Source organism: Paenibacillus sp. FSL R5-0490, from assembly GCF_001956215.1.
Lineage (GTDB): Bacteria > Bacillota > Bacilli > Bacillales > Cytobacillaceae > Cytobacillus.
This window is the reverse complement of sequence record NZ_MRTQ01000011.1, coordinates 57,672-147,600: the sequence shown is the minus strand read 5'-3', so window position 1 is coordinate 147,600 and position 89,929 is coordinate 57,672. Positions and strand designations below refer to the sequence as shown.

Annotated in this window: 93 protein-coding genes, 5 pseudogenes and 1 riboswitch (1 of these 99 running past the window's edge); of the genes and pseudogenes, 26 read left to right on the top strand and 72 right to left on the bottom strand. The window is 40.1% G+C overall.

The window, feature by feature from the left end; translation table 11 throughout:
* Positions 1–65: 65 nt before the first annotated feature.
* Complete coding sequence (locus tag BK139_RS11425) at positions 66–704, bottom strand: TetR/AcrR family transcriptional regulator (protein ID WP_286148577.1); 639 nt, start codon at positions 702–704, stop codon at positions 66–68.
* A 479-nt stretch (positions 705–1,183) separates the two neighbouring features.
* Between BK139_RS11425 and BK139_RS11420 the strand changes: the two genes are divergently transcribed.
* Both BK139_RS11420 and BK139_RS11415 read left to right on the top strand, forming a co-directional pair.
* Positions 1,184–2,302: a YibE/F family protein gene (locus BK139_RS11420; RefSeq protein ID WP_076258711.1), complete on the top strand. Its 1,119-nt coding sequence runs from the start codon at positions 1,184–1,186 to the stop codon at positions 2,300–2,302.
* The gene (locus tag BK139_RS11415; protein ID WP_076258708.1) at positions 2,299–3,075 is read left to right on the top strand and encodes a YibE/F family protein; all 777 of its coding nucleotides are present in this window, start codon (positions 2,299–2,301) and stop codon (positions 3,073–3,075) included. Before BK139_RS11420 ends, BK139_RS11415 begins: the two co-directional genes overlap by 4 nt.
* A gap of 64 nt (positions 3,076–3,139) precedes the next feature.
* Here BK139_RS11415 and BK139_RS23715 read toward each other — a convergent pair.
* The 15 genes and pseudogenes from BK139_RS23715 to BK139_RS11345 all read right to left on the bottom strand — a co-directional run.
* Positions 3,140–3,241, bottom strand: a pseudogene (locus BK139_RS23715) (DUF817 family protein); the annotation flags it as partial.
* 141 nt (positions 3,242–3,382) lie between these two features.
* Complete coding sequence (locus BK139_RS11410) at positions 3,383–3,814, bottom strand: Hsp20/alpha crystallin family protein (RefSeq protein WP_076258706.1); 432 nt, start codon at positions 3,812–3,814, stop codon at positions 3,383–3,385.
* 12 nt (positions 3,815–3,826) lie between these two features.
* Positions 3,827–4,069, bottom strand: a complete 243-nt coding sequence (locus BK139_RS11405) for a spore germination protein (protein ID WP_076258704.1) — start codon at positions 4,067–4,069, stop codon at positions 3,827–3,829.
* A 13-nt stretch (positions 4,070–4,082) separates the two neighbouring features.
* Positions 4,083–4,349 carry a spore germination protein gene (locus tag BK139_RS11400; protein WP_076258702.1) on the bottom strand — a complete coding sequence of 89 codons (267 nt, stop codon included), beginning with the start codon at positions 4,347–4,349 and terminating at the stop codon, positions 4,083–4,085.
* Between the two features lie 461 nt (positions 4,350–4,810).
* On the bottom strand, positions 4,811–5,527 hold the full coding sequence (locus tag BK139_RS11395; RefSeq protein ID WP_083675350.1) for an STAS domain-containing protein: 717 nt from the start codon (positions 5,525–5,527) through the stop codon (positions 4,811–4,813).
* 306 nt (positions 5,528–5,833) lie between these two features.
* Positions 5,834–6,628: a DUF817 domain-containing protein gene (locus BK139_RS11390; protein ID WP_175609103.1), complete on the bottom strand. Its 795-nt coding sequence runs from the start codon at positions 6,626–6,628 to the stop codon at positions 5,834–5,836.
* 114 nt (positions 6,629–6,742) lie between these two features.
* Positions 6,743–6,952 carry a helix-turn-helix domain-containing protein gene (locus BK139_RS11385; protein ID WP_076258696.1) on the bottom strand — a complete coding sequence of 70 codons (210 nt, stop codon included), beginning with the start codon at positions 6,950–6,952 and terminating at the stop codon, positions 6,743–6,745.
* 9 nt (positions 6,953–6,961) lie between these two features.
* Positions 6,962–7,444, bottom strand: a complete 483-nt coding sequence (locus tag BK139_RS11380) for a DUF2975 domain-containing protein (RefSeq protein ID WP_076258693.1) — start codon at positions 7,442–7,444, stop codon at positions 6,962–6,964.
* 261 nt (positions 7,445–7,705) lie between these two features.
* A complete protein-coding gene (locus BK139_RS11375; protein ID WP_076258691.1) occupies positions 7,706–10,579 on the bottom strand; it encodes an ATP-binding protein in 2,874 nt (957 codons plus the stop codon).
* Positions 10,569–10,940: a response regulator transcription factor gene (locus tag BK139_RS11370; protein ID WP_076258688.1), complete on the bottom strand. Its 372-nt coding sequence runs from the start codon at positions 10,938–10,940 to the stop codon at positions 10,569–10,571. The genes BK139_RS11375 and BK139_RS11370 overlap by 11 nt, the downstream gene beginning before the upstream one ends.
* Positions 10,941–14,189, bottom strand: coding sequence for a hypothetical protein (locus BK139_RS11365; RefSeq protein ID WP_076258686.1), 3,249 nt, complete (start codon positions 14,187–14,189; stop codon positions 10,941–10,943). It abuts the gene before it with no gap.
* A complete protein-coding gene (locus BK139_RS11360; protein WP_076258735.1) occupies positions 14,186–15,586 on the bottom strand; it encodes a glycosyltransferase family 2 protein in 1,401 nt (466 codons plus the stop codon). Before BK139_RS11360 ends, BK139_RS11365 begins: the two co-directional genes overlap by 4 nt.
* A gap of 11 nt (positions 15,587–15,597) precedes the next feature.
* Positions 15,598–16,641 carry a HEAT repeat domain-containing protein gene (locus BK139_RS11355; RefSeq protein ID WP_076258683.1) on the bottom strand — a complete coding sequence of 348 codons (1,044 nt, stop codon included), beginning with the start codon at positions 16,639–16,641 and terminating at the stop codon, positions 15,598–15,600.
* The gene (locus BK139_RS11350) at positions 16,642–18,264 is read right to left on the bottom strand and encodes a GGDEF domain-containing response regulator (RefSeq protein WP_139325620.1); all 1,623 of its coding nucleotides are present in this window, start codon (positions 18,262–18,264) and stop codon (positions 16,642–16,644) included. It lies immediately after the preceding gene.
* A gap of 362 nt (positions 18,265–18,626) precedes the next feature.
* Positions 18,627–19,181 (bottom strand): DUF3231 family protein, encoded by a 555-nt coding sequence (locus BK139_RS11345; protein WP_076258680.1) that lies wholly within the window; start codon positions 19,179–19,181, stop codon positions 18,627–18,629.
* Between the two features lie 162 nt (positions 19,182–19,343).
* Here BK139_RS11345 and BK139_RS11340 point away from each other — a divergent pair, with 162 nt between their 5' ends.
* Positions 19,344–19,919 (top strand): CBO0543 family protein, encoded by a 576-nt coding sequence (locus BK139_RS11340; protein WP_076258678.1) that lies wholly within the window; start codon positions 19,344–19,346, stop codon positions 19,917–19,919.
* 15 nt (positions 19,920–19,934) lie between these two features.
* Here the strand turns inward: BK139_RS11340 and BK139_RS11335 are convergent, their stop codons facing one another.
* The 22 genes from BK139_RS11335 to BK139_RS11225 form a co-directional block, all read right to left on the bottom strand.
* A complete protein-coding gene (locus BK139_RS11335; RefSeq protein WP_076258675.1) occupies positions 19,935–20,621 on the bottom strand; it encodes a lysoplasmalogenase in 687 nt (228 codons plus the stop codon).
* A 27-nt stretch (positions 20,622–20,648) separates the two neighbouring features.
* Positions 20,649–21,215, bottom strand: a complete 567-nt coding sequence (locus BK139_RS11330; RefSeq protein ID WP_076258730.1) for an MOSC domain-containing protein — start codon at positions 21,213–21,215, stop codon at positions 20,649–20,651.
* Between the two features lie 160 nt (positions 21,216–21,375).
* Complete coding sequence (locus tag BK139_RS11325) at positions 21,376–21,864, bottom strand: CBO0543 family protein (protein WP_076258672.1); 489 nt, start codon at positions 21,862–21,864, stop codon at positions 21,376–21,378.
* A gap of 143 nt (positions 21,865–22,007) precedes the next feature.
* Entirely contained in the window at positions 22,008–23,204 is a 1,197-nt protein-coding gene (locus tag BK139_RS11320) for a CbiX/SirB N-terminal domain-containing protein (RefSeq protein WP_076258669.1), read from the bottom strand.
* Positions 23,205–23,502: 298 nt separating this feature from the next.
* Entirely contained in the window at positions 23,503–24,489 is a 987-nt protein-coding gene (locus tag BK139_RS11310; protein WP_076258663.1) for an ABC transporter substrate-binding protein, read from the bottom strand.
* Between the two features lie 23 nt (positions 24,490–24,512).
* Positions 24,513–25,277 (bottom strand): ABC transporter ATP-binding protein, encoded by a 765-nt coding sequence (locus BK139_RS11305; protein WP_076258660.1) that lies wholly within the window; start codon positions 25,275–25,277, stop codon positions 24,513–24,515.
* Between the two features lie 2 nt (positions 25,278–25,279).
* A complete protein-coding gene (locus BK139_RS11300) occupies positions 25,280–26,320 on the bottom strand; it encodes a FecCD family ABC transporter permease (RefSeq protein ID WP_076258657.1) in 1,041 nt (346 codons plus the stop codon).
* Positions 26,317–27,153 carry a class I SAM-dependent methyltransferase gene (locus BK139_RS11295; RefSeq protein WP_076258654.1) on the bottom strand — a complete coding sequence of 279 codons (837 nt, stop codon included), beginning with the start codon at positions 27,151–27,153 and terminating at the stop codon, positions 26,317–26,319. Before BK139_RS11295 ends, BK139_RS11300 begins: the two co-directional genes overlap by 4 nt.
* Before the next feature lie 66 nt (positions 27,154–27,219).
* The gene (locus tag BK139_RS11290) at positions 27,220–27,759 is read right to left on the bottom strand and encodes a cob(I)yrinic acid a,c-diamide adenosyltransferase (RefSeq protein ID WP_076258651.1); all 540 of its coding nucleotides are present in this window, start codon (positions 27,757–27,759) and stop codon (positions 27,220–27,222) included.
* Positions 27,760–27,772: 13 nt separating this feature from the next.
* Positions 27,773–28,327, bottom strand: coding sequence for a nitroreductase family protein (locus BK139_RS11285; RefSeq protein WP_076258648.1), 555 nt, complete (start codon positions 28,325–28,327; stop codon positions 27,773–27,775).
* Entirely contained in the window at positions 28,321–29,082 is a 762-nt protein-coding gene (gene cobA / locus BK139_RS11280; RefSeq protein ID WP_076258645.1) for a uroporphyrinogen-III C-methyltransferase, read from the bottom strand. Before cobA ends, BK139_RS11285 begins: the two co-directional genes overlap by 7 nt.
* Positions 29,079–29,708 carry a precorrin-2 dehydrogenase/sirohydrochlorin ferrochelatase family protein gene (locus BK139_RS11275; RefSeq protein ID WP_076258643.1) on the bottom strand — a complete coding sequence of 210 codons (630 nt, stop codon included), beginning with the start codon at positions 29,706–29,708 and terminating at the stop codon, positions 29,079–29,081. The genes cobA and BK139_RS11275 overlap by 4 nt, the downstream gene beginning before the upstream one ends.
* Entirely contained in the window at positions 29,677–31,062 is a 1,386-nt protein-coding gene (locus BK139_RS11270) for a cobyrinic acid a,c-diamide synthase CobB (RefSeq protein WP_076258640.1), read from the bottom strand. The genes BK139_RS11275 and BK139_RS11270 overlap by 32 nt, the downstream gene beginning before the upstream one ends.
* Complete coding sequence (locus tag BK139_RS11265) at positions 31,059–32,195, bottom strand: cobalt-precorrin 5A hydrolase (protein ID WP_076258638.1); 1,137 nt, start codon at positions 32,193–32,195, stop codon at positions 31,059–31,061. The genes BK139_RS11270 and BK139_RS11265 overlap by 4 nt, the downstream gene beginning before the upstream one ends.
* Positions 32,188–32,970, bottom strand: coding sequence for a precorrin-4 C(11)-methyltransferase (cobM, locus tag BK139_RS11260; protein WP_076258635.1), 783 nt, complete (start codon positions 32,968–32,970; stop codon positions 32,188–32,190). The genes BK139_RS11265 and cobM overlap by 8 nt, the downstream gene beginning before the upstream one ends.
* Positions 32,967–33,671, bottom strand: coding sequence for a precorrin-2 C(20)-methyltransferase (gene cobI / locus BK139_RS11255; RefSeq protein ID WP_076258633.1), 705 nt, complete (start codon positions 33,669–33,671; stop codon positions 32,967–32,969). Before cobI ends, cobM begins: the two co-directional genes overlap by 4 nt.
* On the bottom strand, positions 33,672–34,865 hold the full coding sequence (locus BK139_RS11250; protein ID WP_076258728.1) for a bifunctional cobalt-precorrin-7 (C(5))-methyltransferase/cobalt-precorrin-6B (C(15))-methyltransferase: 1,194 nt from the start codon (positions 34,863–34,865) through the stop codon (positions 33,672–33,674).
* Positions 34,840–35,976 (bottom strand): cobalt-precorrin-5B (C(1))-methyltransferase, encoded by a 1,137-nt coding sequence (locus BK139_RS11245; protein ID WP_076258631.1) that lies wholly within the window; start codon positions 35,974–35,976, stop codon positions 34,840–34,842. Before BK139_RS11245 ends, BK139_RS11250 begins: the two co-directional genes overlap by 26 nt.
* On the bottom strand, positions 35,951–36,625 hold the full coding sequence (locus BK139_RS11240; protein WP_076258628.1) for a precorrin-8X methylmutase: 675 nt from the start codon (positions 36,623–36,625) through the stop codon (positions 35,951–35,953). The genes BK139_RS11245 and BK139_RS11240 overlap by 26 nt, the downstream gene beginning before the upstream one ends.
* Positions 36,613–37,383 (bottom strand): precorrin-6A reductase, encoded by a 771-nt coding sequence (gene cobK / locus BK139_RS11235; protein WP_076258625.1) that lies wholly within the window; start codon positions 37,381–37,383, stop codon positions 36,613–36,615. Before cobK ends, BK139_RS11240 begins: the two co-directional genes overlap by 13 nt.
* A 9-nt stretch (positions 37,384–37,392) precedes the next feature.
* Positions 37,393–39,015: a precorrin-3B C(17)-methyltransferase gene (cobJ, locus tag BK139_RS11230; protein WP_076258622.1), complete on the bottom strand. Its 1,623-nt coding sequence runs from the start codon at positions 39,013–39,015 to the stop codon at positions 37,393–37,395.
* Positions 39,016–39,248: 233 nt separating this feature from the next.
* Positions 39,249–39,425: riboswitch (cobalamin riboswitch) on the bottom strand.
* A gap of 51 nt (positions 39,426–39,476) precedes the next feature.
* Complete coding sequence (locus BK139_RS11225; RefSeq protein WP_286148558.1) at positions 39,477–39,758, bottom strand: MFS transporter; 282 nt, start codon at positions 39,756–39,758, stop codon at positions 39,477–39,479.
* A gap of 368 nt (positions 39,759–40,126) precedes the next feature.
* Between BK139_RS11225 and BK139_RS11220 the strand changes: the two genes are divergently transcribed.
* On the top strand, positions 40,127–41,230 hold the full coding sequence (locus BK139_RS11220; protein ID WP_076258726.1) for a GerAB/ArcD/ProY family transporter: 1,104 nt from the start codon (positions 40,127–40,129) through the stop codon (positions 41,228–41,230).
* 342 nt (positions 41,231–41,572) lie between these two features.
* Here BK139_RS11220 and BK139_RS11215 read toward each other — a convergent pair whose 3' ends face one another.
* Both BK139_RS11215 and BK139_RS11210 read right to left on the bottom strand, forming a co-directional pair.
* On the bottom strand, positions 41,573–42,031 hold the full coding sequence (locus BK139_RS11215) for an SRPBCC family protein (RefSeq protein ID WP_076258620.1): 459 nt from the start codon (positions 42,029–42,031) through the stop codon (positions 41,573–41,575).
* Positions 42,032–42,147: 116 nt separating this feature from the next.
* The gene (locus BK139_RS11210; RefSeq protein ID WP_076258618.1) at positions 42,148–42,570 is read right to left on the bottom strand and encodes a VOC family protein; all 423 of its coding nucleotides are present in this window, start codon (positions 42,568–42,570) and stop codon (positions 42,148–42,150) included.
* A 418-nt stretch (positions 42,571–42,988) separates the two neighbouring features.
* Here BK139_RS11210 and BK139_RS11205 point away from each other — a divergent pair, with 418 nt between their 5' ends.
* From BK139_RS11205 to BK139_RS11195, 3 genes and pseudogenes are all read left to right on the top strand, one after another.
* Positions 42,989–43,405, top strand: a complete 417-nt coding sequence (locus BK139_RS11205; protein WP_076258615.1) for a hypothetical protein — start codon at positions 42,989–42,991, stop codon at positions 43,403–43,405.
* A 99-nt stretch (positions 43,406–43,504) separates the two neighbouring features.
* Positions 43,505–44,044, top strand: a pseudogene (locus BK139_RS11200) (cupin domain-containing protein); the annotation flags it as partial.
* A gap of 811 nt (positions 44,045–44,855) precedes the next feature.
* Complete coding sequence (locus BK139_RS11195) at positions 44,856–45,860, top strand: DUF3231 family protein (RefSeq protein ID WP_076258613.1); 1,005 nt, start codon at positions 44,856–44,858, stop codon at positions 45,858–45,860.
* A 276-nt stretch (positions 45,861–46,136) separates the two neighbouring features.
* Here BK139_RS11195 and BK139_RS11190 read toward each other — a convergent pair whose 3' ends face one another.
* From BK139_RS11190 to BK139_RS11165, 6 genes are all read right to left on the bottom strand, one after another.
* Entirely contained in the window at positions 46,137–46,985 is an 849-nt protein-coding gene (locus tag BK139_RS11190) for a sialate O-acetylesterase (protein WP_076258611.1), read from the bottom strand.
* 327 nt (positions 46,986–47,312) lie between these two features.
* Positions 47,313–47,852: a small multi-drug export protein gene (locus BK139_RS11185; RefSeq protein WP_076258609.1), complete on the bottom strand. Its 540-nt coding sequence runs from the start codon at positions 47,850–47,852 to the stop codon at positions 47,313–47,315.
* Positions 47,853–47,869: 17 nt separating this feature from the next.
* Positions 47,870–48,298: a hypothetical protein gene (locus BK139_RS11180; protein ID WP_139325619.1), complete on the bottom strand. Its 429-nt coding sequence runs from the start codon at positions 48,296–48,298 to the stop codon at positions 47,870–47,872.
* Positions 48,299–48,300: 2 nt separating this feature from the next.
* On the bottom strand, positions 48,301–48,507 hold the full coding sequence (locus BK139_RS11175) for a helix-turn-helix transcriptional regulator (RefSeq protein WP_076258605.1): 207 nt from the start codon (positions 48,505–48,507) through the stop codon (positions 48,301–48,303).
* A 502-nt stretch (positions 48,508–49,009) separates the two neighbouring features.
* Positions 49,010–50,773, bottom strand: coding sequence for a Rieske (2Fe-2S) protein (locus tag BK139_RS11170; protein ID WP_076258603.1), 1,764 nt, complete (start codon positions 50,771–50,773; stop codon positions 49,010–49,012).
* A gap of 370 nt (positions 50,774–51,143) precedes the next feature.
* The gene (locus BK139_RS11165) at positions 51,144–51,353 is read right to left on the bottom strand and encodes a hypothetical protein (protein WP_076258601.1); all 210 of its coding nucleotides are present in this window, start codon (positions 51,351–51,353) and stop codon (positions 51,144–51,146) included.
* A 244-nt stretch (positions 51,354–51,597) separates the two neighbouring features.
* Between BK139_RS11165 and BK139_RS11160 the strand changes: the two genes are divergently transcribed.
* The 9 genes from BK139_RS11160 to BK139_RS11125 all read left to right on the top strand — a co-directional run bounded on the left by BK139_RS11160 (position 51,598) and on the right by BK139_RS11125 (position 57,639).
* Positions 51,598–52,074, top strand: coding sequence for a hypothetical protein (locus tag BK139_RS11160; RefSeq protein ID WP_076258599.1), 477 nt, complete (start codon positions 51,598–51,600; stop codon positions 52,072–52,074).
* A 1,339-nt stretch (positions 52,075–53,413) separates the two neighbouring features.
* Positions 53,414–53,563 (top strand): hypothetical protein, encoded by a 150-nt coding sequence (locus tag BK139_RS23950; protein WP_175609102.1) that lies wholly within the window; start codon positions 53,414–53,416, stop codon positions 53,561–53,563.
* 577 nt (positions 53,564–54,140) lie between these two features.
* Positions 54,141–54,485, top strand: coding sequence for a hypothetical protein (locus BK139_RS24355; RefSeq protein WP_076258597.1), 345 nt, complete (start codon positions 54,141–54,143; stop codon positions 54,483–54,485).
* Between the two features lie 302 nt (positions 54,486–54,787).
* The gene (locus BK139_RS24600; protein ID WP_083675349.1) at positions 54,788–55,018 is read left to right on the top strand and encodes a transposase; all 231 of its coding nucleotides are present in this window, start codon (positions 54,788–54,790) and stop codon (positions 55,016–55,018) included.
* Positions 55,019–55,322: 304 nt separating this feature from the next.
* Entirely contained in the window at positions 55,323–55,568 is a 246-nt protein-coding gene (locus tag BK139_RS11145) for a hypothetical protein (RefSeq protein ID WP_048008599.1), read from the top strand.
* Positions 55,569–55,584: 16 nt separating this feature from the next.
* Positions 55,585–55,953, top strand: coding sequence for a spore coat protein (locus tag BK139_RS11140; RefSeq protein ID WP_076258592.1), 369 nt, complete (start codon positions 55,585–55,587; stop codon positions 55,951–55,953).
* An 18-nt stretch (positions 55,954–55,971) separates the two neighbouring features.
* A complete protein-coding gene (locus BK139_RS11135; protein ID WP_076258590.1) occupies positions 55,972–57,108 on the top strand; it encodes a zinc-dependent alcohol dehydrogenase in 1,137 nt (378 codons plus the stop codon).
* A gap of 18 nt (positions 57,109–57,126) precedes the next feature.
* Positions 57,127–57,321 carry a hypothetical protein gene (locus tag BK139_RS11130; protein WP_076258588.1) on the top strand — a complete coding sequence of 65 codons (195 nt, stop codon included), beginning with the start codon at positions 57,127–57,129 and terminating at the stop codon, positions 57,319–57,321.
* Between the two features lie 18 nt (positions 57,322–57,339).
* A complete protein-coding gene (locus tag BK139_RS11125) occupies positions 57,340–57,639 on the top strand; it encodes a spore coat protein (RefSeq protein ID WP_048008595.1) in 300 nt (99 codons plus the stop codon).
* Between the two features lie 130 nt (positions 57,640–57,769).
* Here BK139_RS11125 and BK139_RS11120 read toward each other — a convergent pair whose 3' ends face one another.
* Both BK139_RS11120 and BK139_RS11115 read right to left on the bottom strand, forming a co-directional pair.
* On the bottom strand, positions 57,770–58,864 hold the full coding sequence (locus tag BK139_RS11120) for an L-dopachrome tautomerase-related protein (protein WP_076258586.1): 1,095 nt from the start codon (positions 58,862–58,864) through the stop codon (positions 57,770–57,772).
* A 629-nt stretch (positions 58,865–59,493) separates the two neighbouring features.
* Positions 59,494–60,357: an SDR family oxidoreductase gene (locus BK139_RS11115; RefSeq protein WP_076258583.1), complete on the bottom strand. Its 864-nt coding sequence runs from the start codon at positions 60,355–60,357 to the stop codon at positions 59,494–59,496.
* A 223-nt stretch (positions 60,358–60,580) separates the two neighbouring features.
* Here BK139_RS11115 and BK139_RS11110 point away from each other — a divergent pair, with 223 nt between their 5' ends.
* Positions 60,581–61,015 (top strand): Rrf2 family transcriptional regulator, encoded by a 435-nt coding sequence (locus BK139_RS11110; protein ID WP_076258581.1) that lies wholly within the window; start codon positions 60,581–60,583, stop codon positions 61,013–61,015.
* A gap of 169 nt (positions 61,016–61,184) precedes the next feature.
* Here BK139_RS11110 and hxlR read toward each other — a convergent pair whose 3' ends face one another.
* Entirely contained in the window at positions 61,185–61,544 is a 360-nt protein-coding gene (gene hxlR / locus BK139_RS11105; protein ID WP_048008590.1) for a transcriptional activator HxlR, read from the bottom strand.
* 252 nt (positions 61,545–61,796) lie between these two features.
* Between hxlR and hxlA the strand changes: the two genes are divergently transcribed.
* From hxlA to BK139_RS23710, 3 genes and pseudogenes are all read left to right on the top strand, one after another.
* Positions 61,797–62,429 carry a 3-hexulose-6-phosphate synthase gene (gene hxlA, locus BK139_RS11100; protein WP_076258578.1) on the top strand — a complete coding sequence of 211 codons (633 nt, stop codon included), beginning with the start codon at positions 61,797–61,799 and terminating at the stop codon, positions 62,427–62,429.
* Between the two features lie 8 nt (positions 62,430–62,437).
* Positions 62,438–62,995, top strand: a complete 558-nt coding sequence (hxlB, locus tag BK139_RS11095) for a 6-phospho-3-hexuloisomerase (RefSeq protein WP_076258576.1) — start codon at positions 62,438–62,440, stop codon at positions 62,993–62,995.
* Positions 62,996–63,092: 97 nt separating this feature from the next.
* A pseudogene (locus tag BK139_RS23710) lies at positions 63,093–63,200 on the top strand (short chain dehydrogenase); the annotation flags it as partial.
* Between the two features lie 167 nt (positions 63,201–63,367).
* Here the strand turns inward: BK139_RS23710 and BK139_RS11085 are convergent.
* From BK139_RS11085 to BK139_RS11055, 6 genes are all read right to left on the bottom strand, one after another.
* Entirely contained in the window at positions 63,368–63,715 is a 348-nt protein-coding gene (locus tag BK139_RS11085) for a hypothetical protein (RefSeq protein ID WP_286148547.1), read from the bottom strand.
* 806 nt (positions 63,716–64,521) lie between these two features.
* On the bottom strand, positions 64,522–64,950 hold the full coding sequence (locus BK139_RS11075; protein ID WP_076258574.1) for an ASCH domain-containing protein: 429 nt from the start codon (positions 64,948–64,950) through the stop codon (positions 64,522–64,524).
* Positions 64,951–65,582: 632 nt separating this feature from the next.
* Positions 65,583–65,954: a hypothetical protein gene (locus tag BK139_RS11070; protein ID WP_076258571.1), complete on the bottom strand. Its 372-nt coding sequence runs from the start codon at positions 65,952–65,954 to the stop codon at positions 65,583–65,585.
* 24 nt (positions 65,955–65,978) lie between these two features.
* Positions 65,979–66,494, bottom strand: coding sequence for an acyl-CoA thioesterase (locus BK139_RS11065; RefSeq protein WP_076258569.1), 516 nt, complete (start codon positions 66,492–66,494; stop codon positions 65,979–65,981).
* A gap of 221 nt (positions 66,495–66,715) precedes the next feature.
* On the bottom strand, positions 66,716–67,618 hold the full coding sequence (locus BK139_RS11060) for a LysR family transcriptional regulator (protein ID WP_076258567.1): 903 nt from the start codon (positions 67,616–67,618) through the stop codon (positions 66,716–66,718).
* A 199-nt stretch (positions 67,619–67,817) separates the two neighbouring features.
* On the bottom strand, positions 67,818–68,468 hold the full coding sequence (locus BK139_RS11055; RefSeq protein WP_076258565.1) for an RNA polymerase sigma factor: 651 nt from the start codon (positions 68,466–68,468) through the stop codon (positions 67,818–67,820).
* Between the two features lie 96 nt (positions 68,469–68,564).
* Here BK139_RS11055 and BK139_RS11050 point away from each other — a divergent pair, with 96 nt between their 5' ends.
* Complete coding sequence (locus BK139_RS11050; protein WP_076258563.1) at positions 68,565–68,993, top strand: VOC family protein; 429 nt, start codon at positions 68,565–68,567, stop codon at positions 68,991–68,993.
* Positions 68,994–69,160: 167 nt separating this feature from the next.
* On the opposite strand, the pseudogene BK139_RS24595 reads toward BK139_RS11050, so the two are convergent.
* The 12 genes and pseudogenes from BK139_RS24595 to BK139_RS10990 form a co-directional block, all read right to left on the bottom strand.
* Positions 69,161–69,872 (bottom strand): annotated as a pseudogene (locus tag BK139_RS24595) (transposase); the annotation flags it as partial.
* 286 nt (positions 69,873–70,158) lie between these two features.
* The gene (locus tag BK139_RS11040) at positions 70,159–71,415 is read right to left on the bottom strand and encodes a benzoate/H(+) symporter BenE family transporter (protein WP_083675347.1); all 1,257 of its coding nucleotides are present in this window, start codon (positions 71,413–71,415) and stop codon (positions 70,159–70,161) included.
* A gap of 51 nt (positions 71,416–71,466) precedes the next feature.
* Positions 71,467–72,270: an enoyl-CoA hydratase/isomerase family protein gene (locus BK139_RS11035; RefSeq protein ID WP_076258559.1), complete on the bottom strand. Its 804-nt coding sequence runs from the start codon at positions 72,268–72,270 to the stop codon at positions 71,467–71,469.
* Positions 72,270–73,826, bottom strand: coding sequence for a class I adenylate-forming enzyme family protein (locus BK139_RS11030; protein ID WP_076258556.1), 1,557 nt, complete (start codon positions 73,824–73,826; stop codon positions 72,270–72,272). Before BK139_RS11030 ends, BK139_RS11035 begins: the two co-directional genes overlap by 1 nt.
* A complete protein-coding gene (locus BK139_RS11025) occupies positions 73,826–74,332 on the bottom strand; it encodes a (2Fe-2S)-binding protein (protein WP_217695236.1) in 507 nt (168 codons plus the stop codon). Before BK139_RS11025 ends, BK139_RS11030 begins: the two co-directional genes overlap by 1 nt.
* A gap of 1 nt (position 74,333) precedes the next feature.
* Positions 74,334–75,209, bottom strand: coding sequence for an FAD binding domain-containing protein (locus BK139_RS11020; RefSeq protein WP_076258554.1), 876 nt, complete (start codon positions 75,207–75,209; stop codon positions 74,334–74,336).
* A 16-nt stretch (positions 75,210–75,225) separates the two neighbouring features.
* Positions 75,226–75,681, bottom strand: a complete 456-nt coding sequence (locus BK139_RS11015; protein WP_048008578.1) for an SRPBCC family protein — start codon at positions 75,679–75,681, stop codon at positions 75,226–75,228.
* A gap of 17 nt (positions 75,682–75,698) precedes the next feature.
* Complete coding sequence (locus BK139_RS11010; RefSeq protein ID WP_286148539.1) at positions 75,699–78,110, bottom strand: xanthine dehydrogenase family protein molybdopterin-binding subunit; 2,412 nt, start codon at positions 78,108–78,110, stop codon at positions 75,699–75,701.
* Complete coding sequence (locus BK139_RS11005) at positions 78,094–78,702, bottom strand: nucleotidyltransferase family protein (protein WP_197087592.1); 609 nt, start codon at positions 78,700–78,702, stop codon at positions 78,094–78,096. The genes BK139_RS11010 and BK139_RS11005 overlap by 17 nt, the downstream gene beginning before the upstream one ends.
* A 6-nt stretch (positions 78,703–78,708) precedes the next feature.
* A complete protein-coding gene (locus BK139_RS11000) occupies positions 78,709–79,821 on the bottom strand; it encodes an XdhC family protein (protein ID WP_076258549.1) in 1,113 nt (370 codons plus the stop codon).
* Positions 79,822–79,971: 150 nt separating this feature from the next.
* The gene (locus BK139_RS10995; RefSeq protein WP_076258547.1) at positions 79,972–80,721 is read right to left on the bottom strand and encodes a response regulator transcription factor; all 750 of its coding nucleotides are present in this window, start codon (positions 80,719–80,721) and stop codon (positions 79,972–79,974) included.
* Between the two features lie 71 nt (positions 80,722–80,792).
* Positions 80,793–82,313 (bottom strand): class I adenylate-forming enzyme family protein, encoded by a 1,521-nt coding sequence (locus tag BK139_RS10990; RefSeq protein ID WP_076258545.1) that lies wholly within the window; start codon positions 82,311–82,313, stop codon positions 80,793–80,795.
* Between the two features lie 400 nt (positions 82,314–82,713).
* On the opposite strand from BK139_RS10990, the pseudogene BK139_RS10985 reads away from it, so the two are divergent.
* Positions 82,714–83,260, top strand: a pseudogene (locus BK139_RS10985) (transposase); the annotation flags it as partial.
* A 471-nt stretch (positions 83,261–83,731) separates the two neighbouring features.
* Here BK139_RS10985 and BK139_RS10980 read toward each other — a convergent pair.
* Entirely contained in the window at positions 83,732–84,247 is a 516-nt protein-coding gene (locus BK139_RS10980; RefSeq protein ID WP_076258543.1) for an SRPBCC family protein, read from the bottom strand.
* A gap of 75 nt (positions 84,248–84,322) precedes the next feature.
* Entirely contained in the window at positions 84,323–84,649 is a 327-nt protein-coding gene (locus BK139_RS10975; protein ID WP_076258540.1) for an ArsR/SmtB family transcription factor, read from the bottom strand.
* Between the two features lie 270 nt (positions 84,650–84,919).
* On the opposite strand from BK139_RS10975, the gene BK139_RS10970 reads away from it, so the two are divergent.
* Positions 84,920–85,897 (top strand): NAD(P)-dependent alcohol dehydrogenase, encoded by a 978-nt coding sequence (locus BK139_RS10970; RefSeq protein WP_076258538.1) that lies wholly within the window; start codon positions 84,920–84,922, stop codon positions 85,895–85,897.
* A 212-nt stretch (positions 85,898–86,109) separates the two neighbouring features.
* Here the strand turns inward: BK139_RS10970 and BK139_RS10965 are convergent, their stop codons facing one another.
* Positions 86,110–86,655, bottom strand: coding sequence for a helix-turn-helix domain-containing protein (locus tag BK139_RS10965; RefSeq protein ID WP_076258536.1), 546 nt, complete (start codon positions 86,653–86,655; stop codon positions 86,110–86,112).
* A gap of 113 nt (positions 86,656–86,768) precedes the next feature.
* Here BK139_RS10965 and BK139_RS10960 point away from each other — a divergent pair, with 113 nt between their 5' ends.
* Positions 86,769–87,392, top strand: a complete 624-nt coding sequence (locus BK139_RS10960) for a LysE family translocator (RefSeq protein WP_076258534.1) — start codon at positions 86,769–86,771, stop codon at positions 87,390–87,392.
* A gap of 119 nt (positions 87,393–87,511) precedes the next feature.
* Here the strand turns inward: BK139_RS10960 and BK139_RS10955 are convergent, their stop codons facing one another.
* A complete protein-coding gene (locus tag BK139_RS10955) occupies positions 87,512–87,835 on the bottom strand; it encodes a hypothetical protein (protein ID WP_076258531.1) in 324 nt (107 codons plus the stop codon).
* A 249-nt stretch (positions 87,836–88,084) separates the two neighbouring features.
* On the opposite strand from BK139_RS10955, the gene BK139_RS10950 reads away from it, so the two are divergent.
* Both BK139_RS10950 and BK139_RS10945 read left to right on the top strand, forming a co-directional pair.
* On the top strand, positions 88,085–88,432 hold the full coding sequence (locus BK139_RS10950) for a PadR family transcriptional regulator (protein ID WP_019382190.1): 348 nt from the start codon (positions 88,085–88,087) through the stop codon (positions 88,430–88,432).
* Positions 88,419–89,420 carry an HAAS signaling domain-containing protein gene (locus tag BK139_RS10945; RefSeq protein WP_076258528.1) on the top strand — a complete coding sequence of 334 codons (1,002 nt, stop codon included), beginning with the start codon at positions 88,419–88,421 and terminating at the stop codon, positions 89,418–89,420. Before BK139_RS10950 ends, BK139_RS10945 begins: the two co-directional genes overlap by 14 nt.
* Positions 89,421–89,459: 39 nt before the next feature.
* Here the strand turns inward: BK139_RS10945 and cyoE are convergent, their stop codons facing one another.
* Positions 89,460–89,929 carry the 3' portion of a heme o synthase gene (gene cyoE / locus BK139_RS10940; RefSeq protein WP_076258526.1) on the bottom strand. It continues 448 nt past the right edge of the window, so 470 of the gene's 918 nt are visible here — the last part of the coding sequence; the start codon falls outside the window, past its right edge — the gene reads right to left on this strand; the stop codon is at positions 89,460–89,462.

The following is an 89,929-nucleotide window of genomic DNA, read 5'->3' as shown; positions in this document are numbered from 1 at the left end:
GATTGGTTCAACTAAGCCTCTGCCTGCGCGTCGGCAAGTTTCACTGTATCTCACCAATCGGGCCTTTACGGGCAGTTTGACCCCCACTTATCATCCTTTGATTCCTCTGAGTCTTGAAGTGGGGTCTTACTGCCCGTTAGACTGCGATAAAAACAGCTCTTTAAAATTTCTTTATAGCTGTCCCATTCGTTAAACACCTCGGTACCGATATCCTCAAATGACTTAATTTTGGCGATTTGCAGTTCCGCAAAACCAGTCATGGTCCAATTCAGGATATTCATTGCCTTTTCAGGTTCTATATCCTCCCGAAGCTTTGACCAGTCGATGTTTTCGTAGATTCTTTTGAAGCCATCTTTTTGAATGTTTGCCAAGAGCTGATTTTTTTCAGATTTTACATCCTGCGCATCTTCTTCAAGCAGGGATTTCAAGAAATTAAATACAAGGGGATACTTCTTTTGAATGTTTAATTTAATAAACCCTATCTGGCTGATCCTTTCAAAAATGTCCCTTTCATTCATGTCTATTTCAACATAGATTTGTTCAATGATGTTTAGTGCATTCTGAATTAAAAATAAGTACAAATCCTTTTTATTGCTGAAATAGTTAAACAATGAGCCTTTACTTATTTGTGCATCCTTTACCATTTCATTTGTAGATGCCTTTTCAAAGCCGCTCTTTACAAATTCCTTCATGGCCGCATTGATAATCCGTTTCTGTTTATCGGGTTTTAAGCTGTAAAAAGTAGTATTAATTATATTGCACTCCTTTCACAATAATGACCAATGTGGTCATTTTAAAAATAACAAAATTGACCACACTGGTCAATATTTTTCCGTCAATTTTTTTGACAAAATTTATCAATTTGTTATTCTTAGTTTTATTTGAAAATAGAGGGGATACATGCTAATAAGGGGGTGATCAAATTGACTTTGCTTTTCTATAAAGCAATGGAGGCTTTCAAAAAGGATGCTGAAAACCAGAAAAAAGAGAAACAGCAAAATGAAATGTTGAATGTACAAAAGAAATAATGACACGAATCAGCTCTTTCATCCTTTTGGATGATTTTTTTTTGAGTAACAAGTCTCTCCTCCAGAACAGAGAGAAACTTGACTATCCGAAAAAGTTACTGATATCCTTATTCCGTTGCACAGGTCTTCTATTTTTACACTTATGGAGGTTTATTTTGAAAAACACCCCTATTAATAAGGTCTATTTTTATATCATATTGGCAATATGCATAGCTGCCTCCATACTGTTTGTCCAAAACAATGATTCTTTCTATGAACGCACAATAGCTGAAGTAAAGGAAGTCAAACTTGTTCACTCTGAAGAAGTTACGGATATTTACGATAATGAAGACCGTGTATATGAACAGCGGATTATAGCAGAAATAACAAATGGAAAGGCAAAAGGACAGTATATTCTCATAACAAATCAGTATTCAAAGTCCAAAGCGTATGATTATGAAATTCAAAGCAGCCAAAAACTATTTGTGTCCATAAAGGAGAAAAAAGAAGGTACTGCAGAATTAAGCGGAGATATCCTTGATCTGAAGCGGGATCATTACATACTATTAACAGGATGGATTTTTATCCTGATACTGCTCTTTGTCGGTAAAAAGCAAGGTTTCTTTTCCATCATCAGCCTGACAGTAAATGCTGTGCTGCTTTCCTATGCATTGGATGTTTATCTGAAGAATCCGGAAATAAGCCTGCTGCTGATATGCAGCGCAGCAGTCATCTTATTTACCGTTACCTCCCTTTTACTTGTAAACGGCTTTAATGAAAAGACGTATGCTGCGATTATTGCAACGCTTGCGGCTACATTCTTGTCGTTGTTGATCACTTATTTGGTCATATGGTTTACTGGCGGGAAGGGGCTAAGATACGAAGAGCTCCAGTTTATAACCAGGCCCTATCAGATGGTGTTCTTAGCCGGATTATTTATCGGCTCGTTAGGAGCGGTTATGGATGTAGCCATTACCATGTCATCTTCCCTATTCAGCTTATATGAAAAGAATAACAGCATTCCCTTGCAGGCTCTTAAACGCTCTGGAATGGAAGTGGGCAAAGACATTATGGGCACCATGACGAATATTTTATTTTTCGCCTATATCAGCGGTTCCCTTCCGATGCTTATTTTGTATATAAAAAATGACTCACCGCTTGGGTTCAGCCTATCCATGAACCTTTCACTGGAATTAGCCCGGGCACTTGCCGGAGGAATTGGAATCGTAATCACCATTCCGATTGGCTTGTATACTGCCATATATTTCATTAATAGAAAGAGGGCACGAAAATGAATGCAATACTAGTGCTGGCAGCCATATTATTTATTCTGATGACCCTTATAGGCGGCAAAAAAGGAGCCAGATCATTTTTTGCGATCTTCCTCAACTTTGGAGTGATCATTTTCGTGCTTTTCTTTATGAACGATCCAAACATCAATCCGATAGCCGTTACATTAATTGCCTGTGCCTTTATTGGCTGCGTCAATCTATTTTTTATAAATGAAGTGAACATTAAGACGATAACCGCCTTTCTGGCTTCAATCATGACTACGATCGTTCTCATTGTGTTCATTGTCATCATTGCAGAAAAAGCCATGATTCAGGGATTTGGTGAAGAGGAAATAGAAGAGTTGAGCATATTTTCCCTTTATATTGGGGTTGATTTTGTTAAAGTGGCTGCGTCTGTCATCATCATGAGTACAATTGGCGCCATTACGGATGCTGCTATGGCCATATCTTCCCCAATGAGGGAAATTCATTATCATCACCCGGACATTAGCAGAAAGGAATTATTTCAAGCCGGCATCAGCATCGGCAAGGATATTCTCGGAACAAGCACCAACACATTATTTTTCGCCTTCTTCGGCGGATATTTAGCACTCCTGATATGGTTTAAAGACCTATCCTATTCACCGGGTGAAATTATCAATTCAAAGATTTTCAGCGGGGAGATGATTACAATCTTCTGTGCAGGAATTGGGGTAACAATGGTGATTCCCATTACTTCCTGGATTACCGCACTGTATTTGGTGAAAAGAGGAAATTCGGCTGATACCGCTGAATAGCTTCCTCACAGCATGAGAAGGATGAATTACTTATTTTTATAGGTTTAACCTTCATCCTTCTTCAAGCCTGACATAGATAACTTGCGACACTGGCATGGCTGAAGCCGCTGTACAAAGGAACTCCAAACACTTTAGAAAAATCCTCCTTCGGATATGCCCTGAGCCCAGCTGTATTTTCATATTTAATGAAGTTAAAGCTTCGTTTTTACTTACTGAGCACACATCCCAAGGTAAAAAAGGAAAATTATAAAAATGATATATTAAAAATGACACCCGTATGGATGTCATCTTTTTTCAGGTCATAGATTTAGCTTTGTGGAAAATATATATTCTCCACTTCGCGCGGATACGCTATTTGAAGCAGGCCTCCACTTTGAATCTCTGTACGCATGTATTGAGGATCGGCTGGTTCCGGAAGTTCAATCGTCCTTTGGAAATCCCCATAAGTTCTTTCTCTTTTAACTACTATTTGATCGGGATAGAATCGTTTTACATGTCCCGAGATTTTCAGCTGCTTGCTTGAAATTAAATTCAGGGAAATTTCGGATGGATCTAAACCAGGAATTTCGAAAATAACAAAGTTATAGCTTTCATTCTGATAAATATCACATTTCGGAAAAGCTTCCTCCCGATGCCGGCTCTCATTAACATATTTGTTCTGCAGGACACTAGTCCAAAAATGACTATTTTGATATTCATTCGTAATCTCAAGCCACTTTCTGATTTTTTCTATATCCATCCCTGTACTCCTTTATATTTGATTCGTGATCGGTGCAGATGGATTAGCTATTTGATCCTGGTCGCTGACATCAGGGTCAACGTTTCCGGAATTTAACACTGCCGTGGTTGGTGAAAAATCACCCATAGAAAAATTTGCTCCAATAAACTTGCTATTAGCGGTATGACTGTTATGCACCGTAGGTCCAATATCAATATTTCCATTTTGTGTAGCACCATTTACCTTTATATTTAGGATATTTATTTGATAAGGCATACTTTACCTCCTCTTAATAAACTGGCGGCATAGGCGGTCTTGGTTGATTCACATAAGAATTATCGCTTGTGCCGATTTCTGTCTGATCATTCACATCAGGATCAATATAGATATTCTCCATCATTCCTTCCGTCGGAGACAAATCTCCATAAGAGGAATTCAGCCCTTGTAATTTATTTTTGGAAGAGTGGCTATTATGGGTGGCCTCACCGACTGTAATGGAACCATTACCGGAGATACTGTTAACCTTTAGATAATACAGATTTATGACAATAGACATTTAAAACACCCTTCTGTCCTTAATCCTGGTGAATCCTAATGGCCCCCTAAATTCTTCAACTGGAATTGACTGAATTCCTTTGTTCAATTGGGTATGCATTTTTTCTCCTCCCTAGACTTTTTCCCTAACAGTCTATTCTAAATCTGGGAATTGGAATAGGCTTCTACCTATTGAGAAAGCCAGCTTTCCCCTTTCATAGCTAGATGAAAACTGTCAGAGCTTAATATTCGTTAAGAACCAGAAGAGTGATTAATAATTTATCTAACCAGGAAGAGCTAAAGGTTTTAATAAAGAAGATCGGTGGAGTGATAAAATCAGAGGATATTCGGAGTGAATTTGCCTGAAATGGTCCAATCAAAAAAAGGACTGCTCCTGCAATCCCTGTAAATAACAGTATTTATATTAATTTATCTTCCAAGACAAGCCTATTATAATGCGATCTATATAAAAGGTTATTATTTTTAAAGTTTAATCTTCAATAAGCTCTGTAAAGCCTTTTGAAGACTTGTGGCCACATCAATGTGAGAAATATTGATTCCCAGGTGAGTCAATGTTTGAGCAATTTCAGGTCTGATTCCTGTTAATGTAGCTTTAACACCCAAAAGAGTTAAAGATTCTACAACCCTTATGATTCGGTCTGCCACCATGGTATCCACAACAGGAACACCTGATAAGTCTATAATGATATGCTCCAAAGAGAACTCATTGCTTTTTGTAAGAGCTTTCTCCATTAATTCCTGGGCTCTTTGAGTATCAATATCTCCTATCAAAGGCAGGATTCCAATTTTCGAAGTAATTTTAATTACTGGAATCGATAATTCTAATGCAGCAGCTTCTGCTAAATTAATACGTGTGTAGAATTTCTTTGAATATGAAATACTCAGCCAATGAACGGCTCGATCCACCACAGAATCAAAGTCTGAAATTATTTCATAAAACTGTTCTATTGTCAGTTCCAGCTGGGATGCATCGTCCCTGATAATATGGCCAATGAGGTTTCGATAATCCCTGACTTCCTTTAGTGCTATATCTATTGGGAGATTATAATTCACCAATGTGTCTACAGCTTCATCTCCCCATTCTTTAAGAACCTGATAAGTTGTCTCTATATCACTTGCGATTGATTGTGCATATATCCCGACAAGATTTTCACGCCATTCAAGTAATCTGGAAGCCATTGATTCAGAAATCTGGTTGGATTTTAAATCTATTTTTTGCCTGATTAATTCATGCTTTTTGCTGAGTATGTCTTCAGATATTTTCTTCTTATAATCAACCTCTGTTTGATTGATCAGATTATTCCCCTCCCATATGTTATGGCCTGTGAGCTTAATATATCATATTAGACTGCACAAAAAAAACATTTTGTTACTTTTAAAAACCTTTCAGGCCGAAAAGGAAATAGCGATCAATCCTTAATTGGAATTAGGATTTTATCCAAATGGTAAAACTTCAGATTCAGATCACATGCTAGCTGAATATCTCTACTGCAGTTTCAGACCGATTGCTTGTTCTGCCGAATTCTTCCCCTTCACTTGCTTGAGTGTCGCAACTATAAGAAAGCTGACAATTACCAATAAGAGCCAGGAACTCACTTTTCCCAGATGAACAAGACTCCAGGCCTCCGCCTGATTGGGATACTCCCACGCTCCAAAGAATGTGGCAATATTCTCAGCTACCCATATAAAGAACCCGATGAGCACAAAGGAAAGTGAAATAGGCATTCGGTAAGCCTTTCCGCCGACCTCATAACGGACCCAGGATTTCCAAAACATAATGATCACCAAACCGGACAGCCACCAGCGGATATCGATCCAATAATGATGGGTGAAAAAATTCAAATAAATGGCAGCGGCGAGAGGCACTACTGTCAGGAATGGCGGCCACTTGATCAGATCAACTTTCAGCCTCCTCCACGCCTGGCAAAGATAACTTGCTACACTGGCATACATGAAGCCGCTGTACAAAGGAACCCCAAAAACTTTGGAATACCCCTCCTCCGGATATGCCCATGAGCCCATATGTACCTTAAACAGTTCCAGTGCAAGCCCAATTATGTGGAACATCGTGATAACCTTCAATTCATCCTTCGTTTCTAAGCCAGATCGCACCATCACCCATTGCATCAGAAGACAGATGATCAGCAGCCAGTCATACCGCGGCAGAAAAGGCATCGGTATGACGTTGGTCAAAGCCAAAGAAGCAAAAATGACAACAGGAAACACACAGGACAAAGCCTGCTCCCAGCCGAAACGAAACAATTGTTTCAGTGACCTCAACGGCTGAACTTCCATTTTTCGAATAGTCATTTGCATTTGAAATCCCCCTTTCATTGGGACAAAGGGGACAGGTTATTGTCCCAACCGGGACGATGAACCTGTCCCCCCATCCTCTTATTCATCACTGCGATACTCCAAGATATCTCCCGGCTGACAATCCAGGGCTTTGCAGATGGCCTCCAAAGTGGAAAACCGGATCGCTTTTGCTTTTCCATTTTTCAAAATAGAAAGGTTTGCCATGGTGATTCCTACCCTCTCTGAAAGTTCTGTTACACTCATTTTCCTTTTTGCCAGCATTACATCAACATTGATTAATATCGCCATGTTCTCACCTCAAACCGTTAAATCATTTTCTGATTTTATCTCGATTGCCTCTTGCAGCAGCTTTTGGAGAACAGCCGCAAACACTGCGATAACCATCGATGCAAAAGGAACCACCATTCCGACGAAGATGACACCTGGGGCATCGTCTATCTCTGCAAAAAGATAGAAGACCGGCAGTACCACCACATGCAAACCGGCGATGATGATGGCGCAATATTTTATCTTCTTCAAAGCTATGACAGATAAATCAGAGAAAGCTTCATTCTTGTCAATATAGCGCAAAAGCCTGAATGCCTGATATAACGCAAAGTAAAAGGGAATAGTCGAGCCATAAAATACGATGTATACCAGATATTTGATAAACGCAAACTCAGGCAGCAATTCACCTGCAACATTCCCCAGTTCAGGCACAAGAACAATGCACAAAACTAAAATAGGGACTCCTAATAGAATAACGGCTATTTTTAAAAACAACGTTGTTACCTTTTCCATAAAAAGCACCTCACTTCTTATTTTCATTTTGATTTTAATCTATTATTTATTGTTTTTCAATAAATATTTAATGTTTTTTGTTATTTTTTTATTGAATCAGAAGTAAGGAACATTTAAATAAAGGGATTTTCTTTTACAGTGCTTTATTTCTTAAATCACTGATTTGCCAGCATACCATAAAAAAAACCCGGCCTCTTTTTAGCCAGGTTTTAACGTTCCTACTGGAAGCAGGAGAAAATCTTATATAATAGAGCAGATGTTTTAATCACCGGGTGAATTCTCAGGAACCAGTATCTGACCGGCTTTCCCCACCTTAAGCAGTGTCTGCATAATGGCCATCGACAGGCTTCCCGCCTGGTAAGGCTTTATTAGGTATTCATGAGCTCCCAGTGACAGGCCTTTCTCTTTTTCATCCAGTGCAGTTGAAATAATAATTGGAATGTGACTTAACACTTCATTTCGTTTTAATATCTTCATAACACTCCATCCATCAAGCCCTTCATCAAGCATGATATCCAAAACAATCGCATCAGGCAGGTAATTTTCCAAATAAGCCAGGACATCCCTTCCGTTATTGAAATGCTTCGCATGCAAATTGTTTTCCGTAAGCTCCTGAATAAACAGTTCTGCCAGACTTTGATCATCTTCAATGACCAGCACTTCATAGCGTGTGCCGCTTTGATGAATGTTCTCATCCAGTCCATGGGAAGGCTTATAGACAGCTGGAAAGGATACAGTGAAGGTACTTCCTTCGCCGTATTTTGATTTGACGCTTATATTTCCATCATGAGCCTTTACTATTTCCTGAACAATGGAAAGCCCAAGCCCAGTTCCGCCAATTCGGCGTCGATCTGAATTGTCCACTCTATAAAATTTGTTAAAAATATCCGCAGCTGCATTTTCCGGAATTCCCAGTCCTTGATCTTGCACTTCTATAAGAAGCAGGCTGTTTTCCTCGTATAACCTTATATTTACTGTGCCTCCAGATGGAGAATACTTGATGGCATTACTTATCAAATTGGAAAAAACCTGTTCGATTTTGCAGGAATCACCAAGAATGACATCATTTCCACAAAATGGTTCCAATGTAATATTGTGAACATCCGTCTGCACCTGCTGATTATCTATTACTTTCTCAATCATAGGGAGAAGCTCTATATATTTTTTTTCGTACGTTTGCTTGCCGGATTCCATCCGCTGAACATCAAGAAAATCATTGATCAGGGAAGTAAGCCTCTTGGCTTCATTTAATATTGTCATCATATATTTCTTCTGCTTTTCCGCCTTGAGCTCCCTGTTCAGCAGCAGCTCCGAGAAACCTAAAATGCTGGCAAGCGGTGTTCTCAATTCATGGCTGACGGTGCTGACAAACTCGGATTTCATCTCATCTACTTTAAATTCTTTTGTAATATCCCTGTGCACCAATACAGTTCCAACACACTCATTATTCTGATAAAGATCTTCACAGTACATCTGGAAGACATTCCCACTATCCTTTGTTTTGTAAACAAACGTTTCCCCGCTGGATGTTTCACCATTAAAGGCCCGCCAGATAAATTCGGTAAAACCATCTTCATCCTCTACCTGCTGTTTTAGAAGTACGCTCCATTTATCCCAGGTCAGTCCAACAATCCCTTCAAACCCACCCTCGCAGTGGATCATTTCGCAAAGCTGTTTGTTGACCTGCAGGATGCAGCCGTCCCTGTCAACATACTGCAGACCTTCCTTTACAGTGTTGAGGATATCCTGGTTTAATTTTCTATTAGCTTCAGAGTTTTCATAAGAACTGATTTTATCGAGCGACAGCCCAATCTGTTTTGATAGTGCCGAATATTCATCCATATGCGTCTGTGCAAAAGGAAACCCGTATCTGGTGAACACCATGACAGCCGTAACCTCTTGATTTGAAGAAATAACCGGCAAATAAAGGTCATAGCAGAAAACGGTTCTTACATGGTAGCCCTTCTCTTCTTGAAGCAATTGTCTCTTAACAGCAAAACCTTCTTTTGTTTGTTTCAGCCTCTCAATTAATCCGCTTTTCAAATGATTCTTGAACTGTTCTACTCCCAAAGATGAAATGCCAAATGAAGCAGATTCATCATTTTCAAGCATTACAATGATCCCGCAGTCCGCTTCAATGACATTGGACATATTCATCACAATGCTCTCCAGCACTTCCTGTTTTTGCAGCGAATTGGAGATGCCATTAATCAATTCATTCCGGCGCTCAAGTTTTATCTCATTTGATTGCATGGTTCCAAGGGCATCTTCCAATTCTTCCCTCTGTGCTTGAAGTTCGTCCTGCTGAGCAAGAAGCTCCTCATTTTGAGCAAGCAAATCCTGCTCTTTTTCCTGCAGGGTCACCACCATTTTTTGAAAGGCAACAGACAAGACTGCTAATTCATCCATACGATCCTGCCCTACATTCAGTTCCGCCTTTCCTCCCTTGGCAATTTCTTCTGCAGCATTGGCAAACTGAGTAAGCGGCTGTCCTACCTGCTTGAACATAATGCGGATCATCCGAAACAGGATCACCAGAATGGCAACAAGAAAAAGAAAAAAACCTGTTTGAATATAAGATTGTTTTTGGATTAAATCCTGTACCCTGCCGTTCAGCTCATCATTCAAATTTTGCAGATAAACCTGAATATCTTCCTGAAAGGAATTAATCCTTGCAGTAGCACCGGAATCTGCCATTTTAATGATTTCTTCCATACGGCCTGCTTCAAAATATTCGATGGAAACGGGAAGCCTTTCAATGAAATAATAATCCGCAAATTCATCCATTTCCTTCCCAAAGGCTTTGTCTTCATTGGTTGAAGCAATGCCATTGTATTCACTGATAAGTTTTCTGATCTGCGGCCTTAAGGCAGCAGCCTGGTTTTTTAATTCAGAATTCCCAAAGGCGAAGTAGCCTCTGACATCAAAAAAGACGAGATTGAAGTTATGATCAATTTGCTGAACAATTTCTTCTTTTTTTACAAGCTTTTCGCGTTCTTTGTAATAAGAGCTGTTTATTTGCTCTTGCAGCAAAATTAAAATACTGGTTCCCGCCAGAAAGAGAAGGGCGAATACTCCCATAAGCGCAACAATCTGCCTGGTCAGGCTCTTTTTTATAAAATGATTAAGCTTCATCTACTATTTTTCCAACCTTCTCAAATAATTGAAGAGGGCTGAATGGTTTAACCATGAAATAATCGGCCCCTGCCTTTAAAACCTCTTCCTGTTCATTTTGCTGGCTTTTGGCAGATAACATTAATATTTTCACATCTTTGTTAAGAGCCTGCTCACCCCGGATTTTCCTGATGACATCAAGACCGGTAAGTCCAGGCATCATATAATCCAGGATGACCAAATCATATTCCTTTTTTTCCAGCAGCTTCAGGGCTTCTTCTCCATCTTCAGCTTCATCGACTTCAAAGTCCCCATCTTCCAGAGTGTCAGCAATAAGCATGCGCAGAATTTCTTCATCCTCAGCAATCAATATCTTTTTCATTTACTTCTCTCCCAACTCTACGGAGTCAAATAATTTTTTCATAATATGATAGGACTTTTTAAGCCTTTCATGGTAATCTGGCTCCTCCCACAGTTCCCAAGAATAATAGGCAGAATCTTTTCCTTGGAGCACTCCATCCTGCATCTTTGGAAAAGAATCCAAGATACCTTCTCTGTCCGTCGACACTGCACTAATTCTTAATCCCTCAATTGTTTGGCTGCCTGTGAGACCTTCTCTCCATACATCCCCAACTATCTCTTTCTGGCTTGGATCCTTAATATTAAGCAATGCCCACGGAAGTCTGATCTCCATTACTTTTTTACTCCTGCTAATGCTTATATCGGTTAATGAATTGAAGTGTTCATGAGCAGGATTTGCATTCCCAAACTGTAAATTGCCTGTCTCATAGGATTTGAACGATTTCGTTTCCCCAGTGGATGGAATAGTTAATTCCTTATTCAGTGCTAACCTGATAGGGTGGAAGACTCCATTATCCTTTTTATTGGCATAGCTTTCATTCGGAATCATATTCAGCATATGGCTATAATGATAATAAAAAGTATCATAATAGCTATCTATTAGAAGCCTGGATTTATCCTGTCCGCCTATTTCTGCCATAAAGTCAACTCCGAAGTCCGTTTTGACCTTTCCTGTCAGAACCGGGATCGAAGTCTGTCCCTGCTCTGCAATGGTATCAATCAGTATACGTGTGGTCTCATTCTCCAGGTCAATAGGATGGTTATAATCCAGCCGGATATATAAGTGTTCCTCATCAGAACGAATATACATATCCTTCAAGTAAGAATTCTTGCGGCCAGAACTGTAAACAGGTTTAGCGTTCAGCTTTTTCCAATCACCTGTAATGCCATCCACATATATTCCAGCTTCATTTTTACCTGGTTCAAAGCTCAGCAGGCCGAAATGCTGTTCATTTGTCTGCCTGTTGGACCAGTATGGACGCCTGTCAGGATTATCATAATCCATCGTATTCCAGGTTCGCTTAAACCATTCATCCTGCCAGGAAAACACCAGACCTCCGGCATAACCTTCAGAAACAATGGACTCAAACAGCCGGCTGTTTATTTTCCCCTGATCCTCCTCAGAGTGAAATCCCTGATTCATGTCCCCAACGTTTTCATGGGTCATCCCCCTGGACGAAGGGACTCCGAATTCCGCTACTATAACTGGCATCTCGTGGACAGCGATTAAATCATGAAGATAGCCTGCATAATTATTCTTTTCCCCTTTTGAATCGATGTAATTGACATACTTCTCTTCATAGTTAAGGAAATCAGGGTAATATGGATATACATGATAAGAGGCAAAAAGGCCAGCGTGAAACCTATCTGTCCCTTGTATATGGTTAGGGTTTACAGAAACCATATCTTCCTTAACCGACGGCTCTGAAGGATGTTCCAGAAGATCGGTCGTTACCCAGTTGGTAAAACTCATTGAATGCTGCCATTCGTAGCTCGCGGTTTCATAATTCACGGCATAGTCCATTAATTCAGTAAGCCAGATTTCAAACGGGCTGGCATCAGCTGTCTGGAAATATTCACCGGAGAATTGCTGAAGGCCCTTATGTTTATCATTCGTGCCTTTGACCGCTTCAGGATCCCACTCAATACCAACCATAAAGCCAAGCACATATGGTGAGATATCAAATTTATATTCGCCTGATGCATGCCCCGGCCTCTCCTCAATGACAGCATTTCCATGAATAATATCAATCATTTTCTCCATTTCATTTTTAAAATCTTTTGTTACAGCATCTGAGAAAGCATTCTGCTCCTTAACCAGTGTTTCTTCATTGACCCAGACACCATGGAATAGAAATAATGGTTTTTCTGCAATCTGATTATATTTATGAAACGCTTCATAAAATGCCGGCGGATGCAAAGTATATATCCTGATAGCATTGGCATTCATATCACCTATTGCTTTAAACCATCGGAAATACTCAGCTTCAGTAATTCCTGTTTCCCCGGGAAAATTGCCAGGCTTGGCTATTCCCATATTGACCCCTTTTATTAGCAGATCCTCCCAGGTGCCATTTTTCAGTATTTGAATATAATCTTCACTTGTTTGGCTATTGAATTGTATTCCATTGGTCTCATCTATTTCCGGGGTGAATTTGCTATTTGCCAGCTGCGGCTTAACCTGCAGCACCTTCTTCATCATAGGGACGTACGCTTCCCAGTAAAAAGAATCATTGGCACTAAAATGTTCTTTCCACTTGGCAAGTCCTCTCGTCTGATAAATAGTTGGAACTTCTGCTTCATCTGCATAATCGCCTGCAAAATAATAGGAAGAATAGGCAGCGTTGCTGTGCTGAATAACAGCTGGGAATGTGTCAGGGATACCGGCATTCTGCAGCTTGCTTTTTCCTGTCTTAGTAAGAGGCAATGAATACTCAGCCAGTACTTCATCCGCATTTCTGGCCTCGATCACATCGAACCAATATCGATAGGGCGCTTCCACCTTCTTTCCGAAGAAATCCTCGCCGTTCTCAGTAAGGCGGAACTCAACCCCTTTACCTTCCATTTCACTCTCTTCGACAACCACAACGTAATCATTCGAGTTCACAAATACGAGACCGGGACCTTTATGACCCCAATTTCCGTCTCCATAGTTTTCCTTTACCCATATAGGAACCTCACTGCCCGATAAATCAGGGAAATACCTCCCAATCCACCCGCTCCAGCTGATATTCAATAAATTGGTCAATCGATGCCTGGCCTCATCTGATGAAGGACTTGCAAACGTATTGAATTCTGCAATGAGTGTTTTACCTTTGGAGGAAACTAAAGTTTCCTCCAGCTGGATAACCTCCTCCTCCTGCAGCCCGCCATATAGATTAGAAGACCGTTCTCCCAATGGATTGCTTCCATAGAATTCTTCCTCATAAACCCCATACGTATCTGCAAGGTAAAGAACCTGATATTTTTCAAGATTGTCCGGTAATGGCTTAATAGTATATTCATTTTTCGTTCCTGGTTTAAAGCCGCTGTAATCAGCCTCAATACTGTATCGATCCCCATCTGATTTGATATATTTTTCATTATTTAAAATCCATATAAGTCCCTTATGCTCCCGATAAGAGTCATCCGGCACTGTTTTGTCCAAAATAAACACATTCAGTTTTTGATCCTGCTTTAGCCACCATGACCAGAAAGGACTGGAAACAACGGTCAGCACGGCAAGAACAAACAGAAAAACGGCTGTTTGCCCTTTGGTAATTTGTCTCATCCGGAAACACCTTTTCTTTTCATTTCTCCCCAGCTTGTATCGCCTTTGACCAGCTGCCATATTCCTTCACATCTCCAAAAAACCGTCAAAGGCCGGTACCATAACGTTTCAGTCAATGAATAGAAAAACAGTTTGATTAAATCAGAGATTTTTGGAAATTTCCTTAAGCTCCATTCCTCAAGCAAAACGGCGGCCATGGAGAAAAGTGAACCATATAAACACGATAGCAGAAAAATCAGGATGGCAAACTCAAGATAGATACCACCTAAAAATAAGGAAATAACCACATAAATGTATCCCAATAATTCAACTATCGGGCCCAAAAGCTCTACGATCCAAAAGTATGGAAAGGATATAAACCCTATAGGGCCGTATCTTGGATTAAAGGTCATCTTCCTGTGTGTCCACAGACTTTCAAATAATCCGCGATGCCACCTTCGCCTTTGTCTTCTAAGGTATGTTGTGCATTCCGGAACTTCGGTCCAGCAAACAGGGTCTGGGACGTAGACAATTTTTTTCTTTTGCTTTTTATCTCTGATAAGTCTATGGAGCCTTACTACCAGCTCCATATCCTCGCCAACTGTATTGGTTTTATAGCCTCCCGCATCAATGACCCATTGCTTGGAAAAAACACCGAAGGCTCCAGAGACAATCAGAAGTAAATTATGCCGGCTTAATCCAATCCTGCCCATTAAAAAGGCTCTTAAGTATTCGATTATTTGCATGATGACTAAAGGTTCCCTGGCTAAGCCAACCTTTAAAATATTGCCGTCCTGTATTTCACAGCCATTCGCAATGCGGATGCTTCCGCTCGAAGCAATCACTTCCCCATCAGAATCCAATATAGGCTTCATTACCTTTAAGAAAGCATCCCTTTCCAGTACAGAATCTCCATCCAATGAACAGAAATAAGGAAAATGGGAAAAGTTAATTCCTGCGTTCAGCGCATCAGCTTTTCCTCCATTCTCTTTGTCTATTAAAAATAGATTTGGAAGAGAAGCGGACTGGTAAACTTTTTTAACCGCCTTTGTTTCAACCTGCTTCCTGACAGCTGGATTAATTTCATTCATTTGATAATGTGTAATCATTTTTTCAATGGTGTCATCTTTTGAACCGTCATTGACAACGATAATCTCAAAAGAAGGATAGTCTATACTCAAAAGGGAGCGTACACTGGCAACAACCCCCGCTTCTTCGTTATATGCTGGTACAATGATGGAAACCGGTTTTGCGAAAGATTCATTCATATACTCGTCAAATGTCTGGTTTCGGTTCAGCAAATATTCCTTCCTTAGCTGAAAAACTGAGATTACTAAAATAATTGAATAGAAACTAATGACCAGCACCATAAAGACTGCTATAAATGCAGCAAATCCGACCAATATATTTCCCCACATAAAAGCCATAATCAACCAAATTCTCCTTTGTTCATCCATTCCCAGGCCATGTCCCTTGCATACGAATCATCCGAGGTATCCAGTACAATCTGCAATTCTTCTTTTCCGCGAGGGAACATCATAATGGATTGCCCAGCCTGAGATCTCACCCACCAGGAACGATCATGGAGAAGGTCGAGCAAATATGGCATGAGTTCAGGTTCCTTTAATGAACCGAAGAGCTTCGCAGCCATCATCCTTTCCTTCCAATCCCGGGAATGACGCAAGTCCAGATAGGGTGATATATCCTTAACCATCCCTAGTGAAGAAAGTGCCTTTACTGCTCTTAAACGAGTCTCCCCATCATAGCTGGCATAGACTGACTCAATGAAAAGTAAGTATCTTAATTCTTTTCTTATTCCAGCAGAATCTATAATGGCGTATTTCAATGGGTTTGCAGCACTATGGAAATCTGAAATTAAAAGACTGAACAAGTTTTCATTCAGCCGGAGGATGATATTCCTTAATTCACCGTCCGATAGATTTTCACTATTATACAGAAGTAGATCAGGAATTCCTTCGAATTGAAATGCCGCAAGTATTCTCAAGGATTGTACCCTTTCATCATGTGATATTTTCTCTTTTATAGCTGATTCCAAAACTTGAGGCTGTAACTCAATGAAATGCAGATCTTCGATAGTGTAGAGTGCGTTCATTCTAGTACTCCACCTTCTGCTCTTCAACTGTCTCTGAAAGTAATTTCTCAGATTCCTGTCAGCAAACTCCCTGAGTTTTCCCGTTTCCTCTTCTCCTGTTAAATTGGCTGCGAACTTAGACAAAATCTCTTCTGCAGCCTTCTTTTTTATATCATTATCCAAATGAAGGTGCCGGCTTATTTCTCCTTCTGAGATAAATTCGAAGATCAGCGGGCTAAGGGTTTCAATGCATTCATTAATTTTTCTGCGCTCTCGATCTTCCAGCCATTTTCTTATGACAAGGTACAACAGAATGAGAAGCAGTAATCCAGAAATGACAGCAGCTAATAGACCGAGGAAGAATATTTCATTCTTCAGCATTTAGATCAGCCTCTTAATTAAACGCTGAATTCTAGCTTCCAGTTCTGTAAGACTAAATGGCTTTGTCACGTAATCTTCAGCTCCGAGTTTCAATGCACGTGCTATATCCTGCTCACTTTTTCGCCCTGTCAGCATAAGAACATGAATGTCCTTGGCTCTCTTCGACTTTTTCATTTCCTGCATAACCTCAAGGCCATCCATTACAGGCATTATCCCATCCAGAACCAGAAAATGCGGCCCCTTTTCTTCTATTCGATTTGAATGCAGAAATTTCCGCCCGTCTTCAAATGCCTGGATATCCAGGTCTGCATGATCGAACTCCATATTGCTGAGAACCTTAGTGAGCATCATTCTAATAATCGAGTCATCATCAATAACGGAGACATAAAGCTTTTTCTTATGCTTTGCAATAGGATCGGCTTTACCTATTTCCACTCTTGCTCTTCCCTTTTGTTTGGCTTCATATAAAGCCTGGTCAGCAGCCCTTACAATCGTTTCTTTCTCTATCCCCGGCTGATCGACCATAAAAACTCCTGCAGAAAAAGTAACGCTAAATGAATTGCCGCACTGTTCAAACCTCTTTTCCGAAAACCCTTTTAAAATCTTTTCAAGGGCTATTTTGCTTTCGATATCTGAAGCGCCAGAGAATAAGACAACAAATTCCTCGCCGCCATATCTGAACACATAATCTGTTTGCCGGACATTTTCTTTTAAGTACTTTGCAAATTCAGCAAGGACTGTATCACCTGCCGGATGGCCATATGTATCATTAATGTTTTTGAAAAAATCAAGATCAAGTATCGCCAGTGAAAAGGTCCGATGATTTCTGGCCAATTCATTCATAAATACTGCTAAACTGTCTTCAAAAAACCTTCTATTATAAACTCGGGTTAATTCATCTATCATTGCAGATTGATCAAATAATTTCTTATTTGCTAAGTGCCTGTCTATCTTTAATAGAAATTCCTCTATGTCAATCGGCTTGGGGATGAAATCATCTGCACCCATTTTATATGAGTTTAATCTGGTTTCCCGATCATTGCTTACACTGATCATAATCTTTGGAACATACTTATTTCGAGTATGTTTCTGTAAACTTTCCAAAAACTTAAAACCACTTTCCCCTTCCAAATTAATATCTACTATTAAACAATCTGGGCGATGGTCATAATACTGCTCTGCTGCAACCTCCAGCTCCGTACTGGCAATAACCATCCAGCCCCTGCTTTCGAGTGCATCTTTCAGAAGAATCAGCATGGAAATATCATCATCAATCAGCTGAACAAGAGGGGCATTTTCCACCCTTATCGGAGCCTGCTGCTTTAATGTACTTTCGAAATGCTCATACTCATAGCTCATTTCAATTAAATCGAAAAGATAATTTCGCAAAGCCTCCTTATCCCAATCCTCTTTTTCATCCATATCTTCAATATCCAAGATCAGATTATCGGCCAGCTGATGGAGCCCGGTGAGCTGCAGTGTTCCAGCAGTGCCCTTTATGGAATGCAGGAACCTGTATACCTCTTCTTTTTTTATATTCTCAGACAGATTATTTTCAAACCAGTCTGTAATCTGCGTTTTTATTTTCTCAAATAATAGAACTTTATATTTTTTCAGCTCCATTACCTACACCTCATTTATAAAAGTTGCTAGTAATCAAAAGTACTTTTTCTATTTTTAAATAAGACTACTAAACCTAAAATAACAAAAATCTTCCATATCCTTAGTCTAAAGCATTAATAATTGGCTTTCAAACCTGGATATGTCCTCCTCTTCATCATGAACAGCAAAAATAGCATTCCTTGTCTGAAAGCCTGTTGAGAAAAATTGGATTCAATATACTATAGAGGATAATGATATTGATTGTAAATAAGCTGTTATATTTTTTAATGGCTTTTTCTGCCCGCTTAAAATACTTATGAAAGGCAAGGAAAATTTTTGGTCTCTGCCCAGAGAAAAACCCAATTCCGGCATGAATTGGGTTTTTACATTTTTGGAGCACCTGGAGCGTAGTAATACGGCGGCACCTTCAGCCATCCGCGCTTCCTCATGAGTGTTTTTAAAGTAGCTCCGAACATTGTCCATTCTAAAAAGAATTCAGTCCACATATTGCCTGCATCATTACGGACAGAGTCTGCTTGTCCTTTAGCACAGGCAGTGGAACATGTTACTAGCTTAAATGCGACCCCATTGGTAATTTCATCATCTGTCAGCTTAACGCCTAAAGGAATATCATTTGGAGCTGAATGGGGTTTTGCTGAGGTTACGTCAGGTAATGGAATTCCTTCTTTTCTCATAAATGTGCTTAATCTCTTGACCTGTGACTCACATATTTTTACTACATCGGTAAGCATTTCTTTCACTTCATCATCTGTAGTCGTGTTTAAGCCAATTTCTTCGTATCGTATGAATTCCTCCACCAATGCCAAGTATGTCCACATGTCCCCAACTTCAATGACATGCAAGGGTGATTTAGGTTCATTGGTATTATCAAACGTAATTCTGAGCATATTAAAAATTGCTTCTAAAGGATTAGGCATCTATTTTACCTCCTATACTGTATAGGTTGTCTACAGATTGAGAAAAAATGCATAGCTTTCGTCAGATTCTCATCCTGAATAGCACAGGAGGAACAGCTTAAGAAGCCTTTCCAAAAACGAATGGATGTCTGGAAGCTACACTAGAAAGAATGGGTGATAGGTATGGCATTTGAAAAAGGACTGTCCAAGTCTGAACAAGCATATGAACAATATACGAATATTAGCTCTGTATTCGCGGAGATTGTGAAGGACGAATTTATCACTACGTGGCAATGGTGGGCAGGACTTGCTTTGTTTATCATTCCCTGGCTGATATGGTTTAAGTATAGAAAAAAAGACAGCACCGGGCGTCTTCTCCTAGCTGGATTATTAGTCATCATATTGTCTCTTATTATCGATTTAGCTGCATTATCTTTGGGATTATGGACATACCCTATGATCATTATTCCACTGGCACCATTTTTATTTTTGCCATATCACTTTTCATTAGCACCAGTCGGGATCATGTTTGCCCTTCAAATAAAGCCTCAAATGAATAGCTTGTTTAAAGGAATACTCTTCTCTGCCATTGGAGCTTTCGGAGGGATGAATTTCTTTAATGCCATCGACTTTTATGATCCAAAAAACTGGACTACTTTATATGATTTTGTCATCTTTCTCACTCTATATTACTGCGGGTACTGGATAACGAGAATGGAGAGTTTTAAAGGTCTGGAAAAAGAAACAGGAAAAAAATAAAGACTTTCCTTTTTATCAGAAAGTCTTTTTTGCTATTGGTTCCGGTATGGCTGCGGTATCATCTGCCGCTTCTCTAAATGAAGCAAGGCTTCTCGCAATCAGGAATTGTGCAGAGTAGTAAGTGGCCATGATAAGCACATCTGAATACACAATATCCGCAACAAACATATTCCATGAAAGGATGGAATCAGAAATTACAAACAAAATGCTTCCCGCAATGGCCAGCCTGTTCCCGGTTAGGATGGCTGATAACGCCATTAAGGAAATGACCAGCATATAAGCAATAACCGGAATCACTAATGCATCATTTCCTGCTCCGGATAAGGAAGCAATCAGCTGGCTGCCAATGATTAAAGAATAAATGCCTATCGGGATGATCGCCGCCAGGCGGAACTTTGTCAAACGTGACATTTTCAGAAATCCAGTCAAAGAAAATAGATGCCCAACAAGAAAAGCACCAAGCCCGGCGACAAAAGAAACAGCAATGAATCCATCACCAAGCATGCAGAAAAACAGGCCGATAACGATTAAACGCAATGGCGGCCCATTGCTGGCAGGGAGTTTTTGCCATGCATAGAAAATAATGAGTCCCATAGGAATCAGCTTAAAGGTAACTTTGATTGCCAGTGGCTCAGAAGGAACAATGAAAATATACAGTATCGCCATCAATCCAATTAAAATTGGAACCAGCCGGTTATTCAAAATTATTCAACCTCCTTGTGCCGCGTATTAAACCCGTTCCAGTTCTTTAAAAGGCTTTGGCGGTAATTCAACTCGGATTTCATCGCCCGGCTTCACTTCCCCGCTCTCCAAAACAATTCCCATTATGCCGGCCTTTCTAATGAGGTTCCCATTTTCATCCTTCTCTATCACTGCATTTAAAAGCCCAGGCTGAAATTGATCGATCTGAGCACAGGGATTTCGCAGTCCTGTTATCTTGATCATAGCGGAATGACCCAAAAACAAGATTGAGTTTACGGGCAATTCAAGAAGATTGATTCCGGCTGTTGTAATATTCTCACCCATTTGTCCAGGTTCAATATGAAAACGGCCTGACAGCTCTTTAAATAGCTCTTGCTGGATTAAATGAACCTGTCTCAGGTTGGGCTGATCAGGGTTTTGTGCGACTCTGGATCGATGCTTTACCGTTGAGCCAGAGTGAGCATCCCCTTGAACCCCCAATCCCTCCACCAATTTTATGATATCTTTCCTTTCTTTGCTGAACGTATGCTTCTTGCTTAAACTAACAGCGATGACTGTTCCTGCTATTGGCCTTTCCGTCTTTTCCGTATGCATTCTATCACGCAGCCTTCCTACTTTATTTCCCTCTGTTTGTTCCATATTCAACAAAGACGGAAATATTCCTTCTGAACAAGGTCATAGAAAAAGCCGCCGAAGTGGCAGCCTTGTTTAATACTATAGCTATATTTCCAGCTGAATCATGATAGAACTTAACTTACATATCGTTTATAGTTTGATTACCCTTTATTCGATCCAATGTTTTAATAAACCCGACAAATCCCCTTATAGTGAATAAAGTAAAATTCACACTGCCAAATGTATGGAAAATGGACCATTTCCTCCACTTAAATAATCTGGTGTTTCTTTCAAAGAACCATTGGGCAATGCTCATGGGCACACTGAACAGCAAGCTTTTGAGAAGAATATTGCCTAAATTGTCATTGTAAGACATCTTAACCCAAATCACACTTAAAAGCGGGAAAAACAAAATATCATAAATCAGGTTGGTTTTAAAAATCCTTGAAAAAGGCCGGACCGGATATTCTACTCTTTTCGTTCCAACAACATAGGCATCAACCAGAGAAGCCAGAACGCCTTTCGAGAAAAAAATAACTAAAGTCTCCCTCATTTTTTTCCCTTTAAACAAAAATGGAACAGAAAAAATGCACAATCCGAGAAGCAGGTTTAATAATTTTTTCTCCATAGATGATCAGCCTTTCCTATTACAGATATTACTAAATTCACCCACTTTGAATTTATTTATTCCTAAAGCATTGCACCTGAACTTCTTATAAAAAAGACTGCCAATTGGCAGCCGGAATAATAATCATATAGGAATTATTCATTTTAATGATGGTGATGATGTTCATAGCCATGTTCTTCCGCATATTTACGGAAATTTTCCAGGTCCTGCATTCCAGTTGAAGTGCCATCGAGGGCCTGGTTCATTCGCTCCAGCAGGACGGTTCTCAGCTTTGGATGGTATCCGAAGTATTCTGCGATATCTATGGATATATGAGAATAAGTTTCTTTAAACTGTTCGGCCATTTTGTTCATTCTTTCCATTAAAATGCCGGTAAATAAGAAATAGGGCAGCATGATGATTCGTTTGGCGCCCAGTTTAATGCAGCGGTCTATACCATCATTGACGGTTGGCATTGTGACCCCCATGAAGGCACATTCAACGGATGATACATTTAACTTTTCCCACAGCAATCTGCTTATCTTATAAAAATCTGCATTGGCATAGGGATCGCTGCCGCCTCGTCCGATTAATAAAATAGCTGTATCTTCATGCGTTTGATTTACATCAAAACCGGTTTCAGCAAGTCTTGACTTTAATATTTCAAGAACTTCCTCATGAACTCCTATCGTCTGGCCATAGGTAAACTGAATATCAGGGAAGTGCTCTTTGGCATGTTCAATTTCTGCCGGTATGTGCAGCTTGGAGTGTCCGGCATGTAATAAGATGATGGGAATGACATGGATTTCATCTGCCCCTTTTTCAGCACAAAGCTGAATGCCATCTTCAATATTGGGGGATGCAAATTCTAAGAAGCAGGTTTCTACCAGAAGGGCCGGGTCAATGTCGTTTCTCATTTGATCGATGAATCGGCGGACTTCGTTATTCCCTGCCTCCATCCTGCTGCCGTGGCCGACAAATAAGACAGCTTTTTTCATTGGCCCTTTACCTTTTTTGTATTTATCAATTCCTTTAATGCGGTTTTCATTGCGTTTGCGTTCGCCGTGTTCCATTGAATAGATGATCGACTCTTCTTTCACTGCTTCATGAACGATGCTGCGGGCTGTTTCTTCCTGCTGGACTGAATACCAGGTTCCTTTTGGGTAATCAATGACGACGCATTTGTCTTTACAGCGGCCGTTGCAGCGTGTACGGGATGTGTGAATATGCTCGTCTAAACGGTTTTTCCGGATTTCATCGCGTATTTGCGTTGTGACTTCTTCTGCGCCTGCACTCATGCAGGTTGCGCCGTTGCATATTAGCAGGTGGCGCTGCATTTGTGTTAGGTTCCAGGTTGTCATTGGGTGACCTCCCTCTATTAAATTTGATACTCTATCTTGAAATCTTGTTTAGGCTTAGTATAAATCCCGTTGCTTTCCGCTGCGGGCACTTGCTTTCCGCGGGGAGGAACGGGAGCCTCCTCGGCTTCGCCTGCGGGGTCTCCCGCTCCCTCTCCTCCAGCAGGACATTGAATAAGCTCCCTCGAATGACCCCCGTACGAAGGAAATGCGTCAGCATTTTCGAGGATCAAGTGCCCTCCGCTCCAATCAACTCAGCGGATAAATTTTAGTTCAAAAATCCACAAAAACGCACAATCACCTAATTCCTAAATGCTTCTGGATAGAAACCCTTGGCCAAAACCTCCAGCGCTTCCCCAACACGAACCCCTTCAGATGCTGCCGACAGCGGGAGGATGACAAAGCGTTCGTTTTGTACGGCTGGTGTCTGGCTTAAGGCTGGGTCCTTTTTTAGGAATTTTATTTTTTGTTCTGCAGTAGTTGATCCATAATCTATTACTACAATGACATCAGGCTGGCGTTCTACTGCATCTTCTTTTGAGACAGTGGCCCAATTGCCTTTTACATCTCCAAAGACATTGTGCCCGCCTGCCATTGTGACAAGTGTATTCATGAAGTTTTGTGTGGCGGTGAATACATCGGTTTCGCCGCTGTCGTAAACCAGGACATCCAGCGGCTCTTTTACTTCCGGCAATTGGGAACTAATGGCGTCAATTTCTTGATTCATTTGTTGAATTAGTTTTTCACCTCGTTCTTCGACCCGGAAAATTTTTGCGATATTTCGGATGTCACTATAGATATCTTCCAGGGTGGGTGCCACTTTAACAGATGAAGATTGTAAGTAGCTGTTAATGCCTAATTCCTTTAGTTCTTCACGTGTTGCAATGTTTTTCTCATTGAAGGCACTGTCCCAGCCGCCATATAGAAAGTCAGCTTCCGCAGAGATGACTTGCTCCTTTGATGGATATTGCTCGGCCAATACTGGTACCTTGTCGTACGCCTTCTGTAATGGCTCATAAATCTCGTTATCCAAGAATGCAGTGCCAGCCATTGAATCTTCCAAACCAAGTGCCAGCATGATTTCGGTCACATGCTGATTCAATGTAATCGCACGCTTTGGCGCTTCTTCGTATTCATTCACAAAGCCTTCATTTTCAATAACCACTTTCTCCGTTGGCTCCGCTTGTTCACTTTTCACCTGTGCTGTATTTGCTTCTTCTGCTGAGCACGCGGCTAATAATAATACAGCCGCTAAGACGTGAAAAGCCCAAATTCTGCGATTTTTCATGTTCATCGGTCCCTCGATTCCATTTAATCGTTTGTGTAGAAAAATAAATGAAGTTTTTTGGTAAATGGATTTTTCGATACACCGGCCTCCATATGGAAGACTTCCTTCAATGTCTCTTTTGTCAGGACTTGCTCAGGTGTCCCCGACATATATAGAGCTCCATCGTTCATGACAAGGAGTTCATCGCAATACCCGGCTGCCAGGTTTAAATCATGGAGCGCTGCCACAATCGTTATCGGCAGATCCCTTATTAAATCCATTAACTGATATTGATGTTCAATATCCAGATGATTGGTCGGTTCATCCAGAATTAATATGTTTGCCTGCTGTGCCAGGGCGCGTGCGAGCATCACCCGCTTCTTCTCGCCTCCGGATAATTGGTTAAACATGCGGTTTTCCAGGTGAAGCACATTTGCGAGTATCATGCTTTCTTCCACAATGGCAAAGTCCTCCTGGTTATCAGCTGCAAGCCATTTTTTGTACGGCGTCCGCCCCATCATGACCAAATCTTTTACTGTAAAATCGAAGAGTACCGGTGTTTCCTGACTTACAGCAGCTAACTCCTGAGCAAGTTTTTTCTGCGGGAGATCGAGAATATCTTTTTCATATAACGTCACGAAACCGCTCGTTTGTTTTAAATGACGATAAATGATTTTAAGCATCGTCGATTTTCCGCTTCCATTCGGTCCAATGATCCCAACGAACTTTCCCTGTTCCACAGAAAAAGTGATATTATTTAAAATTTGCTTGTCCGGCACTGAAAAGGACATATTTTTGACCTGGAGCATCCTTACTCACCGTCCCCAAAAGAATAACGTTTTCGCCTGAGCATCCAGATAAAGAATGGGCTTCCGCAAATGGCGGTAATAATCCCGATTGGCATTTCTTCAGGCGCCAGCACCATACGTGCGGCCATATCCGCCCAAACTAAGAAAATGGCACCGATCAGAGCGCTTATCGGCAGAACCAGTTTGTAATTAGAACCCGCCAGCATCCGCACGATGTGAGGAATAATCAGCCCGACGAAGCCAATGCTTCCGCTGACCGCGACGACCACACCGGTCAGAAGGGATACAAAGAGAATGATAAAGATCCGAAACCGGTCCAGATTCACGCCAAGTGTCGCGGCCGTTTCCTCACCAAGCAATAAAGCATTAAGCTGCCGATAATTCATGAGCAGCAGAATAAAAACAAGCAGCAGTGAAAAAAATGGGATGCCAAGATTGGACCATTTCGCGCCCGCCAGACTGCCGAGCATCCAATGCATGACCGCTTGAATGCCGCCCTGCTGCTTGGACATCATCAGCATAAAATTGGTAATGGCGGATAACACCATCGAAACCGCAATCCCTGCCAAAAGCAGACGAATGACCGATATGCGTCCATTGACGCGTGCTAAGGAAAACACAATCATGACCGCAAAAATGGCCCCTAAAAATGCGGCAAGGGAAATGGCATACTCCCCCAAAACGCTGAATGCACCAAGTAAAATGGCAGATGCCGCTCCAACGGATGCTCCGGAAGATACTCCGAGAATGTAAGGATCTGCTATCGAATTTTTCACTAATGCCTGAATGGCTGCCCCGCAAATAGCCAATGCGGCACCTACTATGGCAGCAAGTACAATACGGGGGAATCGTATATTCCAAATAATAACCTTCTGTGCATTAGTAGCATCTGTATCTATAAATAGACCCAGCTTGGAGAAGAGCACTTCCCAAATAAGGCTTGGGGTAATGTCCACAGATCCCACCATCACGGCAAAAGTCATGGAAGCAAGCAGCCCAGCGGCCAGGGCAGCCATCAGTAATGCAAACCGTCCCCTTGTCATATATGCTTCACAGGCTCCCAGCTGATAATTGCCGCATGGAAAGGATAACGGTACACATACCCGCCATCCTCTTGGGAAATAAATCGTTCCAATGAGGCACCCACATGTGTTCGTTCAAACCGGGGAGATAAGATTTTCTTGCTCTGGGCATCAATTAACTGCTGCCATGTATCATAACGATGCTCCCGCTCAAGCTTAATCATTTCACAATCTGCATAAATGCCTAACTGGTACAGCATGTTGACGATCATGATATAATCCCGGCGCGGGTATTTAATGTCATAGCCAAACTGCTTATCCAACAGGACGTAATGCGGCTGAATAGGGCCAGTCGTTAAGCCGATTATGGCACGTTTTCTTGCCAGTCTGTTCATTTTCTTCAGTGCTTCATTCATTTCATACATCCGGTAAAAGCAGTTCACCCCAACCACGACATCGTGCGGCTCCAATTGTGCTTCTTCCCATTTGCTGTGGACAAACTGGATAAGGGCATCCTCTTCAAAATATTGCTTTAAGTAAGCGAGCACACTCTTTGAACCATCCACCAGGGTTAAACTTCCGGCATCCTGGCTGAGCGGAAAGGTATAGTTCCCCCATCCCGGACCGAATTCAATACAGCTTGAGTTTTCCGGGATATGCTTCTTCATTTTTTCGTAGATCCTTTTGGCATACTCATCTGTCTGCTTGTATTTCTTTTTCTTCATGGACTGCATCCAAAAGGCTTCCTCCAGCTCATCATCAACCATTCGCTCCGGCATCCTTCCATGCCAATCCAGCATGCCTTCCTTCCAGAGCTTCTCAAAATCGTATTGCAAAAGGGATTCTTTTATCATTGAAATTCTCCTCAATTTCCAAAACCTAACTAGATACAGGGTCTAAAAATACTCGGGAGGAGCTGCTTAAAACTCCAGCCCCTTCATGGCTTTAACTTCCTGTTCGGCATAATAATGTTTGGTGGCATTGATGGTAGACACTAAATCGGCCAATTCGAGAATGGCTGGATGTGCAGAACGCCCTGTGATCACCAAATGCATCTTTTTTGGACGGTTTTGAATGGCCTCCAGCACCTCAGATAATGGCAGCACATCGTCAATGGGAAAACGTGTAATGGCCAGGGCATTATTCAGTTCGTCCAGCACTAACACATCTGTTGTTTCATCTTTCAATTCTTCTTTTACTGTCTGCCAGGCGGTCGCAAGTGCTTCACGGTGCTCCTCCGGTGTTTTCGTCCATGTAAACCCGATTCCCAGCTGCACAGTTTCAACACCCAGTTTCCTGAGGGCCAGCTTTTCACCATATGTACGTTCCGGTGATTTAATAAATTGAAAGTATTTCACCTTCATGCCCCGGCCGATTGCCCTTAATGTTACACCAAGCGAGGCGGTTGTTTTTCCTTTTCCATCTCCTGTATAAACCAGCAGCATACCTTTTTGTGGCATAAACCATTCCTCCTTACAGCCAAGTTGTCTTTTCAGCAAATGGGGTACGCTTTTTTTCGGCAGCAATTTCTTCTGCCGGATAGCCGATGCATAGCGTCCCCACTAATTGCTCCTTGCCGGATGCACCAATAAAATCATGCAGTGCTGTATCATGCACCAAGCCAACGCCTCTTGTACGCCATACCATCCCTAATCCCAGCTGTTCGGCCATCAGCCACATCGACATGATTGCACTGCTTACGGCAAAGACATTATCTTTTGTCGCCCCTTCATCTCCTTCCACAATGGCGGATGTCACAACAATGATCAGTGGTGTTTTCGTGATGGCTTCCATGGAGCTTTTCACTAAATGCGGCTTCGCCGGAAAGCGTTTTTGCAGGTAATCAAGTGCAACCTGCTCGTAGCGTTTTAAACTTTCTCCCTGCAATACATAGAAATGCCACGGCTCACGCATGCGGTCATTTGGTGCATATGTGGCTGCTGTCAATAATGTTTCGATTTTATCCCGTTCTACTTCGCGCGATTCAAAGTTTCGAATCGCACGCCGTTTTTTCATGGCTTCTAACATAATTCATGCTCCTTTTCTATAAACCAGGCAATTTGATCCCTTATTCCAACCACATCTCCAACCAAAATCATCGATGGATTCGAGATGCCATGAACCTGGATATCCTCTGCAATATTTTCGAGCGCTCCCGTAATGGTCCGCTGATTGGCAGTTGTGCCCCATTCAATAACAGCGGCTGGGGTTGTTCCGCTTTTGCCATTGGCTATTAAGCTTTTCGTAATGTGAGCAATGTTGCCAATGCTCATATAAAAAGCGACCGTGTCAATTTGAGCAAGAGCAGACCACTTTAAATAGTCCTGCTCCTTTTCGGCGCGGCCATGGCCTGTCACAATGGCAAAGCTTGCCGCGTGATCACGGTGTGTCACAGGAATGCCTGCATAAGCAGGCGCAGCAATCCCGGCGGTTATTCCAGGAACAATTTCAAAGGGAATACCTGCTTCCCGCAAAATGGCTGCTTCTTCTGCGCCGCGTCCAAATACAAAAGGGTCACCGCCCTTTAAGCGCAGCACCTGCCTGCCAAGGTTTGCCTGTTGTACCAGAACCTGATGGATTTCATCCTGAATCAATCCATGCCTGCCCGGCTCTTTCCCACAATAAATCAGCTCTGCATCTGCTTTTGCATGTGTTAATAACTCACTATTCACCAGACGGTCATATAAAATGACATCAGCCTGCTGAATGCACTCCAATCCGCGAATTGTCAGCAGTTTGGGGTCACCAGGGCCAGCTCCAACAATATAGACAAATCCTCTCATTGCTTTTCTCCTAAACGCTTAAGCAGCCAGTCTTCACATTTTTGCTTATCCCCTTGCTCCATCCACTCCAAAAGTTGAGGATCCAAAAGCTCTGCCAACAGCTGCTTTTTCTCATTCCCGGTAAATTTCTCTAAGATTCGCTGACGGGCTTCCTTCAAAAAAGATACATACTGGGCGTAATGCTCTCCATATTGCTCTGCTAATTCTCCCTTCACTTTGCGGGTCAGACCCGGGCTCCCGCCAGATGTAGATACGGTCAAAACGAATTCACCGCGGCGGACAACTGCGGGATTAATGAAATCCACCCTCCCCTTTGCATCTGCCCGGCTGAGCAGCTGCCAATGCTGTGCGGCTTCTTCCACTGCATTGTTTACTTCTTCGTCGTTTGTGACAGCGAATATCAGGGCCGCGTCATCTAAATCAGCCGGTTCAAATGATTTTTCTTTCCATGTCAGAAGTCCTTTATTGATATATTGCTGCAATTTTTCTGTCACCGTTGGGCTGATCAAAGATACTTGTGCTTTTGTCGGCAGCAGCGCTTCAGCCTTCTGTCGTGCCACATGTCCGCCACCGACAATAACCACCTTTTTATAATCAAGATTCATTAATAACGGGAAATAATTCATGTTCTGCCTCCAAACAAGCTGCCAGCCAATTCTTCACAAGATGAGGATTCGATGCAAAATGAAAGTGTATATAGCCGGCTGCAAGATTATCAGTTAAATAGCCTTCCTTCTGAGAGCGGAATCGGCCCTTGCTAAAGTAAGCCGGTGATGAGTGCTCTCCTTCATATGCCGAGTAATGGAATTCATGCCCTTTGGCCTGCTCTCCTTCATTCATTAGGAAGTTGCCCGGAACACCTGTGATTTCCCGATACCCGAGTGCAGCCAATTTATCCTGCATCCTGACCCGGCCCGGAATTACACCGATCATCGGGAATGCCTGTCCTTTTCGATCCACAATTTCTTCTGTTAAATACATAAATCCGCCGCATTCTGCCAATGTCGGCAGACCCTTCTCCAGCGCGGCCTTGATAGAAAGTTTTGATGCTTCATTTCTTGCCAATGCTGCAGCAAACTCTTCCGGGAAGCCGCCGCCAATATAAAGCCCCTGTGCTCTTTCAGGAACTTCCTCGTTGTCGAGCGGTGAGAAGAAATGCAATGTGGCTCCATGGGCTCGCAGCAATTCTAAGTTTTCTTCATAATAAAAATTAAAGGCCGCATCTCTGGCAACCGCAATATGTACTTCCTGTCTTTCCGGCTGAGCATCAAAAATCGAAGAGGAAACCTCCAGGACTTGGGCTTTCGTTAATTCCAGAAGCTGATCAATATCGACTGTTTCTTCAATCGCTTCTGCCAAACTTTCAAAATAGGAATCTAAATCACCGCGTTCAATGGCCGGCACCAGCCCCAAATGACGGCTTGGCATCTTTGCTACAGCCCCTTTTGGGAGATAGCCAATGACAGGAATTCCGCATTCTTGTTCAATCGCTGATTTGACAATGTCAAAATGGCTTTTGCTTCCTAATTGATTGGCAAGGACACCAACGATATGGGAGCTTTCATCAAGCATTTGAAAACCTTTGACAATCGCAGCCGCACTTCTTGCCATACTTGCCGCATTGACAATTAATATGACAGGACTTTTTGTAATCCCGCTAATATGGGCAGCAGATCCTTCATTGGATAATGGTGATTTGCCGTCATAAAAGCCCATCACTCCCTCAATAACTGATACATCAGTATCGCAGCTTGCTCTTGCGACAATGGCATTCACGGTATCATGGGACATCATGAAACTATCAATATTTCGGGAAGGGCGGTTGGTGACTGCTGTGTGATACGCCGGGTCAATGTAATCCGGGCCGCATTTAAAGCCCTGCACGGTTAACCCCCGCTTCATCAGTGCACGCATAATGCCGATCGTGAAGGTTGTTTTTCCTACACCGCTTCCAGTTCCGGCCAGAACAAATCGATTCATCCTCTTCCCTCCTCAAAATTGATGCGTGCAATGCTGATGGTCACATTGCCACTCTTCTTTTTCGCCAGCAGCAATTCCTTCGCCTTTGCATATCTCATGGCCGCCGGCTCGCTGACCCCATACGCGCCGGTATATTTAAAGACGGTGTCCGACGGATTCTGCATAGGAATCTCATTCAGCTCTTCAGGTGTGTATGTAACAAACGGCCAGTTATATTTAGCTGTTAATTCCAGCAGGGCTGCCTCGTCTTTTTTCAGATTAATAGATGCAATCGCTTTGACACTTTTTTTGCTCAAACCTTGCTCTGCCAATGTCTCATCGATTACTCTTTCAACCTCTGCCATTGACGTGCCTCGATTGCACCCAATCCCAAGAACAATTGATTTTGGACGGTACAGCACGCCATTCTCAAGCAGCTCCTCTTCATGCGGCACTAAAATGCGATCTGTAATAAGGAGTGCCGCTTGAGGCTTTGCCTTGATGGCTTCCTCTATAGATTGATAGATTTTTAGATTGTCCGGCAGTTCCCGGTCGTACATCCACCAATTCTTTTCACCTGTTTCCTGCACGATTGCCACATGCTCTTCATTGACAACCGATGCACTGACGGGTGTTAATTTTTCGTCACTATCCCACATCCACCCGAATTGGGCGCCAAATAAATCGACGGGAATCGTTTTTTGAACATCTGATGCGGTGGTCACAACGGGGGACGCCCCAATCGCATGGGCAAATTCATGGGTTAAGGCATTGGCACCGCCAATATGGCCGGATAAAACACTAACAACATACTGGCCTTTATCATCAACCACCAGCACGGCAGGGTCCGTCTTTTTATCGATCAAAAGCGGGGCAATCATGCGGACGACAGCACCGAGGGAAATGATGCAGATAATCCCTTTATACTGCTGGAATAATGCGGGCAATAATAGGCGGACCGTGCCATCAAATAACTGAATTTGCCGTGCTTCTTCATCACCCTGTTCGAATTTTTTCATATAATACAGGTCTGCATACGGGAATGTTTCCGCATAGCTTCTTGCATGCGCCACCCCATGCTTTGTAATGGCAACAAGAGCATAGGGTTTACGCTTATCAATTACCGGCATTTCACATTCGCGCAAACTAATCATTCGACGTCACACCTTTGCGGAAGCCATGTGTGAATGTTTTGTCATATAGCTTCGAGCGGTATTCTTTTTCATGGATATGCGGGTCCAATGCCCAGCCTGCCAGAATCATCGCATGCTTGCGGATTCCGTTGACACGCATCGCTTCGTCCAGCTCAGACAGTGTGGTGCGGACAATTTTCTGATCGGGCCAAGAAGCACGCTGCACAACCGCAACGGGTGTATTGTCTTCCCATCCGGCTGCCTGCAGTTCCTTTGTGATTTTCTTTGTTAAGGTCGCACTCAGAAACATCGCGATTGTACAATGATGGCTGGCCAAAGCCTGTAATTTTTCACGCTCCGGCACTGGTGTCCGCCCTTCAGCCCTTGTTAAAATAAGCGTTTGTGTTAAATCCGGAATCGTCAGTTCTGCCCCGACTGCTGCTGCGGAGGCAAAAACAGAACTCACCCCCGGCACAACTTCACAGCCTATATCGTGCTGTTTCAATAGTGCCACTTGCTCCATCGTTGCCCCGTACATCGCCGGGTCGCCTGTATGTAAACGTACAACCGTTTTACCAGCATGGACTCGTTTAGCAATACAATCCACCATTTCTTCAAGATGCATTCCGGCTGTGCGGATAATCTCTGCCGACTCCTTGGCTTCCGATACTAATGTCTCGCTGACAAGGGAGTCGGTATACATGACAACATCAGCCTTATTTAATAGTTTTAAGCCTTTTACCGTAATTAAATCGGGATCTCCTGGTCCTGCTCCGATAATCCAAATTTTTTTCATTTGCGCACCACCATACATGACAAGTAATTTAACTCAGCTCCCCGGAGCTCATGGACATTCCATATAACCTCTTCGTCAGATGTAACCTTTGTTACAACATGTGTTTTGTCCAATAAATCCATTTCCTCCAATAAGTTCAGCATATCGTCCAATACTTTCGCTACTTTAATGAAGACAATCGCATCATGAGTTTCAATCACCCGCCGCATTTCCACCATATTCTCGGTTGCCGGAATCATCGCGACATGGTCATCGCCATCAGCCAGGGGTATTCCCAAGCGATTAACAGAACCATTAAAAGACGAGATGCCAGCTACCGTTTCAATTGGAACATCGGGATGCATCTTCTGCATCAGCTTCATTAAATGGATAAATGTGCTGAACAGCATCGGATCCCCTTCCGTCACGAATGCTACATCTTTTCCCTGAGACAGAAAGCCATAAATAGCTTTTGCGGATTTTGTCCATTCAGCCCTTAATGTCTCTTCGTCTTTTGTCATTGGAAAAACCAAACCAAGCATTTCTTTTTCTTCGGGATTTATATACATGTCTACAATTTGATGGGCGTAGGATTTACTGCCTCTTAATTTTTTTGGATAAGCAATGACCGGGCTTTCCTGCAATTTGCGGAATGCTTTTACCGTGATTAATTCCGGATCTCCCGGCCCGACTCCTAATCCATATAAAGTTCCGATTCTCATTTAGTTCTTTCCTTTCTTTGCAGTCACAATAAAAATGGGATTTAACGGTTGGAAGCGCGTTAAATGCAAAATTGGCTTGCTTTTAGAAATCTGTGCCTGCAATACGGATACTTCACAGCCCAGATTTTTCAAATGCTGCATCGCTTCTGCGAGATTTTCGATCGTGGCAATATTCATAACGAGCCGGCCATTTGGCTGCAGCCGTGAAAGGCATATCTGCAATAAAAGCTCCATATTCCCGCCATTTCCGCCTATAAAAATAGCATTCGGATCAGGAAATTCATCCAGCCTCTCAGGTGCCTTTCCAAGGACGGCCGTGAAATCTGTCCGATGTCTTAATTGATTTTCCAGGCAGTTTCCCAGATCACCCTCATTCTTTTCAATCGCATACACCGCACCTTCCCGGGCTATTTTCGCTGCTTCAATCGCAACGGACCCTGTGCAGGTTCCAATATCCCAGACGATGCTGTTTTCCTTTAGCTCTAACTCCTGCAGACAGAGAGTCCTGATCTCCTTTTTCGTAATCAGGCCTTTATCCGGCTTTCTCTGTACGAACCTGTCATCCGGAATTCCCAGTGAGGCACGCTCCACAGACATACGCTGCTTTAAAATCACCACATTCAAAGGAGAAAAGAATGATTGCTCCATTTCGTCCAAGGTGAAAAAGCGGCAGCGTTCATTTTCCCCCTGCAGATTTTCAGCAACAAAGGCATCATACTCCGTCATGCCGAACTCCTTTAAATACGCTGCAATGGCCTGTGGTGTATTCTTTTCATCTGTTAAAATAGCAATCTTTTTCCGACCGTCGATTCTTTGGGCAAAACCTTTAATAGAACGGCCGTGCAGGCTGACAATATACGCATCCTGCCAGCTTACCTGCATTTTTGAAAAAGCGAGCTGAACAGAGCTTGTATAAGGATAAATCTCCAATGGAAGCTTTTTTGCCAATACACCGCCAAGCCCATAAAACAGCGGATCACCCGACACCAAAATAACCGTATTGCGTGTTTCCTGCTGCAGGTCAGCCGTTAAGGCCGCCAAGCCGCCTTTAATTACTTTTTTCTCTCCAGTAAACCCCGGGAAAAATTGCAAATGGCGTTCCCCGCCGACCAGGACCTCACATTCATGAATCCAGTCTATGTATGAGGGGAGCAAGCCTGCCGCGCCATTATCCCCGATACCAATCATCTTCATCCAATTTGTCAATATTCTCAGCCTTTCCTAGACAGCTTCCGTTCATGGCATACAGAGTTGTCGATACTTTGACGTTTGCGTTCATATGATTCAGTGCATAATAACAGCAGTTTCGGCAAAGGGCTTCAAAGAATTCTTCGTTTCCCTGCAGGATTTCACCAACCTGTGAAGCCGTATTTGCCTGTAAAATGTCCTGCTGAATTTCCTCGCTGACTTCCACTTTATTGGCCATACCTGCTAAAAACTCGAAACTGACTGGTGCACTTTTTGAGTGCACCATCATAACTCCCTGTGCAACCTTTGAGAATTTCCCCATCATCCCTACAAGAGAGACTTTGGGAATCTTCTTCCTTGCTATATTCTTCAAAGTAAAACCGACAAAGTCGCCCATTTCGATAAAGGCTTCTTCCGGCAAATGCGGATACTGCTTCATGGCAAATTTTTCACTGCGTCCGCCTGTTGTGATGACTAAATGATCACATCCTGCTTCTTTTGCGACATTGATCGCCTGAGCGATACTTGCCATATAGGCGGAACTGGAAAATGGAACCACCGTTCCCCTTGTTCCTAATATCGAGATTCCTCCGATAATTCCTAATCGGCCATTCAATGTTTTTTCAGCTATTTCTGCACCGTCCGGAACCGAAATGACTACTTCAATGCCCCGATTTACTTTATATTTGTCCATTGCTTCCTGGACGACACCATGGATCATTTTACGCGGCACCGGGTTGATCGCTGCCTGCCCTACCGCTACTGGCAGCCCGGCTTTCGTGACCCGTCCTACACCGATCCCGCCATCTAAATGGATGCCTTCTGTTATGGCATAAGTGACCGTACTTTGAATTCGTGCCTGATGTGTGGCGTCCGGGTCGTCCCCGGCATCTTTGATCGTTTCGCACATGACCCGGCCATCTGACCGATCAAAAGCCGTCACTTTAAAAGTGGCATACTGGCCAACCGGCAGATAAATCGTAACTTCATTTGGCACCTCTCCGGTCACAAGTGCCTGCAGCGCTGCCTTTGTCATGGCTGCGGCACAGGCACCTGTCGTATAGCCGTGCCGCATTTGGGATGGATCTTTTTTATTTCGCTGCTTTTGCCCGTTCATCCGCCATAATCGAAATGGCATTCAGCGCAGCGACCGTCACTGTACTGCCACCCTTTCTCCCTGCATTCGTAATAAATGGGATCCCTTCAAGCACGGCCAGCTCGGCTTTGGACTCTGCCGCTGATACAAAGCCGACTGGCATGCCAATAATTAAGTCAGGTTTTGCTAGGCCTTCTTTAATTAAACGAATCAATTCCAGCAGTGCTGTTGGCGCATTGCCGATAGCATAGATGCCCCCTTCATGCAGACTCGTTGCTTTTTGCATGGAAATGATCGCACGTGTTGTTCCCTGTGCCTTTGCTTCTTTAGAAACATCTTCATCCGCAATATAACAATGCAGGTCCCCGCCATGCTTTTGGAATCGCTTGCGTCCTGACCCGCTTTCAATCATCTGTACATCTGCCACGACATGACGGCCTGCTAAAATCGATTGAACCCCTGCTTCAATGGCATCTGGTGTAAAAATCATGCTTCGCCCCAGCTCGAAATCGGCCGAGGCATGGATGACACGCCGAACCACCAGCCACTGCTCATTTGTAAATGGATGCTCACCCATCTCCTCTTTAATAATCGCGAAGCTGTGATCATAAATTTTATCCGGATCTACCGTTACCGGTACAAATGTGGTATTAAAGTTCATGTTTGCCATGTGTAAAGCCCTCCCAATTTTTGAGTCACTTCTTCGAAAGAAGTGCAAAAGTTTTCATAATGAAGTGGCGGCCGCTTAATCAAAATAACAGGAATCCCCATCTCCAGAGCAGCTGTCATTTTTTCATCCACAGATCCCACTTTGCCGCTTTCTTTTGTAATCATCAGGGTTACACCGTATTGCTCACAAAGAGCTTTGTTTAATGATTCGGAAAATGGCCCCTGGATCGCAATGATGTCCTTTTGTTTAACGCCAAGCTTATCGCATTTTTCCATGTTTCCTATGTTTGGGAGCATCCTGCATACAAGCCGGATCTCCTCCCGCATCAGATATTTTGTGAAGATTTCCAGCGTTTTGCTGCCGGTTGTCAGCATGATTGTCCCTTTATGCGATTGAGCCAATTTTGCTGCTTCCTCATAGCTTTCAGCTTCAGTGATGAGCGGTGAGATAAACTGTTCCTTTGGCCTTTCGTAACGTATGTAAGGAATGCTGCATGCTTTAGCTGCTGCCATGGCCGTTTTTGACGCTTCTTCCGCGTAGGGATGACTGGCATCAATCACAGTGGTCACCTCTTGCATCTGAATCAGTTCAATCATGTCATTTTCTGTCAGCCGACCCACTTTATAAGAAATGCCTTCAGCTTTCAAGCTGTCAGCTGCCGATTCTGTGACAACGGTTGCCAATAAGGGATAACCTTGATTTTTCAATTGAATGGCTAATGCTCTCGCATCACTTGTGCCTGCTAAAAATAAAATCATGAGATCCTCCTAATCCCCGCATGGTGCCGGCTCTACTTCGATCTTGGAGCTCATATCCTGATAGGTAAAATACTGAATTTTTTTCACGCGCTTAAAATATTTAAAAAGCCGTTCATTCGGATGCGCATTTTCTTTGTATTCTTCGATAATCTCCTTTAATAACGGCACCAGCTGTTCAGGCTCAATTCCCTCTGCCACCGGCTGGGCAGCATGGGCTGTACGGCCAACCGGCTTTGCCCCGATAAATAAATCAAACTTCTTCTTGCGGTAAACAATGCCGATATCATCAAATACCGCCCGATAACAGGCCATACCGCAGCCATTAAAGCCAATATGCAGTTCCTTTGGTAGCTTTAAGCCGCCAAGTTCAGCTGCAATTTCCTCTGCATATGGAATGGATTCTGCCTTCTCCCCGTAGCAAAAATCGCAGGCTTTTACATTTAGAACATCACCTACCGGCATGACTGTCAGATCATGCTGTTCGAGTTTTTCCACAATTGACTGTGGCCGTCCGGTTGGAATCTTGATTAAGAATCGGTGATCCGGTGTATATTCCATGGTGCCTTTCTCGCCAACAGCTTCTGCCAGTACACGCATTTGGTCAGCTGTAACAAATTTATTGGCTACACCAGGCGAAACCGCAAATTCAAAAATATCTTCGATTGGCTGCTGCACCAAATGTGTTTGGTCAATCTCCGATTTCGTCACCATTGATAAAGCCTTTAAAGCCATATTCAGTGAACTGGATTCTTGTTTTTTGCTTTCAATTTGCTCGTAGCCGGGCACTGCTTCCCCGGTTTCCTGATTTAATGCCCATGGCTCCGCTTCCTTTTTTAAACGCTGATGCGGCTTTAAGCTTTGCTTCTCTTCCCCAAGCGTATACTTGCGCTGGTAGCCTCTCGGCGTAATGATTTTATTGTCATAAAAGAAAGTGGAGGAATTCCCGATCACAACTGTTGTCAGCATGCCTATATCGTGATCAAGCATTTCCGCCAGTGTCGTCAGAATGACATTCTGATTTTCACGGTAAGCACTTTTCACAAGCCCCACTGGTGTATCAGGAGAACGATATTTTAATAGAATCCTTTGTGCCTCGACAATCTGCCGTGTCCGCCGGCCGCTTTTCGGGTTATATAATGCAATGACAAAATCTGCCATTCCGGCTGCTTCAATGCGCTTTTCGATTACCGTCCAGGGTGTTAAATGGTCACTCAGACTGATGGTGCAGGAGTCATGCATGACAGGTGCACCCAGTAAGCTCGCACATGAATTAATCGCAGAGATGCCAGGAACAATTTCCACTTCGATTCCTTCTTCTTCTTTCCAGCCCAATTCGATCAGCACTTCATACACTAGGCCGGCCATGCCGTAAACGCCCGAGTCACCGCTCGAAATCACAGAAACAATTTGGCCGGCTTCCGCTCTTTTCACTGCATCCTGCGCACGGGATACCTCTTCAGTCATCCCTGTGCTGACAATCGAACTTGCTGTTACGTATGTCTCGATCAGATCTACGTAAGTTTTATAGCCAATAATGCAATCACTCTGCTGCAGCGCATCCACAGCCCGCTTGGTTATATGCTCACGATCGCCCGGACCAAAGCCGACAACAAAGATTTTTCCCTTTTTCATAGGCTTACCTCCAATTAAGAAATGCACATGCGCCATGTCTGCTGCCGTACTGCTCGAGCAGGCGGCCTGCGCCATCTAATTCTCAAAGTTCAATGCTTCTTGCAAAATAAAAAATGCCTGCACTCCTTTTCAAAGGAATACAGGCATATGAAATGACAGTATAAAAATAAGCATACTGAAACCCAAAAACAATTGATCATAATTGTCCCGCCTATACTTCTCCCTCCGAAAAGCAAGTGTCGTTTAAATAAGCAGGTTTCCTGACTTAAGCTTCTTCTTACTCTTACACCTTCCCGATTTCTCAGTGGCTTTGTAATTTCATCAGCTCTTACAGTAGCGGGGGCTGCACCAGACTTTCACTGGTTTCCCTTTTACCTCACAAAGTGAGCACTTATTTAAATTGATATATTAATTTTTTACTAATATAACATATAATGACCAATTTTGACATATTATTTTTTTCATAATTTTTTTAATGCTGTGTTAGTAGCTTTGGCATTATAAAATTCATGCCGTTTATACCGGACCATAGAAACCATTCCAAGAATCGGTCCAATCGCTAAAGAGGCAAAGACCCATTCCCAGCCAACTAACCTCTGAATAATAGGAATAAGGTTTATAGAAAATATAGTGATCAGGAAACCAAAACACATTTGAAAAGTCAGGGCTGTTCCTACATACTCAACTTCAGAAACTTCTGAAACTGCAGAAGAAAACTGGGCAGAATCTGCGATGACAGACATTCCCCAAATGATAGAAAGGAAACTTTGTGGATGTTGTAACTATGTACCGCCACACTTTTTATTGCCTTCCATTCATAAGTTTTCCAGCACCGGTAATATTAAGAGTAATGCAGAAAATAATGGTGATTTACTTATGACTAAACAGGATTAAGGATGAAGTCCAGCATGAGGTATGGGAAAAATCTTTTTATTCCAATAAATTTTTAATATAGTCAAAAAACAAATGTACGCTTTGGTCTTACTTTAATAAACAGCCTACCCCCTTTAGCAAAAAAAGAACACAAGATAAAAAGTTGATGAATAACGCCGGAGTGGGAACTCAGTTTTACCACAGCCAGATACCAAATCATGAAACGGAGGTGAACCAAATAAAGGAGCAGCCAATACCAGACAGATTGAAGATATCCCCATTTTTAGTATTTTATTTAATTATGTCCATGCAAATTGGCATTGGGGTTCTTAGCTATCAGAGAGATATCGCAAAGGATGCAGGCTATGATGCCTGGATCTCCATCCTGTTTGCCGGGGGTTGCATACATGTCATCCTTTGGATGAACTATAAAATTGCCGAAACGGTTGATGGTGATTTTGTGACAGCCCATAAGTACCTTCTGGGCAATTTTATCGGCAAAGCAATCAGTTCCATTTTCATAGGTTACTTTTTTTTGTATGTCTTAGCCATAGCACGAACATTTATCGAAATCATTCAAGTGTGGATGTTTCCGGATCTTAGCACTTTCTGGTTCTCCTTTGGATTCATGATACTTTGTACTTATATCATTTTTGGAGGGTTCAGAACCGTAGTCGGTATAGCCTTTTTCGGTCTTGTATTGCCTGCTTATCTCCTTCTCACATTTGGCTGGGCCATTAAATTTTCAAATTTCTACAATCTACTGCCAATTTGGGACCATTCCGTTAAAGAACTTCTCATCGGTTCCTACAAGATGTCGCTTACCTTCATCGGATTTGAGATTATTCTATTCATTTATCCTTTTATAAAGGAACCAAAGAAATCCAAAAAGTGGGCACACCTTGCTGTTTTTACCACTACCTTGATCTATACTATTTTAGCAGTCATTACGTTTGCCTATTATTCGGAAGATCTGCTTGCTAAAGAGGTCTGGCCCACTTTGACCATGTGGAAAATTGTAGAAATGCCTTTTGTGGAACGTTTCGAATATATTGGAATTGCAAACTGGAACTTAATTATGCTTCCGAATGTGTGTATTGCCATCTGGATCTGTTCGAGACTTATCAAGAGAATCTTTAATATTAGACAAAAGATTGGAGTGTTTTTTGTTGTCAGTGCTTTATTAATACTGATTAACTTTATTAATACGCGCGAAAGGATCAGTATGCTTAATGAATTTTTTGGGAAAATAGGGTTTGGCTTTACGTTCATTTATATTCCCTTGCTCTTTGCCGCTATCATGATTGCCAAGAGGGTAAAAAAGAAGGGTAAAAAGAAATGAAAAGCTTATCTTAATGGGGCTGGTTCTGCTGCTTGCCGGATGTATTTTCTTTTGGCTTTAACCGGCAAGCATAATAATTTGCTGAATATATTTGTATTCGCTTAAGTACCTTATTTCTGCAAATATATTTGATTTTTTCGGAATAATAGAGGATCCAGACTCCATTCTCCTGAAATCCGGGCAACGTACCACATTCTTTAATTTCTCATTATCCACTCCTAGTTAAATCATTTTTTGGATCATGGCCAAATGCCTTGAACTGCTGCATCCCATTCAAAATTTGTCAGTGCTGTTAAATCAATTTGTTTACCACTTGCTCTAAGGGTAAAGATATTCTTAACTTTATACTTGCGCGTCAGGAAATCTATCCGAAACAAGATTCAAAATGATGTTATGCTCAAGAAGTGCTTTTAAACCACACAGAACAATCGTAAAACCGCCAGTTGAATCTATCACTTGATTAATTATTTCATCTGGACTTCCTTTAAAACCTGCGTTAATGACGGTGACAAAAGTTCCTTCTGTACGGGGTGTAAACATCCACTCTACCGAAGTATCATCGTCAAATTTGATAAGAATTCTGTTGTTTTGTTCCAATTCTATTACGTCAAGTTCAGCAGAAACTCCATACATCTCCCAATCCCAGCGGAGTCGTTTTCCCTTGTCTAATCTTCCGCTGCTTTTGGTAAACCAGAATTTAGTAGTAATCGAAGGATCGATAAAAGCATCGAATACCTCCTTAACAGGTTTTCTGATAAGCATCTCCACTTTTGAAATAGATACTTCTTTCAGGTTCGTCATTATGTATACTCCTTTCCAATTGTTCAATTATTAAAAGCTTACCCATTCAATAAACGAGTCATAAAAAAACGGCTTTGATATTTTCGCAAAGCCGTTTTTCTCCTATATCGTATGTACTAACCTTGATGTCCTTCTGTATAAATTTGAAAGGTTACATCGAATTTATCTTTAATGACCCCGTAAGCAGGACTAAAGCTTGTTTCTGATAGCGGCATTTCAACTCTTCCCCCATCCTGTAAGGCATCAAAAACTTGCCTGGCTTTGTCTGCATTGTCAAAGGTAATACAAATGGTCACTAGGTTCCCCTCTTGAGCTGGCTGACCTGGGAATGTATCTGAAAACATAATAGCTGACTCACCAACCTTTATCGTCCCGTGTGCAACAAGGTCTTTTGCATCCTCTGGCAAAGGAAAATCCGGGCTGGCAGGCATTTCACCAAATGTAATCACTCCTAAATTTTCGGCATGAAAAACCTTTTCGTAAAATCCAATTGCTTCTCTTGCGTTTCCGTTCAACTTTAAATAAGGAATAAATTGCATGATTTCAGATCCTCAAATTTTATTGGATATGTGCTCCAAATATTATTATAACCAACAAGCTCGTTAATAACATTAAAAATTCTGATAATTTTAATTATTCAGTGGTTTATATTCACAAGGGCTGTTTCAATTAGGCGGAACAAAAATTTTACTAAGCGAAGCTAAATTAATCTACACGCTTTACTTCTTCTAGTTCAGCCAAAATCTTTATTATTTTTTGTGTTACAATGAATATAAAATTTTTTTCTGAACAAAACAAAGATTTAGACACTAAGCGTCTTAATCCTTTAATCTCAGACATTTACTTTTTATTGAGGCTCCCATAAAAAAGCGGTTTTATGACCATGATAGCGATAGTAAGTATAATTGATGATCAGCTTTTTCTTCTATTGTATTTGAAGGAGCGTGGGCGGAAAACATGTACACTTTTCTTACATATTTTGTTTCCCTTGTTGTCATTGTGATATCTGTATTTACTACACTTTTTATCAAAAATGAACTAGAGCGAATGTTCCGGGAAAAAAATAAAATGATCCCTTTTCATCTATCTAATGTGCTTCTCACATTAATGGTTTCTTTTGCAGCACATGCTGTATTTACGATTTATATCATTGGAGATGAATTAAATTGGTTAATGCAATTGGTAATCCTCATTTTCATGATCTTACCAATTTATATTTTAGGGCACTTGGCATTTGAAAAATATAAACTAGTGTATAAAAAATACACACCCGCTGAGAGCGGGAAGATTTTAGTGCTTAATGAAAAGTACTTAAAGAAGAAAAAGTGGCCTTCAAAGTTCAAAAATTATAATGACTTTTCTAAGGAAAAATAAGTTACAGGTACTAAAAAAATAGGTTAAGCCAACTTAAGGAACTTTTTTGGTATTTATTTATGCAGGGATTGGAGCATTTAAAATGAAGAATGAGCATTATGGGTTTCAAAGCTTGGATTAACTCCTCATCCAGAAGGAGGATATTATAAAAGAACTTTTCAATCAGAGGAATGTACTTCTGATCAAGAATTGTCTGTGAAATTTGCGGGAACACGCAAGCTCTATACAAGTATCTATTTCTTATTAACCTCCAATGATGTATCCCATTTTCATCGATTGAAATCGGATGAATTATGGTATTTTCACGATGGAAGTCCATTAACCATACATATCATCAATGAAAATGGTGAATATGAAGAAATCAAATTAGGATTAAACCTTGATAATGGAGAAGTACCTCAAGCTTTAGTGCCGAAGGATTCAATCTTTGGTTCGTCTGTTATGGAGGCAGATACATTCTCACTGGTAGGCTGCATGGTTTCTCCAGGCTTTGAATTTCAGGATTTCGAACTGTTCACACAAGCAGACCTTTTATCTAAATACCCTCAATATAAGGAGATTATTTTAAAATTAGCATATGAAAAGAGATTCCTGAATAGAGAAATTAGTTTTCTTCCGGATAACTGCTGCTTGTCTTAATCGGCCATGGTTACCATCTTTATTAAGACAAGCAAACCATTACTCGAAAATCACCATATTTACATAAAAAAGGAGGAGTAACTCCCCTATTTTTAGCTAAATTGAGATCTATTTCGTTGTCCTCTTTCAAATCAACTCTAAGGACAATCAAATCCTGCATTTCTTATAGAAATTTAAATTTGCTTCTCTTCAAACTTTAAAAGGGTAAATGGCTCTTTTGACCGAGCCCTTTTTAAGAAGTTCCTCATAAAACTTCCACTTCTCCTTGCCAAATGATCAATGTCGCGTGACATCGTATCTTCTCCTGAGTAGTTAGGAGCTCCCTTTAATAAGTGTGTCCTTAGCATCGAGTAAATCTGATCCCGCATTTAAAAATTATTTTTAACCTGCTCTTTGGGTGTCAATGCCGGCCACTGATAGAGCTGCGAAATTTTCCCCTGCGCTTTATTATTTGTCCCTTTTCCATAAAAAGCACCTCGTTTATGGGATTAAGAAATAAACTTAACTCTTATGATTTGGACTATAAATGGGTTCCTTTAGAAAATTTCTAGTCTTCACTATCAAATTAAATTGATTTTCTCTCCTACTAATCAAACCCTTCCATAATCTTAATTTTAATTTTTTATTCTATAAACCATATCAATGCCCTTCTTCAACGCACCTCCCCCTTTATTACAATAAAAAATGCTGCATCAGCAGCATCTAAAAGTTCTCTTAAATACGCCAAAACTCTAATGGCTATATTAAAAATTATATTGGGTTATTTTTTTCATCCCCTATAGACATACTATTCACTAGGAGGTTGTTTTTTATGGAAGAACGTAAAGTTAAATTAACTACAGCTGAAATCGCAGCTCTTTGGAAAATATACATTTCAAACACAGCAGTAAGATGTTTTTACAAACATTTTCTACAGCATCTTCAAGATGAGGAAATAAAGTCAATTATTGAAGAGGTATTGGTTTTAGTTGAATCAATTATTGAAAAAATTGAATACATATTCGGAGAAGAAGGGTTCCCAATACCAAATGGGTTCTCAGATAAAGATATTGATTTATCAGCCCCTCCCTTATATACAGACTTATTTGCATTAAGCTTCCTTTATCGTGGAGGACAGGTTATTATCCCAAGTTATGCAAATGTTTTACAACGAGTGACTCGGTTAGATGTATACAAACTTTTCAAAGAGTGTTTATACCGTGAGACGGAAATACATCAGAAAGCACTAAGCATTATGCTTTCTAAAGGAATACTCGATCGGCCTCCAAAAATGGAATATCCAGAAAATGCGGAATACATTCAGAATCGACCCTCATTACTAACTACTTGGTTAGGCGAAAAAGGACCTCTAAATTCCATAGAAATATCAGAAATTTTCGTCGAAATTGAAAGAAATGCCATTGGTTTGATCCTTTTAATAGGATTAATACAGGTAACAAAAGATAAGGAAATAAAGAATTATTTATTAAAAGGGAAAAAACTAGCTGAAAAGCAAGTGGAAACGTATGAAAAATTATTGAAAGATAGTGATCATTATATTGGTTTCCCATTACCTGTGGAAGTAAGTAATTCAACTGTTTCTCCGTTTTCTGACAGGTTAATTCTTTTTATAATAGCTACGGCAAACCAAATTGCAGTGTCTGCACTTGCGGATGCATTATCTGTCTCAATGCGAAAAGATTTAGCTCTCCATTATTCCTTAATTACAACCGAGGTTTTAAAATACGGTGAAGAAGGACTTAAACTTTTGATTGAACGAGGATGGATGGAGCAGCCTCCACAGCCCATTGATCGAAAGAAACTTAATGAATCCTAACTTATACAAAAGGAGAGAACTAACCAAGATATTCTGCAGCTTACCTCTTTTTGCTTACATCAGAGTCAAGAGTTTATCAATTTTTGCCGTAAAATGATGGCAGAAAGTAGAGCTATTTGTTCCAACAACGTCCAAAGTTGAATTGAATCACATCATTGTACTAACAAAAATAAAAAATAATATATCCAAATAGAGGCTATGGCTTTTGGCTATAGCCTTTTACATATAAATAAAAGCAGACGCATTCCTTATTTGTGAAGTGCGCCCGCTTGTTGGTTACTTACCTTCATTAATATTGGAGACAGCACTAGAAAACTCCTCAAAACTCATTTCCCCTAAGGCAAACTTCGTACTTTCAACAAATATACGTTCATTTCTCGTTAGTTCTCGTTTCGCTGCCTTTTCAATCCAGCCTTCTTCTATATCTAAAGTATCTAAAACATGCTTTTGTTTTGAAAAAGCATCATAGTATCTTAATCCAAATTTTCTTTGGGAAACAGCATCAGTATGTATGCCATCTGGATTTGCCGTTAAGCCTTTTGATGTTACGAAAAAGCAATTCTTTTCGGAATGAGCCACTTTAGATAATATCTCATTTATTTGTTTATATTCTACCGCACTTTTCCCAAATCCCGACTGTCCAAGATAATGCCCCAGCTCACCTATAATGATCGGGACATCCGGTGCATTCAATTCTTCTCTCAAGTGCTCGAATAAGGAAATCAGTTTAGCTTCGTATGTTTTATATCGTTCTCCGTAACTGTCGCTTTCTCCCTGATGCCATAGAATCCCCGCAAATTCACTTGTTTCCATTGCATATTTTGCTTCAGAAATCGCATGTCTGGTTAATACTCCATCTATAGCCCAATCATCAATAGAGCTTCCTCCCTCGGCACATGGAATGAGCCCAATCCCCTCGCCTGAATGGTCCTCTGTCCAAGCCTGAGCAAAAGAGGCTGCCGGCCCAATACCAGATACGTGGCGATCAAAATGAATTGGCTCCGCCATCATCTGCCATCTGCCGTTTCGCAGCATTTGAATGTGCTCATTATAAATTGGAGACACATCGTCCATAAATCCTCTGCCGGCCATGTTGGATTGTCCGATTAACAGTATAGATTTCATAGAGTTTCCTTCCTTCTGTCGAGTTTTAATTCAAATTAATGGCCTGATAATAAATAGACAAGCCAATGTGCATCACACTCATACGCCTTTTGGGCCTTCCGTAATACATCTGCCGTATCATTCATCCTTAGAAGTGGTACGGGTATAAAGTATACTTCCCCTTTCTTTCTCACCTAACCATGCAGAATAACTAAATTTGTCCGAATAATATAGCATATTCTCCGAACCAAGTAACACTTACTAAAGAAAAAGGACGCTTTCTATACTTCGGAAAAGCGCCCGCTTACTGAATGAGTATGAAGGACCTTAAAAGTCTCTAATGAAATGTTAGTTGCTGAATAGGCGCACTAAAAAGCCATCTTCTTCGACATGAGGCATAAAATAGGTGATTCCATAACTTGCAGCTACAGAGATAATGACTGTCCAAAGGAATAAACTGGCCAGCATCCAGCCGGTTACCCTCTTTCTTGTCGAACCAAAGCTCATAGCCATAAACGCGGATATATGAGATCCGACGAAAAAAGGGCCAATAATCGCTAAGCCGGGTAAGCCATATTTATCAAAAAGTACACGGGCACGCTTGCTTTTTTTCGACTCTTCCATGCCCTCAGCATCTGCTTGTGCTGCTGCAACTTCTTCCACATGCATAATCTCTTGCATACGCTTTTGTTTTCTCTTTCTCATCCATTTCTTCACTTGATCCACAAAAATAATCAACAAAACGACTGTCAGAGCATTCCCTAAAAAGGCAACCATCGCTGTCAATACTGGAGATAAACCACCGATGATAGCCAATGGAATGACAGTAATAAGTTCAAATAACGGAATTGCTGCCAGAAGAAATACAAAAATATACGATAAAACCATATCCTTTATCCTCCTCTTTATTCATAAAGTTTTTTAACTTCCGACCAAAAAATAAAATACTGCCCAATGCCAAGTACAGTCAAAGTGATGACAGGGAGCAGCTCGACATTTCTAAACAGTACAACCGCTACAATAGCTGCCGGAATCGCAAAATAATAATAGATATACACTTTTCGACAAGCACGATACGTAATAAATTGGTGCCCTTCATCTTCTTCCTTCAGCTCATAAGGGATGAAGGTAAGAATACGAATCTTCCGGTCTGGGAATTTACGGTTAAAATAAACCATTGTTCCGAAATAGATGATGACAAAAATAATATAAGCAGCAAAAATAATAGTCGTCATGTTATTCCGCTGCTCCAAAATGATGCTCATTGAATAAATGACCGCAAGCCCAATCAGAAACACGCTCATTGTAAAAGGTGAACGCAAAAACCGTTCCATAATCACTCATCCTCCCCCTCTATCCAAAACAGTTCCTCTAAATCCACACGTAATGCTTGAGCAATTTTCAATGCTAACAGTACAGAAGGAGCATAGTCACCTTTTTCAATCATGCCAATGGTTTGGCGGGTAGCTCCAACCAAATTACCTAAATCAGATTGAGTATAATTATGCCTCGCTCTTAATTCCTTCACTTTATTTCTCAGCATATTTAACATCCCCTATTACCATTTCCTGCCTCTTAATTGTAAATAATACTTAACATTAGGTCAAGGATATTTTCCATTTTGTTAAGATTACATACCACTTAACTTAGTTGAGGTTATGATAGATATCCAAAAGGACTTATCTATGAAAAGAAAAAGAACCTCCAAATTTGCATTGGAAGCCTTCAAGTTCCTGTGGAATATAAGGTTTTAATTCGATGATTTCGCCGCCTTACAGCTGATGGTACATGTTTTCATCAATATTTATTGAGGCTTATCAATATATATAGGCAGTTATTCAACAATATGGCCAGTTTGTTGGATAATAGTCAAGATGATTTTTCCACTCCCCTTAGGCTCGTAAGGTTAATTATGATAATAAAAAAGTGCCTAACCCCTTATATACAAGGGATTAGACACTTTTAAAACAGGTTTATAAAAGTGTTGATCAGCATGATACGATTGGTTGTCCTTCTTGTTCTGATTCTGACTAGTCATCGATTGATCAATCATCTTCAAATAATTTTTCTCCCCGGTGGAGGCGCATGGCAATTTGTGCTGTATGCGGCATTTCTCTCGCAGTTGGGGCATGGCCTGCCAGATAACGTGTTACTGCAAGGATCAATGTTTCCCGTGCATAGCTGGCAAGCTCTGAATCCTCTTTTTCCCAATGATCGTGTTCGACCATTGCTGCTTCATACATTTGAAATGAGTGAAACTCTGCATCCTCTCTTAGTAAAGCGTGACCGAGCGTATTGAAGAGTTCGCTTTTATCACCGCCGCGTGCCAGGTAATTCACTACCCATCTTGCTGATTCCGAAACTTGCTGCTGCTGATTCATCATCTCCAACAATTCTAAAGGACATTGCGGTTCAGTTTCCACATCCTTTGGTTCCGGCCTTCTGGCGGATGGTGTATTGAGAAAACGATCAAGATATACACTCATTGCTCCATGAAAAACAGCCCGGGTCAATTCAGGCGTAGCAGAGCGGCGTAACGATTCGTGTACAGCATGTGCGTGAGTAAAAGTATGAAGTACAGTAATCCAATCCCTAAAATCATTTTGTACATGGAAGCGGGAAATCCGATCAGCAGCCGCTAAAGTTACGAGCTGGGCCAACCGGGAAGGAGTGACGCCGTTTTTAAGTGCATCCATCATCATATTTACCGTTTTAATAGGGTTATCTGATAAAATTTGTTCAACCAAGGCTGGTTCATCTATACCAGCGTCCCCTCGTGATGTATCATCAGCAAGGATATCAGGTAATTCCTGGAACGCCTCCTTTAAGGGTTTGACCAGATTCACAGGTGATTGCCAGCTATGGGATTCTTCACTGCGGGATACATCACTGATACCAGGCAGCAAGGATGACAATACATAGGGCCGGTGCTCAATACCAATCTGATTTATAATCTCGAATGCTTTATTATGAAAATCAAGAGTATGACCTGTATTTACATAAAAATGATCCGTAACCGCTGTCATCATCATGTCAGCAAGCTGCTCGTCCGAGAATCCCGATTGTATCGCGGTCAACAGCACACGCTCAGCTCCCTGTGAATCACGCACCTCCACACAATGAAGATACCATTCTGATAATTGCTCGTATGATTGGGTATTCTTTTCATTTGATACAGGGAGGGATCCAAGCAAAAAGCGTGTTCCCATACCGGAACTTTCCCGTGCAATATGAACCAGGCCTTGGAACAGCGCTAAAACCTGCCCGGTTTTATCCAATTTGGGCAATACATTGGTCATGGCTGTTAAAATCGTTAATCCCGATCCCCATCCACCCCTCCGATGTGTTGTTCCGAATTCGACGCCGATTTTTGCTATCTCTGTCGCTGGAAAACCAGCTTCCATCAATCCGACAACTGATTTGGCGATGACCAGACTAATATTTTGCTCAAGGCCGTCACGTAATCGCTGCCTGAATTTTTCGATTGTCACCTTATTAAAAGGAACCGGGTGAACCCAAACCTCATCACCCTTAATCTCGACAGGATAAGTAGGGACATCATCTGCCCATGGATCCAAGGTTCCGCCGCTTTTAATATCAAAGCGGGCATGATGCCAGTGACACGTCAAAATCCCATCACATAGGCTTCCAGTATGAAGGGGAAAGCCCATATGCGGACAACGGTTATCCACCGCATAGACTTGTTTTTCGTACACAAATACGGCAATTGCTTGATTTCCACCTTTAATGACCTTTGCACCTTCATCTTCAAGCGTCTTTAATGAACTGGCATAAATCAATTCTGACAATGGTATCACTCTCCCTAAAGAATTCATAGAAGACTTACAATAATTGTTATCTATTATTTTATATTATTGATGGAATACAGGAATCCTTCATAGGTGTGGACTTTTTTCATCCAAAAGTCTGAGAATCTACCCAAAAACAAAGGTTAACTTCGGTATGCTCTCGCTTCCAGTGACTCTTCATATATTGATAATCTTATGAATCTTAATCGCCTCTTGGTTATTCAGCTGTTTTTTGAATTGCCTCCTCTTACAACGACTATGACTGGTAACCTTCAATTCTGAATTTAATACACAGATTATAAGCAAGAGTGTTATCTGATACGTTCTTAAAGTAACCTGCTCCGCTAACCCGTTAGCTAAAGAAGAAAAATTACTTTACTTCTATGGCAAATGCATAATTAGCATCACCAGTAGATGTATTCTCTTTCTTTTCATCCATCCACCAGGCTCCATATGAATAGTAATATATCCCTTTTTGGGCAGGCGCTGTGAAATGATTGTTACTTATTTTAACCTCCGATTCTTCAGAGTTGCTTATTTGCAGAACATGAATTTTATTTGGTTTTGGATCATATTCCATAATAAAAGCTACCCTCCTGCTCTCCCTTTGAGTGACCCCTCTCCGAATACACACTTACTTTCACAAATTAAATGAAATGGCTGTAAAACCCCTTTTTTTCGCAGCTCAAAGCAAAAATTCATACCCAAATGAAATGCAAATCTGCATAACCAAGTCGGTGTTTCAGTGACCTTTATCGAATAATCGAATAAATATATGCACCGAGAGTACACTACATATAAAACTAATGTGGGGTTTTACAAACATGAAACAGATTATTCTCTGGTCACTCTTGATATTGCCTTGGGCGTCCTTGTTCTTTTTAAAAATGGATACTGTACGCAGGTACATGCCTGTCGCTCTATTTATGACCGTTATTCATACCTTGGCATATCAGGCGGCTTATCATTACGGATGGTGGAAAGAGACAGGTTCCAGTCTGTTCGGATGGGATATAGTCGTACCGGTTCCTTGGGTGTATGGAGCATATTTAGTTATAGTTATCTGGGTATTCCACTTTACTTTCAGGAAATTTTGGATGTATTTGGCTGTTAATATACTTTTGGACGGATCTTTTATGTACATTGTTTACCCAGTATGGCAACGGATGGGGCTTGTTTCGAGTGAATCGACTTTGTCTACAATAGCTATTGTTGCTATGATGGTCGGTTTTGCGTTCATCCTCTATCTGTATCAATTGTGGCAGGAAGAAGTGTTGGAACAGCCCAAAGCAATTAAATGACCAAGAACTGACTTGACGTCCATTATTCATAGGAGAAGGAAAGCAACGCACCGAAAACAAACAGGGAGATTTCCGAGTCGAATACTTGTACACGCTGATTTCACAATCATTAACTTTGTTCCACAGACCTTACGAAGCCTTCAACAGATCTTTCATTGGTTTGGCCTGCTTTATTTGGCCTTTTTTTGCAGTGCATTAGTCTAAATCAAATGATACTCCTTGCTTATACCTCTACTTGATAAGGTTCCCCACGATTATTCATAAACTGATTTGTTAAATTAATGTCCGATTCTTTCCTAACCCCTTTGTGAAAAGCCACATCAAAGGGAACTCTGATCATTGACTGAACCCAAAAATGGATGCATTAGATGGTTAATAGTATCCTCCTTATATTTCCCATAAAGATAGCAGTGAGACAGAATAAACCATTAACCTGTTATCAAATAAGCGCTAATTCTTAAAATAAGCGTTAATCCTTCTTAAGGTTAATTATGATATAATTAAAAAAATGCCAGATCTCATATATACCAAGGGTTTGGACACTTTTTTAACCATTTATATTTATATGAATGCGTTAATTTGTATTATAAGAATATTTATTCCATTATTTCACGAACATTGATATAGCATAAATCGCTTTTTTTGACGTTTCCCTTTTGGGATTGTTAATATGAGTTCCGATGAATTTATATCCTCTTTTTTCATGACAACTAACTCTATAAGGCCCACACCCCTGGCATAATGTCATCATGAAAATAAGTTGTACTCTAGAAAAACCAAAGGAATGTCTCAATTTTGAAGACATTCCTTTTTCTAACTAGAAATTTACAGGATCCCATCCAAAAAAAAGCACCCTATAGTTTAAGTGTATTTACTCACAAGTTAATCCTAACATAAAAAAAAAGACCCCCAAAAACAGCTATCGTTATTGAAAGCTGTTTCTTAAGGATAAGTTTTTCACCCATGACCCGAAACTCAAAATGCTAATACTAGGTTCTTTCTACGATATACACTAACACTATCCCAATTAAAAGTGAAATTAAAAACATTGGTGTTATACCATAGCTAATGAATGGTAATGACATCGATATATGTTGTAATTTTTTTAAGTTTTCCTTACTTTAGAATATTAAGCATGGTTACATCGATTCTTGTAAATAAGTTAATGAACAACGGGTATTTCTAAATTCTTTAATAGCACTTTTTAAAAAGTCACCATTTAGCCTAGATACTCTTTTATTGTAGTTTTACTAAAACTGCGACAATTGATTCTCTTGAATAAAAGTTAGTTCCAAGAGCAAAATATTGTTGCAGCAATAAAAAAAAGGCGGTGATATTAATGTATGGTAATAATAATCTGGCAGGTGTAGGAATAATTGCAATTCTTTTAACATCTATTTACACTGCAATTTTAGCTTCACTACTTATGAAAACTAAAGAGCGGGTTGATTATATTTATCATAAGGAACGTTCAAATAAAAATTCTTAAATATGGCGATGATTTCATCGCTTTTTTTTTAAAAATCACCCTTTATTTACTACCATTTATTGTCTACTAGGTAATGAAAAATTATAAACACCTGCTTCTTTAACCTTCTCTGTATGTTTAATAAGAAATTCAAAAACATACTAAGATTAGTAGTGCTGACCAAGAATTGGTTGGCACTACTATTTTTTTATTTAGTATAAATGAAGATTAGGTCGGTCGGAACCGCTTTGGGATTTAGAATCGGTAACAAATACTTACCTTCTTCGATTACCTTATTTAAATCAGGTTTGAGTATGTTGGATCCTTGAAATCATGTATATGAAATGGGAATCATAAAGAGTAAGTGAGAGGATTTCAACACACTTAGGAGGCATAAATTAAAACATGTTATTGCTCTTTGATGTAGGTATGGGAATAAGATACACGGTGTTTTACAGTGCTTTAAAGAAATGCATCATTGAAGGTGAAATTTATCATTCAAGACCAGACTATATCTTTGATGCATACAATTGAAGATTTAACAGAGAGTTATGGCTAGCAACCCTATAGTGTCATTGAATCAACAGGGGTTTACTCCATGCAACTGGAGCGGTTCATGAATGATAATGGTTTTACCTACTGTCCGTTAAATCCCCTAGAAGCAAAGCTGCAATGTAATTCTTTACGTATACACAAAACAGATATGAGCAATGCCCATCGAATACCCTTACTCATTTTTCCACTAAACTGTAAGGGCCCAGAAGAACTCTTTCTACAATTGAAGTCATTATCCCGTTTTTACAGTGAACTGAATGATGTAACTGTAATACGCAACCGGATGCATAATGTGATCCAACAGACCTTTCCTGAGATGGAAAGGAACTTTACAACGAAATCTGAACTGTTCCTGAACATCGTGCAATGTTTCCTCACCCTGATTTAGTACTCCTGCATTCAAAGACGGTATTAAAGAAATTAAATCCGAAAGTGTACAGAGAAAAACATATCACCTGAAAAGGCTGAAAAGAAAGCAATTCAACTTCTGGAAGCAGCACGGATTTCCTACCCGGCTGTTTCATCTTTCGATGTGCTTTGTGAATAGCTATGCAAGGCGTTATCGGAACTCCTATCCTCGAAGGAGTGTTGCATTGAAGATAGGTCTGAAGAAAGCGAATAGAAAGTGGTTTTCCAATTCCATCCCTTTTTATATTTAACAAGCTGTGTATTTCTTTCTAACCAGTTTTCTTGGAATCGGACCCAACACTGCAGTTTGTCAAATGGAATAAATTGGTAATTTTCCGCTACTTTGACAACAACAGGCAACTTAATGCATATGCCGGAATTGATATATGTCGGTATCAATCAGGAAAAACCTTCTACAAGGACAAGATTAATAAACGAGGCAACAAGCATCTACGTAATAGGCACCGCCGTTTAGGCTATAATCACATTGTAGAATACTACGAAAAATTTTAAAAAGGTAATAAATACGATTTTTCTTAAGATGGAGGTTCTTAATCAACAAGAGAGTAAAAAGGATAAGGCATTTCTTCTTCCTTTCGTATTTTAAGTTCAACCAGATATTTCTGGTTGAACTTTTTTTTAGATACAAGAAAAAAGACCGCCGCAACAATCATCCACAGCCATCACAATAAATGAATTCCTCCACTGTATGAATATTCCAACCAACCATTAATTTTAAAAAACATTAAAGAATGTTTCCCTCCTATTTTGGAACAATACAATTGATTGTACGAAAGAATAAGGAGGTTAATTAGAAATGGATAATCAAAAATTAGCTGATCATGAGTCATTGGATCTACATGAGGTTATAAATTTTAAAACCCTTTGCTTAGCGAAATCAAAACTAATGCAAGGACTGGTATTTGATAATGATTTAAGAGCATTAATGCAAAAAGATGTTGAACAATCCATTCAAGCGCTTGGAGAATTACAGGCAGTTTATCAACGCGCACCTTTTGAAGCTCCTGTTCCTCAAAACCGGCCAACACCTATAGTAAATTGAAAAGGAGGCAAATTCATTGAATAATGACTATTTAGACCCTATAAACTCGCTACACGTACCAGAGCTGGCAGATACCACATTTGCGATGGATTTACTTCTTCGTGCCAAAGAAGGTGTCCGCAATATTGCTGTAGCATTAACGGAGTCCGCATCACCTGATGTCAGAGATCTCTTACGAAAACAGTTAATGCAAGGGATTGCCATGCACCAAGAAATTACAGAACTAATGATTAATAAAAAATGGTTCCATCCTTACGAACTAAGTGAACAGTATAAGCTAGATCAACTCTCTGCCAACAATACTTTGATGATTGGCAAAATGAATCTATTTCCCGTTGAGACCAATCGAAAAGGTATGTTTGACCGGACACCTGATGATCACTAACACTGGAGGCTGTAACCTATGAAGGCAGTAACGTATCAAGGTATTAAAAATGTTGTAGTCAAAGACGTCCCAGATCCAAAGATTGAAAAACCAGATGACATGATTATTAAAGTAACGAGTACAGCTATATGTGGGTCTGATTTACATTTAATCCATGGAATGATTCCAAATATGCAGGAAGACTATATTATCGGTCATGAACCGATGGGAATTGTTGAAGAGGTTGGACCAAATGTTACGAAAGTAAAAAAAGGTGATCGTGTTATTATTCCATTTAACATTGCCTGCGGGGAATGCATTTATTGTAAAAACCATTTGGAAAGCCAATGTGATAATTCTAATGATAATGGTGATATGGGTGCGTATTTCGGATACTCGGGAACGACTGGGGGTTATCCAGGCGGGCAAGCTGAATATTTACGTGTTCCCTTTGCCAATTTCACTCACTTTAAGATTCCAGAAACCTGTGAAGAACCAGATGAAAAATTATCCGTTATCGCTGACGCTATGACCACTGGTTTTTGGAGTGTTGACAATGCAGGCGTAAAGGCCGGAGATACAGTTATTGTATTTGGCTGCGGTCCAGTTGGTCTTTTTGCTCAAAAATTCTGCTGGTTAAAAGGTGCAAAGCGAGTAATTGCCGTTGATTACGTCAATTATCGCCTGCAGCACGCCAAGCGCACCAACAAAGTAGAAATTGTTAACTTTGAGGACCATGAGAATGTAGGAAATTATCTTAAGGAAATTACCAAAGGCGGGGCAGATGTTGTTATTGACGCTGTTGGTATGGACGGTAAAATGACTGATATGGAGTTCCTTGCGAGCGGAATGAAGCTTCAAGGGGGAGCATTAAGTGCATTTATAATGGCTTCACAAGCAGTGCGTAAAGGCGGGACAATTCAAGTTACGGGCGTTTACGGCGGCAGATATAATGGTTTCCCTCTTGGAGATATTATGCAGCGAAATATCAATATCCGCTCCGGTCAAGCTCCTGTCATCCACTATATGCCATACATGTTCGAATTAGTAACAACTGGTAAGATCGACCCGAGCGATGTAGTAAGTCATGTCCTTCCTCTTAGTGAAGCAAAACATGGCTATGAGATTTTTGACACAAAAATGGACGAATGTATTAAAGTCGTGTTGAAACCTTAAGGAAGGAGGTATAAAAAAATGAACTACGCCTTGCATGAAGTTCTTGAGGTCCATGAGATGGCTGCATTTAAGACTAATTGTCTGACTAAATCCAAAACGATGAAAGCGTTAGTTACAGATCAGCGATTAAAAGATATTATGCAGCAAGACATTGATATATCTACGGTACAATTACAAGAATATGCTTCTATCCTTTCCAACGCTAAGCAGTAAATTAGGAGGTGAATGAACATGAATCCAATCATTGAAAATTTAACTGGCATGAACGCACTCTCGGATCAAGTGGTTGCAATGGATTTATTGATTGCAGCTAAGAGTGGAGTTAGAAATTTTGCCATGGCTGTTACAGAATCAGGAACGCCCGAAATTAAAGAAATGCTCACTCGCCATTTAACGGAAGCTATTGATATGCATGAACAAGTTTCCTTATATATGGAAGAAAAAGGATGGTATCATGCTTGGGATACAAACGAACAAATCAATTTAGATTTAAATAATATCGATACAGCATTGAACTTACCCTCTCTATAAAAATTAAATAGGAACAGTTTAGAATTACAACCTAAACTGTTCCTAACAAACCAAAAATGATTTAATATATAATCTTCCTCCTTTTGTGACCATAATTTTTTCACAATTACAAATTCGATTTTATTTATTATTAAATGGCAGGAGCAGGAAATTCACCAATTTTCATACGAATTAAACTATAAGGTTTTTGTCGCAGGTCTTTTCCATAATGGAATCTTGCCTGCCGATGTAATTGGTTCACAATGACATATAAGTATTGATCCGGACCAATCGAAAAAGTATCCGGCCATAATATTCTCGGGTCATGTGCGATGGTTTCCATTATGCCATTTGGCAATATCTTTCGAATACTGTTGTTTTCATAGTCTCCGGCATAAATGGTTCCTTTTGCATCAGTGATCATTCCATCAGAAGCACCTTTTTCTCCCCAGTACTCCACCTGATAAGGTAAATCCATGTCCGGTATATTTCTGTCTCTCAAGGCTTCTGTTGGGATCGAGAACAGATGACGGCTTGTAAGTGGACAAAAAAATAATACCTTTCCATCGGGAGAAATCGCAATACCGTCAGACGCCAATCTAAATGGAGATGTGGAACCATCTTTGTTTCGGTTCATTAAAATTTCACCTTCTACTTTCGGTAAAAAATAAGGATCGGGTGAAGTTGAATTTGCTCCATTTAACCGTCTAAACGCGTTTCCATTTTCTAAATCTACAACGATAATAGCTCCGGGTCCTTTGGAAGATGAATCAGTTATATAGGCATAACCTGCTTTTCCAACACGAAAGTCAAATCGGACATCATTCAGATAAGTTGTTGGCAGGACTACATCCTCTGTAAAGGCATATACGCTTCTAATTGTATTGGTTTTTAAATCAACAGCGACTAATTTTGCCCCACCTTTAATTGGTGCAGAAAAATTGGGTGCCGCTGTATCCAATACCCAAAGCGTTCCCCTTCCATCCGCAACTACACTTTGGACACTGATGAAAGTCATTCTGATATTCCCGGGGTTAACCAAATTGGTTTGTAAGTTAGGATAAGGCTGCAATTCACCCTCAACAATTTCGGCAACCGTAAATTTAACATCGTCTCCCCATTTCGGAAAACAAATGAAAATACGACCAGTTTCCGAAACACTAACACCTGTAGGCATAGCCCCATAAAATGTATGAACTAGTTCTAAATTACCGAAATATTTTTCAATAGGCAGCATAGGTTTCATGTTATCCTCCTCAGCCATTTAAAACGGGATATCACCTATATATGATTTATATTTTATCTAGTGCATGTTTTTTAACAAATTTTTCTAAACTAAAGATGATGGAATTGATTGTTTAAAATTTAAAAAGTCTTGTCGGGACTTCATATGCTTTCAGAGCAAATGACAAGTTTAAGAAATTCAGGTATCAAACAGCAACACCATCTGAGTTCCCATCTTCGCATTAAAGTATATAATTTTTTTACAAATACCACTCCCGAGATTCAAGGTTGGGATAATCTTTATAAAATATGTAAGATAATGCTGATCCAAAAAACGCAATAATAGCCTTAAAATTGTACCATCGCAAATTAGAAAGCCAATTTTTTATAGTCAGTTTCACGATTAATCATTACCTCCTTTTAAACATTAATAGGTTGGTCGCATAATATACCATTCCTATTCAAAATTTTTCTCATTAACCCAAAGAAGCAGACCAATTCAGTTGCGAAATGGACTGCTTCTTTGTGTGCTAATTTGATTTTTATACCTAAAAACCAGACCTATTACTTATTTTCTGAATTATGTTGTTTATTTGTTTATTAAAAGGCGATTTTTATTTACGGGTTTATAATAAAATCCCAAAATACACTTTATTGGATACTTTGAACGATTTGAGATAATCCTTCGCTAAGTGGTGCAGCAGGACGTCCAAGTAGTTTTTCAAAATCGCTGCTCTCGATTTCAAGTGTACCCTCTCGAATATCTTTCTGGATACCAACTAGAAAAGGAATGAGGAATTCTGGAACGCCAGCACCCTTTATTGCCTCAGCATAGGAAGCATCATCAACCTGATGTACTGGTACTTCCTTACCCAATACAGCGCCAAGTGCAGAGGCAAACTCTTCCTGTGTAAACAACTTGCCAGAGAGCTCATAGATAGTGTTTTCGTGCCCGTTACCAGCTAATACTGCTGCTGCCGCCTCTGCGTAATCCTGTTGCAGTGCCCAGCCAACTTTTCCAGTTCCTGCAGAAGTCACCCATGGTGCTCCTGCCAGTACACCTTGAATGCTTGAACTTTCATTCTCCAAGTACCAATTGTTACGCAAGAAAGAATAAGGAATTCCTGTTTTCAAAATAGCTTCTTCCGTTGCCTTATGTGTTGGAGCAAGCATGTTCTTACTTTCCCTGGCGTCTGCAATGCTTGTATATACAATAAATTTAACACCGGCACGCTCTGCTGCAGAAACCGCATTTGTGTGCTGACGAATTCTTGTTTCATTGTCTCCATCCGCAGAAATAATCAATAAGCGATCGATCCCTTTAAAAGCCGTATCTAAAGTTTCTGGACGGTCAAAATCTCCCTGGCGAACTTCTACTCCTCGAGTTTTTATTCCTTCTGCCTTCTCTGGATTCCGAACACTAACTGCAAGTTGATTTGCTGGAACAGTTTTCAACAATGCATCAACAATTTTGGTGCCCAATTTCCCTGTAGCTCCAGTTACTAACAATCTCATCTTCCATTCCTCCCAATAAAATTGTTTATCGTTACATCCTTCAGTTATATACAAGTAAATTAACTGTAATCATCTCAGTTACATGTAATCATAATAATTACATTTTAAGATTTTGTCAATAACTATAAATGGTCATTTTTTAAGGTATAATATTAAGGGTGTAACCACATTTATTACAAGAAAAGATTTATCCTTATAAAGATGCAAGAAAGGTGATGAATAAATGTCCATTAGCAGCCGATTCGCTGTAGGCGTTCATATATTATCTCTTATAGAGTTTAATAAAGACGGTGTAAGTTCATCTGAATATTTAGCAGAAAGTGTAAACACAAATCCAGCACTTATCAGGAAAATTATTGGAATGCTAAAGAAAGCAGGGTTAGTAGAGGTACATCCTGGTATTCCGGGAACTAAGCTTGCAAGGAATTTATCTGACATTACTCTGCTAGATGTATATAAGGCAGTTAATGTCGTACAGGATAATGAGTTGTTTAATGTTCATGAAAGTCCAAATCCTAAATGTCCTGTAGGAAGAAATATTCAAAATACGATTATTCCTATATTGTCTGCTGCACAATTAGCGATGGAAAAGGTCTTAGGAAATGTAACCATCGAGTATGTAGTTAAGGATTTGCTTGAAAAAGAAAAAATAAATTAACAACTAGTCATAGTTTAATAAAGGTATGTCATTTCCATTGGCATTTACAATCTAATAGATATGTTTTGTCAGCCTTTTACAAGGCAAACAAAGAAAAAGGGGCAATGCTATATCACATTGCCCCTTTCTATATTGTGGTGCTATTTGCCTCGATTTATATAGTCAAGTTTTAATTAATTGACTCTTTCTTAGGGTTTAACCCTGCAGTCTCCATATAGTTTTTACCCCATTTGTACATAGCATCAAGAATCGGCATCAAGCTTCTCCCCTGTTCAGTAAGGGTATATTCCACTTTTGGAGGAACAACCGGGTACACTTTCCGATCTACTATCAAGTCTTCTTCCAGTTCACGCAATTGGTTCACAAGCATCCTTTGCGTGATTCCTGGCATGAGAGCCTTCAATTCACCAAATCGCTTGGTTCCTTCTTTCCCTAGATGCCATAAAATCAGCATTTTCCACTTACCACCGATAACTGATAGCGTCAATTCCTTTTCACAGTTAAAGATCTTATCCTGCATTCGTGACATTTCACTCACCTCAATCGTTATTATACCCCATAGTATACTTTTTAGCACTATGTAAAATAAAAGTGCGTACTTCCACTAAAATGTTATAGGTTGTATACTTGCAATTGTTCAGCGATTGGGAACATCATCGATCCCAGCTGCTGGTACAGATAATACTCCAAAAGGATAATATTCCTGAAGAGGATCTATTTAATTTTGGAGACAGTATTACTGTACGAAAAATCCAAATAAAATTAATAGGAGTGAACATATATGGAATTACAATTAGCTTTAGATTTAGTCAATATTCCAGAAGCAATTGAGCTTGTTAAAGAAGTGGGGGAACATATCGATATCGTAGAAATCGGTACCCCAGTCGTAATCAACGAGGGGCTCCATGCAGTAAAGGCAGTAAAAGAAGCATTCCCTAATTTAAAGGTTTTAGCAGACCTGAAAATCATGGACGCTGCTGGTTATGAAGTAATGAAAGCCTCTGAAGCAGGTGCTGATATTATTACGATTCTAGGCACAGCCGAAGATATGTCTATTCAAGGTGCTGTAGAAGAAGCGAAAAAACAAGGCAAAAAAATCCTTGTTGACATGATTGCTGTAAAAGATCTAGCTGGCCGCGCTAAAGAAGTCGATGCAATGGGTGTAGACTATATTTGTGTCCACACCGGCTACGACCTTCAAGCAGTAGGAAAAAACTCTTTTGAAGATCTGCAAACGATTAAAAGTGTTGTAAAAAATGCAAAAACTGCAATCGCAGGCGGCATTAAATTAGAAACACTTCCAGAAGTCATTAAAGTAAATCCAGACCTTGTCATTGTTGGCGGCGGTATTACAGGTCAAGCTGATACAAAAGCTGCAGCAGCAACAATGCAAGAAATGATCAAAAAAGGATAAGATCAAGCATGCATACTTCACAATATTTAGCTAAGATCTTAAAAGAGTTAATCAGAACAACTGACCACATTCCGGATGAAGAAGCTGAGAAATTGGTTAATGGGATTCTTGAAGCAAAAAAAGTGTTTGTAGCTGGCGCAGGCAGATCTGGATTTATGGCCAAGTCATTTGCGATGCGAATGATGCATATGGGCATAGATGCTTATGTACCAGGCGAAACGGTGACCCCTAACTTTGAAAAAGATGACATCTTGATCATCGCTTCAGGTTCAGGAGAAACGAAAAGCCTTGTTTCCATGTCAGAGAAAGCAAAAAGTATAGGTGGAACGATTGCCGCCGTAACAATTTTCCCCGAATCCACAATCGGAAAAATAGCGGATATAAAGATTAAGTTACCTGGTTCACCTAAGGATCAATCGGAAGGTGATTATAAAACCATTCAGCCTATGGGCTCATTATTCGAGCAAACTCTCTTACTATTCTGCGATGCTGTCATTCTGAGGTTCATGGAGAAAAAGGGCTTGGATACAAATAAGATGTATGGCAAACACGCAAATTTAGAATAAAACGTTGTTTGTCTATGAAAGACCGCAAACTATCTATGCAAGATTGCGGTCTTTCTATTTTAATTTGTATAAAAACCAGTTCATAGGAGTAAAAAAAATGAATTCATTAAATGGCAAAACTGCTTTAGTTACTGGTGCAGGCAGAGGTATTGGACGAGCTACTGCTATCGCCATAGCAAAAGAAGGAATTAATGGTGTTTTAATCGAGTCAATTAGTTGGAGTCCTTTTGTAAGGGTCCTTCTTTTCAATAAAGTTCGAAAGCCAAATGGTAGCAGCAAAAACAACCAAATAAGTGATATAGGATAAATACAATTTCCAGCCTGTATATGTAAAAACTTGAAACTTTACTGCAATCCATTCTAGAGCAATCGCTACCCCAGCCCAAAAATAATATAAAATAGATACTTTAGGCCTTTTGGTTTTTTATATTGATAGAAGTTTACGACAAAGTAAGAAAGAGTTGGGTAAGTTACAAAGTGCAATAATTCATCAAATAATTCATGCTTTTTATGATCAATCGTAAAGTATAATTCATATGGTTTTACACTAAGGGTAATATCAGCTGACAAAGCAAGAAAAACATTAAATGTCCAAATAACTGTGATGGTAGCAGCAGGCAATCGTCTAGGTAATATAAACATGAGGGCCCAAGTAAGTATTGTGGAAAAGATAATAAACATTTCATTTGAATCAAATTTCTCAGGAAGAGGTAACATCATGACGTATTCACCTCTTTGTCTCTATAAATAAGTTTTTCTAAATAAAATGAGTAAATAGCCAATAATAAAATAATCAGAGTGTATCTCAAATATGAATAAAATACATTCCAATTTACCCATTCCAAATATCCAATATGAACGAAAAATATTTCAATTGAAATGAGTGCTGTTAAGAAGATGAAGAGATGAATAAGTTTACTGAAAATAGTTCTTTTAGAGAACAAAATATAAATAACCCATAAAAGTAACGCTGGCTTGAGTGACAACTCAGGAATTTTTTGTGTCCAAAAAATTAACTGACTTGGATCTTGCTTTGTAAGTTCTAAATTTAAATTAATGATTAGACCTGTATTTGTAATAAGAATATTGGAGAAAAAATAACAGCCCAAGATGTTAATGACGTTCATTTTCTTCTTCAAGATGTATAAGGAAGTAAAGGATAATATTGCTAAAATAAGAAAAAGCCACAATGTTTTCATAATTGCCACCATTTTTATTTTCATCTACATTATTTTGTACATATAATGTCAAAAAATACTGCATCTAAAGAAAACAAACAGTAAACGGAAAGCTGAATTCTTATTAGTTATTCGTTATACTAGAATAGGATGTCAACTTATGAGGAATAGAAAATCTTATGCATGATGATATTTATGCCTCCCACGAACTTTCTCGCTTCACTCGGCGGAAAGCCTTTGTAACATCCAAAGGTCACTAAATCTCCCTCTCGATTAAAGTCACCTCAGTATAAAAATTAAACCGTTATTTCTATGTACAAGTGAAATATTGCTTACCTCCATCGCCTTTCATAATACATCAGTTTCCCATAACCCAAGCTGGCCTTTTGCTGGGATACGTTCATTCAAGATCTTCATGTCTTGAACCTCCCAAGCATATCCTCCCACAGTAAAGTCTCCTAAAAAATAATCATTTCCTGATACGATTTGTCCATTTTCCAGGACTGCTGATGTCTGAGTTTTTTCAGTTATCTTCAGACAATTTTCAAGCCGGCCTACAGCAATGATCATTCCGGTCGGAAGAGTCTCTTCTGTATATCCATGCTTACCGAGCAGCGAACGGATGGCCACATGCCTGCAGACAGCCTTATCTATTTTTTTACTTGTATGAATGGCCAGCGGCCCGCGATAATTTGTTTTCCATGACCTTGTTTCAAATTCATTCTCTCGAAGGACAAAAAGAGTTGCCCAAGGCTGAATCATAGATAATACCTTCATTCTCCCGGCCACCAATCTATAAGTTTCCTTTGTGTTATCCTGTCCGTAGAGAAGAATATTATTAGCAAAAAGGTTTAATTTCCCACGGTAAGCAGTAATCTTCCGGAAAAATAAAAATTGAGGGGGTTACTACTAAAAAGTACATTGAAACCTGTACGGCGGAAGCGACTAATTTTTTCCAAACTCATTCTTCCTTTATTTGCTAATAAAGCCCAGCCTAATAATTCATTATCTTAAACACCTGGAATGGTTAGTGATCATGAAAACCCCGACCACTAATTTAACCTTTATTTAGAAATAAATCACTTCCAAAATTCCTCTGAATATAAAAAAGCTGACCCTGTAAGTGTTCATAAGAACCTCGGGGTCAGCCTGAATTATTGATGAATCGATTGGATGATTATATTTACTAAACCTTCCGCATCTTTTAGTTCTACAGTCGTTAATTAGATGCGGCAGAATGTTTTTAACCGGCACTCCATGCACCATTTTCAAAAAAGGTTTTTAGGAACAGTTTTATTGGTCAATGTTAAACTGTTCCTAAAAATTTTCTATAGATTAGGTAAGTTAAATGTTGTATGAATTTAGTACGTTTCACATAAAAGTTCTAAGCGAAAGGTTCCCTTCCACTATTAACGGACTATAGTTGGACCAACTAATGCTTCTGGTTTTTCCCCCAATGCCAACTTGCTAATATTAGCATAGCTAAGCTGTTTATACGTTTTGAGTAACTGTTGTAAATCAAGGAATTTTTTATCTGTTTTTAAATTTTCGATTTCCCTATAATAGACAGACAATACATAATCATCTTTTGACGTCGAATTGAACTTACCTGGGTCTTCATCCATAATTAATGCGCCCATATATTGATACCCAAACTGCAATTGACGAGTCAGTTTAATGATATTTATAAATTTTCTATAAATAGATGGTTTTGCGTCTTTTAATTTTCCGATAGCCATTTGCGCATTTTTCAATTGGTCGTAACTCGATGTTGTCAGCATAATATCTCTCCTTTTTGATTCGTATTAGTCCCATGGTTTATCCAGTGAAAGTTTGGACACGAGTTCTTTATTTTTCTGTCTTTTTAGCTTGCGAACTCTTTCACGTTCTTTTCCCGTTTCATAGAGAAATTTTTCTTCCTCTGTTTCTGGAATAACATTTGGCACTTCTATCGGTCTTTTATCTTGATCTAGAGGTACAAAAGTTAAGAATGCAGTAGCTGCGATTCTACGGTTTCCAGTTTCAAGATTTTCGGCAATTACTTTACAGAAAATCTCCATTGACTTTTTACCTGTGTAGCTGACAAATGATTCTATACAGACCGAATCACTTTGTCGAATCGGTTCGAGGAAATTAACTGAATCGGTCGATGCAGTAACACATTCCTTTACCCGTGAATGCCTGCGAGCGGAAAGCGTCGCACAAGCATCCATCTTCTTCATTAGAACTCCACCAAATAATGTATGATAGTTGTTCAAATCATTAATAAGTACTTGATCCGATTGAACAACACGCGTTTCTTTAACTTTTTTAGCTTCCATGAATGACTACCACCCTATATAAATTACATTGAAGCGTTCGCCTCATTTGCATTAGCTTTTTCACAAGGACAATTATAATATGACTATTGTGGAAAGATACAATGCCAATCCCATATACAATTCATAACAAAACAGTATGTAAGCGCTCTTTAGCCTATACAATTAAAAAAACCTCCCCTCTTAAACAAGGGGAAGCCTTCTAATTTTTGACTTATTCTAGATTATGAATCATGGTTATGATTAGCTGTCGACAGCTTTACTTTGGCAAAACGGATAAATTCTTTCGCAACCTGTGATAAGTATGCATCTTTTTTCCAGATCATCGCTAGATTCCATTCGATTGTCGGATTGGTAACGGTTATAGTCCGAAAATCACTTGCTAGTTCTAAGCATGTATTCTCAGGCAGCAATGTAATACCTATATTGTAAGCAACTAATTCTTGAATAAAATCTAATTGTGATGTTTCCGAAATAATTATCGGTTGAAAACCAGCTTCTCTGCAAGCAGTAGTGACAAGGTTTCTTAACTCAAAATCCCGGTTGAACATAATAAAGCTCTCTTCTTTAAGTTCTTCCAATGACACTTCCTGTTTCCCGGCAAGACGATGAGACGCGGGTACAACTAGTTTCAATTCCTCATTAACAAACATATAATAGTCGAAATCATCAATTTTATCTGGAAGAACGACAACCCCAAAATCTAGCAAGCCATTGATAACCTTCTCTTCAATCGGCTTAGATCCATGCTCCTCCAATTGAAATGTAACCTCTGGATATTTTTCATGAAACGAAGCAATCAGTTGTGAGAAGAAAATGGAATTGGTAATCGCAGGGAGCCCAATACGGACATGGCTCTTTTTTAGCATGAACATCTTACCAAGTTCCGCATCCAATAGCTGCAGCTGCTTTTCAATTATTAATGCATGTTTTTTTAGAATAAATCCTGCATCTGTTAATATCAGCTTTTTTCTTGTACGAATAAATAGCTGTGTACCAAGTTCAACCTCTAATGATTTGATAATTCTACTGAGGGCAGGCTGCGTAATGAACAGATTTTCAGCTGCATTAGTGAAATTGCCAGTACGTGTAACTTCAATAAAACACTCAAAATGTTTAATTTCCAATTTTATCAAACACCTTATATACTTTTTTAAAGATAATTTATTCTACCACAGTTTTTACTTTGGCAACCTCGCTTGTGATTAATCAAAAAAGCAAATCAATATTTTTTAAAAAGCCTCATTTACTTATGGTATGGTTCAGTTCCATTTGTGGTAAAACTTATAGTACCATGTTGTATTGGTGCGAATATGGTGGTGTATGTTAATAGGATTTAATTTCTAAAATATTTCCGTCCGGGTCTACAACATGGAATGCGGAATGCAAAGAACTTCTTCTTACCTGAAAATTTTTTGACTCTAGTAGTCGATAAAAATAAAATATTTGCATCGGCTTAGATTCCCGTATTGCTTTAGTGAGTGCTATAATTATTTCGTGATTAGGGGTTAGAACTTCCATATCTATATTACTGTTTTTAAATTTTAGTTTCTTTCTAGAGCGATGAAGTGCTGTTTTAATAGATTCATTACTCACCCTTAACATTGATGCTATTTCTTTTGAAGTGTAGCCAAATACATCTTTCATGGTAATAAGCATAGACTGTTTCAATGGCAATGTGGTAAGTAAAATTTCAATTAAACTAAAGTGTTCTATTGAATCATATACTTCTCCATAAAATTCCTCTTTAAAATGTATTATTTCTTTGCTTTTTCTTGTTTCGTCAATAAAAAGATTTTTAGCCACAGTACATAGAAAAGAGAAGTTGAACTCTCTATTCGGTTCTGTCTTTTTTAATCTATAAACCTTTAGCATCGTTTCTTGTACTAGATCCTCGGCTATCCAAGGTGACCCTGACAACTTTAGGCAATATTTATAAAGTTTCTTAATCTCAAACTCTAAATTTTCAAAAACCATTTTTTCCACCTTTTTATTTAAATTTATTTATGTAATTGTAACTTTTACACTATTATATTCGTTATAAGTAAGAATTTCATTTCAAGGAGGAAGATTATGTTTAAAGTAGGTAGTATATTTATTCCAGTTACAGACATTGAAAAATCTACAGATTGGTATGTAAAGTTTCTTGGTGTAAAGATAATCGATAGTTGGGGAGATGGTGCTGGCTTTTATTTACCAACTGGGTCAACACAATTAGCCTTAGTAAAAGTTAAATCCCCGCAACCCACTGAGTTTATTACCGAGGGTGACCAGAAGAATTCATATTATAATTTTGTCGTTGATGATATTGAATCTGCACATCAACATTTTAAAAATAATGGCATAGTTACTACTGAAATCGATGATTTTGGTGGAATGAAATTTTTTGATTTCTTCGACTTGGACGGTAACCCATTTAGTGTAGTTAATGAAGTTGATGGTTCTCCTTACCACTCAGATAATGTTAGAAAAATGCAAGAAAGAGATAAAAAGAATAAATAAATATTTATAAAAAAGAATTACCATTCAAATAGAATTGGTAATTCTTTTCTGTATTTGCTTCCAACAGGAGATCTTTTACATACATAGCACTCTTTTAAAGTATTTTTTCTAGCCACTCTTTATCTAGAATAACTTCAACTCTCTGCTTTACCACTATTTGTGATAAGGTTCTCCACGATTAATATTAAACTAGTCAAAGCCCTTAACTTCTTACGGCCTCTTTCGTAATTTCCTTCAGGCTCAAGCCGCCCAGCTAAAAGATTTGACGGGAGTGAGTGTAGTCCACTTTGGACACCAACTTCAGCAAAGAAACCAGCGACAGTATCTCTTCCAACACCTTGACAGTTAACATTTGAGCTACACCCGGGATTTCATCAAGCAAGGAATCTTCTTGTACGTTCAATTCTTCGAATTCCGTCTGGATCTAATCATATTTACACAGAAGAGTTTTGAGCTTCATTTTTGCCATCTCAGAGCCTTGGCGGATTCCGATGAGCTGACTCGCTGCTTGCTTAACTCCAAATCTTATTGGCACCTACACTTCATTTTGCGGTTTTTCTTAAATGGATAAGTAAATCTGCTATTTCATATGGTAATGCATTTAGCTGTAAGAATTGTAATGCAGCCTTGCCCTCCCACTTCTTAAAGACCTTCAAGAATTCCGGAAAATTCCGGTCAATCCAGTTGTGCATCTGTCCCTGAACCGTTTTTAGGTCCTCTGTTAAAAGATCGCCAATTTTCTTTGCCACACGGAGTTCGGCATAAACACCTTGCGGTTGTAGGTTCGGCGTATCTTCCGTCCTTGACCAGTTGGGCAAGGCCCTTGGCACCTTTTACATCATTCTTAGTTGGAGAATTATCATCCAGCTTCTTGCTTTTCAAGTTAGAGGTACTCGCCCTAAATAGGAAACGAGCACTTTTTTAACTCATTTTATCGTTTTGAAGTAGTCTTCCATATTTCATCGGATACTTCCTCAAAAGCTCTCACTCTGCAAAAGCAACCATCCTATGTGCATTTTTTCTGTGCTATTTGCACAGCTTACAATCAAGCCATAAAAAGAAACCCGGTTCCTCCTCATGAAGGAATCGGGTTTCTCCAATCCAATTATTTATCTTTGTTCCATTCCCTTGTGTGGGAGATAGTGCCTTTTAAAGTAATTAAAGATTACACCGCGCTCTCAAATTTCTCTTTTCCTTCATCCGCTTTAATTTTAGATTTAAAGGTATCAAAATCCCCTTTTTCAATGATTAACGAAACGATAACTCCACCAATAAGAGCCCAGAAAGGGGAACTTATACTAAAGAAAGAGACTCCAGACATCGCAATAACTAATGAGAAAAATGCACCAATTTGAAATTTCCTCTCAGAAAAGGATGCTTGAAGGGAACTTACCAGTACTCCGATCATCGCTAGTCCCGCAACAGTTGAAATCAACGCACCTGGTAAGGCAGTCACAAATGGGACAGCTAAACCTGCAATTAAGCCAAAGCCTCCAAATATTACTGCATTTACAATAACAGAGGCATAGCGCCCTTCCTTATTTTCTCCAGATTCTCTAGATGAACAGATCGCTGTCATCGGTCCTGCAATATTAGCATTATGTCCGCCGAATAGAGATGTAACTATCCCGCCTATTCCGCTCCAGATCGTCATTGAATTAATAGGGGGTTTATATCCCTCTGCCATCAAGACGCCTATGGCTTGAGCATTCTCCGCCCCAATCACCAATAGGGTCAAGGGTATTGAAACTGATATGATGGATTCAAAACTGAATGTCGGCAGTAATACTTGCGGCAGCGTAAATCCTGCTTCCATACTGGACGATTGAAACTCTCCCATTATCGTTGCCAAAATTCCACCAGCGACAAAGGACATTAAAATAGGAGGCATTTTTTTTATATAACGTGAAGAAAATAAATAAACCAAAATGGCTGTCCCCACTATTAGAGGAGTCCCTTCAAGAGATGTAATCATTCCAGTGCCAAATTTGATCATTGCCCCTACTATCATCGCCATAACAATTGGTACTGGGATCCATTTCATTATTTTCCCTATGAGCCCTGAAATCCCCAGAATAAATACGAGAATACCGGAAACTAAATAGGCTCCTGAAATTTCACTAAGGGAGTAATGCTGCAGGGCACCTGCGACTAAAACAGCCCCTGGAATGGACCAGGCTCCCGCAATAGGCTGACGATACTTTAATGCCAAATAAACCCCGATCAAGCTTCCGAAAAAATAAACTGCAAACAGCCAAGAAATAGTCTGCTCAATTGATAATCCGCCATCAGCAGCACCGCCAATGATAATTAAAGCTGGGCCGGTACATCCAAAAATCGCCGCAAGTGTTCCAGCACTAAAGGTGTTAATATTTAAATACCTGGGCAGCATTCTCAAACTTTCACCCATTGAGTATTTCATATATACCCTCCATTTCCCTATTCAACATTCCCATTTATCTAGTAAAAAGGATTATATTCCTTTGAAACTGGGTTTCACCTTATTTCCAAACGACTGTACACCTTCATTAAAATCTTCAGTAGATCGCAGCATTCCATATGCAAATCCTTCAATCTCCATCCCTACACTTAAAGGCGCATCCTGGGAACTATTTATGACCTTTTTTAACACTTTTAATGTCATTGGTGATAGTCTGACAAGATCTTTAACCAATTTATTTACCTCTACTTCTAAATTCTCCTGACTTGTCACAGTTGTTAACAAGCCCCATTGATGTGCTTCGTGTGCTGGTATCCGTCTTCCCCTCATGATCATATCCTTTGCACGGCCGACTCCGGCAATTTTTGCAATCCGCTGTGACCCGCCGCTGCCAGGAATCATGCCAAGGTTGATCTCGGGTAATGCCAACTGCGTGGTTTCTGATGCCACTCGAAAATCACATGCCATTGCGATTTCAAGACCTACCCCAAATGTATACCCCTGCAATTGGGCAATAACTGGTTTGGGAGAACGCTCTGGCGCAGCAACATTTACATGCAATTCTGAAAGTACAGATGGATGCTTCTCCATGAATTCTGCAATATTCCCGCCCGAACTAAAGGCTTTTTCACCAGCTCCCTTTATCACAATCACCCTTACATCCTCATCATTATTTAATTCAGTGAAAATTTGATTAAGATGTGAGCGTGCAATAAAACTTAGCGTGTTCATTTTTTCTGGCCGATCTAATGTAATAGTGGCTGTCTTTGCTTCAATGTTCTTGTCTACTAAAATATGATCCCATTGATAAGTACCTTTGTTATTAATTGTTGTCATTAACCTACACTCTCCTCTTTTTGTATTATGGATGAATAATTTTCTTTTAATTTTCTCCTTAAAATCTTCCCGACAGGGCTTTTAGGTATCTCTTTTATAAAACAGTAATCCCTGGGCCGCTTAAAGTTTGCCAGGCTGCCAGATTCCCTGCAGTAGTTATCCAGCTCTGCAGTTGAAATAGTTGGGCTTTTACTAACTATAAATGCGACAACCTTCTCTCCAAAACGCTCATCAGGTAAACCGACAACTGCAGCCTCTAATACTTCCGGATGTGAAGACAATACATCTTCAACCTCAAGAGGGTGAATGTTTTCTCCACCAGAAATGATCATGTCATCCACGCGGCCAACAACATAAAGATCGCCATCTTCATCCAGAACACCCATATCTCCTGTGAAATACCAGCCGTTTCTGATCGATTTGATGTTCGCATCAGGTCGTTTCCAATAGCCCTTAAATGCTTCTAATGAGTCAATATTTACAATAATTTCTCCTGGAGTTCCATGCGGTACAATATCAGCAGGTCCTGAACTTCCTTCAGGGTCAGGCTCAACTATTTTTAGTTGCTGATGAAAACCTGCTTTGCCCGCACAGCCTGGCTTTTTATCTAAATAGTTGCAAATGCTGAAAGTATATACCTCTGTACTGCCATAGTGATTTACGAAAACATCAGGCTTTAATTTCCTAAAGCAGTCTTCTGTTAACTCAGTTGTCATGGATGCCCCAGCGTATCCTATTTTCCGAACATTCTGTAAATTGTACCTATTAAAATCTTTATAATTTAACAGATCATGAATAATGGTAGGAACTAAATAAACGCAGCTAATCTTTTCATCTTCCATTACTTTTAGCATTTTCATTGTATTATTATCAGGAATCATGACCATTTTCCCATTGATAAATGCCATTGATAATAGCGAGCGCATCCCCATCGTGTGATAGAGCGGCATGACACCCAGAGTGCTTTCATGGAGTACATATTGGTTTTGAATAATGTGTGCGATAGCCGCGCTATATTCATTCTTGTGGCTTCTAGGAACACCCTTTGGTTTCCCTGTAGTTCCTGAAGTGTATAACATTAAGCATATATCATCCATGTCGATATTGGGGTGATGAAACGTCTCTTGGTTATGATTTAATAGCTCTTTATAGGTAATTTCTGCACCTTCCGCACCTAAAATGCTTATAAAAAGAGGCTTACTTCCATATGATGCGTTTAATGCAGCATCCTGGCTGCTTGGTTCAAAAATAACCGCTTTCGCATCAGCATCATTTACACAAAATGCCACTTCTTCTGTTGAAAGACGAAAATTTATTGGTGTAAAAATGGCACCGATTTTTTGAACAGCCCAATAAATAGCGACCATCTCCAAGCGGTTCTTAAGAATAATAACAACACGATCTCCTTTTTCGATCCCCAGCTTCTGCAATGAATATGCAAGTTTATTAATTTCTAATTGAAATTCCTTATAGGATAACCGTCTATCATCCTGAACGATGGCTGTTTTATCAGGAAATCGATTCACTGCGAAATCAAACAGCTTTCCAAGATCCACTAATTGTCACCTTCTTTAAATTTATTTGTCCCACATGCTCTTTCAATAGCTTCAATAATTCCTGTGTACCCAGTACAGCGGCAAAGATGGCCGGATAACATCTCTTTAATCTCTTGTTTTGTGGGTTCTTCGCCACTATTCAGCATTTCTAATGAGGACATTAAAATCCCCGGTGTACAAAAGCCGCATTGAAGTCCATGGCACTCCGTAAATGTCTGCTGCAAAACATGCTGTTCTCCATTCTCTGTTAAACCCTCGATTGTTTGTATATATGATCCATTTGCCTGAACTGCAAACATTAAACAGCTTCGTACGGCTGCACCATTATAAAGCACCGTGCAGGAACCGCAAACACCATGTTCACAGCCAACATGTGTACCTGTAAGACCCAGATCTTCTCTTATAAAATCACTTAATAGTTTTCTAGGCTCAGCTTCTGCTTCCACCTCCCTTCCATTAATTGATAAAGAAACGTTCATTTTCTGTTCAATGGAGAAATTCGACATGTTACACCCCCTTTCCTAAAGCTCGGTTAAATGCTTTTATCAATGCTTTTCTTGTTAGAACTTTAGCCATATGGACTCTATACTCTTTTGAAGCATGTAAATCCCCATCAGGATCAGCATCCATCACAGCCAGCTCTGCGGCTTTTTCAAGTGTATCCTCTGTTAGACTTTTTCCAGCCAAATATTCCATTGCTTCTTCTGCTAAAAGGGGAATTGCATCCACCCCTCCTAAGACAAGTCTCACTTTATCTATTTTTCCAATTTCATCAACTGATAGAATGCAAGCAACAGCTGCTAAGGCAAAGTCACCATGTCTCCTGCTAAATTCCTCAAAGGCATACCCATTATGTTCAGATAAGGGAACATGAATTTCAGTTAATATTTCCTCCGGCATCACCTCTGTTGTTAAATAGGTAATAAAAAAATCATTTATACTTATTTTCCTAGTCCCATCTATACTTTGGATAACGATTTCAGCATCCAGTGCTAAAAAGCAAAGGGGCAGCTCTGCGCTTGGATCTGCATGGGCGACACTTCCTCCAACAGTTCCTCTATTTCTCGTTTGGACATGACCAATATATGGAGTGGCTTCCGAGAGTATAGGAACATGGATTTTAACGGCATCTGAATGTTCAAGTTCCCTTTGCTTTGTAAGAGCACCAATTTTCAGAACCCCTTCTTCTACCCTGACTCCGTTTAACTCATTGATTTGGTTAATGTCAATGAGACACTCCGGTTCGGACATCCTCATATTTAAGATGGGAATAAAACTTTGCCCGCCAGCAATGATTTTCCCTGTATCTCCATATTCCTCTAATAGTTTCACTGCTTCCTCTACAGTTGAAGGACTGCAGTAAGTAAATGCTGCTGGTTTCATACAAGCGTCCTCCTTCCTAGTCAGCAATATTTACTTTATCCAGCTCTCTTTTAATCTTTTTAAAAAAGTCTTTAATAATCAGTTTAGCTACTCCACCTAACATACGCTGGCCAATTGAAGCGACTTTTCCACCTACAGCAGCCTCATAAGTGTACCTAAGCTCTGTATTTTCATCGTCCACCGAAACCAAATGAATGGCTGCTTCGGCATCTACAAACCCTGGTGCCCCTTCACCATGAACAATTAACTTATAGGAATGAGGGGGCTCCAGGTCCGTAAGACGAATGGTTGCATCATATTTCCCTTTAACTGCAGCAACCCCAACAGATAAGTCCGCCACATACACATTGGTTTCTTGTCTATATAGTTCTTTGCATCCCATAATGCAGTTTTTTAATACTTCCGGATCTAATAAACTCGAGAATACTTTATCTAGATTTCCGTTAAGCTGAATATTTCCTTCACCATTCATGACAATTCCTCCTTAAGTTAGATTTGCATCGTTTTCTTATTATTAATTTTTGACCAAATCCGATCTGGAGATAAAGGAAGTTGATCAATTGATATATTAAATGGTTTTAACGCATCTGTAACCGCATTTGCGATGACAACCGGAGCACTCATTGTATTTCCTTCTCCTAACCCTTTAGCTCCAAGAGGGGTTAGGGGGGAAGGTGTTTCAATATGCTTTATGGTTACATTTGGGATTTCTGTAGCTGTAGGACATAAGTAGTCCATAAAACTTCCAGTCAGGAACTGCCCCCTTTCGTCATAGGCAAGTTCTTCATAAAGTGCGGCTCCTAGTCCATGAGCTAAACCACCCATTATTTGACCTTCCACAATATTTGGATTTAATAGTTTCCCAGCGTCATGGATCGTGGTATAGTCAAGAATCTTCACTTCACCGGTATCAATGTCCACTTCCACTTGAACAGCGTCAAAAACAAATCCATAGGTGACGGATCCATTAACAAGATCCAATTCATTTGGGGACTCCGCTGCAGATAATGTATAAAATGCAGATTCATGGATACCTGGTTCAATACCAGCGGGAAGGCCTTGCGGATTCCAATGTGCCAAACCTACTAATCTCTTAATGGAGATACTCTTAGAAGGATTTTTTTCTGCAAATACCTTCCCTTCTGCCATGACCAATTCGTCCACTGTTGTATCTAATTGGCTTTTGGCGATTTCTAACAGTTTCAATCTTACTTTTTGCGCTGCTTGATAAACGGCACTTGACCCGATAGGGGCAAACCTGCTGGAGTAACTACCTGATGCTACTGACCATGGGCTTGTTAACGTATCCAATTCAGCAATGACCCGGATAGAAGCAGGATCAACACCTAGAACGTCGGCAACGATTTGGGAAGTAACTGTTTCATGGCCCTGCCCAGTTGGTACCGTACTGATCCGGACTGTGATTCCACCCATTGGATCTATCGATACCGTTGCACCTTCAGAACAGCCTGATTTCGGCAATGATTTTGCTCTCTCTTCCGGCGTCAAAGCAATGGTCACATAACCCATATTCGAACCGGAAGGCTCAACGATGCAAGCAAACCCTAACCCCAGATATTTCCCTTGTTTCCAGGCTGCTTTTTGTTTCTCTTTAAAGCTATCGTAATCAATCGATTCAAGCGCAAGGTGCAATGCCTTATGATAATCCCCGCTATCGTATATCCCGCCTGAAGCTGTATGATAGGGAAATTCTTCTTTCGTAATTAAATTTTTCTTTATGACTTCAATCACATCCAGATCCAATTCAGCTGAAATGATTTGCATCATTCTTTCCAGCGGAAAATAGTGCTGGGGACCGCCATAGCCTCTTATGAGCCCTGTTGGACTTTTATTCGTAACGACTGCAATCGCTTCCATTTTAACGTTTTGAATTCGATAGGCTCCAGTTGAATTTGAGTGTGTTCTATATAAACAAGCAGGTTCGGGCGCACGTATATATCCGCCAACACTATCCGCATATTTCATTTTCAAACCAAGAATGGTTCCATCTTTTTTTACCGCTGCATCAATCCACGTTACACGATCTGTACCACTGGAACTCGCCATAAGGTGTTCTTGTCTGTCTTCCGTCCATTTAACGGGTACACCCAATATTCTTGACACTACTCCCATTAAGACCATGTATGGAAATACACCTGACTTGATCCCGTAGCTTCCGCCAATATCCTTTGGCGTAATAATCCTTAGTCTGTTGCTCGGCACCTTTAGTGCAGCAGTCATGACGGAATGAAGTGTGAAAGGTCCATGAAAGTTTGACCAAATGGTATACGCACCTTCACTTTTTGTATAATTCGCGATTACTCCGTAATTTTCCACAGGAGTTGCACTAACCTTTGGAAAAGTGAACTTTTTACTTATTATATAATCGGCACTTTTAAATGAATCCTCGACATTGCCGTATTGGAATACACGATGATTAACTATATTCGTACCTGCTTCTTCATGAAGAACGGCTGACTCAGACGAAAGCGCATCTTCAATTTGGACCACAGGATTCAGCGGTTCGTACTCGACTTTTATCTTTGCGAGTGCATCTTCTGCAATATAACGATCTTTAGCCACAACAACTGCAACAGCTTCTCCCACAAACCGGACCTTATCTACTGCAATGGGGTAGTATTTTATTGGTGCCTTTACGCCGACTGGAAAAGGATTGGTTAAAGCTTTTACATGTTCTCCAACAACTACTCCAATTACACCTGGTGTTTTTGCCGCTTCTTCTAAAAAAATCGCTTTAATACGGGCATGTGCATGGGGGCTTCTAAGAATCGCAGCATTGTGGATATTTGGCAATGGAGAAAGATCATCAATGAATGTTCCTTCTCCGGACACTAACCTGGCATCTTCTATTCGTTTCACAGGCTTACCTACATAGGTCAATTTCATTCCTCCTTTTTAATAGTCTCCTATAATCTTCAATAGTATCGATGTCCTCCGGAGCTTCTTCATCCTCATAATAAATGTGCGCCTTTTCTTTATTAGCACTAATAAGTAATTTTGCTCCTTGATCTCCCTTTAGGTTCAAGAGTTCATTGAAATACAATTGGCCAAATAAAATGGGGTGCCTGATTTTTCCTCTATATGAAGTTATAATTAAGGGATTTTTTGATATGAGATACTCTGTAATTACTTCGTTCATTACTTCTACTTTTATTTCGGGCTGATCAGCCAGTGTTATCAACAAAGCTTCACACGCAGGAGACAAGCTTTCAATTGCTGCAGCAAGGGAACTGCTAATTCCAAGTTTCGGACAAGGATTCCATACAATAGATACTGGCAAATCTCGGATTTCACTTTCCAATTCAGGAAAATCCCTATTCAATACAACCATCGTTTTACTGGCCATGTTAGCCGATATTTTATTGACGGTATATCTTAGGATTGTTTCATCTTCAAACTTTTTAAGTAACTTATGAGTTCCTTTCATCCTGGTAGAATGACCAGCCGCTAAGACAATGTTCCAGATTTCCATCTTCAACTATTGAACCAATTCTTTTAATCTTTCATATGAAGCGGGATTTGGAGAATGAATTGAATCCTTTTTCCATTTAAGCGATTGGCTGCTCGTTTTATTTTTGTGGGCCATAATTTCTGCTGCGATACTCAGTGCTATTTCCTCAGGTGTCTCAGAGCCTATATCAAGACCTATAGGTGAATATATTTTTTCAACAGCTTTTGCAGGTATCATGAACCCTTGTGCTTGAAGATCCTTTTTAAGATTATTGAACCTTCTCTTCGGACCCAATAGGCCTATATAGCAAAGATTCTGCTTGAGCAATCCCTTCAAATAAACAAGGTCTTGTTCATAATGGTGAGTCATGATGATTGCATAAGAATTTTCACTCGCATTTAAATCTTCCGGAAACTCTCCCTGCGGCACTAAGTTCAATTCATCTGCGTAAGGAAAGTTATCCTTATTTAAATATCCTGGACGATGATCCACTATTGTTACTCTCCAATGTAAAAACTTTAATTGATCTATTAACGATGATGCATCTGGTCCTGCTCCGAAAATGATGATATGAGGCATCGGTGTAATCGTTTCCAAAAATAAAGTTACGGTTTCCTTTTTTCCATCCACCTCAATTGAATAATTTTCTTGAATCCCGCTTGACATAATCTTAAATAAGGGCAACTCAATATTTTCTAGAATAGTTCCTGGAAGAAGCGCATTATGATTACTTGATTTAATGACTGTACAGACTGGATATGGTTCCTTACTTAGAGATTGCTTTTTTAATACTTTGAATTGCTTTACAGCTGATTCTCTATTATTTACAGGATCTATAAGCGAAAGCAAAACTGTTATGACGCCATTGCACCCAACACCTAACCCCCATGGCACATTATGATCATTTCTTAGGTCATAAATAATCTGTTTTGGTTCACCTGTCTCAAATACATCCCTTGCATGTTCAAGCAAGTCTTGCTCAATGCACCCACCGCTAAGTACACCATAAGCAGTTCCATCTGAGAAAATGAGGCTTTTTGCCCCAACTTGGCGATAGGAAGAACCCTTTTTATCAATGATAGTTGCTAGGATTGCTTTTTCATTATTTCGAATGCATCTCTTAAGTTCATTTATAATCAAAGCTCCTTCGCTCCTTTGAATGTGTTAATTGAATTATATGAACATTCGTAATTTTGAGGTTTTAATATATTTGCAAATGATCTTTTAAAATATTATTAAAAAAGGATAAATCCCGAAATGGGACTTATCCTTATATTAATTATCCTTTATTTAATTTATAAAAAGACTTCTATATTCAGATGGTGTACAGCGTTCGCTTTTTTTAAAGGTCGTTGCAAAATACCCAGAACTAGTAAAGCCTATTTGATGGGCGATTACCTCAATAGGTAAAGAGGTCATTTTGAGCAATGACTTCGATTGCTCTATTCTATATGCAGTTAAATACTCGATAAAGGTTACACCCATTTCTTCCTTGAATAAACGGCTAAAATGGGAAGGGCTTAAATAGACTGAATCCGCAACCTGATTTAGTGTAATAGGGTTTTTAAAATGACTCTGAATATATTGAATAGATGATTCAATTGGATGGGCAAGATCGACATTTGGGGTATCTTCCCGCTTTCCTGTAAAACGGTTTGTCTCCGTCGATAGACTATGGACAATTATTCGCTCAAAAGCCTGTTTGATTTCACTTCTTGACACCGGTTTTAGCAAAAATGCTGAAAACCCTAGATTAATAGCACTTTGGACATATTCAAATATTTTTAGCTGAGTATAGATTATTACAGAAATTTCCGGATCCCACCGCTTTGCTTCTTTTCCCAGTTCGAAACCATTGTTGCCCGGCAAGGAGATCTCAACTATAAGGATGGAAGGCTTTAGCTGTTTAAGCATTAACAGTCCTTTTTCATATGTTTCTGCTTCATGTACAGAAAAATAATGATATTCACTGGAAGTTATAAACTCACGAAGGACATAACGGCTTTCGTATTCATCATCTACAATTAGCATATTGGGCATTTCAAGCCTCCTGCCTATTTCATGTTTAAAATATTGCTTTTATGATAAAAATTTGAAAGTCCCATCTATCTTTAATAACTTGATTTAATTTTTTTACGCATTATTTTTCCTACAGCCGTTTTTGGAAAAGATGCTTGAAAGATATATTTTCTTGGCCGTTTATAGTTTGATAATTTAGGGTGTCTTTTGCAAAACAAATCCAATTCATTAACGGTCAAAGATGGATCACTTGGAACGATATATGCAACCACCACTTGTCCCCAGCGTTCATCATCTTCCCCAACCACAACAGCTTCCTGAACCTTCTCATGTTCTAATAGTACAGATTCGACCTCTATAGGATATATATTATCTCCAGCTTGAAGAATCATTTCATCTAGGCGTCCTATCACAAACATATCTCCATCTTCATCTTTGTATCCTAAATCCCCTGTATAAAACCAATTTTGAATCACACTTCTTTTCGTATGATCCGGTTTATTCCAATACCCTTTAAACGATTCAGGGGAGCCGATATGAACAATAATTTCACCTATTTCTCCATCCTTAACGGTGTCAGCAGGTGTCTTGGAACGGCTGATATCAGGTTCTATAATCCTTAAATTTTGATGGATGCCTGGCTTCCCAACACATCCAGGCTTTTCCGAGATATGATCACAATAGGAATAGGTGTAAATTTCTGTACTGCCATAGTGGTTAATAAAATACTTGGGACGGAAAACTTCCATACATAAGCCAATTAATTTGCTTGTCATAGGAGCTCCTGCATACACAATAGTACGCAATTCATTAAAATTCGATTTATTCGCTTCAGGCAATGTTGCCATATCATGATACATATTAGGGAGCAGATATAGACTATTTATGTTTTCTTGTTCTATTAATTGAATAGCCTCATAAGAGTCGAAATCCCGAAGAATGATGAAGGTACCATTTAACAGCACCATACTAAGCAGGGAGCGCAATCCCATTGTGTGATACAGGGGTACTACCCCTAATGTGGAATCATGCCACTCATAATGACATTGGAAGATATGGGCAAAAGCAGCTGCATATTCATTTTGATGTGAACGTGGAACACCCTTTGGATTACCTGTTGTACCAGAAGTATATAAGATGACGGCTAAATCATTTTCATTGATTTGATTGGGATTAAAGTCGTAAGATTCTTGTTTTTTTAGTTCCTCATAATTAATATCCCCGCCATTTCCATCAATATTTATAAATACTGGCCTTTCCATGAACCTTTTTTTGTTAATTAAATACTCAGTCGAAACATCGTAGATAACAAATTTCGACTCTAAATCACTTAAACAATAATGAACGATTTCTTGGGATTGTCTAACATTTATTCCTGCAAATATAGCACCAAGTTTTTGAATGGCCCAGAATATAACCACTGTTTCAAAACGGTTTTTCAAAAGCACAGCTATTCGGTCATTTTTATTAACACCGAGTCTATGTAAGGAAGAGGCTACACTGTTAACCTCTAAACCCAGCTGCCGGTATGTATACCTTCTATCCCCGTCTATAATGGCAACCTTTTGAGGATGTCTTTCAATAGAATATTCAAATACTGTTCGAAGATCCAAAGAGATTCCTCCTTTAAAGTGCTTAACTACATAAAAATTCGCTAAAATCTGGGGAAACCCTTCTGACAAAGCAATATAGAAATATACACGAGTTATAAAGAAGCAAATATTATCTAAACAATACTTCCACAACTTATATCTATTAATAGATTTAGTGACACTATTTACAAATTGAATATTCTATAAGAAGAACTAATGAAGACAGAGATAAATATTTAAATCAATAGGTTAGTACGAAAAGACGGATTATCGAGGGTGTTCATAGTCATCACTGGGCAGGCAAAAGTTATAAGAAATGTTAACTTAATTATATTTTTTGATATACCGTATTCTATACGGATATTTCACGATTATTAAAAGGTACGTGCGACAACTTTTAGGAGTAGAATCAGGTAATTATGAAAAAGCTATTCAACTCAAAGCTGCCGCAAACCGAAATCCGTTTGAAAAGACTTTGTATCAGCGTCATATTATTGAGTCATGGTATGTATATAACCATCATTCTTCAATACAAAGAGCACCTATCCAAGTTAGAGTCAGAGATAGATGCCCTCGCAAAAGAAGTTCAAGAATATAATATTATCAAATCTATCTCAGGTATCTGAGAAAAGATCTCTGCAACGATCATTTCAGAAATTGGAGAAATAGAGTAAGTTTACAGCCACCCAAAACCGAATCACGAAAAGAAAATCTAGCAGGCTTTGTCACGCCTAATATATTGCTGTTCGTTGTGCGATTCGTGACTGTCGTAAGAGCAAAACAAGCGATGAGATTATTCCTCGAAATAAGAAATTACGAGAGTTCTATGATAAAAAAAGTGAAGAAGGAAAACCTTTTAAAGTAGCTGTTATTGCTTGTGTAAATAAGCTCTTACACTGGATATTTGCCCTTTTAAAAACAAAACGACTTTCCTAGATATAGCTTGGAACCAAAATAAAAGAAAATAGTACAAAACCTACCAAAAATATATAATTATCAATGCAGATGGCGTATACTTCAGTTTTCGAGAAGAAGTATTTATATCTAGAGGACGCTTCATAAATAGAAACGATGCCAAATCAAATCTGATCTTAGATAAATAGCGTGCTGCATTGCGCGCTATTCTTTATCGTTTTCAACACCTAAAGGTTATAAAAAATAATTCTAAACAAGCCCTTGTCTTTAGTTTCCAAATAGATCATATATTGACTTCATCAAGACTCAATCTCGAATTGCCAATTGTTCCTCCCTCATAAATAGTCAAGACGATTTTTTTACTCACCCTTTAGTGAATAAAAAAATCCACATCAAAAGGGAACTTTGATTATCGGTTGCACCTACAAGCGTAATTCAAAAATAAGCGTTAATCCTTCTAGGATCAACGCCATTTTTAATTTATAAATTTGCAGCCAATCTTGCCTTCTGTATGTTCAATTTCGTTATTTGATCTCGTTCAAATGTTCTTCCAGACGATTCCAAGTATCTGTAATACCCTGCAGCATACCCATTTCCATTACGGACTGGAGCGCCTCTGCGGATACATATTCTCCACGGTTAATTAATTTTGTTTTTCCGTCCACATCCACAAATTCCAGAGTCACTTCAGTAGAGGGCATATCCTCATTAATAGTCCCTTCAGCATCGGAAAAATAGTCAGTATAGCTGATCCTCTCCGGCTCGCTAATCTCCTTGTATATCCCCTTGCCCCAGGATTCCATGCCATAGAATTGGCCCTGATTCCGGTCGACACACTTCATGCAATAATGCCATACTCCACCAGGTCTGAAGTCTACGCTGCAAACCGGGAGCTCCCAGCCTCTCGGGCCCCACCAGTGTTTCAGGTGTTCGGGCTCTTTAAACATTCTATAGACAAGCTCGCGCGGTGCATCGAATACGCGTTCCAATACCAGCACCCGTTCATCTTCAACTCTTGAAAGCATTGCATTATTTGACATTATTACTCCTCCATTAGAAGCTGTATTTGAAAAACCGTCGCAACTCTAGAGACAGACCTTACCTGGGTTTATTCATCAATTCAAAGGTTTTTTGCCCTGCAATACGTTAAGGTAATCATCCAGCCTATCCATCCTGCCTTCCCATAATCGGCGATAGGAATCAAGCCACCTATCCAGTTCCTGAAACGGTTCATGCCTGATTTTATAAATCCTGCGGTTGGCGATCGGTTGAACTTCCACAAGACCAGCGTCACAAAGAACGCGAAGATGTTTTGAGGTTTGAGGCTGGTTTAAATCAAGCTTTTTGGCAATATCCCCCACCGGAAGTGCTCCCTCCAGCAGCAGGTCAATGATATCCAGGCGGTTGGGCTCAGCCAGTGCACTGAAAATTTGCCCGTTCATGTTGTATCATCTCCCAGCGTGATTTTGTTGACTTTTTCCATTTCTATTGTAGCTCCCACCCCCGATTCCTTAATTTTAACTTTCCATGATTATAATATACACTGTCAGGAATATTCCTGCAAAGGAATATTTTAAATATTTTAAAAAACGGACTTTATTAACCCTTATAGTCCTTCTTCTTCAGCAAAAGAAGGATTATATTTCCCGGAATAGAATTAAAAGATATACTTTTAAACTTATGCGTTACCTGGAAAATTAGGAACGATTTGTCTGAAAGCAATCGTATATCAAAAATACGGTACGCCAGATAATCTTAGATTGACAGATTTAGATAAACCAGTGCCCAGGGATCAAGAGGTACTCGTCAAGGTTCACGCAGCATCTGTGAATTATGGGAATCTTGTTCTTTTAAAAGGAAAACCATACCTGGCACGCTTTGCCTACGGTCTTCTCAAACCAAGACACACGGTACCAGGAGGTGACATCGCTGGTCAGGTGGAAGCAGTCGGCAAAGGCGTGACACAGTTTCAGCCAGGCGATAATGTGTACGGAGACCTTTCAGGCTGCGGCTGGGGCGGTTTTGCTGAATATGTATCTGTCCCTGAAAAGGCCCTGGCCATAAAACCAGCGAATCTTACTTACAAGGAGGCAGCCGCAGTTCCTATGGCGGGAGTCACAGCACTGCAGGCCTTAAGGAACAAAGGAAACATTCAAGCAGGACAGAGGGTCTTGATTTATGGGGCGTCAGGGGGTGTGGGAACTTTCGCCGTACAAATCGCCAAATCATTCGGTGCTGAGGTTACCGGTATATGCAGTACAAGAAACTTAGACATTTTGCGTACTCTTGGAGCAGATCATGCCATCGATTATAAAAAGGAGGATTTCGCCAAAAGGACAGAGAAGTATGACTTGATTCTGGCTGTTAACGGATATCAGCCCATTTCAGCTTATAAGCGGGCTTTAAAATCAAATGGAACTTATGTACTTTCCGGAGGTTCAGGAGCACAATTCACACAGGCGATGGTCATGGGGCCGTGGATTTCATTCACAGGGAATAAGAAAATGAGCAGCATGCTGCAGAGGCAAAATCAGGAAGACCTAATTTACATGAGCGAACTTATTGAAGCCGGAAAAGTAAAGCCGGTCATTGATCGATCATTTAAATTAAGTGAAGTGGACAAAGCTTTCAGATATTTTGAAGAAGGTCATGCTCAAGGAAAAGTGATCATTACGATTACAGAAGATTAATAGCGGTTAAGATTCATTGTGTGTTCAGTGCAAGGGAGAAGAAGAATCCCTTTACCCTCTTCTCCCCCTTATAAAAAATTGTGAGGCTATGAACATTCTGAAAGCAGCTTAAAAGGTTCTTGTACCCTATTGCCTGGTCAGTGAAGTAAGTTTATTCTAATGCTGTCTTACATAAGGTTCAACCATTTCCTGTTTTAAAATGTGTATCCATTTTAAAAGGCTGGCGGAGTCACAGAGAACAGAATCGCAGCTTTTTCTTCAAATATATTTTCCCACTTATGCTTCATATAAGCTGGTATTCTGACACTGTCACCTGCTTCTAATATGTATTCGGATTCATCCAGATACAGTTTGATTTTCCCTTGCAATATATAAGCAGCCTCTTCCCCTTTGTGCTCCAGAAGTTTCTCCGAAGAGGAGGTATCCGGCTGGATATACATGATCGCAGCTGCCAGTGACCCGGTAAATTCATGGGATAATAATTCATAGGAGATGTTTTCAACAACCATTTTTTTTCGTTCATTGTATCGTACGACTAAATCCTCTGTATTCGTCTCTTCGAGTAAAAAACTAAAGGTGGGTACATCAAGAGCCTTGGCTAGGACCTTCAGTGTCTGAATCGAAGGATTGGCTAATCCCCGTTCAATCTGACTTAACATGGAAGGTGTAATGTCAGCTATTTTGGCTAATTCTCTGCTGCTATAACCCTTCTCTTTTCTGAATTTCTCCACTTTTTTGCCAATATCTATATTTTCCATGGAACCGCTCCTTGAATTTTTTAAATTATTTGAACAAAACAGGAACAACATGTGTTAAATTATATTTAACATTTGTTAATTCAATTTTACCACAAGGGTAAGGAGTGAAAAAAATGAATGATTTCTTTACGTTTTTAATTCTTTCTTTGTTTGTGGTCATGAGTCCCGGAATTGATACTGCCCTTATAACAAAAAGGACGATTTCAGACGGAAGGACAGATGGCTATAAAATGGGGCTGGGCATTACAGCAGGTTCTTTGGTGCATACCTTTGCGGCTGCTTTTGGCCTATCAGCCATTTTAATGCAGTCCGCTGCTGCATTTGAAGTCATTAAATTTGCCGGGGCGGTTTATTTGATTTACCTGGGGCTATCTTCATTCATCAGCATGAAAAAGAAGAAGAATGCTGATTTAGAAACTGAAGTAAAATCAGACATGAAAAAGTCTGCCTTTAAACAAGGACTCCTTTCAAACGTGCTTAATCCCAAAGTTGCGATGTTCTTCTTAACCTTTCTGCCGCAATTTGTGAAGGCAGGCGAAAACGCACAGCAGCAGCTGATCATCATGGGGATTATATACACATTGCTGAGCATATTCTGGTTTTTCTTATACGTCTACTTCATCAATTACATGCGGGAATGGCTTATGTCCCCAAAGGTTCAAAGGGTTATGGAAAAAGCAACAGGTGTTGTGTTAATTGGTTTTGGATTAAAATTAGCGCTGGATAAACAGCATTAAATTGCAAAAAAACATTGGATAGCCCAATGTTTTTTTTACGCTGATGCACCCCAGCGAATAGAAACGTGGACCACATGCAGATTACAGGGTAACCTGATGATCACAATTTACTCTTCAATTTAGCAAGGAGTTGTCAATGGAGAAAGAGCAGCAATGCTTCGGCAATCAATGATAAATTCTCTTTCTGCCGGAACTTGTGCCGCCGCTTCCGGCGGCTGGGAGAAGGTAAAGATTGCGCAGCACGTCCCTTCTTTAAACCGGACAAAAGAATACTCAGTGGGCTGAGGGCTTTGACCAGGACCTAAAGCTAAAAATTCCGCAGTACCTTTCAGCAAAATCAAAAACCTCTGCCCTTCTCTCGCATTCCTTAAAATACTGCAGGCACATCCCTCACATGCTGAAGGCAGCAGTTCACACCACCAGCATTTTCCTAAACTAAACATACAATCACCTCCTTAATAACTATCATATTTCTGAAAATTCATTTGGACAGACCATTGTTCCGATGTTTAAAAAATGAGTACATAGCCCACCTGGATTACAAAAGGAAGTGGTAGTCCTGAACATTTGCTTATCAAAACAGTGCCAAAAAATGTACAATAAGCAGTTGATTATTATCACATTCATACTGTATGATACATAGTATAAACCATATAGTGTATGACATATAGTATATTAAGTGAGGTGAGTGAATGAGCACGCTGCTGAATTCGTTAACAACCGAACTGCGCAGAGGAACATTGACGCTGGCAGTGCTGAGCCAGCTTCGGACACCGCAATACGGATATTCACTGGTTCAGTTATTGGAGGACTCCGGCATCAATATTGATCAGAGCACATTATATCCATTGCTGCGGCGTCTGGAAAAACAAGAGCTTGTCACAAGCAGCTGGGATCATACGGAGAGCCGGCCGCGCAAGTATTATGTTTTAAGCGAACTGGGTCTGGAGACATTTCTGCAACTGAGAGAAGAATGGATTAAGAATTCCAAACAGCTTTTCGGGCTGTTAAAGGGGGATGAGGAAGATGAATTTAATTGAGGTTTATATACAGGAAGTGACCCGGAGGCTGCCTGAAAAGAGCCGTGCGGATATCGCACTCGAGCTGCATTCAACAATCGGGGATATGCTTCCGGATGATTACAATGAGGAAGATGTTAAGGATGTGCTCAGCAAATTGGGCAGTCCCGCAGCCCTGGCGGCAGGATACCGGGATCAGCCGATGCATCTGATCGGGCCGCGTTATTTTGATGTATATGTATCCCTTTTAAAAATGATCCTGCCGATTGCCGCAGCGATTTCATTGATTTCACTTGCTGCGGAGTTTATTTTTAATTTTAACCGTGATGAAACCATCATCAATGCCATACTCGAATTAATGGGCTACGGAATTTGGAGACTCATTGAAGTGGCTGTGCAGGTGTTTTTCTGGCTGACGATTGTATTCGCCGTTATTGAGAGGATGGATAAAGGAAAAGAGCAGCATCCTTTATCACCCAGCTTAAAACCGTGGACTCCAGACGATTTGAAAAGCATTACGTATATTCCGAAGAAAAAAGCCATTTCCAAGTTTGAGGTGTTCGGAAGCTTAATGTGGACTGCCATTTGGGCAACCCTTTACTTTTATGCCGACCGGCTGATGGGTGTCTATAGAGGCGGAGGTGAAGGACTGGAATTTAAGATTCCCGCGGTCAACCAGGATGTCCTGCTCGGATATTGGCCAATCGTTGTGGTCATCATTGCAATTGAAGCGGGCCTCGCTCTCTACAAACTCATCATTGGCCAATGGACGAAAAGAATGGCGATCTTCAATACCATCCTTGAACTGCTTGCCACCATCGTGTTCATCTTCATCCTGCTGAACCCGAATTTGCTCCAGGCAGAATTTATTGCATACATGACAGATTTATTTGCAATATCAGCTGCCCAATTGAAGAGCTGGCTGCTCAGCAGCATCATCATTATTTTCATCATTTATGCAGGAATCAGTATTTATGATGGATTCCGCAAATCAAGAATCACCGCTTAAACAAGAACAGACACACTGATTGTCCAGTGTGTCTGTTTTTTACAAATTAAAAATAATCCCCATAATCGAATAAATAATCACCGTCGAAAAAAGAACTGTCATATGGACAAGCGAAAAGATAAACAGTGATTTTGCCCATTTTTCAGGATCCATCCGTTTATAGCCGTAGATACTGAGTACGAGCCAGGCAATCCCGAGGAGCAATGCTACGAGCATAAGGCCGATGCTTAAGGAACCTAACAGAAAGCTGATCCCGATCAGAATAACTAAATAAACATTCGTCTGGATATATGTCCTTCTGACGCCTTTAACAACAGGCAGCATCGGCACATTCGCCGCTTTATATTCATCATGCTTCCGGATGGCGATCGCATAAAAGTGCGGCATTTGCCAGATGATGGTGATGATAAACAGCCCAAGGATCGCGGGATGCGTGATATCCGGATGGATGGCAGCCCAGCCGATAAGCGGCGGCATCGCACCTGAAATGCTTCCGATCTCCGTGTTAT

Bases quoted from the DNA above. Each gene is read 5' to 3' on its own strand.
- BK139_RS11005 (WP_197087592.1), bottom strand. From the start codon at position 78,702: ATGGAAATCTGGAACATTGTCTTAGCGGCTGGTCATTCTACCAGGATG.
- BK139_RS11165 (WP_076258601.1), bottom strand. From the start codon at position 51,353: ATGGAATATGATCCAAAACCAAATAAAATTCATGTTCTGCAAATAAGC.
- BK139_RS11125 (WP_048008595.1), top strand. From the start codon at position 57,340: ATGAATCCAATCATTGAAAATTTAACTGGCATGAACGCACTCTCGGAT.
- BK139_RS11345 (WP_076258680.1), bottom strand. From the start codon at position 19,181: ATGCCTAATCCTTTAGAAGCAATTTTTAATATGCTCAGAATTACGTTT.
- BK139_RS11330 (WP_076258730.1), bottom strand. From the start codon at position 21,215: ATGCATACGGAAAAGACGGAAAGGCCAATAGCAGGAACAGTCATCGCT.
- BK139_RS11035 (WP_076258559.1), bottom strand. From the start codon at position 72,270: ATGACAACAATTAATAACAAAGGTACTTATCAATGGGATCATATTTTA.
- BK139_RS11380 (WP_076258693.1), bottom strand. From the start codon at position 7,444: ATGGAAAAGGTAACAACGTTGTTTTTAAAAATAGCCGTTATTCTATTA.
- BK139_RS10975 (WP_076258540.1), bottom strand. From the start codon at position 84,649: ATGAACGGGCAAATTTTCAGTGCACTGGCTGAGCCCAACCGCCTGGAT.
- cobM (WP_076258635.1), bottom strand. From the start codon at position 32,970: ATGAAAAAAATTTGGATTATCGGAGCAGGACCAGGAGATCCCGATTTA.
- BK139_RS11115 (WP_076258583.1), bottom strand. From the start codon at position 60,357: ATGAGATTGTTAGTAACTGGAGCTACAGGGAAATTGGGCACCAAAATT.
- BK139_RS11180 (WP_139325619.1), bottom strand. From the start codon at position 48,298: ATGGAACGGTTTTTGCGTTCACCTTTTACAATGAGCGTGTTTCTGATT.
- hxlA (WP_076258578.1), top strand. From the start codon at position 61,797: ATGGAATTACAATTAGCTTTAGATTTAGTCAATATTCCAGAAGCAATT.
- BK139_RS10955 (WP_076258531.1), bottom strand. From the start codon at position 87,835: ATGTTTAGTTTAGGAAAATGCTGGTGGTGTGAACTGCTGCCTTCAGCA.
- cobJ (WP_076258622.1), bottom strand. From the start codon at position 39,015: ATGAAAAAGGGAAAAATCTTTGTTGTCGGCTTTGGTCCGGGCGATCGT.
- BK139_RS11415 (WP_076258708.1), top strand. From the start codon at position 2,299: ATGAATGCAATACTAGTGCTGGCAGCCATATTATTTATTCTGATGACC.
- BK139_RS23950 (WP_175609102.1), top strand. From the start codon at position 53,414: ATGTATGGTAATAATAATCTGGCAGGTGTAGGAATAATTGCAATTCTT.
- BK139_RS24355 (WP_076258597.1), top strand. From the start codon at position 54,141: ATGCAACTGGAGCGGTTCATGAATGATAATGGTTTTACCTACTGTCCG.
- BK139_RS11290 (WP_076258651.1), bottom strand. From the start codon at position 27,759: ATGCCACAAAAAGGTATGCTGCTGGTTTATACAGGAGATGGAAAAGGA.
- BK139_RS11405 (WP_076258704.1), bottom strand. From the start codon at position 4,069: ATGCCTTATCAAATAAATATCCTAAATATAAAGGTAAATGGTGCTACA.
- BK139_RS11410 (WP_076258706.1), bottom strand. From the start codon at position 3,814: ATGGATATAGAAAAAATCAGAAAGTGGCTTGAGATTACGAATGAATAT.
- BK139_RS11275 (WP_076258643.1), bottom strand. From the start codon at position 29,708: ATGAATTATTTCCCGTTATTAATGAATCTTGATTATAAAAAGGTGGTT.
- BK139_RS11285 (WP_076258648.1), bottom strand. From the start codon at position 28,327: ATGTTAGAAGCCATGAAAAAACGGCGTGCGATTCGAAACTTTGAATCG.
- BK139_RS11265 (WP_076258638.1), bottom strand. From the start codon at position 32,195: ATGATTAGTTTGCGCGAATGTGAAATGCCGGTAATTGATAAGCGTAAA.
- BK139_RS11210 (WP_076258618.1), bottom strand. From the start codon at position 42,570: ATGCAATTTATTCCTTATTTAAAGTTGAACGGAAACGCAAGAGAAGCA.
- BK139_RS11325 (WP_076258672.1), bottom strand. From the start codon at position 21,864: ATGGAGAAAAAATTATTAAACCTGCTTCTCGGATTGTGCATTTTTTCT.
- BK139_RS11305 (WP_076258660.1), bottom strand. From the start codon at position 25,277: ATGCTCCAGGTCAAAAATATGTCCTTTTCAGTGCCGGACAAGCAAATT.
- BK139_RS11040 (WP_083675347.1), bottom strand. From the start codon at position 71,415: ATGAAATACTCAATGGGTGAAAGTTTGAGAATGCTGCCCAGGTATTTA.
- BK139_RS11385 (WP_076258696.1), bottom strand. From the start codon at position 6,952: ATGGCGATATTAATCAATGTTGATGTAATGCTGGCAAAAAGGAAAATG.
- BK139_RS11215 (WP_076258620.1), bottom strand. From the start codon at position 42,031: ATGACGAACCTGAAAGAAGTATCTATTTCAAAAGTGGAGATGCTTATC.
- BK139_RS11350 (WP_139325620.1), bottom strand. From the start codon at position 18,264: ATGGAGCTGAAAAAATATAAAGTTCTATTATTTGAGAAAATAAAAACG.
- BK139_RS11365 (WP_076258686.1), bottom strand. From the start codon at position 14,189: ATGAGACAAATTACCAAAGGGCAAACAGCCGTTTTTCTGTTTGTTCTT.
- BK139_RS11340 (WP_076258678.1), top strand. From the start codon at position 19,344: ATGGCATTTGAAAAAGGACTGTCCAAGTCTGAACAAGCATATGAACAA.
- BK139_RS11295 (WP_076258654.1), bottom strand. From the start codon at position 27,153: ATGATAAAAGAATCCCTTTTGCAATACGATTTTGAGAAGCTCTGGAAG.
- BK139_RS11370 (WP_076258688.1), bottom strand. From the start codon at position 10,940: ATGAAAAAGATATTGATTGCTGAGGATGAAGAAATTCTGCGCATGCTT.
- BK139_RS11110 (WP_076258581.1), top strand. From the start codon at position 60,581: ATGTCCATTAGCAGCCGATTCGCTGTAGGCGTTCATATATTATCTCTT.
- BK139_RS10965 (WP_076258536.1), bottom strand. From the start codon at position 86,655: ATGGAAAATATAGATATTGGCAAAAAAGTGGAGAAATTCAGAAAAGAG.
- hxlR (WP_048008590.1), bottom strand. From the start codon at position 61,544: ATGTCACGAATGCAGGATAAGATCTTTAACTGTGAAAAGGAATTGACG.
- hxlB (WP_076258576.1), top strand. From the start codon at position 62,438: ATGCATACTTCACAATATTTAGCTAAGATCTTAAAAGAGTTAATCAGA.
- BK139_RS11355 (WP_076258683.1), bottom strand. From the start codon at position 16,641: ATGCTGAAGAATGAAATATTCTTCCTCGGTCTATTAGCTGCTGTCATT.
- BK139_RS11120 (WP_076258586.1), bottom strand. From the start codon at position 58,864: ATGAAACCTATGCTGCCTATTGAAAAATATTTCGGTAATTTAGAACTA.
- BK139_RS11205 (WP_076258615.1), top strand. From the start codon at position 42,989: ATGTACACTTTTCTTACATATTTTGTTTCCCTTGTTGTCATTGTGATA.
- BK139_RS11360 (WP_076258735.1), bottom strand. From the start codon at position 15,586: ATGTGGGGAAATATATTGGTCGGATTTGCTGCATTTATAGCAGTCTTT.
- BK139_RS11075 (WP_076258574.1), bottom strand. From the start codon at position 64,950: ATGAAGGTATTATCTATGATTCAGCCTTGGGCAACTCTTTTTGTCCTT.
- BK139_RS11310 (WP_076258663.1), bottom strand. From the start codon at position 24,489: ATGAAAAATCGCAGAATTTGGGCTTTTCACGTCTTAGCGGCTGTATTA.
- BK139_RS11025 (WP_217695236.1), bottom strand. From the start codon at position 74,332: ATGTCGAATTTCTCCATTGAACAGAAAATGAACGTTTCTTTATCAATT.
- cobA (WP_076258645.1), bottom strand. From the start codon at position 29,082: ATGAGAGGATTTGTCTATATTGTTGGAGCTGGCCCTGGTGACCCCAAA.
- BK139_RS10960 (WP_076258534.1), top strand. From the start codon at position 86,769: ATGAATGATTTCTTTACGTTTTTAATTCTTTCTTTGTTTGTGGTCATG.
- BK139_RS11130 (WP_076258588.1), top strand. From the start codon at position 57,127: ATGAACTACGCCTTGCATGAAGTTCTTGAGGTCCATGAGATGGCTGCA.
- BK139_RS11160 (WP_076258599.1), top strand. From the start codon at position 51,598: ATGAAACAGATTATTCTCTGGTCACTCTTGATATTGCCTTGGGCGTCC.
- BK139_RS11375 (WP_076258691.1), bottom strand. From the start codon at position 10,579: ATGAAGCTTAATCATTTTATAAAAAAGAGCCTGACCAGGCAGATTGTT.
- BK139_RS11400 (WP_076258702.1), bottom strand. From the start codon at position 4,349: ATGTCTATTGTCATAAATCTGTATTATCTAAAGGTTAACAGTATCTCC.
- BK139_RS10995 (WP_076258547.1), bottom strand. From the start codon at position 80,721: ATGCCCAATATGCTAATTGTAGATGATGAATACGAAAGCCGTTATGTC.
- BK139_RS11395 (WP_083675350.1), bottom strand. From the start codon at position 5,527: ATGGCTTCCAGATTACTTGAATGGCGTGAAAATCTTGTCGGGATATAT.
- BK139_RS11015 (WP_048008578.1), bottom strand. From the start codon at position 75,681: ATGAATGGTGAAGGAAATATTCAGCTTAACGGAAATCTAGATAAAGTA.
- BK139_RS11320 (WP_076258669.1), bottom strand. From the start codon at position 23,204: ATGACAACCTGGAACCTAACACAAATGCAGCGCCACCTGCTAATATGC.
- BK139_RS11250 (WP_076258728.1), bottom strand. From the start codon at position 34,865: ATGAAGATGATTGGTATCGGGGATAATGGCGCGGCAGGCTTGCTCCCC.
- cobI (WP_076258633.1), bottom strand. From the start codon at position 33,671: ATGAGAATCGGAACTTTATATGGATTAGGAGTCGGGCCGGGAGATCCG.
- BK139_RS11135 (WP_076258590.1), top strand. From the start codon at position 55,972: ATGAAGGCAGTAACGTATCAAGGTATTAAAAATGTTGTAGTCAAAGAC.
- BK139_RS11020 (WP_076258554.1), bottom strand. From the start codon at position 75,209: ATGAAACCAGCAGCATTTACTTACTGCAGTCCTTCAACTGTAGAGGAA.
- BK139_RS11085 (WP_286148547.1), bottom strand. From the start codon at position 63,715: ATGATGTTACCTCTTCCTGAGAAATTTGATTCAAATGAAATGTTTATT.
- BK139_RS11245 (WP_076258631.1), bottom strand. From the start codon at position 35,976: ATGAACGGGCAAAAGCAGCGAAATAAAAAAGATCCATCCCAAATGCGG.
- BK139_RS11050 (WP_076258563.1), top strand. From the start codon at position 68,565: ATGTTTAAAGTAGGTAGTATATTTATTCCAGTTACAGACATTGAAAAA.
- cobK (WP_076258625.1), bottom strand. From the start codon at position 37,383: ATGATTTTATTTTTAGCAGGCACAAGTGATGCGAGAGCATTAGCCATT.
- BK139_RS11195 (WP_076258613.1), top strand. From the start codon at position 44,856: ATGGAAGAACGTAAAGTTAAATTAACTACAGCTGAAATCGCAGCTCTT.
- BK139_RS11070 (WP_076258571.1), bottom strand. From the start codon at position 65,954: ATGCTGACAACATCGAGTTACGACCAATTGAAAAATGCGCAAATGGCT.
- BK139_RS11300 (WP_076258657.1), bottom strand. From the start codon at position 26,320: ATGACAAGGGGACGGTTTGCATTACTGATGGCTGCCCTGGCCGCTGGG.
- BK139_RS10980 (WP_076258543.1), bottom strand. From the start codon at position 84,247: ATGTCAAATAATGCAATGCTTTCAAGAGTTGAAGATGAACGGGTGCTG.
- BK139_RS11240 (WP_076258628.1), bottom strand. From the start codon at position 36,625: ATGGCAAACATGAACTTTAATACCACATTTGTACCGGTAACGGTAGAT.
- BK139_RS11065 (WP_076258569.1), bottom strand. From the start codon at position 66,494: ATGGAAGCTAAAAAAGTTAAAGAAACGCGTGTTGTTCAATCGGATCAA.
- BK139_RS11055 (WP_076258565.1), bottom strand. From the start codon at position 68,468: ATGGTTTTTGAAAATTTAGAGTTTGAGATTAAGAAACTTTATAAATAT.
- BK139_RS11270 (WP_076258640.1), bottom strand. From the start codon at position 31,062: ATGAATCGATTTGTTCTGGCCGGAACTGGAAGCGGTGTAGGAAAAACA.
- BK139_RS11225 (WP_286148558.1), bottom strand. From the start codon at position 39,758: ATGTCTGTCATCGCAGATTCTGCCCAGTTTTCTTCTGCAGTTTCAGAA.
- BK139_RS11185 (WP_076258609.1), bottom strand. From the start codon at position 47,852: ATGGTTTTATCGTATATTTTTGTATTTCTTCTGGCAGCAATTCCGTTA.
- BK139_RS10945 (WP_076258528.1), top strand. From the start codon at position 88,419: ATGAATTTAATTGAGGTTTATATACAGGAAGTGACCCGGAGGCTGCCT.
- BK139_RS10950 (WP_019382190.1), top strand. From the start codon at position 88,085: ATGAGCACGCTGCTGAATTCGTTAACAACCGAACTGCGCAGAGGAACA.
- BK139_RS11190 (WP_076258611.1), bottom strand. From the start codon at position 46,985: ATGAAATCTATACTGTTAATCGGACAATCCAACATGGCCGGCAGAGGA.
- BK139_RS11145 (WP_048008599.1), top strand. From the start codon at position 55,323: ATGGATAATCAAAAATTAGCTGATCATGAGTCATTGGATCTACATGAG.
- BK139_RS11175 (WP_076258605.1), bottom strand. From the start codon at position 48,507: ATGCTGAGAAATAAAGTGAAGGAATTAAGAGCGAGGCATAATTATACT.